Source organism: Collinsella aerofaciens ATCC 25986, assembly GCF_964237925.1.
In the GTDB taxonomy this organism is placed as follows: Bacteria; Actinomycetota; Coriobacteriia; order Coriobacteriales; family Coriobacteriaceae; genus Collinsella; species Collinsella aerofaciens_BJ.
In genome coordinates, this window is record NZ_CAXSKI010000010.1 from 1 (window position 1) to 85977 (window position 85977).

Annotated in this window: 64 protein-coding genes and 4 tRNA genes; 45 read left to right on the forward strand and 23 right to left on the reverse strand. The window is 56.3% G+C overall.

Going from position 1 to position 85977, the window contains the following annotated elements; translation table 11 throughout:
* Positions 1 to 213 precede the first annotated feature (213 nt).
* Entirely contained in the window at positions 214 to 1794 is a 1581-nt protein-coding gene (locus ACESWY_RS06040; protein WP_373093346.1) for a lipopolysaccharide biosynthesis protein, read from the reverse strand.
* Positions 1795 to 1974: 180 nt separating this feature from the next.
* Between ACESWY_RS06040 and ACESWY_RS06045 the strand changes: the two genes are divergently transcribed.
* The 6 genes from ACESWY_RS06045 (at position 1975) to ACESWY_RS06070 (ending at position 8437) form a co-directional block, all read left to right on the forward strand.
* Positions 1975 to 3546, forward strand: a complete 1572-nt coding sequence (locus tag ACESWY_RS06045; RefSeq protein WP_238023058.1) for an L-lactate permease — start codon at positions 1975 to 1977, stop codon at positions 3544 to 3546.
* Positions 3547 to 3824: 278 nt separating this feature from the next.
* Positions 3825 to 5495, forward strand: coding sequence for a phosphoenolpyruvate carboxykinase (ATP) (pckA, locus tag ACESWY_RS06050; RefSeq protein ID WP_260699425.1), 1671 nt, complete (start codon positions 3825 to 3827; stop codon positions 5493 to 5495).
* Positions 5496 to 5722: 227 nt separating this feature from the next.
* Entirely contained in the window at positions 5723 to 6442 is a 720-nt protein-coding gene (locus tag ACESWY_RS06055) for a B3/B4 domain-containing protein (RefSeq protein ID WP_373093348.1), read from the forward strand.
* A gap of 170 nt (positions 6443 to 6612) precedes the next feature.
* Positions 6613 to 7062, forward strand: coding sequence for a MarR family winged helix-turn-helix transcriptional regulator (locus ACESWY_RS06060; protein WP_035137250.1), 450 nt, complete (start codon positions 6613 to 6615; stop codon positions 7060 to 7062).
* A gap of 119 nt (positions 7063 to 7181) precedes the next feature.
* A complete protein-coding gene (locus tag ACESWY_RS06065; protein WP_346982364.1) occupies positions 7182 to 8036 on the forward strand; it encodes a DegV family protein in 855 nt (284 codons plus the stop codon).
* Positions 8037 to 8116: 80 nt separating this feature from the next.
* Positions 8117 to 8437 (forward strand): MGMT family protein, encoded by a 321-nt coding sequence (locus ACESWY_RS06070; protein ID WP_373093351.1) that lies wholly within the window; start codon positions 8117 to 8119, stop codon positions 8435 to 8437.
* Positions 8438 to 8819: 382 nt separating this feature from the next.
* Here the strand turns inward: ACESWY_RS06070 and trpS are convergent, their stop codons facing one another.
* Positions 8820 to 9869 (reverse strand): tryptophan--tRNA ligase, encoded by a 1050-nt coding sequence (gene trpS, locus ACESWY_RS06075; protein WP_138112823.1) that lies wholly within the window; start codon positions 9867 to 9869, stop codon positions 8820 to 8822.
* 159 nt (positions 9870 to 10028) lie between these two features.
* Positions 10029 to 11228, reverse strand: a complete 1200-nt coding sequence (locus ACESWY_RS06080) for an MraY family glycosyltransferase (RefSeq protein WP_138112821.1) — start codon at positions 11226 to 11228, stop codon at positions 10029 to 10031.
* 526 nt (positions 11229 to 11754) lie between these two features.
* Between ACESWY_RS06080 and ACESWY_RS06085 the strand changes: the two genes are divergently transcribed.
* The 5 genes from ACESWY_RS06085 to proB all read left to right on the forward strand — a co-directional run bounded on the left by ACESWY_RS06085 (position 11755) and on the right by proB (position 16238).
* Positions 11755 to 12693: a radical SAM protein gene (locus ACESWY_RS06085; protein WP_138112819.1), complete on the forward strand. Its 939-nt coding sequence runs from the start codon at positions 11755 to 11757 to the stop codon at positions 12691 to 12693.
* Positions 12694 to 12844: 151 nt separating this feature from the next.
* Positions 12845 to 12917: transfer RNA gene (locus ACESWY_RS06090), tRNA-Ala, on the forward strand.
* Positions 12918 to 12981: 64 nt separating this feature from the next.
* Complete coding sequence (locus ACESWY_RS06095; RefSeq protein ID WP_138112817.1) at positions 12982 to 13440, forward strand: hypothetical protein; 459 nt, start codon at positions 12982 to 12984, stop codon at positions 13438 to 13440.
* 84 nt (positions 13441 to 13524) lie between these two features.
* A complete protein-coding gene (locus ACESWY_RS06100; RefSeq protein ID WP_138112815.1) occupies positions 13525 to 15030 on the forward strand; it encodes a nicotinate phosphoribosyltransferase in 1506 nt (501 codons plus the stop codon).
* An 80-nt stretch (positions 15031 to 15110) separates the two neighbouring features.
* Positions 15111 to 16238 (forward strand): glutamate 5-kinase, encoded by a 1128-nt coding sequence (gene proB, locus ACESWY_RS06105; protein ID WP_138112813.1) that lies wholly within the window; start codon positions 15111 to 15113, stop codon positions 16236 to 16238.
* Between the two features lie 99 nt (positions 16239 to 16337).
* On the opposite strand, the gene ACESWY_RS06110 is transcribed toward proB, so the two are convergent.
* Entirely contained in the window at positions 16338 to 17756 is a 1419-nt protein-coding gene (locus tag ACESWY_RS06110) for an alpha/beta fold hydrolase (RefSeq protein ID WP_138112811.1), read from the reverse strand.
* Positions 17757 to 17868: 112 nt separating this feature from the next.
* Between ACESWY_RS06110 and ACESWY_RS06115 the strand changes: the two genes are divergently transcribed.
* Positions 17869 to 19155, forward strand: coding sequence for a glutamate-5-semialdehyde dehydrogenase (locus ACESWY_RS06115; protein ID WP_138112809.1), 1287 nt, complete (start codon positions 17869 to 17871; stop codon positions 19153 to 19155).
* 70 nt (positions 19156 to 19225) lie between these two features.
* On the opposite strand, the gene ACESWY_RS06120 is transcribed toward ACESWY_RS06115, so the two are convergent.
* Both ACESWY_RS06120 and ACESWY_RS06125 read right to left on the reverse strand, forming a co-directional pair.
* Positions 19226 to 19825 (reverse strand): HD domain-containing protein, encoded by a 600-nt coding sequence (locus tag ACESWY_RS06120; RefSeq protein WP_138112807.1) that lies wholly within the window; start codon positions 19823 to 19825, stop codon positions 19226 to 19228.
* 107 nt (positions 19826 to 19932) lie between these two features.
* A complete protein-coding gene (locus ACESWY_RS06125; protein ID WP_138112805.1) occupies positions 19933 to 20418 on the reverse strand; it encodes a CarD family transcriptional regulator in 486 nt (161 codons plus the stop codon).
* A gap of 342 nt (positions 20419 to 20760) precedes the next feature.
* Here ACESWY_RS06125 and argS point away from each other — a divergent pair, with 342 nt between their 5' ends.
* The 4 genes from argS (at position 20761) to ACESWY_RS06145 (ending at position 27873) form a co-directional block, all read left to right on the forward strand.
* On the forward strand, positions 20761 to 22614 hold the full coding sequence (gene argS / locus ACESWY_RS06130; protein ID WP_138112803.1) for an arginine--tRNA ligase: 1854 nt from the start codon (positions 20761 to 20763) through the stop codon (positions 22612 to 22614).
* Positions 22615 to 23278: 664 nt separating this feature from the next.
* A complete protein-coding gene (rho, locus tag ACESWY_RS06135; RefSeq protein ID WP_271760696.1) occupies positions 23279 to 25705 on the forward strand; it encodes a transcription termination factor Rho in 2427 nt (808 codons plus the stop codon).
* Between the two features lie 310 nt (positions 25706 to 26015).
* Positions 26016 to 27416 carry a hypothetical protein gene (locus tag ACESWY_RS06140; protein ID WP_373093358.1) on the forward strand — a complete coding sequence of 467 codons (1401 nt, stop codon included), beginning with the start codon at positions 26016 to 26018 and terminating at the stop codon, positions 27414 to 27416.
* Positions 27417 to 27423: 7 nt separating this feature from the next.
* Positions 27424 to 27873: a VanZ family protein gene (locus tag ACESWY_RS06145; protein ID WP_373093360.1), complete on the forward strand. Its 450-nt coding sequence runs from the start codon at positions 27424 to 27426 to the stop codon at positions 27871 to 27873.
* Between the two features lie 113 nt (positions 27874 to 27986).
* Here the strand turns inward: ACESWY_RS06145 and ACESWY_RS06150 are convergent, their stop codons facing one another.
* On the reverse strand, positions 27987 to 28877 hold the full coding sequence (locus ACESWY_RS06150; RefSeq protein WP_117746673.1) for an ROK family protein: 891 nt from the start codon (positions 28875 to 28877) through the stop codon (positions 27987 to 27989).
* Between the two features lie 141 nt (positions 28878 to 29018).
* Positions 29019 to 30200 carry a pyridoxal phosphate-dependent aminotransferase gene (locus ACESWY_RS06155; protein ID WP_373093362.1) on the reverse strand — a complete coding sequence of 394 codons (1182 nt, stop codon included), beginning with the start codon at positions 30198 to 30200 and terminating at the stop codon, positions 29019 to 29021.
* Positions 30201 to 30366: 166 nt separating this feature from the next.
* On the opposite strand from ACESWY_RS06155, the gene ACESWY_RS06160 reads away from it, so the two are divergent.
* From ACESWY_RS06160 to ACESWY_RS06170, 3 genes are all read left to right on the forward strand, one after another.
* Positions 30367 to 30443: transfer RNA gene (locus ACESWY_RS06160), tRNA-His, on the forward strand.
* A gap of 22 nt (positions 30444 to 30465) precedes the next feature.
* Positions 30466 to 30541 (forward strand) — tRNA-Lys (locus ACESWY_RS06165).
* 43 nt (positions 30542 to 30584) lie between these two features.
* Positions 30585 to 30660 (forward strand) — tRNA-Lys (locus tag ACESWY_RS06170).
* Between the two features lie 264 nt (positions 30661 to 30924).
* Here the strand turns inward: ACESWY_RS06170 and dinD are convergent.
* The 4 genes from dinD to ACESWY_RS06190 form a co-directional block, all read right to left on the reverse strand.
* Positions 30925 to 31785, reverse strand: coding sequence for a DNA damage-inducible protein D (dinD, locus tag ACESWY_RS06175; protein WP_138112793.1), 861 nt, complete (start codon positions 31783 to 31785; stop codon positions 30925 to 30927).
* A gap of 161 nt (positions 31786 to 31946) precedes the next feature.
* Positions 31947 to 33473, reverse strand: coding sequence for an FAD-dependent oxidoreductase (locus tag ACESWY_RS06180; RefSeq protein ID WP_138112791.1), 1527 nt, complete (start codon positions 33471 to 33473; stop codon positions 31947 to 31949).
* A gap of 256 nt (positions 33474 to 33729) precedes the next feature.
* Positions 33730 to 34734, reverse strand: a complete 1005-nt coding sequence (locus ACESWY_RS06185; protein ID WP_006235553.1) for a GGGtGRT protein — start codon at positions 34732 to 34734, stop codon at positions 33730 to 33732.
* An 18-nt stretch (positions 34735 to 34752) separates the two neighbouring features.
* Positions 34753 to 35487 (reverse strand): iron-sulfur cluster assembly scaffold protein, encoded by a 735-nt coding sequence (locus ACESWY_RS06190; RefSeq protein ID WP_006235554.1) that lies wholly within the window; start codon positions 35485 to 35487, stop codon positions 34753 to 34755.
* A gap of 403 nt (positions 35488 to 35890) precedes the next feature.
* On the opposite strand from ACESWY_RS06190, the gene ACESWY_RS06195 reads away from it, so the two are divergent.
* Positions 35891 to 36703 (forward strand): transposase, encoded by an 813-nt coding sequence (locus ACESWY_RS06195; RefSeq protein WP_035138656.1) that lies wholly within the window; start codon positions 35891 to 35893, stop codon positions 36701 to 36703.
* A 671-nt stretch (positions 36704 to 37374) separates the two neighbouring features.
* Here ACESWY_RS06195 and sufU read toward each other — a convergent pair.
* From sufU to sufC, 5 genes are read right to left on the reverse strand one after another with little or no spacing between them, the layout of a single operon-like run.
* Complete coding sequence (gene sufU, locus ACESWY_RS06200; protein WP_035138654.1) at positions 37375 to 37797, reverse strand: Fe-S cluster assembly sulfur transfer protein SufU; 423 nt, start codon at positions 37795 to 37797, stop codon at positions 37375 to 37377.
* Positions 37790 to 39115 (reverse strand): aminotransferase class V-fold PLP-dependent enzyme, encoded by a 1326-nt coding sequence (locus tag ACESWY_RS06205; RefSeq protein ID WP_204986374.1) that lies wholly within the window; start codon positions 39113 to 39115, stop codon positions 37790 to 37792. Before ACESWY_RS06205 ends, sufU begins: the two co-directional genes overlap by 8 nt.
* Positions 39112 to 40383: a SufB/SufD family protein gene (locus ACESWY_RS06210; RefSeq protein ID WP_161115981.1), complete on the reverse strand. Its 1272-nt coding sequence runs from the start codon at positions 40381 to 40383 to the stop codon at positions 39112 to 39114. Before ACESWY_RS06210 ends, ACESWY_RS06205 begins: the two co-directional genes overlap by 4 nt.
* A complete protein-coding gene (gene sufB, locus ACESWY_RS06215; RefSeq protein ID WP_161115980.1) occupies positions 40383 to 41795 on the reverse strand; it encodes a Fe-S cluster assembly protein SufB in 1413 nt (470 codons plus the stop codon). The genes ACESWY_RS06210 and sufB overlap by 1 nt, the downstream gene beginning before the upstream one ends.
* Positions 41796 to 41807: 12 nt before the next feature.
* Complete coding sequence (sufC, locus tag ACESWY_RS06220) at positions 41808 to 42608, reverse strand: Fe-S cluster assembly ATPase SufC (RefSeq protein WP_161115979.1); 801 nt, start codon at positions 42606 to 42608, stop codon at positions 41808 to 41810.
* A gap of 224 nt (positions 42609 to 42832) precedes the next feature.
* Between sufC and ACESWY_RS06225 the strand changes: the two genes are divergently transcribed.
* From ACESWY_RS06225 to ACESWY_RS06245, 5 genes are all read left to right on the forward strand, one after another.
* Positions 42833 to 43264, forward strand: coding sequence for an RrF2 family transcriptional regulator (locus tag ACESWY_RS06225; RefSeq protein ID WP_055310594.1), 432 nt, complete (start codon positions 42833 to 42835; stop codon positions 43262 to 43264).
* Positions 43265 to 43272: 8 nt separating this feature from the next.
* Positions 43273 to 43560: a nucleotidyltransferase family protein gene (locus tag ACESWY_RS06230; RefSeq protein WP_055286556.1), complete on the forward strand. Its 288-nt coding sequence runs from the start codon at positions 43273 to 43275 to the stop codon at positions 43558 to 43560.
* Positions 43547 to 43966: an HI0074 family nucleotidyltransferase substrate-binding subunit gene (locus ACESWY_RS06235; protein WP_117746665.1), complete on the forward strand. Its 420-nt coding sequence runs from the start codon at positions 43547 to 43549 to the stop codon at positions 43964 to 43966. Before ACESWY_RS06230 ends, ACESWY_RS06235 begins: the two co-directional genes overlap by 14 nt.
* 128 nt (positions 43967 to 44094) lie before the next feature.
* The gene (locus ACESWY_RS06240; RefSeq protein WP_373093369.1) at positions 44095 to 45909 is read left to right on the forward strand and encodes a VgrG-related protein; all 1815 of its coding nucleotides are present in this window, start codon (positions 44095 to 44097) and stop codon (positions 45907 to 45909) included.
* Between the two features lie 202 nt (positions 45910 to 46111).
* Positions 46112 to 47908, forward strand: a complete 1797-nt coding sequence (locus tag ACESWY_RS06245) for an AAA family ATPase (protein WP_373093371.1) — start codon at positions 46112 to 46114, stop codon at positions 47906 to 47908.
* Positions 47909 to 47935: 27 nt separating this feature from the next.
* On the opposite strand, the gene ACESWY_RS06250 is transcribed toward ACESWY_RS06245, so the two are convergent.
* A complete protein-coding gene (locus ACESWY_RS06250) occupies positions 47936 to 48955 on the reverse strand; it encodes a glycosyltransferase (RefSeq protein ID WP_329738938.1) in 1020 nt (339 codons plus the stop codon).
* Between the two features lie 256 nt (positions 48956 to 49211).
* Between ACESWY_RS06250 and ACESWY_RS06255 the strand changes: the two genes are divergently transcribed.
* From ACESWY_RS06255 to ACESWY_RS06275, 5 genes are all read left to right on the forward strand, one after another.
* Positions 49212 to 50315, forward strand: a complete 1104-nt coding sequence (locus ACESWY_RS06255; protein WP_373093374.1) for a glycosyltransferase family 2 protein — start codon at positions 49212 to 49214, stop codon at positions 50313 to 50315.
* A 6-nt stretch (positions 50316 to 50321) separates the two neighbouring features.
* Positions 50322 to 51362, forward strand: a complete 1041-nt coding sequence (locus ACESWY_RS06260; RefSeq protein WP_373093376.1) for a glycosyltransferase family 2 protein — start codon at positions 50322 to 50324, stop codon at positions 51360 to 51362.
* 74 nt (positions 51363 to 51436) lie between these two features.
* On the forward strand, positions 51437 to 52555 hold the full coding sequence (locus ACESWY_RS06265; RefSeq protein WP_158554610.1) for a glycosyltransferase family 2 protein: 1119 nt from the start codon (positions 51437 to 51439) through the stop codon (positions 52553 to 52555).
* Between the two features lie 12 nt (positions 52556 to 52567).
* A complete protein-coding gene (locus ACESWY_RS06270; RefSeq protein WP_117746658.1) occupies positions 52568 to 53635 on the forward strand; it encodes a glycosyltransferase family 2 protein in 1068 nt (355 codons plus the stop codon).
* Positions 53636 to 56122 (forward strand): glycosyltransferase family 2 protein, encoded by a 2487-nt coding sequence (locus tag ACESWY_RS06275; protein ID WP_373093378.1) that lies wholly within the window; start codon positions 53636 to 53638, stop codon positions 56120 to 56122.
* On the opposite strand, the gene ACESWY_RS06280 is transcribed toward ACESWY_RS06275, so the two are convergent.
* Together ACESWY_RS06280 and ACESWY_RS06285 are read right to left on the reverse strand one after the other, a co-directional pair.
* Positions 56119 to 57096: a translation initiation factor 2 gene (locus tag ACESWY_RS06280; RefSeq protein WP_117746656.1), complete on the reverse strand. Its 978-nt coding sequence runs from the start codon at positions 57094 to 57096 to the stop codon at positions 56119 to 56121. The genes ACESWY_RS06275 and ACESWY_RS06280 overlap by 4 nt on opposite strands.
* Entirely contained in the window at positions 57096 to 57545 is a 450-nt protein-coding gene (locus ACESWY_RS06285) for a DUF4869 domain-containing protein (protein WP_138112761.1), read from the reverse strand. Before ACESWY_RS06285 ends, ACESWY_RS06280 begins: the two co-directional genes overlap by 1 nt.
* A 360-nt stretch (positions 57546 to 57905) precedes the next feature.
* On the opposite strand from ACESWY_RS06285, the gene ACESWY_RS06290 reads away from it, so the two are divergent.
* The 4 genes from ACESWY_RS06290 to ACESWY_RS06310 all read left to right on the forward strand — a co-directional run bounded on the left by ACESWY_RS06290 (position 57906) and on the right by ACESWY_RS06310 (position 65658).
* Entirely contained in the window at positions 57906 to 59126 is a 1221-nt protein-coding gene (locus tag ACESWY_RS06290) for a PspC-like choline-binding domain-containing protein (protein WP_158554609.1), read from the forward strand.
* A 59-nt stretch (positions 59127 to 59185) separates the two neighbouring features.
* A complete protein-coding gene (locus ACESWY_RS06295) occupies positions 59186 to 61417 on the forward strand; it encodes an N-acetylmuramoyl-L-alanine amidase family protein (RefSeq protein ID WP_138112759.1) in 2232 nt (743 codons plus the stop codon).
* Between the two features lie 454 nt (positions 61418 to 61871).
* Entirely contained in the window at positions 61872 to 63416 is a 1545-nt protein-coding gene (locus ACESWY_RS10295) for a GH25 family lysozyme (RefSeq protein WP_505538454.1), read from the forward strand.
* Between the two features lie 100 nt (positions 63417 to 63516).
* Entirely contained in the window at positions 63517 to 65658 is a 2142-nt protein-coding gene (locus tag ACESWY_RS06310) for a C39 family peptidase (RefSeq protein ID WP_271760714.1), read from the forward strand.
* Between the two features lie 61 nt (positions 65659 to 65719).
* Here ACESWY_RS06310 and ACESWY_RS06315 read toward each other — a convergent pair whose 3' ends face one another.
* Together ACESWY_RS06315 and ACESWY_RS06320 are read right to left on the reverse strand one after the other, a co-directional pair.
* On the reverse strand, positions 65720 to 66661 hold the full coding sequence (locus tag ACESWY_RS06315; RefSeq protein WP_138112751.1) for a DMT family transporter: 942 nt from the start codon (positions 66659 to 66661) through the stop codon (positions 65720 to 65722).
* 2 nt (positions 66662 to 66663) lie between these two features.
* Positions 66664 to 68436, reverse strand: coding sequence for a phosphotransferase (locus ACESWY_RS06320; RefSeq protein ID WP_373093382.1), 1773 nt, complete (start codon positions 68434 to 68436; stop codon positions 66664 to 66666).
* Between the two features lie 165 nt (positions 68437 to 68601).
* Here ACESWY_RS06320 and ACESWY_RS06325 point away from each other — a divergent pair, with 165 nt between their 5' ends.
* From ACESWY_RS06325 to ACESWY_RS06370, 10 genes are all read left to right on the forward strand, one after another.
* Positions 68602 to 70773, forward strand: a complete 2172-nt coding sequence (locus tag ACESWY_RS06325) for an NlpC/P60 family protein (RefSeq protein ID WP_373093384.1) — start codon at positions 68602 to 68604, stop codon at positions 70771 to 70773.
* A 42-nt stretch (positions 70774 to 70815) separates the two neighbouring features.
* Positions 70816 to 72885, forward strand: a complete 2070-nt coding sequence (locus tag ACESWY_RS06330) for a L,D-transpeptidase family protein (RefSeq protein WP_373093386.1) — start codon at positions 70816 to 70818, stop codon at positions 72883 to 72885.
* A 119-nt stretch (positions 72886 to 73004) separates the two neighbouring features.
* Positions 73005 to 73940: a glycosyltransferase gene (locus tag ACESWY_RS06335; protein WP_373093388.1), complete on the forward strand. Its 936-nt coding sequence runs from the start codon at positions 73005 to 73007 to the stop codon at positions 73938 to 73940.
* A 44-nt stretch (positions 73941 to 73984) separates the two neighbouring features.
* Entirely contained in the window at positions 73985 to 75229 is a 1245-nt protein-coding gene (locus ACESWY_RS06340; RefSeq protein ID WP_373093390.1) for a lipopolysaccharide biosynthesis protein, read from the forward strand.
* 4 nt (positions 75230 to 75233) lie between these two features.
* A complete protein-coding gene (locus tag ACESWY_RS06345) occupies positions 75234 to 76094 on the forward strand; it encodes a LicD family protein (protein WP_373093392.1) in 861 nt (286 codons plus the stop codon).
* A gap of 33 nt (positions 76095 to 76127) precedes the next feature.
* Positions 76128 to 77273 carry a glycosyltransferase family 4 protein gene (locus tag ACESWY_RS06350; protein ID WP_195192263.1) on the forward strand — a complete coding sequence of 382 codons (1146 nt, stop codon included), beginning with the start codon at positions 76128 to 76130 and terminating at the stop codon, positions 77271 to 77273.
* A 112-nt stretch (positions 77274 to 77385) separates the two neighbouring features.
* A complete protein-coding gene (locus ACESWY_RS06355; protein ID WP_373093395.1) occupies positions 77386 to 79362 on the forward strand; it encodes a DUF2142 domain-containing protein in 1977 nt (658 codons plus the stop codon).
* A gap of 315 nt (positions 79363 to 79677) precedes the next feature.
* Positions 79678 to 80424, forward strand: a complete 747-nt coding sequence (locus tag ACESWY_RS06360; RefSeq protein ID WP_117786522.1) for a glycosyltransferase family 2 protein — start codon at positions 79678 to 79680, stop codon at positions 80422 to 80424.
* The gene (locus ACESWY_RS06365) at positions 80424 to 80777 is read left to right on the forward strand and encodes a DUF2304 domain-containing protein (RefSeq protein ID WP_117786521.1); all 354 of its coding nucleotides are present in this window, start codon (positions 80424 to 80426) and stop codon (positions 80775 to 80777) included. The genes ACESWY_RS06360 and ACESWY_RS06365 overlap by 1 nt, the downstream gene beginning before the upstream one ends.
* A gap of 366 nt (positions 80778 to 81143) precedes the next feature.
* A complete protein-coding gene (locus ACESWY_RS06370) occupies positions 81144 to 82883 on the forward strand; it encodes a hypothetical protein (protein WP_373093398.1) in 1740 nt (579 codons plus the stop codon).
* Positions 82884 to 83074: 191 nt separating this feature from the next.
* Here the strand turns inward: ACESWY_RS06370 and ACESWY_RS06375 are convergent, their stop codons facing one another.
* On the reverse strand, positions 83075 to 85546 hold the full coding sequence (locus ACESWY_RS06375; RefSeq protein WP_373093400.1) for a glycosyltransferase family 2 protein: 2472 nt from the start codon (positions 85544 to 85546) through the stop codon (positions 83075 to 83077).
* A gap of 156 nt (positions 85547 to 85702) precedes the next feature.
* Here ACESWY_RS06375 and ACESWY_RS06380 point away from each other — a divergent pair.
* Positions 85703 to 85977, forward strand: a 275-nt coding sequence (locus ACESWY_RS06380) for a sugar phosphate nucleotidyltransferase (protein WP_373093402.1), incomplete at its 3' end; no start/stop codon positions are given.

Genomic DNA, 85977 nt, shown 5'->3' on the forward strand with positions numbered 1-85977 from the left:
GCTGCGACGCGGAAATCGCGCGCCGTTGCCGCGCCCCGCAGTGCCCGCTTCCCCCGAGAACAATTATCAGTGCAGGTCACAGACTTGTGCTCTGTTGGTGTGGTCGGAGATTCGGTAAAAGTCTACTCACTTAGTTTTGCGTGATGAATATTGTCCGCAACGAGACCCCAGACGGGGTGATTCCATCGCAAATTCCGGTGACCGGGCAGCTAATTAGGCGCCGTATGGGTTGCGGTCGCGTTCTATGCGCTGGCGGATGTGGGCGTACTCGATTATCAGCAGCACCAGGAGTAGGGCCATGATGGCTAGGTAGCTCACTACAGCGCCCATCAGACCCAGCAGCTTAATCAGGATCACCGGCAGCACCACGCTTACGGCGAAGCAGATCAGGTAGATCTTGGTGACGTCTCCAGCGTGGCGTAGCACCGTGATGATGGCGTAGATAAAGTCGATGGCCGCGGTGACGCCGCCGGCGACGACCATCAGCAACGCCAGCGTACGGTAGCGCTCAAAGCTGAGGCCGTACATCAAGCTCATGAGGGGAATACCGGGACCTGCCATAAATGCGGCGCACACGCCGGTGATGACCACGATCAGCGCCATAACGGCAACAATAATCAGGTCAAAGCGATGACGCTTGCGAGGATTAGCCCAAATGCTCGACAAGCGCAGAAGCTGCGGTTTATAGATAAATCCAATGCTCAGCAAAATAGCCTGCGCCGGAAAGAACAGGGCATTAAAGTACAGCTGATATTTGTATGCCAGCGTGCCTTCCATCACAAACTTGGGCATGCTCTCAATTAGGTTGAACAGGAACAGTGCACCAAAGAGCGGGGCGCACTGGACAAACAGGTGGCCGACCTCGCGCAGGCTCACGCGGCGCGATTTTTCGGTCTCGAGCAGGGCGAGCGGCGCGGTGACCAGCACGAGCGAGGCGATCGCGGTGACACCCATGGCCATGGCCGCGATGGGCATGCTGCGCGTGAGGAACAGCGCCACGCTGAAGACCGCGATGACGCCGACGGAGCGTAGCGTTTGGCTCATTCCAGCCAAGTAGAGTTTGTCGGCCTGCTGCAGGCGGCCTTCGTACACGTCGGCGACGCCATCGATGACCTTATACAGGTAGACGCCCAGGCCGATCGTCGCCATCTGCGCATCATAGCCGCGGGCGCTGCTGTACATGAGGCCGCAGCCTAGGGCGAGCGCTCCACAAAGCCAGCGGTTGAGCTGGTAGGAGGCAAAGGACGTCTTTTCGTCGATGTCTGAGACCTGGAAATTGCGCACGCCGTAGTTGCACGCGATCATGATGAGCGTGCCGGTAACAAAGGCGATGGAGAACTTGCCGGCCTCCTCGGCGCCCACGAGCTGCGTCGACACAATGGTGAGCAGCGGAAACGCCATGCCCCATACGGCGGTGCCCAGGGTGTTCCAAAGATAGTCGCGACTGGTGGCGTGCTCCTCGTATTCCGCTTCCTGCATGGAGAAGCCGCCGCCGTAGACGGCGCCGAGCAGACGGTTCCACCAAGCGTTGACCATGCGGCGGACGGGGCCGGGCTTGCGATCGCGTTCGCGCCGGCGACGTGTGGCTTGGCTGCTATCGGGCCCGCCGGCGTTGCGCTGACTCAGCTCTTGGATGCGTGCGAGTTCCTCGGCAGTGTGCGAGGCAGGGAAGAGGCCGTTCTCGATGCGGCCGCCCTGGGCCTTCGCGGCGCCGTCTCTCGATGCAGCGGGGTTGGAGACGCCGTTGCGGCGGGCGATGGCGCGGCGAATGCTATCGAGGGGCGTGATGCTCAAAGCGGAGTCCTTTCTATTGCTGCGCTTTAGTATAGACGCGACGGTGTTCGTTCGTGTTTTTGAACGGATTGTTCAATAATTTCGGCGGGCGGCTGTAATTTGTCGGTAAACGTGCGGTATCCTGTTGAAGTTTTGTGACACCCCCGATGCCGCCCACGCGGTACCAAGGAGCTTCTACCTATGGACGTCGCCGCATTCTTACTGGCTCTTGTGCCGATTATTTGGCTGGTCGTGATGCTGCTGTGCTTTAAATGGCCAGCTTGGAAGGCCGCTATCGGATCGTTTGTCCTTTCGTGCTTGCTTGCCTTCGCATGGTGGCACCTGCCGGCAGCGCAGATCGCGACCGCCTCGCTCGAAGGTTTTTTGATGGCTCTGTGGCCCATCGTCCTAGTGATCATCGCCGCGGTGTTCACGTATAACCTGTGCGTTCGTACGGGCGCCATGGACGTGATCGGCAGCATGATCACCTCCATCAGCAGCGACCGCCGTCTGCTGGCGCTGCTCGTGGCTTGGTGCTTCGGTGGCTTTATGGAGGGCATGGCCGGCTTCGGTACCGCTGTCGCCATTCCCGCCGGCATGCTCGCGGGCCTGGGCTTTGAGGCCGTGCCTGCCGTGCTCATCTGCCTGCTGGCCAACGGCGTGCCCACGCCCTACGGCTCCATCGGCATCCCCACGGTGTCCGTTGCCGACCTGGTGGGTTTGGATTCCCTTCACCTAGCGACCGTTCAGCTGGTGCAGCTCGCACCGTTCTTTGTGGTGATGCCGCTATTTATTGTGCTGGTTGCGGGCCGTGTTGCCGATGACCAGGGCAATGCCGCGAGTGTGGGCGAGCGTCTGCACGGTGTTGCCGGCGTGGCGTTGCTCTCCGGCGTGTCGTTTGTCGGCGCGGCTCTGGTCGTTGCCATGTTTGTGGGCCCCGAGCTGGCCGTGGTCGTAGGATCCATCGTTTCGCTCGCGCTGACAGCTGCGCTTGCCATGCGTGCCGAGAAGTCGGGGCATCTGGACGCACGCTTCCATATGAATATCGAGGCCGGCGAACAGCTCACCGTTAAGTCGGCGCTTTCGGCCTGGTCGTGCTTCATCCTGATCTTTGTGTTGCTGCTGGGCACGTCTAATCTGGTGCCCGCTGTACATGCTGCGCTCGCGCCGTTTGCGAGCCATGTGCAGGTGTATTGCGGTGAGAATCCCGGTATGCTTACGTTTTCGTGGATCAACACGCCAGGCGTCTGGATTTTCCTGGCGGCGTTTGTCGGCGGTGCCATTCAGGGCGCTTCGCCGCGCATGATGGGCGAGGTGCTGGCCGCGACTGTGAAGCAGATGACGCCGACGGTGATCACGATGCTTTCGGTACTGGGCTGCGCCAAGGTGATGGGCTATGCCGGCATGATTTCGTCGATCAGTGCGTTTTGCATTGCGGTCGCCGGCGGTCTCTACCCGATTCTGGCTCCGTGGATCGGCGCAGTCGGTGCGTTCGTGACCGGCTCGGGCACGTCCTCGGGCATGCTGTTTGGTCCCATTCAGAGCCAGGCCGCCACTGCGCTGGGTGTGAGCGACTACTGGATGGTCGCATTGAACGCCCTGGGCGTCGCCGCTGGTAAGATGATCTCGCCGCAGACCCTCGCCATTGGTCTTGCCGCCGTGCACGTGCGCGGTAAGGATGCCGAACTCCTGGGCGCGGTGCTGCCCTACGCTGCCGGCATGCTGGTCCTGATGAGCGCCATAGCCATGCTCGGCCAAGGCCTGCCGCTGTAGTCGGCACTTAGGGACGTTCCTTATGTGCCGGCACTTTGGGAACGTCCCTAAGTGCCGGCATCCGGGGGCGCTCCTTGAATGTTGCCTGTTCAAGAGTGTTCCCAATGACTAGGCGTTTAAAAACGTCCCCAATGACTAGGCCGCTTGCCTGCGATTTTTGACCGTTGGGCGGGCTTGCCGCCCTTGCCGCAAAAACGTTTTTGCATATCGGGTACAACGGGCTTTACGTGAGTAAAGTGCGCGTCGCGTCCACGTGTCGCGTTTTTAAAGGAGGCCCCATGCCTGGTGTTACCCCTGCAGAAGTTCTGTCCAACTTTGGTATTACGCTCGTTGAAGATCCCGCCGAGAATCAACCCCGTCTGCTGGTGGACCTGCCGGCGGCAGAGCTTGTCGAGCACGCTATTCGTCGCAAAGAGGGCCGTATGGCTTCTAATGGCGCGCTCGTGATCGAGACGGGGGAGCGCACTGGTCGTTCGCCCAACGATCGTTTTATCGTTGACACCCCCGATGTTCACGACAAGATCGCCTGGGGTGCGGTCAACCGCCCACTGTCCGTCGAGAGCTATGAGGCCATCAAGGCCGGCATCGTCGACTATCTCAACGAGCGCGACGTGTTCGTCACGCGCGGCATGGCGGGCGCTGACCGCAACCACACGCGTCGCCTGCTTGTTGCCTGCGAGCGTGCCAGCCAGGCACTCTTCATTAAGCAAATGCTCGCCCGTCCGCTCGCCCGCGAAATCGCGCGCACCGGCGAGCCCGACTTCTGCGTGCTCGCAGCGCCCGGTTACCAGTGCGATCCTGCCATCAAGGGCCTCAACTCCAGCGCCGCCGTGGTCATCAACTTCCAGGAACGCGTGATTCTGGTCGCCGGCACCGGCTACTCCGGCGAGATTAAAAAGTCGATCTTTAGCGTCATGAACTATCTGCTGCCCGTCGAGGATGACGTGCTGCCCATGCACTGCTCGGCCAGCATGGATCCCGTCACGCACGAGACTGCCGTGTTCTTTGGCCTGTCCGGCACGGGCAAGACCACGCTTTCTGCCAACCCCACGCGCCTGCTGATCGGCGACGACGAGCACGGCTGGTCCGACATGGGTATCTTCAACATCGAGGGTGGCTGCTACGCAAAATGCGAGGGCCTGGACGCCTTCCACGAGCCCGAGATCTTCAACGCCGTCCGTTTTGGCGCCATTTGCGAAAACGTGGTGCTCGACGAGAACCGCAAGCCCAACTACGACGACATCTCGATCACGCACAACACGCGCGTGGCCTATCCCGTGGAGCACATTCCTAACGCGTGGACTAAGGGCATGGGCACCACTCCGAGTGTCGTGCTGTTCCTGACTTGCGACGCTTTTGGCGTGCTGCCGCCCATCTCGCGCCTGACGGCCGACGCCGCCATGTACCACTTTGTGACGGGCTTTACGGCTAAGATTCCCGGCACCGAGGTCGGCGTCACCGAGCCCACGCCCACGTTCTCTTCGCTGTTCGGCGAGCCGTTTATGCCGCTCGACCCCATGGTTTACGCCAAGATGCTTGGCGAGCGCATTGCCGACGGCCGCACACGCGTGTACCTGGTCAACACCGGCTGGATTGGCGGTGGCTACGGCGTGGGCCATCGCATCGAGCTTGCCTACACGCGCTCGCTGGTCGCACGCGCCCTCGACGGCACCATCGAGGATAGCGAGTTCGTGCACGACGACATCTTTAACGTCGACATTCCCACGACGTGCCACGGCGTGCCCGATGGCATCCTGGTGCCGCGCCAATACTGGCAGAGCACCGCGCGCTACGACGAGGCCGCGCACAACCTGGCGGTGATGTTCGAGGAGAACTTCGAGAAGAAGTACTCGCACCTGCCCGAGTCCGTCAAAGCCGCCGGCCCGCACGCCCAGGTGTCCGCCGAGGCCCGTCATCGCGGCCGCGGCCTGCTGGGACTCCGCCACTAGCTTCGCCGTGAGTCCATATCCACCACAAAGGGGACAGGCACCTTTGTGGTGGTTTTGCTCGTGTGGATGACTCGGGTTACAATACGCCTGACATATCGTCCCCTTCTCCGGATGGGGACAGCGCAAGCGTTCTTGTGACGGCACCGTAGGACTTTGAAGGTGGCCGTTGTAAGGGCGCTTTTTGTTTAGGCGCCCTCACTCGGGCGCGCACAATGAAGGGAGAGCGTATGAAGAGCTTTATTGCCGAGGATTCATTCTGGGAGCTGTTTCCGCAGGCAGCGGTCGGTGTTGTGGTCGTGGAGGGCATGAAGCCCACGGCTCAGATTCCTCAAGAGGACGTGGATGCGATTGCGGCGTTGCTCGACCGCGCCAATATCGATGCGGAGCGTCATCTGACCAGCGACACTATCAGCGAGAACGCACCGGTCAAGGCATGGCGCGAGGCCTATCGTCTGTTCAAGACCAAGAAAGGCGCGCGCTGCTCGATCGAGAACTTGCTCAAACGCGTGCTCAAAGGCAAGCCGGTGGGCCACATTACGCCCGCGGTGGATATTTACAACACGGTGTCGCTGACCTACGCGCTGCCCGTGGGAGGCGAGGATCTGCATGCGATCGAGGGAGACCTTCGCTTGAAGGTGACCGACGGTGGCGATGCGTTCTTGCCGCTTGGCGAGGAGGCGGACGATCCGACGTTGCCCGGCGAGCTCGCCTACATCGACGATGCGGGCGCTGTGTGCCGCTGCTGGAACTGGCGCGACGGCGTTCGCACGGCGCTGTCCGATGATTCGGCCGATGCGTTCCTGGTGATTGAGTGCGTGGAGCCCGAGCGGATGGGGGAATGCCAGGCCGCGATCGATCGCCTCGCTGAGTTGCTCGAGCGTTATCTGGGAGCGACGGTTGTCGTTAAGACGCTTGTGACTCGCGACAATCCCTGCGTGGAGCTGTAGCGGCGCCTAGAACCTATTGATGCCCCAAACCACCACAAAGGTGCCTGTCCCCTTTGTGGTGGTTTTTATGTTGATGGGTTAACAAATGGGGTATTTGGGTACGGGTGTCGCCTTATGCGACTAAGATGTTTACCCGTAAGCATTATGCAAGCGAAAGGCGGTCGTCTCCCATGCAGCAGAACGACGAGACACGTTTCGAGGACTTTGTCGGACTGATCAGTGGGCTCTACAAGGAGATCCAGCGCATTAAGACATCCGAGGGCGCAAGGCTGGGCCTCAAGGGCTCCGACGTGATGTGCCTGTACTATCTTGAGCGCAGCAAGGACGGCCTGACTGGCGCTGACCTGGCTCGCATGGCAGGCGTGACCCGCGCCGCCGTCTCGCGTACGCTCGCGCATCTGGAGGAGGGCGGCTACGTCGAGGTCGATGATTCGGGCGATGCCGCCGTTAAGTATCGTGCTCCGGTGCGCCTGACCGCTCTGGGCGGCGAGAGCATGAGCGAGGCGGACCGCATCATTCGCGAGGTGCTCGATACCACCGGTAAGGCTATGGGTGTGGAGCAGCGCGAGCAGATGTATGCGTCGCTGCGTACGATTCTCAACACCCTGCGCGAGCTGTAGGGCCGCCAAGGCTTTTGCTTCCAATTAACAACTGCATAGTCCTGTTTGAGCGCGTATACCGTGCCGGGGCCTTGCTGTCAAAATTCCCTGCGCGGGACCTGCGCAAGAAAGGATTCGCTATGTCCGTCCGCATTATTACCGATTCCGCAAGCGATATGTCGCCGGCCGAGCACCCGGCACTGGCCGTTTTGCCGCTGTCCGTCACCTTTGGCACCGATGTGTACATGGATGGCATCGACATCGATCACCAGCGCTTTTACGAGATGCTCGTGGAGCGCGATGAGCTGCCCAAGACCGGCCAGGTCAACCCGTACGCGTTTTCGCAGGCCATCTCCGAGGTTCGTGAAGCCGGCGATGAGGCTGTGATTATTACCGTGGGCGCTAAGCTATCAGGCACCAATCAGAGTGCCCGTACCGCACTTGCCGAGGCGCCAGGTGGCGACGTGTTCGTGGTAGACAGCAACAACGTCACCCTGGGCGAGCGCGTCCTGGTCGAATATGCGCTGCGCTTGGTGGACGAGGGCCGCAGTGCATCTCAGATCGCGGCGGCTGTCGAGGCCGTGCGCGACCGTGTGGTGGTTATCGGCCTGCTCGAGACGCTGGAGTATCTGGTGCGCGGCGGTCGTCTGTCTGCTGCGGCCGGCGCCGTGGGCACGCTGCTCAACGTAAAGCCCGTGGTGGCTGTCGAGGACGGTCTGATCGTGCAGCTGGGCAAGGCGCGCGGTTCCAAGAACGGCCGCAACCTGCTGAACCAAAAGGTCGAAAAGGCGGGCGGCATCGACTTTTCCATGCCGCTGGCGCTCGGCTATACGGGTCTTTCGGATGCGGTGCTCAAGAAGTATATCGAGGACAGCGCTGCGCTGTGGGCTGGTCACACCGAGGGCGAACTGCCCGTTCACACCATTGGCGCCACCATCGGTACCCACGTAGGCCCCGGCGCCGTAGCCGTAGCCTTCTTCCATCCCGCCAACTAACCGATCTGCCATAAACCACCACAAAGGGGACAGGCACCTTTGTGGTGGTTTATGCTTTTCCGGGTGGAAGGGAGCGAGCAATGGCGTCTGAGGGCTTTTTTGAACGGGTGTACGAGGTGGTCGAGCAGATTCCCGAGGGGATGGTCGCCACCTACGGTCAGGTGGCGCTGCTCGCCGGTCGTCCGCGGAGTGCGCGGTACGTGGGCTACGCGCTGCACAGCAATCCGCGCCCCGGCGAGATTCCCTGTCACCGCGTGGTGTTTGCCGACGGCCGTATCTGTGAGGGCTTTGCCTTTGGCGGGCCCGATGCTCAACGTGAGCTTCTGCTGGGGGAGGGTGTGGCGTTTAAGGACGACATGCACGTCGACTTGCCCGCCTGTCGCTGGCCAGCAGGGCTCTAGCGCTCTGCCGTGGCCAAAACCACCACAAAGGTGCCTGCCCCCTTTGTGGTGGTTTAGTTTACTTGGGCTAACTTATGGAGAAGCTATGGCGGCGGATATTGATGCTGCAAAGTAAACCACGGTGAACTATATTGGTTTCAGCAACGGAGCAGGCAATAGGCGATGAAAAAGCCTGCCCTGTTGAGTTTGATTCGCATTCCTCCCCTCTGTGCGATTCAACGGTGTACTTCGGGAACAGGCCCGCTGGCAACTAACTGCCAGCGGGCCTGTTCCTGTTTGTCGGGGGAGTGCGATGGACGGAGCCGAAGCGGTCCGCTCCAAAAAAGGCGGACGCCGTAGCGCCCGCCCTATAGCAATCGAAAGCTCAAGTCAGCAGATCGGCCTAGTACACCATACCCATGGCGTCCTGAACCTCGGCCAGGGTCTGCTCGGCGATCTCGTTGGCGCGACGGTTGCCCTCATGCAGGACGTCCTTCACATAGTCCAGATCGTTCTCGTAGCGCTGGCGACGCTCGCGGATAGGTGCGAAGTACTCGTTGACGGCCTCGGTCACGTACTTCTTGAGCTGGCCGGAGCCGCCCATGCCAATCTCCTCGGCAATCTCGACCTCGGAGCGACCGGTGCAGATTGCAGCCGTCGAAAGCAGGCCGGACACACCGGGGCGGTTCTCGGGGTCGAACGTGATCATGCGCTCGGAGTCGGTCTGGCTCTTCTTGATGCGCTTGGCCGTTTCCTCGGCGGTCATCGAAATATTGATGGCGTTGCCGTAGCTCTTGCTCATCTTGCGACCGTCAAGGCCGGGCAGCAGCGGGGTCTCGGACAGCAGCGCCTCGACCTCGGGAAATACCTTGCCGTAGCGGTTGTTAAAGCGGCGGGCGATGGTACGGGTGAGCTCGATGTGCGGCAGCTGGTCGCGGCCGACGGGCACCACATTGCCCTTGCAGAACAGGATGTCGCAGGCCTGGTGCACCGGGTAGGTGAGCAGAAGGCCGGTGAGCTCGTGGCCCGAGGCCTCCATCTCGGCCTTGACCGTGGGGTTGCGCGCCAGCTCGGCCTCGGACACCAGCGACAGGAACGGCAGCATGAGCTGGTTGGCGGCGGGCACGGCGGAGTGCGCGTAGATCATGGTCTTGTCGGGGTCGATACCGCAGGCAAGGTAGTCCATGACCATGTTGTACACGTTGTCCTGGATGTGCTCGGTGGTGTCGCGGTCGGTGATGACCTGGTAGTCGGCGATGAGTACGTTGGTCCTGGCGCCCATGTTCTGCAGCTCCACGCGGCCCTTGAGGGTGCCAAAGTAGTGACCCAGGTGCAGACGGCCGGTGGGGCGGTCGCCGGTAAGCATGGTGAACTTCTCGGGCGTCTTGGCCAGGCCCTCGCGAATGGCGTTGCTCTTTTGCAGCGCGACTTCGTAGCTGTTCTCGTTTGGCATGATTGCTCCTAACGTATGTTCATGGGTCAAGATGATAACGCGTTTATTGGAGGGGCGGGGCGTAAGTAGGCGAGGGGCGGGAGAGGGGTGGCTTGTGCGATGGGCGCGGCGCGGCCGCGCTTGGCCAACGGTGCCTTGGCACATCCTCGGCAGCTTGCCCTAGAGCTTGTGGTGGCGCTCTTCCTTACGTTCCTCAGCTGCCTGCTCCTCCTGCTTAAAGGCGGGGTCGTCGGGGGTGACCAGTTCGTCCTCGTGCGTGCGCTTGTTGTAATGGTGGCGCAGCACGGGTTCAAACAGGTGCAGGTGCTTGGCAAAGGCCGCCGAGCCAATGGCAAGCACGGTAAAGATGAGCACGCGCATGGGCACCTCGACCTGATTGATGGCGGCGGCGCCGGCCGAAAGCATAATGCACCAGGCATAGATGAGCAGCACAGCCTGTTTTTGGTTGTAGCCTTCTTGGATCAGGCGGTGGTGGATGTGGCCCTTGTCGGCCTGCCCGATGCTAATGTGGGCGCGCTTGCGGCGCACGATGGCGCTAAACGTGTCGATGATAGGCACGCCGGCAACGATGAGCGGGATGATAAGCGAGGTGAGTGCGGCGGTGCGGCTCACGTTGAGCAGCGAGATGGAGCCCAGCGCAAAGCCCAGCAGCAGCGACCCCGAGTCGCCCAAGAAGATGCTTGCGGGGTTGAAGTTGTAGTGCAAAAAGGCTAGACAGGCGCCAAAGAGCGCAATAGAGAGCGCGGCGGCGTCGATGCGGCCCGAGAGCACGGCCATTGAGAACATGGTGAATGACGCGATGCCGCAGATGCCCGTGGCCAAGCCGTCGAGGCCGTCGATGAGGTTAATGATGTTGGTGAATGCCACCAGATAGATCACGGTGATGGGGTAGGCGAGCCATCCGAGCATGATCTCGCCGGGGGCAAACGGGTTGACGATGACGCCGATTTTTAGGCCGCCGATACAGGCGATAAGCGCGGCGAGGACTTGTCCGGCCAGCTTTTGCTTGGGCGTGAGCTGGAAGACGTCGTCGATAGCGCCGGTCGCAAAGATGACGGTAAAGGAGAGCGCCAGCATGGGATAGCTAATGTGAAGGCGCGGGTGCGGCACCAGGACGGGTGGCCAGCCTAGGTACCAGGTGCCTAGGATTTGCACAATGCAGGCAACGACCAGGCCCAAAAACACCGCCGCTCCGCCCAAACGTGGGATGGGCTTGGTGTTGATGCGGCGCTTAGAAGGATAGTCGACGGCATCGAGCTTAATTGCCAAGCGCTTGACCAGGGGCACCGCGAGGAAGGTCGTGATAAAGGCCGCCGCTGCCACGCATAGGTACGGTATGTAGCTCGGGGATGAAGCCATGAATCTAAAAACCGCCAAGCGTCGAAGGAAAAGGTCAGAAGAACGCCATGCGCAAAGGGCATAGCCGAACCATAATACTCGACCAAGGGGGGTGCATGGAATTGCACGCAGCGATAATCACGCGCTTACCAGATATTGGGATGTTGTCGATAGCTTGTCGGGATGCCGGCGGGGATTCATATGGACTGTAATGGTGATTTTCGGCAAAAGAAAACCACCCCCCACGTTACGAAAATGAACCCACCTAAAACAGGTGGGTGCCCTCATCGACTGTTCCAGCGTCCTTAACAACGAAGGATACCTGTACTAGGTACGACTGTGTGGGCTCCCTAAATAAACGCGACGGTTCACCCAGTTGCTCCGCGGGGGGCGGAATACCTACATCATAAAGCGGCACTTTATCGATTCCAGTCTTGACATTACAAAAATCGTGTCGGACGATTACGGCGCCTTAGGCTTGGAGCCGTCTGCGCGGTCCGGGCCTTAATGTTTGAGCTGCTGAATCGTTGTTTTGGAGCATGTTTTTATGCCGACGTCGTTGACCGAACTTTTTTCGCCCGCCTGCCATTTGTGTCCGCGCCGTTGCGGTGCGGCGCGTGATGAGGGTGCGCGTGGCGTATGCGGTGCCGACGACACGCTTAAGGTCGCTCGCGCGGCGCTTCATATGTGGGAGGAGCCGCCTATCTCGGGCGAAGCCGGTTCGGGCACGATCTTCTTTAGCGGCTGCTCGCTTAAATGTATCTACTGCCAGAATCACGAGATCTCGACCGGCAATTTTGGGCTTGAGATTTCGCCTGAGCGCCTGGTCGAGATTATGCTGGAACTGCAGGACCAGGGTGCCAACAACATCAATTTGGTGACGGCGACGCACTATGCGCACCTATTGCCTGCCGCGATTGTCGCAGCGCGGGAGCGCGGGCTGGACATCCCGATTGTCTACAACACGAGTGGTTACGAGCGCGCGAGTGCCGTGGCGGCGCTGGGCGACCTGGTCGATGTGTGGCTCACCGACTTTAAATATGCCGATGCTGGGCTTGCGCAGTCGCTTTCTCATATTAAGGATTACCCGCGCGTGGCCGTGTCGGGCCTGGCACAGATGGCGTGCGAGATCGAGCGCCGCGGGGGAGAGCTGGTGGACGAGGACGGGCTCATGAAGCGCGGCATCATCGTGCGCCACCTGGTGCTGCCGGGGCATGCGGACGATTCGTGCCGCGTTCTGGACCTGGTGTGGCAGACGGTGGGCGACGTGCCGATCTCGGTCATGAACCAGTACACGCCCAATGCCCTCATGCGCGAGCAGGGCGGCGATCTGGCGCGTGCCGTGACGCGCGAGGAGTACGAGCAGGTGCTCGACCATGCCGATGACTTGGGCTTTACGACGATGTTCTGGCAAGAGGGCGGCGCTGTAGATGAGAGCTTCACCCCGGCCTTCGACACCACCGGCGTCCTTACCAGCGCAAAGTAGCACGTTCGCCGATGATTTTTCTGGGACGGGGATTAAAAAATCATCGAGAGGATCGCCTGTTCGAAAAGTTGTCAAAATAGCCGCGCCCCAAAAAGACTGGTTATTGGGCGTTGACAGTTGGCGAGCCGTAGGTAAAATATCGACTTGTCCTGGGGACGTAGCTCAGTTGGGAGAGCGCTGCCGTCGCATGGCAGAGGCCGAGGGTTCGACTCCCTTCGTCTCCACCCTTGGATTTGATAAGCCGCTGACATTGTGTCGGCGGCTTTTTTTAAAAGAAAGGGCTATACCATGGCCGAGCTTGAGTCCCAACCATTGTCCGACGAGGAGCGCGCCGAGTTGGAAGAGCTCCGCGCTGAGAAGGCCCGCCGCGAGGCTCGGGAAGAGGCCCGTCGCGAGCGTGAGGAGCTGACTGCCCTGCGTGCCGAGCGTGCGAAGGCCGAGGAGGCCGCCTCGAACGCCGCATCCGAGCGCAAGCCCGCGCCCGCACCCAAGCCCGCTGCTGCGAAGCCTGCACCTGCCGCGCCCAAACCTCAGCCTAAAAAGGCCGCTCGTCTTAAGTCCGTCGAGCCCAAGCCGAGCCGTGACGAGATGACCTTTGCCCAGCGCATGGTTACCTCCAAGGAACCTACGGGCGAGAACGAGATCCCTGGCATGGCGCCGGCTCAAAAAATCATCATTGTCCTTGCCCTCATCGCGTTTGTCATCTTTATGGGCTACACGATCCTGACCAGCATGGGCCTGCTCTAACCGATTTGCATCGGGCGTCATGTCCGCATGCTCTGCTCTCGTCCAGCCCTCAAATTCTGCACCACACATCCGAAAGGTCGCCCCATGGCTTTGACCGACATCTCGCATCCCACCGACATTGCAATGCTCACCGATCTGTACGAGCTCACTATGGCCCAGGGCCTGTGGGAGAGCGGCAAGGCCAATGAGCAGGGTTGTTTTACCGCGTTTTACCGCGACCATCCCTTTGGCAGCGCTTATGCCGTCATGTGCGGCACCGCCGAGTTGCCCGAGCTGGTCGAGAACCTGCGCTTTACGCCCGAGGATATCGACTACCTCGCATCGCTTGAGGCCCCGGCCGGCGGCGCGATGTTCAAGTCCGCATTCCTCGACTACCTGCGCGATTTTCGTGCGCATGTAAATATCGACGCCGTGCCCGAGGGCGAGCTCGTCTTTCCGCGCGAGCCCATGGTGCGCGTCACCGGTCCTGCGCTCGAGTGCCAGCTGCTCGAGACGGCGCTGCTCAACATCGTCGGGTTCCAAACGCTTGTCGCCACCAAGACGGCGCGCGTGGTGCTCGCCGCCGACGGTCGCCCTGTGGCGGAGTTTGGCCTGCGCCGAGCCCAGGGTCCCGATGGCGGCCTGGCCGTTGCGCGCGCGAGCTACGTTGCCGGCTGCTCCTCTACGTCCAATGTGCTCGCCGGCCGCCGCTACGGTATTCCCGTCTTTGGCACGCATGCGCACAGCTGGGTGATGAGCTTCGATTCCGAGCTCGAGGCCTTCCGTGCCTTTGCCAAATCGAGCCCCAAGAACTGCACGCTGCTCATCGACACCTATGACGTGCGCGAGGGCTGCGAACATGCCATTACGGTTGCCAAGGAGATGGAAGCGGTGGGCGAGCGCCTGTCGGCCATTCGCATCGACTCCGGCGACCTCGCCAAGCTCTCCAAGTATGTTCGCGGCCGTTTTGATGCCGAGGGCCTGCCCTATGTGGGGATCTCGGTTTCCAACGATCTGGACGAGTACACGATTCAGTCGCTGCTCGACCAGGGCGCGCCCATCGACAGCTTTGGCGTGGGTACCAAGCTTGCGACCTGCTATGACCAGCCGGCGCTGGGCGGCGTGTACAAGCTTTCCGCCCGCCGTGCGAGCGAGGCAGATCCATGGACGCCGGTGGTCAAGCTCTCCGAGCAGCCCTACAAGCGCACGATCCCGGGCGTGCAACGCGTGCGTCGTTATTACGACGGTTTTGGCGGCCCGGTTTGCGACATGATTTACGACGAGGGCCATCTGGCGGGGGAGGGCGCCGCGCGCGGCAATACCCTCGTGGCCGTGAATGATGCCGCCCTGGTGACCGACGTGTCCGAACTTGAGTATCGCGAGCTGCTGGTGCCGATCGTGCGCGATGGCAGTGCGGTGGCTCCGCGTGAGAGCATCCAGGACGCGCGCGAGCGCTGTGCTTGGGCGCTCGATCATCTGGACGCAGCTTTCAAGCGCTTTCTGTACCCGCAGACCTATGTGGTGGGCATGGAGCAGGGCCTGGCTCAGGTGCGCGACGAGCTCGTGCGCAAGAACATGGCCGCGGCCTCGGCTTTCCCCTGGGCAAAATGATCCGCATGCGACGGAGGAAAACGTATCATTTTCTCGCTCGCCCGTTCGCCCGTTCGCTGAACAGTCGATTGGTTTGACGTATGACGACTTCTTATAAAACGATGGTGGTAAAGATCGGTTCGTCCACGGTGGTGGGCGCCGACGGCAAGGTCAACCGCGCCTTTATCGGCGGGCTTGCCGATCAGGCCGCAGCGCTGCGCAAGCTCGGCTGGCGTCTGGTCGTGGTGAGCTCGGGCGCTATCGCCTGTGGCTATCCCGTGCTGGGCTTCGACCGTAAGCCGGTCGGCGACCTGCCGAGCCTGCAGGCCTGCGCTTCGGCCGGCCAGTGCATTATCTCGTCGGCCTACGACGAGGAGTTTCATGCGCGCGACCTGCTCACCTCGCTCGTGCTGCTCACGCGTCACGACACGGCGCGCCGTACGTCCTACCTGCACGCGCGCGACGCCCTGCTGCGCCTGGTGAAGCTTGGCGTGGTGCCGGTCGTCAACGAGAACGATACCGTTACCGTCGATGAGATCAAGTTCGGCGACAACGACACACTGGCGGCGCTTGTGAGCTGCCTGGTTTCTGCCGATCTGTGCGTGACGCTCTCGGACATCGATGGCCTCTATACTGCCAATCCGCATGAGGACCCCACGGCCGAGTTTGTTCCTGTCGTGCATAAGATCGATGCCAAGATTATTGCCTCGGCGGGCGATTCTTCCACATCGGTGGGCACGGGCGGCATGATTACCAAGATTCGCGCGAGCCGCATCCTGATGACGGCGGGCATTCAGAGCGTGATTTGCTCGGGCGAGGAGCCCGATGCGCTCGTGCGCCTCGCCCGCGGCGAGAGCGTGGGCACGCTGTTCGATCCGCCGGCGGAGCGTCTGGACATCGCACCCCGCAAGCTGTGGATCGCACTGGGCGACAAGGCGCATGGCTCGGTGACGGTCGATGATGGTGCTGCGAAGGCGCTGGTCAGCCGTGGCTCTTCCCTGCTTGCGGTGGGTATTCGCGAGGTCGATGGCCAGTTTGCCGAGGGCGATGTGCTCGACGTGTGCGACCCGAGCGGTATGGTTGTCGCCCGCGGTATCGCCGAGGCCGATTCGGACGTGCTGGAACTTGCTGCCGGTCGCCGCCAGGACCAGATCGCCAGCAACCGCCTGCTCGCTAACCTGGCCGAGAAGCCGGCGATACACAGGGATAACTTGATCGTATTTGCATAAAGAAAGACAGCGCTGCGGATCGTTTCCCGCAGCGCTGTCTTTCTCGTGCCGGCACCTGGGGACGTTTCTTTTGTGCCGGCAGGTGGGGACACTCCTTTGCTAGAAGATTCGGCGCAGGTCTCCGCGGTTGAGGGCCTCGTCGAAGAGGTGCTTGAATACCACGCTGCCGTGCAGGCCGTCGTGCTCGAACTCGTTGGTCACCCAGGCATGCGAGTTGCCCACGCGGCTGAGCGTATCAAGCTGCAGGCCCGAATCCACGTACATGTCGTCGAAATACACCGCGGCCTGCAGGGGCACCTCGTTGCACGCCAGTCGCTGCGGGTCGTAGATCTTGTCCCAGCTGGTGTCTTCCATCAGCAGGTCCATGGCGGGCTTGAAGGGCTTGAGCTCGGGCATCTGCTCGAACATCCACGGGAACATGGCCTCGCCGGTAAACATGAGCGGGCGCGCGAGTGTGTCGAACTCGGCACGATGGGCCTTCTCCTCTGCTGCGGCCCAGCGAATGGGCATGGTGTCGCCGTCGGCGTAGATAAACTCCTGCAGTGTCCAGTACAGCGGGTTCGTGCGTGTGTTGGTGCGCTCGAAGGCGCGCATCAAAAAGCTGTCGGATACCGAGGAGCCGCAGCTCAGCGTACCGTCGTCAGTAACAAAAGCGTGATCGATAGTCCAATGCATGCGCTCAAAGCTCGGCTTCATGCCAAAGTCGCTGCCCATGAGCTGTAGGCGCTCGACCGTCATCGGCGAGCCGTCGGGCAGCACGGGCTTCTGTGCCTCGAGCGCATCGGCCAGGGCTGCCACGCGCTCGACGTCGGCGGGGTAGCGGTCGTAATACTGCTGCGTCTTGGCGGCCATGCGCGGGAAGGTGTGCGCGTAGACCTCGCTGGCGCTCGCCGGCACGTGGGGGATGCCGCCGCAGGTAAAGCTCGCCGCCACGCCCTCGGGGAAGAGCGACAGATAACTCAACGTCAAAAAGCCGCCGTAGCTCTGGCCGAGCGTGACCCAGGGCTTGCCGCCAAAGCCCACCAGACGCAGGTACTCAAAATCGCGCACGATGGAGCTGGCGAGGTGGCGCTTGAGGAAGTCGGCCTGCGAGCGTGCTGTATCGGCGCCGGCGGCCGTTGCGCGATCGCCCAGTGCCTTGATCGTGCGTCCGTCCACGCAGCTACTGCGTCCGGTGCCGCGCTGGTCGGGAAGGACCACGCGGAAGTGCTTGACGGCCTCCTCGATCCAGCCGTCGCTTGTAGGCGACAGCGGACGCGGGCTCTCGCCGCCGGGGCCGCCCTGCAAAAACAGGAGCAGCGGCAGATCGTCGTTGATGCGGTCAGGCGCGCAAACCACGCGGTAGAAGAGCTTGATGCTCTCGGGCGCGCCGGCGATTGGTGCCGGCATAGCGCCGCGGCGCATGGTGCTGCCGACGGCCAGGAGCATCGGCTCCAGGCCGCGCCAGTCAAGGGGGACGTCGATGCTGTGGTCCTCGACATAAAGGCCGGGGACGTGGTACGAAGTGATGAGGGCCATGTGAGTCTTCCGTTCGTTGCGGTGTTTCGGGTTGACCAATTCTACCGCCGCGGGCGAGGCCATGCGCAAATCGGCTACCATGGTTGCAAACTTCTAGGAGAAAGGGCCGCCCATGTCGGTCGATATAGCCACGTATGTCCACGATCTTGCCGTTGCCGCCAAGGCAGCGTCGGCCTCGCTTGCCACGGCGAGCGATGAGCAGCGTCAGGAGGCCGTGCGCGCCATGGCCGCAGCACTGCGCAACGGTGTTGACTCCATCGTCGCCGCTAACGAGCTCGATATGTCCGCCGCACGCGATGCGGGCACTTCGGCCGGTCTGCTCGACCGTCTGCTGCTGACGCCTGAGCGCGTCGAGGGCATGGCCGCCGGCCTGGAAAAGCTCGCCGAGCTGCCCGATCCCGTCGGCCGCGTGCTCGACCACCGCGTGCTTGCGAGCGGTGTGGACCTGACCCGCGTGAGCGTGCCGTTGGGCCTGGTCGCCATGGTCTACGAGGCGCGCCCCAACGTGACGGCCGACGCCGCAGGCATCTGCATCCGTACCGGCAACGCCTGCATTCTACGCGGCGGCTCGCTGGCCTATCACTCGTGTGCCATGATCGCCGAGCTGCTGGCCGATGCGCTCGAGGCCAAGGGCTTCCCGCGCGAGGCCGTGTCGATGATCGAGTCCACCGACCGCGAGGCCACCGGCGAGCTCATGAAGCTCCGCGGTATTGTCGACGTACTCATTCCGCGCGGAGGTGCAGGCCTGATCCAGCGCTGCGTGCGCGAGTCGCTTGTGCCGGTGATCGAGACGGGCACGGGCAACTGCCACATCTACGTGCATGAATCCGCCGACTTTGATAAGGCGCTCAACATTATCGTTAATGCCAAGACCCAGCGCGTAGGCGTGTGCAATGCCGCCGAGTCGCTGCTGGTCGACCGTGCTGTGGCCGATGCGTTTTTGCCCGCGGTCGTGACCGTGCTGCATGACCACAGCGTGCTCATTCACGGCGACGAGGCAACCTGCGCCGCATGCGCCGATGCCGGGCTTGCCGAGGGTGATGACTACGTTGCCGCGACTGAGGAGGACTGGGGTCGCGAGTATCTGGCGCTCGAGATGAGCGTGAAGGTCGTGGCGAGCGAGGACGAGGCCATCGCACACATCAACCGCTACGGCACGATGCACTCCGAGGCCATCGTTGCCGAGGACACGGATGCTTGCGAGCGCTTCCTGGATGCGGTCGATGCCTCGGCCGTGTACGCCAACGCCAGCACGCGCTTCACCGACGGCGGCGAGTTTGGCCTGGGCGCCGAGATCGGCATCTCGACCCAAAAACTCCACGCCCGTGGCCCCTTTGCCGCCGAGGCCCTCACCACCTACAAATACAAGCTCCGCGGCACCGGCCAGGTCCGCCCCTAAACCCCTCGTAAACGAAAACCACCACAAAGGTGCCTGTCCCCTTCGTGGTGGTTTTAGGTGGCGTGGGCGGTTAGGCCTGGAAGGTATCGCGGTCGGGGGCGAAGGACTGCATGGCCGCGATGGTGCGGTCAAAGAGCTCGGGGAGCTCCCAGCCCAACATCTCGGCGCCCTGCGAAATCACGTCGCGCGAGCAGCCGGCGGCAAAGCACTTGTCCTTGAACTTCTTCTTGAGCGACTTGGTCGTAAAGTCCATAACGCTCTTGCTCGGGCGCATGATGACTGCAGCGCCGATCAGGCCGGTGAGCTCATCGCAGGCAAACAGGATCTTTTCCATCTGCAGCTCGGGCTTGGGCAGCGAGGTGTTGAAGTCGGACGTGTGCGTCTGGATGGCGCGAATGAGCTCTGGAGACGCACCTTCGCCCTTAAGAATCTCGGCAGCATAGATGGTGTGGTTCATGGGGTCGTCCTCATGCTCCTCCCAATCCAGGTCGTGCAGCAGACCGACGATGCCCCAAAACTCCTCGTTCTCGGGGTCGAACTCGCGCGCAAAGTAGCGCATAGTGCCCTCGACCGTCTCGCCATGGGTGATATGGAACGGGTCCTTGTTGTGCTCGTTGAGCAGTTCGAACGCGCGGTCGCGGGTGATTCCGGCGGTAAGCGGCTCTGCCATAGGAGACTCCTTGTGCTCGTGGGTATCGATAAGAATGAATACTACTAGAACAAGAAAACCACCACAAAGGTGTCTGTCCCCTTTGTGGTGGTTTTGGCGCGGTTGGGTTAGTTGAGGGCGGCTTGGGCTAGGCGGGCTTCGGCGGCCTCCTCGGTGACGCCCAAGGCCACGGCGAACTCCTCGATGGAGCGGCGCTTGGCTTCCTTGAGTACGCGCATGTAGTAGGAGCTGGGCTTTTTATCAGCTTCCTCGGCCTGGCGAATGCGGTACATCATGGTCTTTGCCACGCGGACCGTCTCGGGCGCGCCCAGCTTGAGCTGCTGCTTAAAGTGCGTCTCCTCAAGCGAGCTGTTGCGCTCGGTAAAGGTGTCGCACTCCAGCTCGTCATAGTGGCTCAGCAGGTGCTCGGCATCTTGCTGCGAGATGGCGGCGTGCAAACGGTCGGCCTGCGCCACGGGGTACATGAGGATCGTCTGCGCATGTCCCTGCTTGGTCTCGAGCAGCAGCATGGGCTGCGGTGTGTCGTCCCTAAAACCGACGACGGTGCAGACTCCCTGGCCCGGATGAATGACGTGTTGACCGATTGAGAACATGCTACCTCCAACTTATACGAATTTACGTATGTCTAGAATAACACGCTGACGTGCGCAAACCCTTACTTTATGCAGGAAAAGCACACAACTCTGATAGGTAAGAGTATTCGATAACAGACGCAGCTCATTCACACCTTTATGCATTTTCAACGCCTGCATAATCTGCAGGCAGACCGGCATCTTTGAGTGACTCCATACAAGCTGTAGTCAATTTTGTGCATATGCAATATCGATTGGCTTTACCCTGCGACAGTGCCCGTCGCTTGTGATAGAGTGCTACAAACTCTGGCTTTTGCCCTACGAGTGACCAAGAGCTCGGGGGCTTTAACACAAGGAGGATCTATGCCCGAGAAGATTGAAGAGCTGGTACGCGCTGCGCTTGCTGCGGCCCAGGAGGCCGGCGACCTTTCCGCATTTGAACTTGACGATTGCGCTATCGAGCGACCGGCTGACACTTCTCATGGCGAGTGGACCTCTACCATGGCCCTGAAGTCCGCCAAGCTGGCCCACTGCGCCCCGCGCAAGATCGCCGAGGCCATCGTTGCCCATATGCCCGAGGACCCCGCGATCGAGAAGGTCGAGATCGCAGGCCCCGGCTTCATCAACTTCTACCTCTCCGTTGCCGTCAAGAATGCCATCTTTGGCGAGGCTCGCGAGAAGGGTATGGACTTCGCTAAGTCCAACGTCGGTGGTGGCCTGAAGACCCAGGTCGAGTTCGTTTCCGCCAACCCCGTCGGCCCCATGCACATCGGCCACGGCCGCTGGGCCGCGCTGGGCGACTCGCTCTGCCGTGTTATGGACCACGCCGGTTACGACATCCAGCGTGAGTTCTACATCAACGACCACGGCTCTCAGATGAACACCTTCGGCAACTCCATCAGCACGCGCTATATGCAGCTTGCCGACATCATCGCCAAGCAGGGCGTGGATATCGACGAGGCTCACAAGCTGCTGATCGCCGACCGCGACGCTTTCGTTGCCGACGAGAACGACGAGCATCCCGAGACCCATCCGTACCAGGATAACTTTGCCGAGACCCTGGGCAAGGACTCCTACGGCGGCGACTACATCATCGACGAGGCCGCCGAGTTCTGGCGCACCGACGGCGATAAGTGGGTCAACGCCGATCCGCAGGAGCGCATGGAGGGCTTCCGCGAGCGCGGCTATGTAAAGATGGTCGACAACATGCGCGACCTTTGCCATGCCGTTAACTGCGACTTCGATCGTTGGTTCTCCGAGCGCTCGCTGTATGTGAAGGACACCGAGGGCGAGACCGCCGGCACCTCCGCCGTCGACCGCGCTTTTGAGAAGCTCGACAAGATGGGCTACCTCTACACCAAGGACGGCGCCCTGTGGTTCCGCTCCACCGACCTGGGCGATGACAAGGACCGCGTCCTGATCAAGTCCGACGGCGAGTACACCTACTTCGCCTCCGACGTTGCCTATCACTGGGATAAGTTCCAGCGCGTCGACCACGTCATCGACATCTGGGGCGCCGACCATCACGGCTACATCGAGCGCGTCCGCTGCGTCTGCGACGCTCTCGGTTACCCCGGCAAGTTTGAGGTTCTGCTGGGCCAGCTCGTCAACCTGCTGCGTAACGGCAAGCCCGTCCGTATGTCCAAGCGCAAGGGCACCATGGTGACCCTGCAGGAGCTCGTCGACGAGGTCGGCTCCGATGCCGCTCGCTACACGCTCATCTCCAAGAGCTCCAACCAGATGGTCGACTTCGATATTGAGGCCGTTAAGAAACGCGACAACTCCAACCCGGTGTACTACGTGCAGTACGCTCACGCCCGTGTGTGCTCCATCCTGCGCCGTGCCGCTGACGTTACGCCCGAGCAGGCTGACGAGATGGGCATGAAGGCCGTCGCCGCCAAGGCCATCGGTGAGAACGTCGATTACTCGCTGCTGACCGACCCGACCGAGCTCGCCCTTTCGCGTAAGCTCAACGAGCTCACCGACCTCATCGCCAGCTGCGCTCGCGACCGCGCCCCGTTCCGTCTGACGCACTTTGCTGAGGAACTCGCCGGCGACTTCCACAGCTTCTACGCTGCCTGCCAGGTTCTGCCGAGCGAGGGCCGTCCCGTCGACCCCGAGCTTTCGCGTGCCCGTCTGGCCGCTTGCGACGCCGTCCGCGTGACGCTCGCCCTGGTGCTCACCCTTGTTGGCGTTTCCGCGCCCGAGCAGATGTAATCTGCGAGTCATTTGACCGTACAGACTTGGTTTAACTAAGCCTTGAAAGCCCGATCTCCCACGGAGGTCGGGCTTTTTGCAAACGCCGACGTATTGACGAATTTGGAACTGCTGGAAATACGAAACTATGCCGGTTTACTACGATGAAATGAGAAATTCCAACCACGCCGGCTTTTCGCAAAAAGTGCAAGGCATCTACCTGCGGTTTTAGTTCAACAAGTTTCGGAGTGGTCGCGGTTGAGCGATTCATCGTAGTAAACCGCCATAGTTTTGGCGGAGGCAGTCAGATTTGTGGGTGTTAAACCAAAGAGTGTCCCTTTTGACTAGTCGTTTAAGAGCGTTCCCAATGACTAAGTTGCAGGTGGCGGCGGTTGTGTTACACTAACGCTGCGTATATGGCGCAATCATCTCGATACAGATCAATGATGTCCGTCGTTTTGAACGGAACTAGACTGTTTAGCCGCCCTGAAGGTTTATGCAGGGAGCATGTGATCACAGGGCTTGAAAAGAAAGTTGAGCAAACACTGTGTCTGATCAACAGCAAGAAAACGAAATAACGACGACGCAAGCCGCTCCCGCTGCACCGGTTGCGTCGGACCAAGTCGCGGCGCCCGCGCAAACGTCGGCTCCTGAGACGCCTAAGGCTGCAACGGCTGAGAAGGCCGTGCCTGCAACTGGTGAGGAGGCTGCTCCGGCAAAGCCCAAGCGTACGCGCCGCACGGCCAAGCCTGCTGCTGACGGCGAGGAGGTCACCAAGCCCAAGCGCCGTACCACGCGCACGACGCGCGTCAAGCGCACCGTTGCAGCTGACTCCTCGGCGCCGATTTCCGATGAGGTCGCGCAGGCACGTGCGTTGGCGCAGATTAGCGAGGCTCAGGTGGTGCGCGCCCGCCGTCGTGCTGCCGAGCGCGAGGCCGCGGCTCTGACCGAGCTTGCAGCTCCGTCTGTGCCCGAGACGCCTGCCGCCACCGAGACCCCTGTCGCCGACCAGCCGACCGAGAAGCCGGTACCGCGCACACGCCGTCGCACGGCTGCTAAGGCCGAGCAGGTTGCCGATCAGGTAACCCCCGAGCTCACTGAGGCTTCGGTCCGTTCTGCGGCAGGGGAGGGCACATCGCCTGTTGAGCCCGCTGCGCCTGTCGAGGCCAGCGAAGTTCCCGTTGTCGATCCGGCTTTGCGCCCGCACCGTCGCGGTCGCAAGCCCAAGGCTTTCGTCGAGGCCGAGAAGGCCGCAGCCGCAGCCGCCGCCGCTCGGGATGCTGCGGCGACCGCCGAGCCTGCAACCGCTGCCGACGCGCCCGTCCAGGATGCTACGACTTCCGAGGCCGTTTCTGCCGATGTCGAGCCCGCCGACGTCCGTCCTGGTCGCAGCCATCGTACTGCTGCTAAGCGCACGTCCAAGGCCAAGGCTGCCAAGAAGGGTGCGTCCGAGGTTTCCGCCGAGACGACCGCCGATGCATCGACTGATGCCGCCGAGCCCCAAGACGTCGAACAGTCTGCGTCCGAGAAGCCCAAGCGCGGTCGCAAGAAGTCCGCTAAGGCCAAGGCCGTCGAGCAGCATGCCGAGGCCGAGCCGCAGGGCGATTCCAATGCCGAGGCCAGCGATGATGCTTCGGCTAACGAAGACGCCTCCGCAACCGATGGCACCGCCCCCGTCGAGACCGAAGAGAGCGCTCGCCCCAACCGCCGTCAGCACAAGCGCAACGACGAGCGTAATGACCGCAACGAGCGCAAGGACGAGCGTAACAACGATCGCCGCAACCGTCAGCGCGACCGCAAGCAGCGCAATAAGGAGCGCAATGCCGCTCCGACTGAGCCCACGCTTTCGCGCGAGGAGCTCGCGGCCATGAAGGTCGCCGAGCTGCGCGAGAAGGCCAAGGAGTTCGAGATCGAGACGACCGGCAAGAAGAAGGCCGAGCTCGTCGAGGAGATCTACACTACCGCCGCAAAGGCCGAGGGTTTCCGCGATATCAAGGGCATTCTGCAGATTCGCCCAGACAGCTCCGGCATCATCCACGCCCATGGCTACATGAAGTCCAACGACGACGCCTTCGTGCCCGCATACCTCATCCGTTCCGCGCGTCTGCGCACGGGCGATGTCATCGAGGGCTCGCTGCGTCCTTCGCGCGGCGGCGACAAGCGCGCCGGCCTCGCCAAGATCACGACCGTCAACGGCATGGATCCTGAGCAGATTCGCAATCGCCCCAAGTTCGGCGACCTCACCCCGGTCTATCCCAACGAGCCGCTGCGCATGGAGCATGGCAAGGATTCCATTACCGGTCGTGCCATCGACATCGTGTCGCCGATCGGCAAGGGTCAGCGTGGCCTGATTGTGTCCCCGCCTAAGGCCGGCAAGACGACGATCCTCAAGAAAATCTGCCAGTCTATCTCGATTAACAACCCCGAGGTGCACCTCATCTGCCTGCTCGTCGACGAGCGCCCCGAAGAGGTCACCGATATGCAGCGTTCCATCAAGGGCGAGGTTGTGGCGTCGACCTTCGATATGCCCGCCGACAACCACACTCGCGTGGCAGAGCTCGTCATCGAGCGCGCCAAGCGCATCGTGGAACTGGGCGGCGATGTTGTAGTTGTGCTCGACTCCATCACGCGTCTTGCCCGCGCCTACAACTTGGCGGCGCCCGCCTCAGGCCGCATCCTTTCGGGCGGCGTTGATTCGGCGGCACTGTATCCGCCCAAGCGTTTTCTGGGTGCAGCCCGCAATATCGAGAACGGTGGCTCGCTCACCATCCTGGCCTCCGCACTCATCGATACCGGTTCCAAGATGGACGAGGTCATCTTTGAGGAGTTCAAGGGTACCGGCAACATGGAGCTCAAGCTCGACCGCGACCTGGCCGATCGCCGCATTTTCCCGGCCATCGACCCTGTTGCCTCGGGTACGCGCAACGAGGACCTGCTGGTCGACGAGCAGATGCGCCCGTTTGTCTTTGGTCTGCGTCGCATCCTCGCCGGCATGAACAATACCGAGCGCGCGGCCGCATCGTTTATCAAGGGCCTCAAGGGCACCAACACCAACCAGGAGTTCCTGGTGCGTTCGGCCAAAAAGCATAGCGACTACGAGCAGACGTTCTAAGTCGTCAACCGCACGCGGCGTTATTGCCGGCGCGATGAAGGGTCGGGGCTTGCGCCTCGGCCCTTTTTATATCGCCACTCGGCGCCAGTTATCGACCATAAGACTGGCAAGCAGCAGGTTTCCCGTTTCAATCCGACATCGTCGCTTGCAATCGACAGGGCGGTTTCGCATAATAGCTTTTAAGCTTCGCGACGGAAAACGCAGATGAAACGAACCATATACCGTTGCTTTGGGGCATAGCCCCGCTTCATCTTCTCTCGCGCAGCCAACTGAATGATGCGATTTGGGTGCTGGAAGATGGGGAGAGCTCATGGCTTCTTCTGATGCAACACAACGAGCAGTCCTTGCAGGACTTTCGTGCGGGATCGGCCTTGCCGCTCCCGTGGTTATGTATGCCGCGACGCTGCCGTTTTCGTCTGTGAACGAGACGGTCGTGGCGGGTGCGGTTCCCTTCGCCGTGGGCGCGGTGGCGGGCGTGGGTATCTATGCCGCCTCGCTGGGTATCTCCGAGTATCGTGCGCAGCGTGAAGAGCGTCTGTTCCAACCCGATGCCATGGGCGGTGCCGCCAATCTCAATCAGCATCAAAGCGAGTTCAAGACCGCCTCGATTCCAGCTCAGCAGCAGGATTCGACTCCTTACGCTGCGGCTTCTGCTTCTCAGGCTCAGGCGGAGCAGCCTACCTCGGCATTCCTTTCCGGCCTGACTGGTGCGTTCCAGCGCCGTCATGCCGATGATGGTGTTCCTACCATCGCTCGAGCCGCAGATGCTATGGACGAGGACGAGGCTTGGTCCATGATCGACAGTATGCTCGACGACGATTCGCCGGTGAGCTGCGACCCTGCACACTCGCGCGACGTCTATCAAGTCGCCATCGACGAGCTCACCAACGGCGGGCAGACCGGCTCCTTCAATCGCGACGACATCGCCGCCGCGGCACGCGCTGTGTCTGGTTCCCAGGCCGCTCCTGCGGGCAGCACGGCGGCTTTCGTGGCACTCGTTGCCAACGCGGCAGCCAATAACGCCTACAACGCTACCTCGGCGGACGCGAACGCTTCTGCCGACAATTCGTACGTTGATGAAGCCATGACTGCGGACGAGGAGGCCGTTGCCGCCCGCCGTGCCGCCGAAAGCTCGCTGTGGGGCGCTCCTGCCCAGCAGCAGGCGGCTGAGGCTGCGCCGTACAATGCAAACCTCGCCAGCATGCCTATCATCTCCGGTGCCGCGGACATCGATCTTGATGACCTCGATGAGCCTGCAGCCATCACCGCATCGATTGATGTCCAAGATCGCATCGACACCGGCGACCTTCCGGACGCCTCGCTCGAGGTTGATGTCCCCATGGCTGATTACTCGGGCCACGAGGACATGTGGGCCGCCGCCACCGCGATTCTGGATGAGATTGACGAGCCTGCTCCTGTTGCAGCCCCCGCTCCCGTCGCTGCCCCTCAGCCTGCTGCCCCCGCCTATGTCGGCCGTCACAGTGCTGTGTTCCCCGAGGATACTGCCCGTATCTCGCGCGAGAGCATCGAGCGGGCCGAGGCTATTGCCGCCGGCATTATGGAAAACCGTCGTCACGAGCGCGTCAATCAGATCCTCGAGGAAGAGATCGAGCGCCTGCAGTCCTCAACCGCCAAGCGTACGGGCCGTGCCTATCTGAGCGTTATCGAGGGCGGTACCGCCAGCTTCGCGCCGCTCCGTGCGGAGGCATAACTTCTGCATGGTTAAGATCAATCGAAAATGGGCGGTTGTAACCTGCCTGATGGCGCTCTTGATCTGGGGCAATTCGCTGGTTCCCGGCTCGGGGTCGGGCTCGCTGAGCCTAACGGTCATGGAAGCTATCCGCGGTTTCCTGCACAGCGTGGGACTTCCATATGAATGGGTGACCAACTTTGTTGTTCGCAAGTGCGCGCATTTTACCGAGTATATGGTGCTCGGCATCTTGGCAACGCACGCCTTTGATTTTGAGGGCCGGCGCACCTTTGACGTGCTGCTGCCCACGGCGGTGTTCCTGCTGCTGATTCCCTCGATCGACGAGACGATTCAGCTCTTTGTGCCGGGACGCGCCGGCATGATCACCGATGTGATGATCGACTGCTGTGGAGCGGCAACGGGCGTTGTGCTCCGATATCTACTACGATCGCTCATATGTGCCAAAAAGGCCGCCTAGGACGTATGTTTGGTCCTAGGCGGCCTTTTTTATTTGAGGGCTTATATGGGGCGTGGTGGCGTCGTTCCGTAGGTTGGATTTGCCGAGCGCGCCACGCCCTGTGGGTGCGTCTGCTACTGAAGCGCCTGTGCGCCCAGGGCCAGGCAGCCCATAATGCCCTGCTTGCCCTCGAGGCTGTTGTTGACGATGTAGTTATCGATGTCGTTGACCTCGGGCGTGACGATATAGCCGTTGAGCATCTCGGCGCACTTCTTGCGTGCGAGCGGCACGATGGGGGTGTGGTCGGCCACGCCGCCGCCGATGATGATCTTTTGCGGCGCGTAGCACAGCGTGTAGGTCATGAGTGCTTGTGCCAGATAGCCGGCGAGCAGGTCCATGGCCTCCGGGTCATCGGCCATGTCTCCGGCGCTCTTGCCATCCCAGCGCTTTTTAACGCCGGGGCCGGCGATGAGGCCCTCGAGGCAGTTGTCGTGGAAGGGGCAGGCGCTATGCTCGCCGATGGTGTCGCGCGGGTCGCGCGTGACCAGGATGTGGCCGGCCTCGGGATGCATCATGCCGTGCACGAGCTTACCGCCCGAGAGCACGCCGGCGCCCACGCCGGTGCCGATGGTCAGGTAGACCACATCGGTAAGGCCCTTGGCGCAACCAAACGTGACCTCGCCTAGGCAGGCGACGTTGACGTCGGTATCGTAGCCGCAGGGGATATTGAGCTCGTTTTGGATAGTGCCCAGCAGGTCAAAGTAGCGCCATGCCGTTTTGGGCGTCTCCAGGATCTTGCCGTATTGGGGCGAGGCAGGGTTGACTGCGGTGGGGCCAAAGGCGCCGATGCCCAGCGCGGCGATGCCCTTGTCGGCAAACCACGCGTTGACGGCCTCGACGGTCTCCTGCGGGGTCGTGGTCGCGATCTGCTCACGCTCCAGGACCGTACCGTCCGCATAGCCCGTGGCGCAGACCATCTTGGTGCCGCCGGCCTCGAGCGCTCCGATAAGCTGCTGCTCTGCCATAGTATTCCTTTCTCTGGGACGAGTTGCTCCGTGACTAAAGTATAGAGCTCTAAACCATTTAAGAAAGCGCTATAGAAAGAAGCCTCGCAACGCGGCGGGCGGTGCGGGGCTTCTTTGGTTACTTTAGTTGCCGGGCCGTCCTTACCCGCGCGGCTTGATTTTATCACGTAGCGACTTGAGGTTCTCCAGCGCCGCGTTAAGCGTCTCGTCTCGCTTGGCAAAGTGGAAACGAATCAGGTGGTTGACGGGCTCGCGGAAGAAGCTCGAGCCGGGCACGGCGCCCACACCCACCTTAGACGCGAGGTCCTCGCAGAATTCGAGGTCGCTGTCATAGCCAAACTCAGAGATGTCCATCATGACGTAGTAGGCGCCCTGCGGCACGCTATGCTCAAGACCGATGCTGTCGAGTCCCTGGCAGAACAGGTCGCGCTTGGCGGTGTAGAGGTCGAGGACCTCATCGTAATAGCTGTCGTCGAATTTGAGGGCGGTGACGACGGCTTCCTGCAGGGGAGCGGCGGCGCCCACGGTGAGGAAGTCGTGGACCTTTTTGATGCGCTCGGTGATTTCGGCAGGGGCGATAGTGTAGCCCAGACGCCAGCCGGTGATGGAGTAGGTCTTGGACAGCGAGCTGCAGCTGATGGTGCGCTCAAACATGCCGGGCAGCGTGGCCATATAGACGTGCTCGTGGGGCGCGTAGACGATGTGCTCGTAGACCTCGTCGGTGATGCAGTAGGTGTCGTACTTTTTGCAGAGGTCGGCGATAAAGGTGAGCTCATCGCGTGTAAAGACCTTGCCGCAGGGGTTGGAAGGGTTGCACAGGACGATGGCCTTGGGGTCGTTGTCGCGGAAGGCCGCCTCGAGTGTCTCGCGGTCAAAGTCGAATGTGGGCGGGTTGAGCGGCACGTAGATGGGCTCGGCACCCGAAAGGATCGTGTCGGCGCCGTAGTTCTCGTAGAACGGCGAGAAGATGACGACCTTGTCGCCGGGGTTGGTGACCGTCATCATGGCGGCCATCATGGCCTCGGTAGAGCCGCAGGTGACTACGATATTCTCGTTGGGGTTCACCGGCATGCCCATAAAGTGCTCCTGTTTGGCGGCGAGCGCCTCGCGCATGGCCTGGGAGCCCCAGGTGATGGAGTACTGGTGATAGAGCGGCTTGGGATCGGCGGCGATGGTGCTCAGGCTGTTGAGCAGCTGCGCCGGGGGATCGAAGTCAGGGAAGCCCTGCGAGAGATTGACAGCGCCGTACTTATTGGAGATGCGTGTCATGCGGCGGATGACCGAATCGGTAAATCTTGCCGTGCGGTTGGAGAGTTCTTTCATGACGGTCCTTTCGAGGATTTGCAGTGGGGCAAGTTTACTCCTATGAAACCGGTGGGATTTGCTCGAAATGGTCTCGAAAAACTCTTTTCAAAATTCTTGAAAATTGGGGCTTGCATCGCGTGGCGTTCCTTGCAATAATAGTCGAGCGCGAAGCGCACAGGACACGGTGGGTGTAGCTCAGTTGGCTAGAGCGACGGGTTGTGGTCCCGTAGGTCGAGGGTTCGAGTCCCTTTACCCACCCCAGTTCTTGCTTCGTGTTGATATCGGGTCGTTAGCTCAGTTGGTAGAGCAGGGGACTCTTAATCCCAAGGTCCAGGGTTCGACCCCCTGACGGCCCACCACACGATATTTCCTCTAAAGTCCGCCACAACGGACTTTAGCTTTGGGTCGTTAGCTCAGTTGGTAGAGCAGGGGACTCTTAATCCCAAGGTCCAGGGTTCGACCCCCTGACGGCCCACCAAAGCAAGTTAAGACGGTCAACTTCGGTTGGCCGTCTTTTTTTTGTTGACCTTTCATGGGGTCGAACCCGAAAGGGCGCGGAGCTGAGGAAATGCGTAAGCATTTACCAGCGCAGCGCGCAAGGCGCCTTGGCGCCGCAGCGGCCGCCTGCGCAGCAGGCTGACCCCCTGACGGCCCACCCAAAGATCGTTAAAGCGACTGGCTTAGGCTGGTCGTTTTTTTGTTAACCTCGCATGGGGTCGAACCCGAAAGGGCGCGGCCGCTTTCACAGATTGAGTCTACCCTGGGGATCGGTGAAACCGTCAGTACCCTCCTTGAGTTTCTTCTCGTCTGCCTTCACGCGACGCTCGAGCTTTTTTGTATCCTCGGCAGGCGGTAGGTTCTCGGGAACAATTCCGCGGTCGATGAGGCTGCCACGCACGCTCGTGTTGTTCTCGACGTGTTCTTGTTTGATCTGGTCCAGACCGTACAAGTCGTGTTCCTCGGCGTTGAAGGCCGTCATCGAGTTCGTGAGGTCCTTTGCTTTGATGAGAACATCGGCTAGCTTGTCCGCCAATGCAGCACTCTTGGACACACCAAGCTGCCGCTTCATGTCCGCCGTGCTTCTGCCGCCGAATAACGCCTCATCGCCCTTCGACTTGATGATCGCGAATCCTTTGGAGTCCACGCCTCGTTTGAACGCAATGCCCGAGAGCTGTTTCTCTGAATCGGATAGCGAGTGGCACGCCTGCAAGCGCTGAATCTCTGCGAAGCGCTGCTCTATGAGCTCCTGACGGCGTGTCTGCACGGCGAAGTACGCCTGTGCGAGTGCGATTTCGGGCTTGTTTGGGTCTCCGTTTTGGGCGATTAAATAGCATGCGTAGCGCGTCAGCTTGTAGTCTTTTACGGCTCGTTTGGCGATGCCGGCATCTACCATTTTGCTGGCCTCAGCAAAATGGGCGGCAACAGGCATTTTATTGGTGTCACACGATGCCATGGATCTCTTAACTGCAGTCTCAAAATTACGCCATTGGGTGTATCCGAGGGGTTCCATTAAATCGCGTGCGAGCCAATACTCAACGCCGTCTTCTACATGGGCGTAGCTGTCAAGTTCGACACGCCATTTCTCGATATCCCTGCTGTCCATATCTCTTCCTTTCTGTTCGTTTGTCTACGTGGACTATGTCGACTCCGTATTCAGAATGAGTATATTTGCCCGCGCGGACACGAATGGGCCCTGTGTCGCTTTGAGTTCACGGGACCCATTAATATCGAGAAGTTGTGTTCTGCTCTGGAGGGGTGCTCGGCTTAGTCCGCTCGATAGTGCGAACCCAGGCTTTCGGTCCGCTTGCGCATGGCTTTGACCATTTCCTGTGCTAGTTGAATCTGCGATTGCAGGCGGGCGAGGGCAGCGATTTCGCTGTCGTTGGCATGTGGCTTATTTAGAGCCGTGGCTTCGTCTTGCAGGCTTTCAAGCTGTTGCAGGGCCTCGGATAGGCCTGTTTCGGTCCTGTTGATCATGCAAAAGGTGCTCATCGTGTGCCTAAGGCTGTGTGTCAGGCGTTCGGCATCTGTTGCGGCAATGCCGTACTGGGGGAGGGTGATATCCGCCTTCAGGGCCGCCTCAGGCTCTTTCTGCGCTGCAAGGGCTGCCGATGCGCCCGCGATACGTCCGAATACGATGCCGTTGGCGCTTGACAAGCCACCAATGCGGTCGGCGCCGTGCATGCCGCCTGTCGCCTCGCCGCAAGCGTAGAGGCCCTCAACGCCCGTGTGCGCGGTCTTATCGATCTTGATGCCGCCGTTAGCGGCGTGGGCATACATCGCAACGCGCATCTCGTCGGTCGGCGCGATGCCGTGCTCGTCTTGCAGCCAGGTGGCAAAGGTCTGCACAAACTCTGGGACATCCTCGCGGGGGAAGTCGTAGTGGAGTGCCAGGCCTTCGACACCTGCCTGATCGATGACGAGATCGATAGCGCGGGAGGCCAAGCGTGACGTGAAGGGACCATATCCAGAGCGCTGCTCGAGCAGGTCGTCCAGCTTGTCGTCGGCAATATCTACCGGCTGGTCTACGTGCACGTAGCGCCAGGTTTTCTCATTGAAGACCAAGTTACGCCTGGGCTCGATGAAGCCGGGCATCATCTGCATGAACTCTATATTAGTAAGTGTTGCGCCGTGCGCCAGCGCGATGGCCTGCGAGGAACTGAGCACATCAGCCGACGTAAGGCTGCGCTCGAACAGGCCGCCTGTGCCACCGGCTGCGATGACCGTGGCCTCGGCAGCAAAGGGCACGATTCGATTTTCGGTAAGGTCGTAGAGTACGGTTCCGGTTATTCTGCCGTTCGTGTCCTCAACAAGGTCGATAAGCTCATGGCGGGGGAGCAGGCGAATGCCGAGCGACTCGATCCAGGTCGTCAGAGCGTCCTCAAGGGGCTTGCGGGTGAGGCCGCGCCACATGCGCGTCTTGTGGTCAAAGCAGGGGATAAATTGCTTTTGTTGAGCACTCTTGGCGCTTTGCGGACGCTGGAGCTCAACGCCCAGGTCTTGCTCGAGCCAGTCAATCGCTTGGGGAATGCCGTGGACGAACGCTTGGACGAGTTCGGGGTCGGCAACGCCGCCGCCGACGGCCAGGATGGTGTCGATGAGGTCCTGCTCGTCGTCTTCGTTAACGGGTCCGATAAGCCCTAGGCCCCAGGTTCCGGGGAAGAAGCTCGATCCACTCATAGTCTTGCCGGCGCTTGCCACAGTGACGGTTGCACCCGTGCGTGCCGCTTCGATGGCGGCGCAAAGGCCCGCAATGCCAGATCCAATTACCAGTACATCAGTCGATTCCATCGGATTCCTTTCTCGTCCGGCGCATTGTCGCACGGGTGATCGGCAATGGGGCCGCAAAGACTCGGCAAATCGGTAAAGGGCAAATATGGCAGGTGGGCGTCATGGACGCTCTGACGCTCCATCTCATCACATCTTGTATTTCGCCCCAACTGATATATCGGCATTAGCTACCCTGCGACAGCGCAAACAAAAAGAGCCGCTACCTGGGTGGGTAGCGGCTCCAAAGCTCAACTATATGAGCATCGCGCGGGCGCGATTAGGCCTTGAGGGCCTCCTCGACGGCGACAGCGCAGGCGACGGTGGCACCGACCATGGGGTTGTTGCCCATGCCGATGAGACCCATCATGTCAACGTGCGCAGGCACGGAGGAAGAACCGGCGAACTGGGCGTCGGAGTGCATACGGCCCATGGTGTCGGTCATGCCGTAAGAGGCAGGGCCGGCGCCCATGTTGTCCGGGTGCAGGGTACGACCAGTGCCGCCACCAGAAGCGACGGAGAAGTACTTCTTGCCAGCCTCGAGGCGCTCCTTCTTGTAGGTGCCAGCGACGGGGTGCTGGAAGCGCGTGGGGTTGGTGGAGTTACCGGTGATCGAGATGTCGACGTTCTCGTGCCACATGATGGCAACGCCCTCGCGGACGTCGTCGGCGCCGTAGCAGTTGACGGCGGCGCGGGGACCATCGGAGTAGGGGATGGTCTCGACGACCTTGAGCTCGCCCGTGAAGTAGTCGAACTGGGTCTTCACGTAGGTGAAGCCGTTGATGCGGGCGATGATCTGAGCAGCGTCCTTGCCCAGACCGTTGAGGATGACGCGCAGCGGCTTCTTGCGAGCCTTGTTGGCGTTTAGAGCCAGGCCGATAGCACCCTCAGCGGCAGCGAAGGACTCGTGACCGGCCAGGAAGGCGAAGCACTCGGTGTCGTCGGAGAGCAGCATAGCGCCCAGGTTGCCGTGGCCCAGACCGACCTTGCGGTCCTCGGCGACGGAGCCGGGAACGGTGAAGGCCTGGATGCCCTCGCCGATGATGGCGGCAGCCTCAGAAGCGGACTTGGCGCCACGCTTGACAGCGAGAGCGCAACCGAGGGTGTAGGCCCACTCGGCGTTCTGGAAGGCGATGGACTGGGTGTTGTTGACGATCTCACGCGGGTTGAAGCCCTTGTCGGTGCAGATCTGCAGAGCTTCCTCGAGGGAGGCGATGCCGTTGTCGGCGAGGCACTTGTTGATCTTGTCAGCGCGGCGCTCGTAACCTTCGAACGTAACAGTCATAGTTATTTCCCTCCCTTTCTACTCGTGAACCGGGAACACGCTGGCGACGGAGTGAGTCTCCTCGTCGGTGCGCGGGTCGATGTACTTGGCAGCGTTCTCCCACTGACCATAGTGGCCCATAGCGCCAGCGATGGCCTCCTCGGGGGTCTTGCCGGCCTTGACGGCGTCGGTGAACTTGCCGAGGTTCAGGAACTCGAATGCGATGATCTCGTTCTTGTCGTTGAGAGCCATGCGGGTGACGTAGCCCTGAGCGAGCTCGAGGTAACGAGCGCCCTTGGCCTTGGTGCCGAACATGGTGCCGACCTGAGAGCGAAGGCCCTTGCCGAGGTCGTCGAGGGAGGCGCCCACGGGCAGGCCGCCCTCGGAGAACGCGGTCTGGCTGCGGCCGTAAACGATCTGCAGGAAGATCTCGCGCATAGCAACGTTGATGGCGTCGCAGACGAGGTCGGTGTTGAGGGCCTCGAGGATGGTCTTACCGGGAAGGATCTCGGAAGCCATGGCGGCAGAGTGGGTCATGCCCGAGCAGCCGATGGTCTCAACGAGGGCCTCCTCGATGATGCCGTCCTTGACGTTCAGCGTGAGCTTGCAGGCGCCCTGCTGAGGTGCGCACCAACCCACACCGTGCGTAAGACCGGAGATGTCGGAAATCTCCTTAGCCTGGACCCACTTGCCCTCCTCGGGGATGGGTGCGGGGCCGTGGTATGCACCCTTGGCAACGGGGCACATGTTCTCCACTTCCTGTGAGTACTGCATGCCTCTCCTCTCTATCGTGTTGGCGTCCCGTCTGGGGGCCGTGGCTGGCGATTGCCGGGCGACCCTTCGAAAGGGACATGACATGCAGCCCCTATAATACCGCGAAATGCACGGAATATTCGGCGAACGGCTCAGTTTTCGTAGCGAGAAGTCCGGAAGTTTTAATTGAAACGGTTTAACTCTATGTTCTGTGGTCGCGAACTTCCGTAGAGGGGGTCCGTCTTTGGCAAGCTTTTGGGCAGCTCTTGTAAGCGTTGCGGGGGTTGACCTGTTGCAACGGTGCCGTTCGCCGCCTGTTTACTGCCTTTGGCCGCGCGAGCGAATTGTTTTGCGTGAATGTTTTGATGGCACGCTTCAATCGTGCTGTATTGGATGGCAAGCAGATCCCGGCGAAGGGAGCGCCATGCAGCGCGTTTGGAGAACGGTTACCGGCTTTTACCATGTCTGTGCCCGCGGTACGGGCAAGCAGCTCATCTTTGAGGGCGATGAAGACCGGTGGGAGTTCTTGGAGCTGATGCGTGAGTGCTGCCGCAAGGCGGGCGTGACGGTTATCGCCTGGTGCCTTATGGGCAATCACGTGCGTCTGGTGCTTGCAGATTACGAGGACGCGATGAGCGCGGCGATGCACCGGCTGCTTTTGACGTACGCGCGGCGGTTCAATAAACGCACGGGGCGCACAGGGCATCTGTTCCAGAACCGTTTTGACCGGCGCTCGCTCGATACCGACTGGCAGGTGATGGAGGCTATTCGCTCCGTTCACGCCGATCCGCAGGAGGCGGGCATGAGCCTAATCGAGCGTTACCCCTGGAGCAGCTTTGCGGAGCATCTGCGCGCTTACGACAGTGATGCGGCAGATGCCACGAGGGGATTTTCCGATCCTTCTTGCGTGCTTGAGCTTTTTGGTTCTGCCGAGGCCTTTGCTGCCTATTCGCTTTCGACGCCCGACAGCGGCGAACCGGCGCTGCGCGATATGAAAGAGACGGAGTGGGAACGCCACGCCTTTGCCAACAAGTTGGCGAAGGAGCTAGGGGTTCCGCTCAACGGGGTTAAAACTGTACCGCCGGCGCAGCGCGATACCGTTATTGTTGGATTGAACAATGCCGGCTTTACAGTGCGTCAGATTGAGCGGTATACCGGGATTGGCAAAAGTACCGTCTCTCGTATCGTGCGCGCCCGCGCGCGAACGGCGATGCGGGCTGGCGGAAACGTGATGTAGGGTCGCCTGTTCACCGCAGCTGGGGTCGTCCATACGCCGCAACCAGCGTTCAAAAGCTTGGTACGGTAACTGCACTTCTTAATATGCATAGAACAATCGTCATCTTGCATAAAATAACAGCTCAGTCCGGGTTTGCCCGTGCCTACCCCCGTCTGCGCCGTGCAAAAAACGGAGTTTTCAGCATCGTGGTGCTGTCGGCACTGCCACAATCTTGCAACACACGGGCCCCTAAGCTATTGATCCCTGCCGTTGCACCCCCGGAGTATGTGCCTGCGTCCCGTCAGACCGCGATGTCTGGTCTAAAACACAATATTTATGCGCCTGGAGACGTTGATTAACGCTTCCGATGCGTATGCACACAGCTTGGCGTGCTGAATACTCGCAAAAATGCACGCAGCATCCTATGGGACCCTTCTGCGGCAGGCGCGAAGCGAGTCGGAGCTCAGCAGAACGGGGCTTGGCGCATTGCTTGGCGGGTCCGGGGCCCTGCCGCAGGCCTTTGGTGCTGTGGAAAACGCCCGTGTTCGCGTCTGCTGTGTGGTAAATGACAGACGGAGCGCCGGACGCGCGGACTTCGTGCGTCCGGCGCTCATTAGGAAAAACAGAGCCGCCCGTATCGGGCGGCTCGGCAATCAAAAACCTTGGATTCGGGGCATACGCTACTGGTTAGTTTACCCCTCGAGCATGCCGTCGAGGGTGCGCCAGGCGAGCTCGGCGCATTTGACGCGGGCGGGCATGTGCGAGATGTCCTGGAGCTGGGCAGCCTCGTCCAGGTCTTCCAGGTCTTCCTCGGAGAGCTGTTCGCCGCGGATCATGGCGAGGAAGAGCCCCGCCAGGCGGCGCGCCTCCTCGACCGTCTCGCCGGTGATGAGGTCGGCCATGATGTCGGCGCTGGCCTGGCTGATGGCGCAGCCATGACCGGTAAAGGAGGCCTCCTCGATCACGCCGTTCTCGACGCGCAGCTGCAAGGTGAGTTCGTCACCGCAGCTGGGGTTGATGCCGTCGTGCTCGTGCGTGGGAGCGTCCATCTCGTACTTATAGTCGGGGTGCGAGTTGTGCTCCATAAATGTGGTGGAGGTGTACAGATTACCCATTGAACGTGCTCCAAACGTGATGCAGACCGGCGATGAACTTGTCAATGTCGGCCTTGTCGTTGTAGAAGGCCACGCTGGCGCGGCAGCAGGCAAGGTTCTCGACGCCCAGCCAGGTGAGCAGCGGCTGTGCGCAGTGGTGACCGGCGCGGATGCAGACGCCGTCCATGTCCATGATGCTCGCGACATCGTGCGGGTGGATACCCTTGACGTTAAAGCTCACGACGCCATGGTGATTGTCCCAATAGATGGAGCCGATAATCTGGACAAAGTCGAGCTGCATGAGTTCGCCCATCAGGTAGTGGACGAGTGCCTGCTCGCGTGCCTGGATGTTTTCGTAGCCCACGGTGTTAACCAGGTAGTCAAGCGCCGCGCCCGTGGCGAAGATGCCGGCGGCGTCCTGCGTGCCGGCCTCGAACTTCTCGGGGACGGGCGCCCAGACGGCGTCCTGCTCGGTGACCGAGTCGATCATCTCGCCGCCGGTAAGCATGGGCGGCATGGCGTTGAGCAGGTCCATCTTGCCCCACAGCACGCCGATGCCCATGGGGCCCATGGCCTTGTGCGCGCTAAAGGCAAAGAAATCGGCTCCAAGGTCGGCCACATCGACCGGCATGTGCGGCAGCGACTGCGCGCCGTCGACGACCAGATAGCCGCCGTACTTGTGCACGAGCTTGCCGAGGTTCTTGACCGGGTTCTCAACGCCCAGGACGTTAGAGACCTGACCCACGGCCAAGATCTTGGTCTTGGGGCCCACCTTGGCAAGAACTTCCTCGGTGGTGAGCTGGCCGGTCTTGGTGGGGTAGAGGTAGACGAGCTTGGCGCCGGTCTCACGGCAGACCTGCTGCCACGGAATCAGGTTGGAGTGGTGCTCCATGATGGTGATGACGACCTCGTCGCCCGGTTCGAGGACCGTGGGCGCAAAGCTCTTGGCGACCAGGTTGAGCGACTCGCTCGTGTTGCGGGTGAAGACGACCTCGTTGGCCTGGGGGGCGCCGATGACGTCGGCGATCTGCTGACGCACCTTTGCGATGGCCTCGGTGGCCTCGACGGACAGCGAGTACAGGCCGCGCAGGGGGTTGGCGTTCATGCGCTGGTAGAAGTCACGCTCGGCGTCGAGCACGCAGGCGGGGCGCTGCGCGGTGGCCGCGCTATCGAGGAAGGCGATCTCGGGGTGCTGCTGGAACAGCGGGAACTGCGCCTTGTAGGGATTGGTCTCGATGTCGACGGTAGGCCAGCCGCGCGAGGCCTCGTCGCTGGCGTCGAGTTCCATGGGCTCGGGGGCAGTACAGGTATCGCATTTAACGTGCTCGGTGTCGATCATGCGAGCTCCTCCTCAAAGTTATCGATCAAGTTGTTGCCCAGGCGGACGACGGCGGCGCGGGTGCGCTCATCGGTGGCGGAAAGCGCAGCGTCCTCCAGCTTGGCGCGGATGAACAGGTCCTCGGCGGCGTTTTGGTCAAGGCCGCGGCAGGCGAGGTAGAACAGCTGCTCGTCGCGGACGTGGCCGATGGTGGCGCCGTGGTTGCCAGCGACGTCGTCCTCGTCGCAGAGGATGACGGAGACGGTTTTGTTGTCGACGCCCTTGTTGGCGAGCAGCACGGTCTCGCGCTCGGTGCCGGTTGCGCCCTTGCAGCCGTGCACGAGGTCGATGGTGCCGCGGTAGACCTTCTTGGACGTGCCAGTCAGCACGCCGTTGGCGTCGATCTCGCACTCGGTCTTACGACCGCGGTGGCGCAGCTCGTAGTTAAAGTCGCGCACCTGTTCGCGGGCACCTAGGTAATCGGTATCGATGGTCACCTTGGCGGTGTCGCCCAGCAGATCGCCGGCGAGGCCGGTGGCGCTGGCACCGGCACCCAGGACGGTGTGCTGCACGTTGACGCGCGCGCCCTCGTCTAGGAATAGACCGGTGTCATCGAGTGCGATCCAGCTGTCATCGAGCGTCTGTGTGCAGGTCACGTTGACGGTGGCGTACTCGTGAGCGCACACGCGCAGCACGGAGCCCACGACGCCTTGGCCGCTGACGGGGGAGTCCAGGGCTAGAGCGAGGTCGAGCGTTGCCTGCGGACGGGCGACGACATCGATAGCGGCGATGGCCGCCGCCGCGTCGGCGCCACTCACGCGCACGGTAACCGTGGCGTGCTGGTATGCGGGCACATCGATGACGATGCACTTGGTGGCGTGGTCGATCAGATAGGTGCAGGCAGCCTCGCCCATGCCGGTCTCGAAGGCTTCGGCAGGGGAGAGCTCCTCCTCGAGCTTGATAGCGCCGGCCTGGTAGACGGAGGTGGCGGGCACGTCGAGCTCGGTCTCGGGCGTGATGCGGGCGCGGTCGGCGGCGTCGCCGGGGGCGGAGGCACGGCGCTCGGGGAAGCGCTCGGCCATGGCGTCCATGGCGGTATCGAAGGCGTCGGCCGTGCCAGCAAACTGCTCTTCCAAGCCCTCAACCTCAACGGCCTCGGCGGGAGCGGCGGAAAGCTCGTCCGAAAGCTCGAGCTTGGTCTGGTTCATCTTGAGCCAACCCCAAGTGGCTGCCGGCATCGCGTTGACATGCTCAAGGGTGGTAGCAGCGGTGTTGGTTTCCTGTTTCATTATCCGATCGCTCCTTCCATCTCCAGCTTGATCAGGTTGTTCATCTCGACGGCGTACTCAAGCGGCAGCTCCTTGGAGACCGGGTTGGCAAAGCCGTTGACGATCATGGTGCGGGCCTCTTCCTCCGAGATGCCGCGGCTCATCAGGTAGAACACCTTGTCGTCGCCGATGCGGCCGATGGTGGCCTCGTGGCCGATGTCGACGTTCTTGGCGCGGATGTCCATGGCCGGAATAGTGTCGGAGCGGCTCTGGTCGTCGAGCATGAGCGACTGGCAGCTCACGGTTGCCTTGGAGCCCTCGGCCTTGGGCGTGGCCACGATAGAGCTACGGAAGGTCTGGATGCCGCCGCTCTTGGAGATGCCCTTGGTCTCGACGGTTGCCGAGGTCTCGGGCGCGTTGAGTACGACCTTACAGCCGGTATCGAGGTTCTGGCCGGCGCCGGCAAAGGTGATGCCGGTAAAGCTCGAGCGGGCGCCGCGGCCGTTGAGCACGCTCATGGGGTAGAGATAACCCACATGGCTGCCGAAGGAGCCACTGATCCACTCGATGTCGCCGTCCTCGTCCACGCGCGCACGCTTGGTGTTGAGGTTGTACATGTTCTTGGACCAGTTCTCGATGGTCGAGTAGCGCAGGTGTGCACGCTTGCCCACAAAGAGCTCGACAGCACCGGCGTGGAGGTTGGCCACGTTGTACTTGGGTGCGGAGCAGCCCTCGATAAAGTGCAGGTCGGCATCGTCCTCGACAATGATGAGCGTGTGCTCAAACTGGCCGGCGCCCTTGGCGTTGAGGCGGAAGTAGCTCTGCAGCGGGAAATCGAGCTTGGTGCCCTTGGGCACGTAGACAAACGAGCCGCCCGACCACACGGCGCCGTGCAGGGCCGCAAACTTGTGGTCGGTGGGCGGGATGAGCGTCATAAACTTCTCGTGAATGAGCGGCTCCCACTGCGGGTCGTGCAGGGCCTCCTCGATGCCGGAGTAGACGATGCCCATCTTGGACGCGGTGTCCTGCATGTTGTGGTAGACGAGCTCGGAGTCGTACTGCGCGCCGACGCCCGCCAAGTAGCTGCGCTCGGCCTCGGGGATGCCCAAGCGCTCAAAGGTGCTCTTGATGTCGTCGGGCACCGACTCCCAGTCGTGCTTTTGGTCGGTGTTGGGCTTGACGTAGGTGACGATGTTGTCCATGTCCAGGCCCTCGATGGAGGGGCCCCACGTCGGGTCGGGAAAACGATTGAAGATCTCGAGGGACTTTAAGCGCAGGTCGAGCATCCACTGCGGCTCGTCCTTCTTGGCGCTGATCTCGCGCACGATGTCGGGCGTGATGCCGGCGTCGAGGCGCTCGAATCCCTCCTCGCCATAGGTGAAGTCGTAGAGGCTGCGGTCGATGTCCGCGACCTCGGTGCGGTTCTTGGTCATTGCGTCGCCCCTTTACGCCTGCTGCTCGGCAACGGCGGACTCGGCCTGGGCGCGCTGCTCGGCGGCCTCGCGCTCGAAGGTCTCAAAGCCGTTCTTGTCGATCCAGGGGATCAGCGAGGCGTCGTCCTCGCGTACGATGTGGCCCTTGACCATAACGTGGACGCGGTCGACATCCAGGTGCTCCAGGATACGCGTGTTGTGCGTGATGATGAGCATGGAGCCGTCGCAGCTCTTGCGGTAGGCGTCCATGCCGTGGCTGACGGTGGAAAGGGCGTCGACGTCCAGGCCGGAGTCGGTTTCGTCCAGGATGGCGAGCTTGGGCTGCAGCAGCAGAAGCTGGAGCATCTCGACCTTCTTTTTCTCGCCGCCCGAGAAGCCCACGCCCAGCTCACGGTTGAGGTAGGCGGTGTCCATGTTGAGCTCGGCCGCGAGCTCCTTGACGCGACGGCGGAACTCCTTGCCCTTCATCTCCAGGCCGGGGCGGCCAGCGATGCTGGCACGCAAAAAGCTCGACAGCGGCACGCCCGGGATCTCGACCGGGGCCTGGAAGCTCAGAAACAGGCCGGCGCGCGAACGCTTGTCGGTGGTGAGCTCGGTGATGTCCTGGCCGTCAAAGACGATGCGGCCGTCGTTGACGGTATAGACGGAGTCGCCCATGACCAGGTGGCCGAGGGTGGACTTGCCGGCGCCGTTGGGGCCCATCAGCACGTGGGTCTCACCGGTGGCGACGTTGAGGTTGACATTGTGGAGGATGGTCTTCTCGTCCACGGAGGCGGTGAGACCATCGATGGAAAGCAGCGGATTTGCGCTCATGCTGTCCCTCTCTGTATATGGTGTACTCATAGGTGTACTAAACCCTAGGAATCTTCTCGGAATAAAGTTACTATGGGTTCGGCGTTAGTCAAGGGAAAACCCGACTAATCCACTCGACTTTTCTAGATGTGGGACAAAATAACAAGGTTTGTTTGTCCCACTTACTTAAGATTTGGGACAAACAGACCTGGTTATGTTGTCCCAGATGCGATGGGAGGGTAGGTATGCTCATTTCTTCCAAGGGCCGCTATGCCCTCCGGCTGATGATCTATATCGCGGCGCTGGGCGACGCCGAGGGCAAGATTGCCTTGCGCGAGGTTGCCGACCGTGAGCATATCTCACAAAAGTATTTGGAGCAGCTGGTTCGTCCGCTTATGAAGGCGGGCCTGCTTAAGAGCGTGCGCGGCAAGGGCGGCGGCTACATGATGGCCAAGGATCCAGCCGAGGTGCGTGCCGGCGACATCCTGCGCGCCGTCGAGGGCAGCACGGCGCCCGTGGCGTGCGACGGCATCGACAACAGCTGCACCCGCAGCGATTTGTGCTCGACCGTCAAGTTCTGGCGCGGCCTGGACGACGTGATCGAAAAGTACGTCGACGGCGTGACGTTGGCCGACCTGGCCGCCGTCCCCGAAATCAACTTTGACATTAAGCTGTAGGGGTGCAAATGGCATCTCTCGACAAGGTGTACAAGCAAATCGAAGTTTTTGCTCGGGAATGTGACGCCGAGAAGGTCGTGTTGTTTGGTTCTCGTGCTCGAGGCGACAACTTGCCCAAGAGCGATATTGACATCGCCGTAGCAGGTTGCCGGGATTTCGGCCGTTTCTCATATTTGATCGAGGAACATCTTGATACTCTTTTAGATGTAGATGTCGTCAATCTCGACGAGTCCCTATCGCAGCAATTGCTCGATGAGATTGCCAAGGATGGTGTGATTCTGTATGAAAAAATATGAGAACTTTGTTAGCGCCTTGGCGAATCTTGAGGATGCGCCCAATCAGGATCTCAACAATGATTTTGTTCAGAGTGGATTGATTAATAAGTTCAATCTTCAATTTGAACTGAGCTGGAAGCTCCTTAAGCGTCTGCTCGAGTATGAGGGCGCCACGCTTGCCGCGTCGGGGTCTCCTCGTGCCATCTTGAAGGAGTCCTACCGATTCTACGACTTTATTGATGAGGCAGCCTGGCTGGATATGCTCAGAGACCGCAATACGAACGTCCATATCTACGACAACAAGCTCGCTCAAGATTTGATTCAGCGCATCTTGAACGTCTATATTCCCGCTTTCTGTCAGTTGAGAGACGGGCTGACGAAACGTTACGGCGAGCTTCTGTTGGCGCCCGACGACCAGTTTGTCTAATTCCTTAAGATTTCGCGGAGGGTTGTTGCCGTTTACCGAGGGGTTGTTGTGTAACAACGGGCGAGCTGCAATACTTATTTTTATCTTTGCAAACTGAACTTTAACTACACCAATGCAGGGAGGATTTTATGCAGCCCAAGCATTCCGCGATTGTCGCGGGCCTGACGCTGGCGCTTTCGTTTGGCGCCGTTTCCGCGCCGGCACCCGCCGCCGCCGAGGAGCCCACGCCGGGCGTTGCCTCGGATGCCACCGATATCGACAAAGGTCTCTACACCCAGCAGTCCTTCTCGGGCGTGCTGAGGTCGGTCCAGGGCGTTTCGTTTGTCAACGTGACTCCCGAGATGAAGTACTTTACCAAGTACGAGAGCCATGGCAACTATAACCAGGGCTTTTCGTATGGTGACGGCTACAACGCGCTGGGCTATTACCAGTTCGACCGTCGTTGGTCGCTCATTCCGTTTATGAAGCAGGTCTACAACTACGATTCTGCCAAGTACGGCATGCTCAAGGATGCGATTGATCGCGGCAGCGAGATTTCCAACGCGAGCAATGCCATGTACGAGAACGGCCAGCTTACCGAGCTGGGCCGTATTGCACAGGAGGCCTTCCAGGGTGCTTATAACACCGATCCTGCTGAGTTTTCGGCTCTGCAGGATGCGTATGCGTACAACTCGTACTATGCGGTGACCGAGGCGTGGCTCAAGAGCGGCCTGGGTATTGATATTTCGGGCCGCGCCGATTGCGTCAAGGGCATGGTGTGGAGCATTACCAACATGTGCGGCACTGGTGGCTGCAGGGACTTTTTCCGCTGGGCGAATCTTTCCAACGATATGTCCGACCGCGAGTTTGTGACGGCGCTCTCCAATAGTGTGGTCAACAATGTCGCCACTAAGTTTTCGAGTCAGCCCCAGTATCATGAGGGCTGGAAGAATCGTTATAAGAATGAGCTGAAGGACTGCTTGGTTTTTATCGCCGAGGATGAGGCTGCCGCTGCGACGCCCGTGCAGCCCGAGCCTACGCCGGCGCCCTCGCCGACACCTGATTCGAATGACGACTCGAGTGACGATGCCAACGATGATAGGATGGATGCGCCCTCGACCGATGCTGACGGTAATGGCTCTGCTGGTGGCACTACCAACGACGGCTCTACCTCGAACGGCTCCGATTCGAACGGCTCTGCTGCGGGCGATTCGTCTTCAAGCTCTGCCGGCAATACGGGCAGCGACGCTTCTGGTTCGACCGACGCTGACACCTCTAACTCATCTACCGGCTCGAGTGATTCGTCCATTGACACTGGCTCTAACAACGGCTCTGGCTCTGACGCAACCCCTGATTCCGATGCTTCCAAGGACGACTCGAATAAGGCGCCGGACGCTCCCGTTGCTTCGCCGGATAAGAAGCCCTCTTTCTCCGTGCAGCTTGGTTCTACGCTGGGCTCTTCGCTGATGGCTGGCGTCAATAATGGCTCGACTCAGAACAAGGACAACTCTGATCAGGTTTCCACGGAAAAGACCGAGGCCGCAAAGGGCGACTTCAAGGATGAGGCTTCCGAGAAGACCGAATCTGATAAGGGTTCTAGCTCTGAGGAGAAGGACGACAAGTCCACTCAGAAGAAGGACGAGGGTAAGAAGTCTGAATCTGAGGGGAAGGACAAAAACAAGGACAAGACCGAGGACGGAAAGCAGCAGGGCGAGGACAGCAGTAAGGGCAACACCGACAAACAGAACCAGGAGCAAAATGACTCCAAGACGGTGACCACTACAACCACCACTACAACGACTAAGACTTCGGGCGGTAATATGCCCAAGACGGGCGACCTTATCGTTATGGCGAGCCTTGCCAGCGCGAGCTTGGCCACACTGGGCGCTACGTCTATCGTAAGTGGTAAGCATAAGCTCGATCAGCAGAAGAAGGCTTCTGGGGAGGACGGCTCGGAGGAGTAGCCTCTCGGTTGCCAGATAACTAAAGAGTCGGGACGGGGTCCGGTGCGAATGCGTCGGGCCCCGTTTTGTTGTGCAACGATTAGTTGTGCCCCCTCATACCTCTTGTTGCTACCGTTGCCCGATATGTTTGCGCGGCGACATCGGTACGCGCGAGGCGGTCATTACAATTGGCATCGTGTTGCGATTTAGGGGGAACGTTTTGGTGTCTGAACAGGCAAATAATGGTTGTGCTGACGGCTTTGGCGTGCGTTTGATCGGCTGTGCCGACGATGCGGCTTTGCCCATTGGCGTGCACGACTATGCGGAGGTTCTTGGTTGCTGCATGCTGGTTGACAAGACCATGTTTATTGCCGATGTGTTGGACTGCGACGCGTCCGTTGTGGTGTGCTGTCGACCCGAGGGTTTTGGCAAGAGCATGAACTTGTCGATGCTCAGGGCTTTTCTGGAGCGTCCAGCGGTCGGTCGCTCTGGTCAGCGTTTGTTTGCCGATGCTCAGATTTGGGATGCGGACGGCGGGCGCTATCGGGATGAGCATGCTTGCTATCCGGTGATATCGCTGGACTTTTCTGGCGCTGCGAGGCGTGGCCCCGCTGTTGCCAGCGTCGTGCGCGATGCCCTTTCGGGCGAGTGCGCTCGCTGGCTGGCGCTCTTGGAGGCTCCGGATTTAGCTCGAGATAAGGTGCGTCACATCGAACGCGTCGCGCGTGGCGTGGCGAGCGCGGACGAGGTTGACTCGGTGCTCGGTGTGCTCATTGAGCTGCTGGAGATGGCCTGCGATGAGCAGGTTGTATTGCTCGTTGATGGGTACGATGCGGCGTGGTCTCGCCGTGCGAGCGCGAGGGACGCTTCCGACGCCGATCCGGCAGGGCTATTCGATCGCGTGCTGTTCGATGCCATTGCCACTGCGCGCGATTCGTTGCGGCTGACGTGTTTGATGGGGGAGCGTCCCGGCCCTGCCGAAGCGGCGCTTTCTTTGCATGGCTGCTCGTATTGTCTGACGACGCCGCTTTCGACCTGGTGTGACCGTTGGTTCGGCTTTTCGGATGCCGAGGTCCAGGCTCTTTTGAATCATGCTGGGCGCGAGGAATATCTTGATGATGCGCGTGAATGGCTCGAGGGGTATCGGTTTGGCAGGGCCTATTGCTCGAGTCCGGCACGCGTGATCGGTTTTCTGGACCGAGGCTGCACGGCGCCCGTGCATGCCGATCTGTATGGATATGCCGATTGCCTGAGTAGGGTAGTTGCCGGGTGGAATCTCGAGCGTCTTTCGGTCTTGTTCGATTTGCTCGAGCCCCATGGATGTGTTGAGGCCCCGCTTTGTTTGGGCACTGCGGGGCCGGAGGCCTCGTCTGATGATGACCTGTGGACGGCGCTGTATCTGTCCGGTTTCCTCACGACAGATATGACTGAGGAGCCGGAACATGGCAGTCGCCTCCGTGCTCTGCGGTTGCCCAATAATGAGCTTCGCCAAGCCTTGCGTCTGGTGATTATTGAGTGGTTTGAGTGTGCTGCCGAAGACATTCGGGATGTCGATGCGTTTCGCGACGGGTTGTGTCGTGGGAACGAGGATGCGGTGAGGCGGGCGCTAGACCGCATCCTGGGAGATGCGGGAATCGGTTCGACCGACCCAGATGCGCCGCTGCCATATCACCTGCTCTTGCAGGGACTCTGCTTTGGATTGCCGGGCTATGCCAATCCTGCCTCGAGGCGAAAGCGTGGCGCGAATCGCTGGGACATTCAGGTTTTTCCTACGGGCTCTGTGTTTGACGTGGCAGACACGATCGGCATGCTCGAAGAGCGTCCGCTGATAACAATCAACTTGATGTGTGACCCCGGTGTGGATGCGCTGGGCCTGGAGCTGCTGGCCGTTCAGGCGCTGCTCGACATAGAGCGCGACGGCATCGACAAGATTCGCGTGCCGCGACCCGGTGTGGGCCGTATGCGCTGGGGATTCGGTTTTGACGGGCAGCATGTGGCAGCGGTGTGCCAGCGGCTGTAGGGGCAGGCGATGCTGCGGGGGTGCCCGCTAATCCGTGTCCTTCATGGGCGGCATGGGCTTCCAGTCGGGATCCTTGATGATCTTGCGGGCGTCTTTCATGCCGCGGCGCAGCGCCGGAATGCCGGTCTTAAAGCACTTGTCGACGGCTGCCAGACGAATGAACTCCTTGCAGAAGGTCGCGGCGTTGCCCAAGCGGAACAAGATGGGGTGGTAGTCGCCGTAAATCTGCATGTAGCGAGCGAGGAAGCCTCGGTTGCGCATGATGTAGTAGCGGTTGGTGTCGCTCGTGGAGTTGAGCTGGCGTTTGCCCGCGATATCCCAGTTAGAGACGGCACGGGCTCGCTTGAGAACCACGTCGGCGACCACGGCGGCGGGGAAGTGCTGGCTGGCCACGTAGCCGTAGCAGGCATCGTCGCCGTAGATAAAGAAACGCGCGTCGGGCAGGCCGATCTTGTCGACCACGCGACGCGAGAACAGGCCGCCTTCAAAGCACAGCTGGTTCATGGCGCGGTAGCCCTCGGGGCCCAGGTCCCACTTAGCGATGGGGTTGGGGATACCAAGCGAAAGGATAAGCTGGTACTGCCAAAAGAAGGCGCCACCGTCGAAGTCCAGGCGCGAACCCTGGATGACATCGTAGCGGTCGGTCCACTTGGCAAGGCGCTCGATGCCTTCGGGGATGACGAGCACGTCGTCGTCCATGACCCAAAACCACTGGGCGCCCAGGTCGTAGGCACATTTGGTGCCGGCGGAAAAGCCGCCCGCCCCGCCGCCGTTTTCGAGCTGCGGGGCGTAGATGACGCGGTCGGTGCCGCCCTTCGCGTCGGGCTGCTCGGTGTCGATGCCCCACAGGTTGGCCAGGCGTTCGTTGAATGCGGTGCACATGGCCTCGGTCTCGCGCGAATTCTCGTTATCGACGATCACGATGCGCCAGGGCGTTGCCGTGAGCTCGGTCATGGAGTCGAACAGGTTGGCCAGGAGTTCCTGGCGCTTGTACGTAACGACGACGATGGCGAGCTTATCGATGGGAGCGGGAAGGGTTGAAGACATGGGGCAATATATCCTTTCACGCGCGGCGCGCATGCGCTGCACGGAAGCTATCGAATACGTCCTTGGGACTGTCCTATTGTAAAGGGTCGGCGCACCTTGACGGCAAGCTTTTAATAAAACGCAGGAACCTGCCATGGGCCCGCCGCATGACGTGGGGCTGCTTTGCCCGCAAGAGGCTCCATAGATTATATAAACGCCCGCTGGCGCGCTGACCCTTTGATACCATGAAACGACAGGTATTTCCTAAGGAGCACATTTGTCTACTAACGCCTCTGGCAGCCCTGTTCTGTCGCTGCTTATTCCCATTTACAATGTTCAGCGCTACCTGCGCGAGTGCCTCGATTCCGCCCTGGCGCAGACGCTCAAGGATATTGAGATCATCTGCATTAACGACGGGTCGACCGACAACTCGCCGGCGATTATCCGCGAGTATATGGAGCGCGATAGGCGCGTCAAGATGATCGACAAGGCCAACAGCGGCTACGGCGACTCGATGAACCACGGCCTGGAGATGGCGCGTGGCAAGTACGTTGGCATCTTGGAGTCCGATGACTTTATGGCGTCCGACGCACTCGAAAAACTTGTCTCGGCCGCCGATAGCAATAATGCCGACTTTGCGAAGGCGAACTTTGATTTCTACTGGTCTAAGCCCGAGGAGCGCCGTTCGCTGCACGAGATGTTTAAAGCCAAGGACTGTGGCAAGCCAGTGCACCCGAGCGATACGACGCAGTTCTTTAAGCAAAAGCCGTCGATTTGGTCGGCCGTGTACCGTCGCGATTTTCTTGAGCGCAACGGCATCAAGTTCTTGCCGACTCCGGGGGCATCCTTTCAGGACACGTCATTCGCCTTTAAGGTGATCGCGTGCGCCGATAAGGCTGTTTACCTGCATGATGCCGTGTTGTCGTATCGCCAGGACAACGAGAATTCCTCGGTCAATTCTTCGGCTAAGGTCTTTTGCGTCAATACCGAGTATGCCGAGATTGAGCGTTGGATTCGAGAGGATTATGCCCGCGACCACGCAAGCGGCGATGTCGCGCGCATGCTCAAGTTTAATCAGCTCATTAAGTACGATTCGTACATGTGGAACTACGTGCGCCTGGCGCCCAAGTTCTATAAGGAGTTCCTGGTTCAGATGGCCAAGGAGTTCCAAGCGGCCTTGGACGCCGGGGACTTTTCGCTTGATGACCTCAAGCCGTGGAAGCGCGCAAATCTCGCTGCCATCCTCAAAGATCCTGAGGGCTGGGTTGACGAGCACTCGAGTTTTGCGACGGATGGTGCCTTGGGGCGTGCTAAGTATTACGCCTCGGTTGGAGGCCCAGGCGTGGTTGCTGCCTTCCTCATCGAATCGCTGAGGGGGTAGGTCGGCATGGGAGAGGCCTCGTGTCCTAAAGCTACCATTGTCGTCCCCGTTTACAACTCTGCGCGCTCCATTCAGCGATGTGTCGATTCGCTGTTGGCTCAGTCCGAGCGCTCGATTCAGGTTGTCTGCGTTAACGACGGTTCGACCGATGATTCGTTGAACGTGTTGCGCCGGATCGCGCAGGCCGACGATCGTGTACTGGTGATTGACCAGGAAAACGCGGGCGTCTCGTGTGCTCGAAATGCCGGAATCGATGCCGCCGAGGGCGAGACCGTCTTTTTTGTGGACGCCGACGATTACATCGATGCCCAGACGATCGAGCGCGTGCTGCATGCCATGGAATCTGCAGATGCCGAGGCCGCCGTTTTTGGCGGCGTCTGTGAACCTGCCGATGCTGCCCCCAAACGTGTCCAGCAACTCATGAGCCCCAAAGCTGGCACCTTCGGCGCCCGTGATCCCCAACTGCTGTTCCATTCGAATGCGCAGCCCTATGCCTGCCGTGCGGCTTTTTCGCGCGAGCTGCTCAATCGCGAAGGCATTCGCTTCGCCCCCGGTCTGGCTTTGGGCGAGGACGTCGTCTTCCAATTTGCGGCTTATGCGCTTGCCCACAAGACCGTCGTCATGCCGGACAAGTTCTACCACTACGTGATGGAGAGTGAATCGGCGACGCACGAGTTCAACAGTGCCGAGGCTCGCGCCAAAAAGCTTGACGCCCACATGAGGATGCTCGAGGAGGTCTTGGAGGACTGGGCGGCCTACGATTTTTTGGACCTGTGTCCCGGCGAGCTGATAACTTGGTTTTTGGACCTTATCGTGTTTGATTTGGCGCGCTTGGATTCCGATGACTTCCATCGCGTGGCGGCTCGCGTCAACATGGACCTCACGACGTTTTTGGGAACGGAGTGGGCGGATATGCCTGCTAAGGGTGCCGTTCGCCGTGTTGCCCACAAGCTCGTTGCGGCGACCTCGGGCGTTTCGATGGCAGACGCCACGCTGTTCTATCTTTCGACTCGCGGTCTCAAAGCCTGCCTGGAGCGCTTTCTATAATTCCAAGCGCTGCCGCCCGCCGCAACTCGGCTGCTAAAATAACCCTGTTACACGCTATTCAACGGGAGGTTCTCTTGCAGAACTCTGATACCCCTAAAGTTTCGCTGCTTGTCCCCATTTGCAATGTCGAGCGCTATCTGCGCGTGTGCCTCGATTCCGCCGTGGCGCAGACGCTCAATGACATCGAGATCATCTGCATCAACGACGGCTCCACCGATAGCTCGCCGGATATCATCCGCGAGTACATGGAGCACGACCCCCGTGTAAAGATGATCGACAAGGCCAACAGCGGCTACGGCGATTCGATGAACCGTGGCCTGGAGATGGCGCGCGGTGAGTACGTGGGCATCCTTGAGTCCGACGACTTTATGTTTGAGGATTCGCTTCAAAAGCTGGTCGCCAAGGCCGATGCTGAGCATGCCGATGCGGTAAAGGGCGACTTTTATCTGTATTGGTCCACGCCCAGCGAGCGACGTGAGCTGTTTGGGATTATCGACGAGCATATGACGGGCGCCGCGTATCGCCCCGTCGATCGCCCGGGCATCTTCTACCGCAAACCTTCCATTTGGTCGGCTATCTATCGGCGCGCGTTCCTCAACGACAATCAGATTCGCTTCCTTCCCACGCCGGGTGCCTCGTATCAGGATGCGGGTTTTAACTTTAAGGTCTGGGCATGCGCCGAGCGTGCTGCGTTTATCGCGGACCCCATTTTGTGCTATCGCCAAGACAACGAGAAGAGCTCCGTTAATTCGCCCAACAAGGTATTTTGCGTGTGCGACGAATACGCCGAGATGCAGCGCTTTTTGGATGAACGCCCCGAGCTTAAGGCTCAGCTTCAGGGTATTTTAATGCGCATGAAAGTCGATACGTACCGTTGGAACGATGAGCGCCTGGTCGATGAACTGCGCGAGCAGTTTTGGAAGAAAGCCTCGTCCGAGCTCAAGGCCGACTGGGATGCCGGTCGCTTTGATCTGTCGCTGTTTGATCCGCGTGGCGAGACCGACTTGCGCCTGATGGTCAAGTCGCCCCGCGCCTATATCGATTCGCGCTTTGACTTTAAGAAGCCGGGCAAGCTCAATACGTTTAAGCATTACTTTAAGATTGGCGGCCTGCCGCTGGTCTGGCGTGTGCTGACGTATCAGTGCACCTACGGCGACAACCCGCACCCCGATGACGTTCCGGCCGCACAGTAGGAGCGAGTGACTATGGCTACCCCCAAGATTTCCGTTGTCGTTCCCATCTATAAAGTGGAGGAGTGCCTGGCCTGGTGCCTGGACTCCCTGCTTGCGCAGGACATGCCCGATTGGGAAGGCGTGCTGGTCAACGATGGCTCGCCGGACGGCTCGCGCGATATTGCGGCTGCCTATTGCGAAAAGGACGCGCGCTTTACGCTGGTCGATAAGGAGAACGGCGGCCTGTCGAGTGCGCGTAATGCAGGCATCGCCGCGTCCACGGCGCCTATCGTTGCGTTTTTGGATTCCGACGACCGATTTACGCCCGATGCATGCCGCGTGATCGTCGATGCCTTTGAGCGCGAGGACTGCGACGTTTTGACCTTTGGCGCGAATCCGTATCCGCTTGAGGCGGGGTATCCGTGGCTTAACTATGTGCTGAGCCCGCGCGATGTGTCGTTTGAAGGCTATAGCTCCGACCTACTGTTTAAGGAAGCATCTCGCCCGTTTGCATGGCGCACCGCCTGCAAGCGTGAGTTTTTGCTGGGCAACGGGATCGTATTCGACGAAACCGTTAAGTATGGCGAGGACCAGGTCTTCGATTTTGCCGTGTACGGTCGTTCGCACAAGACCGCGCTTATCTCGAACAAGCTGTATGATTACCGCGTGGCGCGCAAGGGTTCGCTCATGGACACCATGCGCTACGACGACGAGACGCGTCTGCTGGAGCACGTGAAGATTTACTCTGCGGTGCTGGCTGACTGGCAGCGCGACGGTCTCGATGCTCAGCATGCCGATGACCTGGCGTACTTCCTCTGCGATCTGGTGCTGTACGATGCGCTCAGGCTGTTGAGTACGGATTGCGGCAAGGTGTTTGCTGCCGTTGCCACGGCGCTTGCCGGTTCTGCCGTGGGCAGCGATGCTGCGCTCGCACAATGCGCTCCTTCTGTTGCTGCTATGGTGCGTGCGGCGCTTACCAGCAAGGCCCCCAATGTCCGTGCGTGCAAAAAGCTCATGTTCGATTACGATGTCTTGAGGTTTGGGCGCCTGGGTGCCTGCAAGCGCGTGGCAGCGAACGCCCTGGGAAAGCGAGAAGTGTAGATGAGTATCAAGCGTTTGGCACTTTGCCGCAGCCAGGGCCGTCTTTTTGTGCTGCTTCGTTTTGCCGGTCAGGATGTCGCCGCGCTTATTGAGCGGGAGGCCTCTCAGGCGTTTGCCCATGCGACTACGAGCGGTTCTTGTTTGCCGTCACTGGTGCTCCCGGTCGATCATGGCCGTGTGCTGGCGCTATGCCCTTCTGTTTCCGATTACGAGCGCGAGCTCGCCGTTTTGGTGCTTCCGTTTTTGGATGGCTCGTCGATGGATGCCGTTTTTGCATCCGGTGGCCAAAGGTTGGGCTCTATTCATCTCGATAGCCGCGTGGCCAAATTGGAATCCAAGATTAACTACAAAGCAAAGCCTGCGCTGTGCGCGCTTATCCGCGATGCGCAGCGTGGCGAACACTGCGGCCGCTACGAGATCGATGCCATTCGCTATTTGCCGGCAGACGTCGGCGCGGTGTGGCGCTATGAGGTTACCTGGGCGGGAGACCCCCAGTGCGCGCCTGAGCTCCAGATCTTCGATACGCATATGAATGCCATCGATGTTACCGTGCATGTGTTTGAATCGCAGGTCGATGTTCCGCAGCAGAACGGATGCCGCATCAATAAATCGTATCTGAGCGTTGAGATGCCTCAGGATATACGAGATTTTGTCGCGATCGTGAGCGATCCCACAGAGCGGATCCAAAGCGGGTTTTGCGCCATGGATGGTCGCCTGTACAACGGCATGGTCGACGACAGCTGGAACCGTATGAAGGACGCGCGTGCAGACGACGCAGCTTATCGACGTTGGTTTGAGCAGCATCGCGCAAAGCCGGGCGATTTGGCGTGCCAGCGTGTCGCTTCGGCGGCCTTTGCCTATAGACCGCTCGTGAGCATTGTGGTGCCGTGCTACAAGACTGATCGGGTCTACCTGCGCGAGCTGCTGGAATCGGTGCAAGCCCAGAGCTATGACAACTGGGAATTGCTGCTTATGGACGCCTCGCCCGAATGGGACGCGGTGGCCACCCTTGCGGCAGGTGCCAACGACGAGCGCATCCGTCGCATCGAGCTTCCCGGCAACGGCGGCATTGTGGTCAACACCAACGCAGGTATCGAGCAAGCGACAGGCGACTACATCGCTTTCTTGGACCACGATGACATTCTGGAACCGGACGCGTTATTCCAGTATGTTTCCGCGCTGAACAAGGCGGCCGAGGGCGAGCGTCCCCAGGTCCTGTTCTGTGATGAGGACATGTTCCAGAAAACGGGGGAGTGGGGCCAGCCGGTCTTTAAGACCGTACTCAACGTCGACCTGCTCTATAGCCATAACTGCGTGACGCATTTCCTGATGGTGGAGAAGGCGCTCATCGATCACATTGGTATGTCCCCAGAAGACGTTGCGGGCGCCCAGGACTACGACTTGACGCTTCGCTGCCTTGCAGCCGGCGCGCGCTTTGAGCACGTTGCGCATGTGCTGTATCACTGGCGCGTGCATCCGGGATCGACCGCCGATGGCTCTGCCGATAGCAAGCCGTATGCCATTGAAGCGGGTCGTCTTGCGCTGCAGCGCCACTTTAACGCGCTGGGCGTTCACGGAACGGTCGAGGAGACCGAGACGCCGTTTGTCTACCGCATGCGCCATGCGCTGCCGGAGCCTGCGCCGCTGGTGAGCATTGTGATCCCCACCAAGGATCACATTGAGACGCTCGATGCCTGTGTGATGTCGATCGCCCAGAAGGCCACGTATACCAATTACGAGATCGTCTTGGTGGAGAACAACAGTGAAGCCCCGGAGACGTTTGCGTATTACGAAACCCTGCCAGAGCGCGTGGCTGCAGCATCCGAAGGCAAGGGCATCGCGCGCGTTGTGTACTGGCCGGGCGAGTTCAATTACTCTCAGATCATCAATTTTGGTGTGAAGCACGCCAAGGGTGACTACCTGCTGCTGCTGAACAACGATACCGAGGTCATAAGCCCGGACTTTATCGAAGAGATGATGGGCTATCTGCAGCGTCCCGATGCGGGCGTGGTGGGCGCCAAACTCTACTTTGCCGATCATCTGGTGCAGCATGCCGGCATTTTGATTGGCGTGCGTGGCGCACTTGCCCATGCCAACCAGGACTTCTCGGCAAAGCGCGAGGGCTATCTTGCCCGTGCCGTGCGCCCGGGCAACTTTAGCGCCGTGACGGGTGCCTGCCAGATGGTGCGACGCGACGTATTTGAGCGCGTCGGCGGCTACAACGAGGAATTCGCCGTCGGTTTTAACGACGCAGACTTTTGCCTGCGCGTGTGGGAGGCGGGTTACCGCACCATCTTTACGCCCTATGCCGAGCTGTACCACTACGAGTTCACCTCGCGCGGCAGGGAAGAGGCCAACGAGGAAAAGCTGCGCCGCTGGAAGCGTGAGCAGGCGCTGTTCATGCAGCACTGGCCTGAGTTCTTCCTCGATGGCGACCCGTGGCTCGGACCAAACCTATCCTCCGACAGTGAGTACTTCTCGTTTTAGTGCGAAGTAATGCCAAGGTCCGGCAAAGTATCCTCCAGAGCTGCAAGAGCGGTGGGGTTCAGGTACTCCTCGTTCAAGCAGCTCTTGTCATATCGAAAACGTGTGTCTCGTGAGCATTCGATGAGTTCTGCAGTAAAGAACTTCTCCCAGCTAAAGAACTTTGAGCTTTCGATATGTTCAGCGGGGTTAAGCAGCATGTCCTTAATGTGTTTGCTGTTGAATAATCCCGACTTCAACACGAGCCATTCAAACGATTCCGGTAGGAATAGCTTGATGTTCTTTCGGCGCAATAGAGCAGCTGCTTCCGCAATTTCTGGTCCAAAGGCGGCACCGTCGGCAATCACGAGGATGTCGTTTTCCGGTGCGTCCATAATGCAGTTGCAAATATTTGATTTGCCTCCCGCGCTGATGCATTTAATGCTGCTCTTTTTGCATAGCAAACTGAAGAATTCGTAGCCCGAATTTGTGTCCTCGACAATGACAAGCTCGGGCCTCTCGCCTCTAAAATCAGTATCACCGTAAATACGATATGTAGAGGTGTAGACACGAGAGTAAACGGGATACTTCGTTGTGGTTCGGTTGGTGTTCTTAAGACCGTAGATTTCATCAACGCTATAGGGCAGTTGGCGCAGTGACTCTCTGGCGACAATTACGTAGTAGTTTGAGCTACGCTTTGCTTCATGGGCAAATTCTCTTGATCGAACAAAAGTATTGCCCTCATCAATAAAAACAATACTGCTGGAAATCTCTTGGAGATCTCTACGCCAATATTTTCCAGATATTGTTTTACAGGGCACTTTGCAACTTACTGTTACGCCGCTTTGTGCCCCAAGCTCTTCGTGAGCTGCCACCATATCAAGCAGAGTTGTCTTGCCTGTAGCACTGTTACCTTGGATGATGGTCAGATTTCTATTGATGGTCAGTTTAAACTGAACCCGGTTATTTTGAATAATTACCTTGTATGATCCGCGCATCAGGAGTTCTCCCTTAGGCATTTTCCAGCTATGGGGACAAGGTCAAACATTGTGTGGACTATATCGCCCGTATTTGCAATGGTTACCGTGAATTTGCCGTTTCCAAAATCCATTATGTGGTAGAGATTGATTGTTAGATCCTTTTGCGCGGCGATCCTCAGAATCCAGTAGGCGCAATTATCACCGCAATTTGAGGCGTTATATATATTCTGCGGCATAAAGTACATAAGCAGTAGCGTTTTGGTGCCGCTGGATAGTTTCTCGGGAGGAATGATGCCTAGAATCTTGGTATCGATTGCATTGGGGCCTACCACGGTGCCTTTGTCGATGGATTTTATGACCCTTTGGGCAAAGGAGTCTTGAAACCACTGGGGCGAATATACGTTATCGAAGTAAACGGACGTGTTGTAGATAACGTTTTCCATATCACCATAGTGAATTGTTAGCACGTCAGCTCCTTCGGCTTGCTGATTTGGCATCTAGTGAGATTGATTATATCGCAGCACATGAGGCGGGCGTTATCGGCCCGCGGTAGATGTGATTGATGACCAAGGTTTGTATTTTGTTGCTTTATTATTCAGTTCACTCGTTTAATCAGTTCGCTCATGCGCTAAGTTTGCCTTAGAAGCTATTTAGCGTAACGGTTGAGGTGTGGCGACTCATATTTAAATTGCAGTCACAAAGACACCTTTTATCGATTTCCCGTTGAAATACTGAATTGATAGTTTAAAAATAACTTAAGAGAGCCTTAAATCTCGGAAAAAGGATGTCGTATGAAAAACCTTCGAGAAAGATGGCACGGACTAACAGTGCTGGGAGTTGTTGCATTTGCTGCTGCCTGCATGACGGTTGCCCCGGCGCCCTCATTTGCTGATATTGCTGGCGGTGGCGGAGGCGGTGGACCGATTACGGAATGGTGTTCCGACGGTCGTCCGAAGACTGGACTCGTTCGGTGCGAGGACGGCAACCTTCGCTATTTCGATCCCGAAACTGGCGCCATGGTCACGAACCAGTGGCATAACGAATACGAAGCTGTCTGGTACTATTTTGGCGCTGACGGGACCGCGGTGTCGGGCTGGCAGTCTATCGGTGGGGACAAGTATTACTTCTATCCCGAAAACCATGATATGGCATACGGCCGAGTTCAGATTGACGGCAAGAACTACTTCCTGAACACCCCTGGTGCCAACGCCGATGGCCGCATGCAGCATAGTGGCTGGTTCTACGACTCCATCTACGGAAAGTGGTCCTATGCGACCTCCGACGGTGAGCTATTGACCGGTTGGCATAATCTCGGCGGGGCTTGGTACTATTTCAACGAATCTGGGGTCATGCTGACTGGCTGGATCAACGATTCGGGTACCTGGTACTACACTAATGCCTCCGGTGCGATGGTCACTGGCTGGCTCAACATCGGCGGTACGTGGTTCTACCTCGACGGCTCGGGCGCCATGGTCGCTAACAGCTGGCGCAGCCTCGGCGGCTCCTGGTACTGGTTCGGCGACTCCGGTGCAATGGCCACTGGCTGGTTCTTGGCAGGCGGCTCTTGGTACTATGCGAGCGGTTCGGGCGCCATGGCAACCGGCTGGCTCAGCAATGGCGGCACGTGGTATTGGCTCGGAGGTTCGGGCGCTATGGCCTCTAACTCTTGGGCTAACGTTGGTGGAGTTTGGTACTGGTTCGACGATTCCGGCGCGATGGCCACCGGCTGGCGTCAGGTCGGCGGCGCCTGGTACTACTTTAGCGGTTCCGGCGCTATGGCTCACGACGCCTGGGTCGGCGACTACTACCTCCAGTCTTCCGGTGCCATGGCTACGAATGCCTGGGTTGGCTCCTACTATGTCGGCGAGGACGGCAAGTGGATTCCGGGCTACGGTTTAGTTTGGTATAAGAACGGTAGCGATGTTTACCATACGCATAAGTGCCGTACCGTTGGTAAGGACGCAAAGGGCTATTCGCAGATCTCTATTCAGGAGGCCCAGAGGCGTGGCGCTTCACGAGAGTGCAAAAACTGCCAGCAAATTGGCTAGCACATTACTGAGCTAGTTTTGATTGAGGCCCCGTTGCCCTGAAGCGACGGGGCCGCTGCGTGATTGGATACCGTGCTGTTATGAAGAAATGGTCATTCGGAGTGCTGGCTTTTTCGGGCCTCATTTCTTTTGGGCTCCTTTTGGGTTCGCCCTCGATGTTATACGCCCTTGATTCGAATAACACTGACGAAGGTCCCGCATCTAACGTTGCTATTGCTTCTGTCGAGTCAGGCGTTGATGCTCAGCGCGAATCGACCTTCGCTGTCGAGCAGAACTCTCAGGTGGATAATGAGACCCCTTCCGAGGTTTCGAATCAAATTATTTGGCATCAGGGGTGGATATCACCCGAAGAAGGGGCTGGTTTTTGGCGTTGGGGCTTGTCCGACGGAACAATCGCTGTTTCTTCTTGGAGACATATAGACGGTAGCTGGTACTGGTTCGACGACGAAGGTCGAATGGCTCAGGATGGGTTGGTTCAAGTCGGGGGTGCGACGTATGCCTTCTCCTCTTCGGGCGCAATGCGTGTCGGCTGGTACCTAGATTCTACGGGCTCCACTTCTGCTTGGCGTTATTTCTCCGGTTCTGGCGCCATGGTAAAAGGCTGGCTTTCAGACGGCAGCAACTGGTATTGGCTGGATGATGAGGGCAAGATGGTCCACGATGCGATGCTGCAGATTGGGGGAGCCACGTATGGATTCTCTTCTTCTGGTGCAATGCTTATCGGATGGCATCTTGATGCTTCTGTCTGGCATTATTTTTCCGGCTCTGGCGCTCTGGTAAAGGGCTGGCTCTCGGATGGGGGTCGTTGGTACTGGCTTGATCCTGCAGACGGTTCTATGGCCACCGGGCTGAATGAATGCAATGGCACCTCTTATATCTTTAACAGTTCAGGGGCCATGCTATCCTCCCAGTGGGCACTTATTGACAACAACTGGTATTACGCTGACTCCAACGGCTTACTGCATGGAGGTTGGTTACTTCTAGGGAATTCTTGGTATTACCTGGATCCAGGAAGCCATATTATGCTCACGGGCTTTGTGCAAGTGGGCTCGTCCACCTATTTCCTTACGAGCTCAGGTGCCATGGCAACAGGCTGGGCACTTGCTGATGGTACTTGGTATTACGCCGCATCAAACGGAGCTATTCAACGAGGGCGATGGATAAAGTCCGGAAGCGCCTGGTATTACCTTGATGATGTATCCGGCGCAATGCGTACTGGTGAATTTGCGGTAGGAAGCAAGCGCTATTTTTCTTATGATTCCGGTGCAATGGCATCTTCGTGCTGGATCAACTTGAACGATGGTATGGTATGGGCGAATTCGTCTGGAGCACTGAGCGAGCCGTTGCCTACTTCATCTGATGGATCTCCTGTAGTCGCTGATCGTACTGACTCGTCTTCATTGCCAGGTGTGATTCATATTGGAGATGCGGTTTTCTATGCGGATGCGAATGGTGTCGTTAACGTGGCGTCTGGTTGGATTATGTCGAAAGACGCTTCTGACGAAAGTGGCAATACTTGGTACTACGCATCTTCCAATGGTGTCCTTAAGTCTGGTTGGCAATATGTCAACGGTGCGTGGTATTGGATGGACCCCTCCACATTCAAGATGAAAACTGGATGGCTTAATGACGGCGGTACGTGGTACTGGCTCCAGCCTTCGGGTGCCATGTTTGCTAACGGGTGGCTGAAAATCGATGGCGTTGACTATTACTTCAATGCAAGTGGTGCATGGTTGAATACGTCTGGTTCTGTTTTGGGGGTCAATAGGTCCAGCTTGGTCAATTGGCTTATGAGCCACGAAAACGACGGCTATTACCGTGGAACACGCTACGACACGCATCTCAGCCAGGAAACGTGCATGTACCCAAAGGGTGATCCGCGTTGGGACGGTTATACGGGCATGAATTGTGGTGGATTTGTATCGCATGCATATATGAAGGCGGGCGGGAATTTAGCTCCCATTGCCGCCGAGCAGAGCCATTCCCCTTGGAGTGGAGGTCCCGGAAGGGGCGGCTGCGTAAACGCTTATCGTTGGTACGGCTACGCTATCGATACGTGTGCGAACGTGACTTATTTCAACTCTATTGATGAGTTGTTACGTAGTGGTTTGGCTCGTAAGGGGGACATTGTGTTCTTCAATCCTTACAACCCATATGCGGACGATAGCCACATTGGCTTTTTCTGGGGCAATTCGCCGAGCGAAAATTTGTTCTGGCATAGTGATGGTTATGGAAATCGCATCTCCGGTTTGACCGCTTTGGGCCCATCGAAAGTAATACTGATTCGTTAGAATTCCGAGTTGTAGGGGACTCTCTGGGCCCCCTACCTTTTTGACATCTGGTTTGAAAGTTTATTTGAAGTCGGTATTCTTGGGGGCAAGAGGAGGGGGCAATGAGCCTGCGGGTTCAACCCTGCCGGTAAGTTCTTCTTTTCTTTGCAGCATTGCGCCCAACTATTTATTGTCCTAGATGGCATCTTGTCCTGTTAGATGTTCGGGAATCTTTCATAGCTATGCTGTAAGCTAGACGCAATCAAGAGCGAATGACGAGGTTTACATGAACAAACATCTTAAGTTGTTTTCGGCATTGTTGGTGCTGATGCTCTTTGCGCCCGTTTCTATGTTTGTATGCCCTGCGGATGCAGAGGCTGCTCAGACTCTGGTTGAGAATTCTTGGCGTTATGAGGGTGGACAATTAGTTTCAGATGATGCTTCTTCCGAAGAAGACGGAATAGCTTTATTGTCTATGGACGCTCTTCCCGATGGGGTTACAGCTCAGGGCATTGACGTCAGCGAGCACCAAGGGCGTATTGATTGGGACGCAGTTAAAGCTTCTGGCATCGATTTCGCTATTCTGCGCGTTGGGTTTGGCGCTCCGTCTTTCGGCGGTCGAGTTGACTATCAATTTAATCGAAATATTTCTGAGTGCGAGCGACTCGGAATTCCCTACGGCGTCTATGTCTATTCATATGCTTTTGATAATCAACAGGCAGCCGATGAGGCGTCCATGGTGATTGACTGCCTATCGGGGCACAATCCTAGGCTACCGGTGTATTACGATCTTGAGGACAAGACAATTATTGCAGATGGTCGTCAATCCGGAATTGCATCTAGAGCTCAGACATTCTGTAATAAGATTTCTAGTGCTGGATATAAGCCAGGCATTTATGCAAACCTAAATTGGTTTAACAATATATTGACCGACCCTGTATTTAAAAGCGGTTCTTGGGATCATTGGATTGCTCAATACAACTCCCAATGTCACTATACCGCCAGTTACAGCTTTTGGCAGTATACAAGCCGCGGAAAAGTTTCTGGTATTAGCGGAAATGTTGATATGAATTACGCGTATGTTGATGTCTCTCTTTATTACTGGCAGTTAAAAGAGGGCACTTGGTATTACGCAACCTCTGACGGCAAAGCGTATACCGGATGGTTGCGCCAGGGCGGAGCCTGGTATTGGCTCGACCCCGACGCGGGCGGTGTAATGGCCACCGGGCTCTACGAGTGCAACGGCTCCATGTACTGGTTCAACGCCTCCGGCGCGATGGCGACCGGATGGGTCCTCGACGGCGGCACCTGGTACTACGCGACTGGCTCCGGCGCGCTGGCGCGCGGCCCCGTTTCCGTCGGCGGCGTGCCCTACTGCTTCGACGCCCGGACGGGGGCCATGCTGACGGGTTACCAGACTGATGCGCAGGGCGTCCGCCGCTACTTCGGCAGCTGCGGTCCCCTTAACGGCTGGGGCCTCGTCGACGGCTCCTGGTATTGGTTCGCTGACGGTATCGCCTCGACCGGCTGGCTTTACACCGGGGGCTCCTGGTACTGGCTCGACCCCGACGCGGGCGGCGCCATGGCGACGGGCCTCCATTCGTGCAACGGTTCCGCATACTGGTTCAACAGCTCCGGCGCAATGGCGACCGGATGGGTCCTCGACGGCGGGACCTGGTACTACGCGACTGGCTCCGGCGCCCTCGCCTCCGGCTGGCTCAACCTAAACGGTGCGTGGTACTGGCTCGATCCCTCGACGCACGCCATGGCCACTGGGCTCCACGAGTGCAACGGCTCCGCGTACTGGTTCAACGCCTCCGGCGCGATGGCGACCGGTTGGGTCCTCGACGGCGGCACCTGGTACTACGCGACGGGATCAGGCGTGCTGGCCTCCGGCTGGGCATACGTCGGCGGCGCCTGGTACTGGCTTGACCCCACGACGCACGCAATGACTACGGGTGTTCAAGAAATCGATGGGGTGCAATACTCTTTTGCTAGCAATGGTGTATGGCTTGGCTAGCAGCTCTTCTTTAATTGCTTTTTTCTAATTACATATTGCTCTTAGCCATCCATTTGTAGACTATGTTTATGTAAAAATTGGTTACTACTGGGGGCTGCACATGGCAAGGAAAAAGCGAATAATATTAATCCTAATCATTCTTTCAACCCTACTGCTCGCTGGGCCCGGTGTGGTTGATATCGCGAACGCAGAACCCATAAGCTCCTCTATCCCTACTGATATTGAGAGGCAATCCGTCCCCTCGACTCTTTCTCCTTCCGATTCAATCGATGATGGTCCTGCTCAAGAATCCGTTAAATGGAATCTGGGTTGGAATTCGTTTGACGGCAACTGGTTCTATGTGGATTCAGTCAATCCGGTCTCGTTGCATTCTGGCTGGCTCTATACCAATGGGGCCTGGTACTGGCTCGATCCCTCGACGCACGCCATGGCCATCGGGCTCCATGAGTGCAATGGCTCCGCATACTGGTTCAATGGCTCCGGCGCGATGGCGACCGGATGGGTGCTCGACGGCGGGACCTGGTACTACGCGACGGGCTCAGGCGCGCTGGCCTCCGGCTGGCTCAACCTAAACGGTGCGTGGTGCTGGCTCGATCCCTCGACGCACGCCATGGCGACGGGCTTTCACGAGTGCAACGGCTCCCTGTACTGGTTTAATTCGTCCGGCGCGATGGCGACCGGTTGGGTGCTCGACGGCGGGACCTGGTACTACGCGACGGGCTCCGGCGCGCTGGCGCGCGGCCCCGTATCCGTCGGCGGCGTGCCCTACTGCTTCGACGCCCGGACGGGGGCCATGCTGACGGGTTACCAGACTGATGCGCAGGGCGTCCGCCGCTACTTCGGCAGCTGCGGCCCTCTTAACGGCTGGGGCTTCGTCGACGGCTCCTGGTACTGGTTCGCTGACGGTATCGCCTCGACCGGCTGGCTTTACACCGGCGGTTCCTGGTACTGGCTCGACCCCGACGCGGGCGGCGCCATGGTGACGGGCCTCCACGCGTGCAACGGCTCAGCGTACTGCTTCAGCGCCTCCGGCGCGATGGCGACCGGATGGGTCCTCGACGGCGGGACCTGGTACTACGCGACTGGCTCCGGCGCCCTCGCCTCCGGCTGGCTCAACCTAAACGGTGCGTGGTACTGGCTCGATCCCTCGACGCACGCCATGGCCACGGGCGTTCAAACTATCGGATCATGTGAATACATATTTAATAGTACCGGCAAGATGATGGCTAATTGCTGGTCAAACGGTGATGGGTCTTGGATGTATCATTCGTCATCCAGCGGCGCAATTGACCTTAAAGGCATCATGACCGATTCGGGAATCCAGCTGATTGACGACGACGGTAATGCCAGAACTGGTTGGATTGAGAGTCAGGGTGCTCGATATTATTGTTCTGCTAGTGGAGTAATTCTGACTGGGTGGCAGCAAATTGCTGGGTCTTGGTATTACTTTAACCCGGATGGTCGAATGGCGACCGGCTGGCTTAACGATGGCAGCAACTGGTACTGGCTGGATTCCGCTTCTGGCGCGATGAAAACGGGATGGCTTTCCCTTGGGGGCACATGGTATTACCTTGATGCCGCACGTGGGGGAGTAATGTTGAGCAACGGTTGGTATTGGATCGGCTCTACTGACTACAAGTTCAGTTCATCCGGCGCAATGGTTGGCGCTTGGGTCGATGTCCCGTGCTATTCGCAGTACCCGGAACTTCCTACTGGCTGTGAGTCGGTTGCCCTTACAAACTTGCTTAACTACTATGGTTTCGGTTTAGGTAAGACGATTATTGCGGATTATTACTTGCCCAAGGGAAGCAACGGCAACTTTGTTACCGCCTTTGATGGCAACCCAAGGCGTAGCAGCGGGGGTCTCATGGGATGCGTCGCCCCTGCGATTACTATTGCTGGTAATAACTTTCTGCGCGCTGCGGGAAGTATCATGCAGGCAAAAGACGTTTCTTTCTCGTCAATTTCTTCCATTAAGAACAGACTGACCTGTGGACAACCTGTTGAGATGTGGAATACCGAATGGGGAAGTTGGCCAGGAGGCCGTTATGCTGCTCGTTGGTATAACGGGCATTCCTATGGTCTGTGGGGCGGTAATCATGCCGTAGTCCTTAAAGGCTATGATGACGAGCAGGGAATTGTCTATCTTTCGGATTCGATTAACGGCAATGTTACGCGAAATGCCCAGGTGTTCTTCGGCACGTGGCAACAGATGGATAGCCAGGCTGTGGTAATTGAATAGCCATGATGCTAAAAGGGGAGAGCTCGTCGAGCTCTCCCCTTTTACTATATTGTTAATCAAGCTACGCCGTCTTATTACGTCCAAATAGTTCGTCCCAGTTACTAGCTGCCAAAACTGTTCCGCATACAATTACAACGCAGCAGATTACGGATGCCATATCGGGAATTGTTCCAAGCAAGATCAGGCCAAAGACCACCGACCATGCCGAATAGGAGATATTCAGAGCCATCGCACGCGCTGCTCCGATTGCCGCAATCCCCTTGTAATAGAACAGATAGGATGCAGTTCCTGCGAGTCCGGCGAGTGCAATAATCAATGTAGGCATGCTCGGGATGGCACCCAGCGTGAAATGCCATGCTCCGAAGAGGGGGAGTACAAGCACTCCATAAACAAGCGCACTTGTAGTTTCGCGGATTTGCAAAGCCGTTTCGTCATCAACGGCATCATCTTTCATTCCCCATGCGCACAGCACCGCTTCGGATCCCCATCCGATAACAGTAAGCACCGCGCCGAGTAAGCCGAGGGGGGCATTTGCAATCTCGCTCGATCCGGCCGATAGATAGCCCATCGTCATTACGCCGCAAAGAGCAACGAGAAGGGAAAGAATCTGTCCTTTGCCCATTTTCTCCTTCAGCAGCACGAAAGAAAGGAATGCTCCGACAGCGGGATAGAAGGCGGATATAATTGCCGTGTAGGCTGCTCCGATATTATTAATCGCCAATACGTATCCGGTCATTCCGATAGGTCCACCGAGCAGTGCGCCGGCGATGACGACCTTGCCCGAACGAGTTTTAAGTGCAGCGAGCGTGTCTTTTAATCTGCCTCGAACTCCCATGTACCCAAAGAGCCAGATCGCACAGAAGGCATCATGGAGAAAAGATCCCGCAATGGAGGCACATGCAAGCGCTTCCGCCGATCCAATATAGGGCGCGAGCGCCAAACCGATTCCAAGTATTACTGTATCAAGGCCCCAAAGAAGACCGCTAAAAAAGCCGAATTGCATCGTTACTCACCTTTTCGATAGATCTCCAGTGCCTTTTTAAGGTATTTGGCACTGTAATTGAAGTAGATATAGAGCCATTCGCCTACGAAGTCGCCTTCGGCTTCTTTCAGAAGAGACCAGAGGTACCAGCACCATCCTGCAAGGGCAATGTGCGCATAGTTATGTGCAACTTCGTTGTTTGTTGCCTTGCGCCCAAAATATGCATCAAGCGCGCGGTCGACTTCATCTTCGGAAAGCTCGCAGCAGACACTGCACGTTCCAAAATCGTTTGCATAATCGCTCATGCCAGCATATTCCCAGTCAATGAGATAGTACTTGTCGTTTTCATCGATAAGGAAATTGAGGTAAAAGAAGTCATTGTGACAAAGGCATTTTGGCGCATTGTCGGCCTGGACAAAGTGCTCCAATTCATCGATTTCGGCGGCCATTTCCCTGTAGCCTGGAATGTCGATAGGGCCTTTTTCCAGAAGAAGTGATTCGTAGCGCTTCGCTTCGAGGTAGAAGTCAAATTCGGTTTCGACATTTGCACCGCTCTCGTGAAGCGAACGACACATCTGCATCATTCGATTCATTTGGGCATCATCATGCGGATCAGGCTGCTTTGCGTTGGGTACAAACTTCGAAATTTTCCAACCGCGCTTTGGGTCCTCATGAATGAACGTGTCGTCAAGGCCGAGTTCCTTGGCCTTTTTAAGTGCGGCTACTTCTCCATTTCTGTTAATAAGCAGTTCGGTCCCGACTCCCGGATGGCGGTAAACGTACTCTCCGTCATTGGTTCTAAAGTGGCACGATAGATTCGTAAGACCTTGTTTAAGGGGATAAACGTCGTGAATCTCTGATTTGGAGCAGCCGAGCACTTGCTCGATGTTATCGAAAATATCGGAGTCAACGTTTTCGATAAAATGCGGATCAAAGACACGCAGCTCATCAAGAGAATCGAATTCGTTAATCTCGCCCTCAGGATACTTTTTGATCACCATATCGAGCTCCTTGATGTGCTCGATATATAGATCTTCCCAAAGCTTGTCCGTTGTTTCGGGCTTGTTATATTCCGTTTCAAGAATCTGCTTAAATGCAAGTGAGAAGGCTTTATCAAAGTAGACATGTCCGAGCATATACCAAGCATCGGAACCGCCAATCGTAACATTGGTGATTCTATCCATTGCTCCCGTTTGAATGCACCATTCTTTGGTGGCGCCTTCAGCATATTGAGCAGAATAAAATGCTTTCCAAACATATGCTTCAAACGGATTGTTTAGAAGGTAATCATCGCTTGAGCAAATGTAGGTGTTGCCAAGCCGCTCTTTTACGCACATAAGCGATGCGTGGTTATTTTTGGATGCGTATTCGTTGTTGACGACAATCGAAACGCCGAACTTGCTTTCAAGATAGAAGAAATACTCTTTTTTATAGCCGACAACGACGGTGATATTGCTGATACCCGCGTCTTGCAGCTGCCTAATCTGACGCTCAATGAGAATCTCACCACGTACTTTTAAAAGGCCTTTGGGCTTTTCATACGAAATAGGAGCAAAGCGGCTCGAAAGCCCCGCAGCTAATATCACTGCGTTTTCAACCTTATAGGGGTGAAGTGCTTCGTAACCATTGTCGGTTAGGCTGTCCGATTCGAGAAGGCCCTCATTCGTAAGCTCTTTATTTGCTGCGTTTACTGATCCAAGTGAAAGGCCGGTGCGCTCGGCGACTTCTCGCTGGCTGGCATATGGGTTCTTTAAGTATTCGTATAGAACTGTAAAGTTACGCTTGGTCAGTTCCACTGCAGGCCTCCAATTAAGATGTTCATTGCTTAGGGAAAGAATAGAATGATTGAACGTTATGTTCAATTTAATATATTAATCTACATAGACTGAACAGACAGTAACGAAAATCAATCTTGGAATGTGGATTAAAATAAATAAATGAGATATCTGGGAGGGTCGCTTATGTATCGATTCGAAAAGAAGGCCACGCTTGTTTGTGCTGCTGCGTCATTAATCACTGCTTGCTGCTTGCCCCTGAGTGCGAATGTCGCGTTTGCACAGGATTCCGTTGAGGCTCAGAGTATTGAGTCAAAAGCGGTTTTTTCTTCTGTGGTTTCCGATGATTTGCAACCTGATAATTCTTCCGTCATAAAAGATGGCTGGCAACGAGACGAGTCGTCTGGAGTTTGGTATTACGGAAAAAACGGTAAACACCAAACTGGCTGGCTGCAAAGCGGGGGCTATTGGTATTGGCTTGATCCAGCCAATGATGGTGCAATGCAGACAGGTTATTTCAATGTGACCGATGCTGGCGGATCGACTGCTTCGTTTTATGCGAATGACGGCAATGCCGCAACGCCTTTTGGCGCGCTATATCAGAACTGCTGGCTACGTAACTCAGATGGAAATTGGTTTTATGCCAATGCTGGAGGCGATTTAGCTGCTGGTTGGTTTTATCAAGACGGCACATGGTATTACCTGGATCCTGCCACCCATATAATGCAGGTTGGTTTTGTCGACCTCGGGAGCGGGAAATACTATTTAGATGCCACTGGTGCTATGAAAACCGGCTGGATTCTCGTTGACGGGAATTGGTACTGGGCTTATTCATCGGGTGCCCTTGCTTCGTCATGGCAAACGATAGGTGGGGCTCGCTATTATTTTGACCCACAGACGTTCATCATGTTTAAGGGTCGTCAAAAGATTGATGGAAGAACCTACATTTTTGGTGACTATGGCCTCGCAAATGGATGGTACAAAGACGGAGCAGATTGGTATTACTGCTCTAACGGTATTGCGGCCACTGGCTGGAAACTCGTTAACGGCGCTTGGTATTATCTCGACCCAGCCTCCGATGGTAAGATGTCCGTTGGGTATTTAGACCTTGGCAATGCAGCTTATTATTTAAAGCCTAACGGGGCTATGGCTGTTGGTTGGGCTCAGGTTGAGGACGGCTGGTATTTCGCCTCCCAATCTGGTGCACTTATTTCTGGCTGGTATAAAGAGGGCACGAGCTGGTATTACCTGGACCCTGTTAGCCATCTCATGAAAACGGGCTTATTTGAGGTGGGCGGCAACGATTGTTTTGCAAACCAGAGCGGTAGGCTTATGGTTTCCAGCTGGGTTACCGTTAATGACGGCGTTCAAAGATACGCTAATGATAATGGATATCTTTGCAAGGATGTGATTCGCGAAAACGGCACTATCCTAAAAACCGCTGGAGCTGATGGTTGGCAGATTGCGTCCGGCTGGGTTAATGTCGCAAATCTTAGGTTTTACGCTGAGCCCGGAACGGGTGCCATTCATCTTGGATGGCTGCAGATTGACGGCGATTGGTATTGGCTTGATGCCGATTCTGGCGTGATGAGGACCGGATGGGTTTTTACTGGCGGTGCATGGTATTACCTAAACGCTGACGGAAAAATGGCAACTGGTTGGAAATGCTTGAATGGAACATGGTATTACCTTGAGTCCAATGGCAGCATGCATGTTGGCTGGCTTAAAGATTCGGGTAAGTGGTATTGGTTAGACGGCAGCGGCGCTATGGCAACGGGCGCAAGGACCATCGATGGCGTTCGTCGAGTTTTCTGGAGTGATGGCCAGTGCGACAAAGTTGGCTGGCAAAATCCATCCCAGTATCCTCAGGTCAGTTCTTGGACTGTTCAGCTGCCTAGCTATTGCACCGGATACTTTACCTATGTGACCCCTTCTCGCATCTCTGTCGAGGCAACGCGGGAAGATTGCGTGAACGCCTTTATCCAGCGCGCCTATGAGTATATTGGTACGCAATATATTGAGCCTTGGTCTACCGCTCCCGGTGGAGCTGTTGATTGCTCTGGTTTTGTCTTGCAGTGCCTTTATGCTACTGGCATGGATATGGGTGTTTACAACCCTTATAACCATCGCTGGGATCCAAGCCAAACCTACAATTCCATGAATTGGTATCGAAGTAATATCTTTATGCCCGTGAGTGCGAACTCAATTCAGCGTGGCGATGTGATTTATTATCGCGGGCATATCGCAATTGCACTTGGCGGCGGTATGATGATTGACTCCTGGCCTCATCAGGGCGTCGGAATTCATTCCATTAGCGCAAGGGGAAATGTGATCGGCGCAGCCCGTCCGTTTATTTAATTGATTTGCTGCAAGCCGGTCGATATCGGTTGGGGGCCTGGAATGAATGTCTGGATTGAACATCGAATTTGTTGGCGAGTAATTGGCTTGATGCTATTTTCCGCCTTGCTCTCAGTTTCCGTCCCCGCATTTTCTTGCACTGCCTATGCCGTGGAAGAGGGGGCGGATAACGGTGTCGTAGAGCGCGACTCGACAGGAGGGTCGGGAGCATTTGTCGGTGGCGGTTGCTCTCAAGACTCCAGTGATTGTGCCGGCAAAACAACGGAAGATTCGAGCCTACAGGTTGTCGAAAGTCAAGACCTGTCGACGACAGAACAACTATCTGGATGGCAATGGAACGGTTTGTCCTGGTACTACTATCTAGACGGCTGTCGTTTGACCGGAATGCAGAATATTGACGACTCGTTGTACTACTTGGACCCCGCTCGTGACGGCGCAATGAGCTGCGGCTGGATTTTTACTGAAAATAAGTGGTATTACGCGGGTCCATCAGGCGCTTTGGCAAGTGGTTGGCAGTTTATCGGAGGCCAATGGTACTGGTTTGACTCCCTTGACAGCTGTTCTATGGCTACTGGTCGACGTGTTATTGATGGGCACCCTTATCTTCTTGGAACCTATGGACTGATTAATGGTTGGTGCCTTGATAACGGTTTATGGTATTGGGGTAACAATGGCGAAGTCTTAACCGGCTGGTTTCAAACTAGCAATAATTGGTATTGGCTTGATCCCGCCAATGATGGTGTTATGTCTAGAGGAATCGTTTCTGTCGGTTCGTCTCTTTACTATTTATCGGATTCCGGCGCAATGGCTGTTGGTTGGGCGTTTGATGGGACGAACTGGTATTACGCTGACGGTTCCGGCGCACTTGCATCGGGCTGGCGTTTGGTGAACGGCGTTTGGTATTGGCTCGATGTCGCAAATGACAATAGAATGGCTACCGGCTTTTATGTCATCAGATCCAACCGGTATCATTTTTCTTCAACGGGAGCGTTGTCACTTGGCTGGTTTATGAGCAATGGAGACTGGTATTACGCTGAGCCTTCTCAAGCGTCGGGCATTATAAAGACTGAATGGCTGAAGGACGGTGGTCAATACTATTATCTCGATCCTGCCGCCGACGGTAAAATGCTTCTTGATCATTTTTCTGTAAATGGGAAAAGCTATTATGCAAAAGCTTCAGGCGCTGTTGCTTGTCGTGAATGGGTAGATGTCCAGGACTCGGTTCAGGATGAGCCATCTAAGGCTTTTGCTGGTTCTGATTGCTCATTGTGTGGAGCATTGCGTAATGGAAAACTGTTTACATCAAACGGCGATGGCGAATTGGTCGAAGCTCACGGGTTTGTGATGCTTGGAGGCTGTAAGTTCTATGCTGATCCAACCGATGGCTCCCCCTGCGCTGGATGGAAGAACGTTAACGGAAAATGGTACTTTTTTGATGAGACCGCTGGCTATGCACGATCTGGCTGGCTGTACAAGGATGGCTCCTGGTTCTATTTAGATCCGTCCACTTATGCTATGAAAACCGTTTGGGTTGCCGTTAACGGATCTTGGTATTACTTGAATTCGTCTGGTTATATGCAGACAGGATGGCTCAATCTGGGCGGCACCTGGTATTGGCTTGATGCTAGTGGAGCTATGGCTACTGGCTGGCGCGTTGTGGACGGATCCTGGAATTTCTTTATGGCTAACGGCGCGTGGGTGTCAGACTATATGGATGCTAAGGCTCAAAGTTATTCAAGCAATACAAATTGGCTGATACTTGTCGATACGTCACGTTGCGTTACGAGTATTTACACTGGATCCTGGAATAACTGGTCCTTAAACCGTCGATATGTATGTTCGACGGGAAAAGCTAGCACGCCTACGGTGATAGGGGAGTATCAAGTCTACGGTAAGGGATACTCCTTTGGGCATGGATATACTTGCTATTACTACACGCAGTTCTATGGTGATTACTTATTCCATTCCTCACCCTACTACGTCAACAGCAACCGCGTGATGGATCCCACGATGGGCGTTCCATCCTCTGCTGGATGCGTACGCCTTGAGATTCAGAATGCAAAATGGATTTACGATAACATTCCTTATGGAACAAAGGTTGTTACTTATTGATATTAGGCACTCGTTTTAAGAGACAGGGATAAATACTCTATTTTCAAAAGAGTTTCTTTTAACTGAGGGTGCTTTGATAATCTTTAGCAATGAATTTGGGAGGATTTTTGGAAATACAAATGGGAAATGATATTGGCGTATGCGTACTTCTCTCAGCTTATAAACCCGATCTTAAGTTTTTCGCCGCTCAACTTGATTCGATTGATGAACAAACGTTTCCGGTTACGCTTTTGGTCAGAAATGACTGCCCCGAATCGGCCTCTTTAGAGGGGTTTATCCAAGAGCATATAAAGAAAAACGCCTATCGTTATTATCATGGCGATAAAAATCTCGGTTATGTCAAATCGTTCGAGGCACTACTCTCTTTGGCAGAAGGGGATTACGTAGTATTTTGCGATCAAGATGATATTTGGGAGCCTAACAGAGTTCAAGTTTCGCTCAACCATATGCTAGAAGAAGGCTCAATTCTTGATGTTTGCGATAGATCGGTAATCGACGAAAACGGAAACATGCTGGTAGAGAGCTACAGAAAAGCTCATCCAAATTCGCCTGAAGTAAATTGGTGCTCCGGAGAGGATATTACTATTCAGGCTGCAAGTGTATGCTACGGCATTGGTATGGCTCTCATGCTAGATGCGAGTGCTGCTAAGTCGATGATTCCCTTTCCGGAATCCACTGCACATGATTTGTGGTTGACATTGGGCTGCAGCGAACTGGGGAAGTGCAGTTTTACAACGACTCCCTTGGTTAAGTATCGTCGACATGGCGGGAATGAAACTGGATTCCTTGCGGGTGTTGCTTCAAAAGATGATTGGTATTCAACAAGAGTTAAAAACAGGGTTGATACAGCTAAGCAATTTGCCGAAAGATTTCCTGATTCACCGCACCTAAAGGAAATATTGGGGTTCGCCGATGCAAGAGAGCGACGCTCCATAATTGGCTTGCTTAAATATCGACGAGCTTGCCCGTCCATTGCTAAAGCTGAAATCATTATGCGACTTGTACCGAATTGGCTGTTTCTTTTGATTTTAAACATGATTAAAGAAGCAAAATAGCTTCGTATCCGAATCGCGACTTGTTCAGAAGGGCGCTAATATTTGTGGAAGCCACAGAGAAGACTCTTTCGATTAAACACAATATGTTCTGGAATACCGTTGGCTCGTTGACGAATTTAGGCTGTCAATGGCTAATCACTATATTGGTCGTTCGACTGTCTGATGGATATAGTGCTGCTGGAATTTATTCCCTTGCTATGTCTATTTTCAACATGTTTTCTCAATTGGCCCAATACAGGATGTACACGGTACAAATTGCAGATGTTGAAAGGAAAAACTTTGCTGGTGAATACCTGACTTTTCGTTTCTTTACTACGTTTATGGCGTTTGCAATGTTGGCCGTCTATTCCATTGCGACGTGTCGTATTGATACGGTGCCTGCTGTTCTTTTGTATGCTCTCTATAAAACCGCCGGCTTAGTTATTGATGTCATGCATGCCAATGATCAGGTTGGCCATAGGATGGACTATATTGGGAAATCCCTCATAATGCAGGGCATTGGTTCTCTCCTTTCGTTCATTGTTGTCTTTGGGCTGTTAAATAGCCTCGAAGGCGCATTGTTGCTAATGACGGTAGTGACTGTAGGTATCGGTGTTATTTACGATTATCCGAGATCAAATCGAATCTCTGCAATCAAGCTTGGAATTACCCAAGCGAAGGTCAGAGCTTTCCTATGTGGCTGTTTGCCCATCGTTCTGGGCGGCATTGCTGCTTCTGCGGCGCCGAATATTCCAAGGCAGTATTTATCTTATACATTCGGAGATTCTGCTCTAGGCATTTATGCATCAGTTGCTGCTCCCGTGGCAATTATCCAAATGGGTGCGACGTATATCTATAATCCTTTATTAGGTTATTTAGTAGAGCGTTACTATTCTAGGGAAAAGTCCTTTTTTACGCTTATAGGTAAAATACTTGCCGGTATTTTATTTGTCGGCGTCATATCAGCAGTTGCCCTTTTCTTTTTCGGCAAATTATTGCTGTCTTTGTTTTATGGCGTTGGAATAGCCAAACATTCTGATCTCCTTCAGCCTATGTTGGCTTGTGCCTTTTTGACTGGCATTGCTTGGTTTGTCAACGATTTGCTGGTTTCTCTTGATAATTACCGAGGGGTATTTGTTGGCAGCATATTGTCCTTAATCAGTGCTGTCGCTGTTATGGCTCCCGCGCAAGTGTTGTTTGGCTTAAATGGCCCTACTGTAACGGCGCTTATATCCAATGCTATTTGCCTTATTTATCAGTCTTTTGTTTTGGGGAAACAGACGCAAGAATGGTTTGGGGAAAAGAGATAGGCCGATGATGTCTAAAGCTCACGCGCTATTAAAGCTTCAAAACACTGAATTGGATATCCTTCAGGTTGTCGCTGCATTCTGCTCTAAGCACGGCATCAGGTGGTGGCTTGATGGCGGAACATGTTTAGGAGCAATGCGTCATAGGGGGTTTATCCCTTGGGATGATGATATAGATATCGGAATGATGCGTTCAGACTATGACCGCTTTTGCTCTTTAGCCGAGGATGGTTTACCGGAAGGATATTCGCTCCATACATCGCGGAATACTATTGGCTATGCTGCGATGTTTGCTAAGGTGTATCGCGATGAAACTCGCTTCGAGAATCAGGAGGCTCGAGAGGCTTCCAGTTCGATGGGTATTTTTGTCGACATCTTTCCATATGACCAGCTCTATACAGATAAACGCCTTCGTGCAAAACAAGTCCGAACTGCATCAATTGCACAGAAAAGAGCTTATTTATATCACTCTTCTTCCATTGTTGTCCCTCATAAAGGGTTCCTTGGACAACTCGAGCTAATTGGTTGTTCTGCTATACACGTAGTGGAACGACTGGTTTCTCGAGGCGCATGCTCTTACCAGGATTTGTTCGACTCCTGTATTGCCGATTCAAATACGGGTGAGGTCTCTGATTATTGTCTGACGTTAAGCTGGCCGAATATGGCGCCAGTGCCTATTTCAGAGATTTTCCCTCTGAGCAGTGCGGTTTTCGAAGGCAGTGAATTCCCCGTTCCTCGTATGACGGATAAATATCTTACAACGATGTATGGCGAATGGAAGAAAATTCCGGAGCCGGAAAATCGACATACCCATCTTCCTCTTCTGCTTGACTTTGGGGATGGTGAAGTCTGGACTGCGCAGAATTAAGGATATGAAATCTTTACCAGATGAGGTTATGTAATGAGTTCTTCTATTTGTATTTTCACCCATCATTATCACCCGCAACTTAGTGGAATTGGTAATTTTGTCGATGGTCTCGCTCATGCCCTAGCTGCCCGCGGCGACAGGGTGGTTATCGTTACTAATGATTCAATGCGCGTAGGAGTCGGTCATTCAGTCGAAAACGGTCTCGAGATAATTCGGCTTCCATGTATTTCATTGCTTGATGGAAGGCTTCCTCTTCCCAAAAAAACCGGCGATTATTACCGGCTCCTGCAAAGCCTTGATGATTATGAGTGGGACGGCGTACTTATCAACACGAGGCTTTTCCCCCTCTCACTCGAAGGGCTGAAGTTTGCTGCGGATCATAACACTAGGGCCGTCGTTCTCGACCATGGTTCAGCGTATCTTTCTTTCAATCAGCCATTCCTTGATTATTTTGTGCGCCGATATGAGGATTGGATTACTGATCGCGTAAAGACGTTTGAACCTGATTTCTATGGGATTTCTTCTAAAAGCGTTGAATGGCTTCAGCATTTTAATATCGGTGCAAAGGGCGTAATATCGAACTCAATCAATGCTTCAATTTATAGGAGCATCTCTTCGGGTAGAGATTTCCGATCAGAATTAGGTGTCCCTCAGTCATCTTTAGTTGTGGCTTTTGTTGGGCGGTTTATTCCTGAAAAGGGAATTTATTCAATTATTGAGGCAGCTCGCGCAAAGGATATTACCAAGCGTGATATTTGTTTTGTTCTTGCAGGGGATGGTCCGCTGGCCAATGAAGTCAAGGAAGCCTGTTCGTCGAACTTGTTTTGGCTTGGGAGATGTAGCGCAGAGGACATTTCCTCCTTACTTCAGCAAGCAGATGTGCTTTGTCTTCCAACTCGGTCCGAAGGCTTTTCGACGGTACTTCTTGAGGCTTCAGCTTGCGGAACGCCTGCTGTGGTAACAGATGTGGGAGGCGCGCACGAGCTTATTCCAGATGATAGCTACGGCACGATAATTCAGTCCATGTCATCTGATGAGGTGGTTTCGGCATTATGCAGGCTTTTTGATGATCGAAAGCTGCTTTCTCTACAGTCTCGAAACTCTAGGGCCCTTGTTGAAAATCGATATAGCTGGGACGCCACTGCTATAGATGTCGAGAAGGCGTTTTGTATTTGCTAAGTGATACTTGGCTGGCTTTTACTTAGCTTTTGAGTGAAGTTGGATCTAAGACCCGAATTTGTTATTGTCGACTTATCCTATTCGATTTTGTCTTTAGTTGGAGATGCACGTTTTGAATAATCCTGCAATTAAGAAAAGCGAGTACGCGCTTGCCATCTTTGGGCTGGGACTTCTTTTGTTAGCTGTCGCGACATCATTGCACTATAAGAATTTAAATCTATTCATTCTTGAACTCTTTTGCGATGTCGTTGCTGTTGCGTGCTTATATTTGCAACCGAAATCACAGTCGAGCGGTGATGCTATTCGTCAGATAACCGTTCTCGTCGCGTCCAGTATCCTCAGCAGCTTTCTGCTAGTTTTCATCATATTGGCTGGCGCGAAGACGTTTGGCCCCTTCGGTCTTGGTGCATGGAATATCTCAGGTCTGGTTATATGCTTTCATTTAGTTTTAGCGTTCCAGGGAATTGAGCTTTGCTATGGCCCGATGAAGAGCTTCGTAACCTCGGTTAAGAAAACTGATGCTAAGAAGTGTTTCTTTTATTTGGCGGTTTTTGTTGGCTTTGCTGTTTTAATCGCTTTTATTGGCATTCCGCTCGATAAGTCAAAGACGGTGTTGTTCGCGTCTGCTTTGCCCATTACGGTTTTGATCGGATTGATTGCTATTAATGGGGGTATTTCTTATCTGAAGCCCGAACTGTTCGCTTTCGCATGCATTGTCTCAATTGGTCTATCCGTAATTATTTGCTTTCCCGTTACAAATTTTTTGACATGGGATGATGAGGTCCACTATGGAAATGCAAACAGTTTTTCCTACCTCACAAATGCTGAAATAACAAATTCTGACCGAATGATAGTCGAGCAGTTTTATATGGGGGACGGCTTTAGTTTGGATGCAGCTTTGGGTAAGTACCCAATAGATGAAACAAGAGAGTTTAACCGTGGCTCTGTTGAGCAATTGGTCAGAGAGGCTGATAAAAATGATTTAGCTGAAGGTATCGAACGTTTTAATTGTTTTGATAGTGTGGCTCTTTCTAAAATTGCCTATATTCCTTCATCTATCGGCCTTTGTTTGGGTCGCTTGCTTCATCTCCCATTCTCTATCAAATTTGCATTGGGTAAAATTTTTAATTTGTTTGCGTATGCAGTTATCTGCGGAATCGCAATTCGTATAGCCCCTTGCAGAAAATGTCTTTTCACTTGTATTGCGTTGTTCCCGTCTGCTGTGTTAATGGCAGCCAGTTACTCGTATGATCCCTGTGTGATATCGTTCAGTTTGCTAGGAACAGCTCTTTTGTTGAAGATGCTTATTTCTGAAGAGGATATTTCTGCTAAAACGTTCTTCGCATTTCTACTATCTTTTGCAATCGGGTTTGCAGCTAAAGCGATTTATTTTCCCTTATTTGGACTTGCGCTTTTAATTCCTGCAAATAAATATGTTTCAAGCAAGCAAAGACGTATCTTGATTGGTACTGCTCTATTCGTTTGTGCCATTATGATCCTATCTTTCTTGACGCCATATTTCTCATCTGTCGTAAATAATATTTCTGATGCACGTGGTGGCTCCGAAGTCTCTACGGCTGGTCAAACGACGGGAGTGCTTGCAAATCCAGTTGGAACTATAGCTGTAATCTCGAATTTCGTTTTTGGATCGATGCTGACCCCGGCGTTTCTCAATTCAATATCAACGAATATGGCTTATCTTGGGGACGTGTCTAATCTGTTCCCATGGCTTTCGTATCTCCCCATCATGCTGTTTGAAGCTATTTGCATTATTGATAATGAAAAAGATACTAAAATAAAGCTTAGCCGTTGCGGAATTGTTTGGACTCTATTCCTGGTTCTTGCTACTTGCCACCTAGTTGCTTTGGCTCTATACATCGCTTTTACAGGAGTTGGAAGCCAGACAGTTGCGGGTGTCCAAGCGCGATATCTCATACCTTTGATAATACCTTTTGCCTGTCTATTGCTCAGGTTCCCTATTTACTGCGATGAGGAGGTGAAGGCTAAATTTACAGCCTTTATGCTCGGGGCTCCATTTGCGCTGCTGTATTTTGTGATGTTCGAGCTTCTGTATATCCGTTTTTTCTAAATTAGCGATATAGGTCATGGTTATAGTAGGAGTGGGCAATTAGTTGGATTCGATTGGATCGAATGGGACGGCGTTGAAGGTTCGCTCAGGACATGCGCCCCGTATTTGAGGCAGAACTGCAAGGGGTCCTTTTCCTGCGGTGATGGATGGGGACTCCATGTGTGCCCTAGTTGAGCAAGCTAAATATCTAAGCTTGAGATGTAACTTCCTAATGGTTAGACAGGATACAGTAAACTTAAGTCTGAGTTAAGCTATGCGTTGGACTGTAAGAGTCGCAAATTCTTTGGGCGTCGCTAAGAGCCAACTGTTTTTGGAATGGATGAATCTCGATTGTCTTTTACTTCAACGACATGTTCAAAAGGACATCTGCGTGTTCTCGTAATAATTCCTGCCTATAACGAACAGGAGTGCATTCTCAATACCGTTGCAGCTATAAAAGCTGCGGGTTATGACTATGTCGTAATCAACGACGGCTCACAAGATACAACGCTTGAGCTTTGTCGAGAGCATGGTATCAACATATTGGATCTGCCGCAGAACCTTGGTATCGGTGGAGCGGTCCAAGCGGGCCATAAATATGCCCAGAGATTTGGCTATGATATCGACATTCAGGTTGACGGCGATGGCCAACATGATCCTTCTTATATTCCTGAGCTTGTAAAGCTGATTGAGAGCGGTGCGAGTTTGGCGATAGGCTCTCGATTTCTGGTTGAGACTGATGGTTTTCAATCAACTTTTATGCGTCGTGTTGGAATCAGGTGGCTTTCATTTTTGCTCGAGTTGCTTACGGGTAAGGTGGTCACCGATCCCACTTCTGGCTTTAGGGCCTGCAATAAAGATGCTATCGACCTGTTCTGCAAGAGTTATCCTGATGACTACCCGGAGCCAGAGTCGATTGCTTTGGCTATGAAGCTTGGTCTTCCCGTTATGGAAGCGCCTGTAAAGATGAATGAGCGCCAAGGTGGACGTTCATCTATCGGGGGCTTCTCTTCCGTCTACTATATGGTCAAGGTTACGTTAGCCATTGTCCTTGTGTGCTGGGTTCATAGGGGAGACAAATAATGAATCTTATTTTGAGGATTGGTGCGGCCCTCTTTTTCGGCGGATTCCTCGTCTATGTTTTACGTCTCGTGTCCAACGGAAAGATGCTTCTTAAGTACTCTTTGCTGTGGATTTTGATGTGTATGGCGGCCTTGATCTGTGATTTATGTCCTCAGATTATTTATAGTTGCTCAACAGCTATTGGGTTTGTCAACCCGGCCAATTTCCTTTTTTTGGGTGCAATCGTGCTGTTGCTTGCAATCTCTCTGTCTCTTAGCGTTGCCGCGAGTCGTCATGTTTTGGCGATCAAAAACCTTACTCATAGGATTGCCCTGCTCGAAAAAGAGCTTGAGAAAAGGTCTGATCATGAATGAGCTCAATACATGGTTTGATTCAGTTCCTTCGGCTATCCCTCATTAGGGCTCCTAAGTTTGTGCACCATTGATCGCGCTCGACTGCTGGTTGTGGATTGTCTAACAAATAGACAATCCCTATGTTGAGTGTCTTATCGTTTTATCTGGTGCAACGTATCAAGCGAGTTGTCTTGCATATTAATTAATTTGGGAACTGCATCTCTGGGTCGACTGCATCTGGATATTCAAAAGTTAATTTGATTTGGCGAGAAGAGAAAAATGATGAAAAATCGACATCTGAGTTTAATCAGCGTGGTTTGTCTAACATCTATTTGTTTCATCTCTCTTTTATGGCCCGCAATCGCATTTTCATTAACTGAAGATTGCGTGGCTGAAGGCACTGATGGCTCTTTGGTTCAATCGGGTCAGGAAGCATTTGGGACATCAGGTAGCGATCGTTTGACTTTGGATTCCGATAATTTCAAAGCATCTATCGATTCGTCGATATATGAATATACTGGCGATGTGATTACTCCTGATGTCTCTGTTTTGACTGCCAGCGGTTCTGTGCTAGCAAGCGGAATCGATTATGAAGTCACGTATTCAGATAATGTTGCCCCTGGCTGCGCCACTATAAGAGTGAATGGGCTAGGGAATTACGCCGGCGTTACCTCTCAACTGTCGTTCCAGATCGTTCGTTCCTCTGATAATAACATCGCTCTTCCTGGTTCTTGGGCCTACCAAAACGGTAAATGGTGGTGGAGATATGAGGCTGGTGGTTGGCCGTCAAACTGTTTTCTGTCCATTAGAGGGGCGGAGTATTATTTTGATTCCGAAGGTTATGCAGCTACTGGCTGGAAATACTTGAACGATGGCTGGCATTTATTTTCTAACTCCTGTGCACATTTGAAGGGATGGGCTGCCACCGGTGGGCGCTGGTTCTACCTTGACGAGACATCGGGTTCAATGAAGACCGGCTGGGTTTTAATTGATGATAGCTGGTACTATTTGGACAGTTCGGGCGCTATGCAGACCGGGTGGTTACTCCTTGGCAATACTTGGTACTGGCTTGAGCCTTCTGGATTAATGGCTACGGGCTTTAGGCTTGTTAACGGCTCTTTGTTTCATTTTTCCGAATCCGGTTCTATGAGCTCCGGTTGGTTTATTAACGATGGGGCATGGTATTGCTCCAACGCATCGGGAGAGATTCGTACCGGGTGGTTTTACAATGGTTCTAGCTGGTATTTGCTAGACCCCAATAATAATGGCGCCATGCTGGAAGGATTTCAAACTGTAAATGGCTCCATTTATTATTTGGATCCGGATAGCGGCGGTGCATTAAAGTGCAACACTTGGGTCTTCTCACAAGATGAAAACGTATATTATGCGTGCAGCAGTGGTGCGATTGTGCTTTCGGGCGTCAAGGACGGCGCGGGCGGAATTAAGCTCAGGGATCCCGAGGGAAAGCCTGTCGCTGGCTGGTATTGGTCCTCAGCTGCACAGGTGTGGTTTTACACAGACTCAGATGGGGTTCTGCAGCGCGGTTGGCGATTCATTGACGGTAGGTGGTATCACCTCGACAACGAATCCGGAGCCATGAATACTGGCTGGTTCCTCGATGATGATGGAACGTGGTACTACCTTATGTCTTCTGGACAAATGGTAAATGGCTGGAACAGAATTGGAGACTCCGAGTATTTCTTTAATGCCTCAGGTGCTTGGGTGGAGCCTGAGCACTCCGCGCGCGCCTCCTTGCAGTCCCAGATCGTTAATCGTTGCCATAGCGTTCCTTCTCCTGGGGCGGGACTGTGCTCGGAGTGGGTTAGCCATGTGTTTTACCCCGTGCTGGGGTCATATCCCAACGGCGACGCATGCGACATGTTCTGGAATTGGTGTTACAGCCGAGATATATCTCAGCTTAAAGTTGGAATGATCGTTGCGGTCCCTACGCATACTCATACAAGTGCTGGTGCCCGCTGGGGCCATATTGCTATTTATATCGGAAACGGTATGGTTATGGATAACATCGGTTACATCAGGACAACATCACTTGCTTGGTGGCTGAACTACTACCACACTACCGCTATACCACAGTGGGGCTGGGTTTTAAATACGCCTTTGGAATGATGCGGATTCTGGCCAGCATGCGGAATCAACGCCTGCTTGTGTATCGAATCACAAACGCTTCTTAACTGTATATCATGTATGGAATGCAATTATTCATAGTAAGGGAATCGAGGGTTGACCCTCGATTCCCTTATCTATTAGTCGCATTTTAATAAGGCTAAAATTAGAAAGCGCAGAATTAAGCTAACACTTTATAAATGATAGTAGCGATTTCCGGGTTCTCCCACGCTGAAATTTGGGTTAATGTACGGATCGCCTTCGACATAGTATTTTGCCCAGCGATAATTCATGTATGCGACCTCTTTGTGGAAGCGAATCTGCTTATCCGTATTGTTTTCAACGCCTCTAGAAATCGACTCGTAGTGATAGAGCTCAACTTCGGGCGTGTATACGATCAGGTCGTTGATCTCGCGTAACTTTAAGCAAAAGTCAACATCATTAAATGCAACTTGAAGCTCTTCGGTGAAACCTCCGACTTTCTCATATTCGCTACGCTTGGTCATTATGCAAGCTGCAGTGACGGCACTGAAGTCTTGTTGCGCATCGTTGAGTGCAAAGTAACCCCAGTTATTCTTTGGCATACTTTGGCAAAGATGTCCCGCCACGCCGCCAGTGACGCATAAGCCCGCGTGCTGAATGGTGTTGTCGGGATAGTAGAGTTTTGCACCGACTGCGCCAACATCCTCACGTGTGCAGATGCCAAGCATGGTCTCAATCCAATTGGGCGTAATTACCTCAGTATCGTTATTCAATAGCAAGAGATAGTCGCCCTTGGCGTGAGCAACGCCAAAGTTCATGAGCTTGGAGAAATTGAATTCGTGTTCCCAAGTTACAAGACGAACGATGTCAGGATATTTTGCTTGCAACTTATCGTAATAATCGAACGTCGCCTTTTCTGTGCTGTTGTTTTCGATTATGACGAGCTCGTAATTGTCGTACGTTGATTTCTCAACAATTGATGTAATGCAGTTGTTCAGAATGTCGGCGTGGTCTTTAGTCGGGATGATAATTGACACGAGTGGATGGGAATCTGGCACAGCGTAGGTTACTTTATATGTAAAGGGACGACGCGCTTGTTCGACCTTCGCATTGAGCCCAAGCCTGTCCAAATGACTCTGGACCGCTTTGATACCTGCGATAGTGGCATACGGCTTGCTATCGGCATTTGCTGCGGTGGAGGTCTCGCTTAGGCGCCAGTGGTATAGAACCTTCGCTACATGATGAACTTTCCTTGCCTTTTCCACGGCGCGGAGAGTCAGATTATGATCCTGTGCTCCATCGAACTCTTTTGTGTTCGGCTCTAGAGTGTCTAGCAGGGACTTACGGATGGTAAGCATGTGGCAGATATAGTTATTGTTTCTGAGCAGGTCGATATTGAAATCCGGCTTAAAGAACGGCTGCGCTAGCTTTCCATCGGGCATGAGTTTATCTTCATCACAATATAGAAGATCGACGTCATTGTTGTTTTCAATTGCCTCGGCATATGAGAACAACAAGTCCGGTTCAAGAATGTCGTCATGGTCAAAGAAGCTAACGAAATCGCCCGAAGCTACGGCAACGCCTGCGTTTGTATTTTCGGAAATACCCTTATTTTCGGTAAGGTTAATTGATTTAATTCTGTTGTCGTGGGCCGTCTCCTGCTCAACGCGAGCCTTTAGTTCCTGATTGTCAGGACTTGCATTAACTAGGATGAGCTCCCAGTTTGCATAAGACTGGTTTTTTACGGATTCGGCCATATCGTTAAAGAACGAAATGGGTGTGTTGTATATAGGGACAATAATGCTGAACTTCGGAGCGCTGTTGAAGACGATTTTTCTCTGCTTCTCCAGAGCGCCGATAGTTGCCTTATGATCCGTGAACCATTCGGGGTATTCAGGGTCAAACTGCGCATGGGTAAAGAGAAAGTTGGTCTCCTCAAGAAGCAAGCCTAGCTTATCGGGTGTTAAGCAGTCGAATGCACTGAATGATGGGTGATTTTGATCGTCAATAATAAAGTAGTAACGATCGAACGCCTTTGGCATTCGAATTGAGAGCTGCGTTTCAAGCTGCTTTTTCTCAGACGTAAATCCAACGCTTGTTACATTCGAGCCGAAATTGACGATGCTCAAATTAACTTCATTAAGGGTTCGATCGAAACAACGAAGTTTGATTTGCGAGTCGCTACGATAAGGAGTTCTCACCGTGCACCTAAGGATATAGTCGCTTGAATCTTCGATGCACTGCCAGAAATCAATCGTTGCCATGTCAAACTCTGAAACGTCATCGTAGTTTCGGAGTTTGCTGCACATGTCAGGTTTAATTTTGTAGTTAAGGCGCGACTCCCATTTGATGTTCTTGCAATTGAGCGAAAGGGAGTCGCTGCTCAGGGTGCGACCGTCTTGGCCGATTTCGCTAAACTCAATTTTGATGGTGCGAGCATCGGGATCGGGGACTACAAGGACGTATGAGTTCGAGTCACAACTATTGTCCCGGAATTTTAGGAGGGATAAAGGTGAGCGGCGGTTATCGTCTGTAGCCGCCTGGGCTGTTACGCTGGAGCCTTTATGGATGCCTTCAATCTTAAGCTGCTGGTAGATTTTCCAGTTTCCTCTGCATACTCCGGTTGTTTCGACTCGCATTGTTTGCCTTTCGTTTGTTGGACACTGCTCATTGTACTTTTTCATTTGTTGCCTCGCTAGAAATGCAGAAAGAGTTGCGTGTTTCTGCTGTCCGATTTAAATAAGAAGACGGGGAGGTTGCTGCCGGTGCGTATAATTTAATTAACTATGCATCTGTAATCAGCGGCTTTTGCTCAACGATTGTCAATCGAGAGGATTTTTATGAAAGGCATCATCCTCGCCGGCGGGTCCGGCACCCGCCTATACCCGCTCACGCTCGTGACCTCCAAGCAGCTGCTGCCGGTCTACGACAAGCCCATGATCTATTACCCGCTGTCCACCCTCATGCTGGCGGGCATCCGGGACATCCTGGTCATCTCCACGCCGACCGACCTGCCCAACTTCGAGCGCCTGCTCGGTGACGGCTCGCGCTACGGCGTGAACCTCTCCTACGCCGAGCAGCCCAGCCCCGACGGCCTGGCGCAGGCCTTCACCAT

Coding starts and splice junctions, on each gene's coding strand:
- ACESWY_RS06070 (WP_373093351.1), top strand. CDS start 8,117: ATGGCGTCTGAGGGCTTTTTTGAACGGGTGTACGAGGTGGTCGAGCAG.
- proB (WP_138112813.1), top strand. CDS start 15,111: ATGACGACTTCTTATAAAACGATGGTGGTAAAGATCGGTTCGTCCACG.
- ACESWY_RS06140 (WP_373093358.1), top strand. CDS start 26,016: ATGGCTTCTTCTGATGCAACACAACGAGCAGTCCTTGCAGGACTTTCG.
- ACESWY_RS06250 (WP_329738938.1), bottom strand. CDS start 48,955: ATGTCTTCAACCCTTCCCGCTCCCATCGATAAGCTCGCCATCGTCGTC.
- ACESWY_RS06330 (WP_373093386.1), top strand. CDS start 70,816: ATGAATGTCTGGATTGAACATCGAATTTGTTGGCGAGTAATTGGCTTG.
- ACESWY_RS06205 (WP_204986374.1), bottom strand. CDS start 39,115: ATGATCGACACCGAGCACGTTAAATGCGATACCTGTACTGCCCCCGAG.
- ACESWY_RS06335 (WP_373093388.1), top strand. CDS start 73,005: ATGGGAAATGATATTGGCGTATGCGTACTTCTCTCAGCTTATAAACCC.
- ACESWY_RS06225 (WP_055310594.1), top strand. CDS start 42,833: ATGCTCATTTCTTCCAAGGGCCGCTATGCCCTCCGGCTGATGATCTAT.
- ACESWY_RS06185 (WP_006235553.1), bottom strand. CDS start 34,734: ATGACTGTTACGTTCGAAGGTTACGAGCGCCGCGCTGACAAGATCAAC.
- ACESWY_RS06055 (WP_373093348.1), top strand. CDS start 5,723: ATGAAGAGCTTTATTGCCGAGGATTCATTCTGGGAGCTGTTTCCGCAG.
- ACESWY_RS06115 (WP_138112809.1), top strand. CDS start 17,869: ATGTCGGTCGATATAGCCACGTATGTCCACGATCTTGCCGTTGCCGCC.
- ACESWY_RS06315 (WP_138112751.1), bottom strand. CDS start 66,661: ATGCAATTCGGCTTTTTTAGCGGTCTTCTTTGGGGCCTTGATACAGTA.
- ACESWY_RS06240 (WP_373093369.1), top strand. CDS start 44,095: ATGCAGCCCAAGCATTCCGCGATTGTCGCGGGCCTGACGCTGGCGCTT.
- ACESWY_RS06195 (WP_035138656.1), top strand. CDS start 35,891: ATGCAGCGCGTTTGGAGAACGGTTACCGGCTTTTACCATGTCTGTGCC.
- ACESWY_RS06375 (WP_373093400.1), bottom strand. CDS start 85,546: ATGAAAAAGTACAATGAGCAGTGTCCAACAAACGAAAGGCAAACAATG.
- ACESWY_RS06210 (WP_161115981.1), bottom strand. CDS start 40,383: ATGAAACAGGAAACCAACACCGCTGCTACCACCCTTGAGCATGTCAAC.
- ACESWY_RS06190 (WP_006235554.1), bottom strand. CDS start 35,487: ATGCAGTACTCACAGGAAGTGGAGAACATGTGCCCCGTTGCCAAGGGT.
- ACESWY_RS06275 (WP_373093378.1), top strand. CDS start 53,636: ATGAGTATCAAGCGTTTGGCACTTTGCCGCAGCCAGGGCCGTCTTTTT.
- ACESWY_RS06270 (WP_117746658.1), top strand. CDS start 52,568: ATGGCTACCCCCAAGATTTCCGTTGTCGTTCCCATCTATAAAGTGGAG.
- ACESWY_RS06100 (WP_138112815.1), top strand. CDS start 13,525: ATGGCTTTGACCGACATCTCGCATCCCACCGACATTGCAATGCTCACC.
- ACESWY_RS06085 (WP_138112819.1), top strand. CDS start 11,755: ATGCCGACGTCGTTGACCGAACTTTTTTCGCCCGCCTGCCATTTGTGT.
- ACESWY_RS06325 (WP_373093384.1), top strand. CDS start 68,602: ATGTATCGATTCGAAAAGAAGGCCACGCTTGTTTGTGCTGCTGCGTCA.
- pckA (WP_260699425.1), top strand. CDS start 3,825: ATGCCTGGTGTTACCCCTGCAGAAGTTCTGTCCAACTTTGGTATTACG.
- ACESWY_RS06230 (WP_055286556.1), top strand. CDS start 43,273: ATGGCATCTCTCGACAAGGTGTACAAGCAAATCGAAGTTTTTGCTCGG.
- ACESWY_RS06360 (WP_117786522.1), top strand. CDS start 79,678: ATGGATGAATCTCGATTGTCTTTTACTTCAACGACATGTTCAAAAGGA.
- trpS (WP_138112823.1), bottom strand. CDS start 9,869: ATGCCAAACGAGAACAGCTACGAAGTCGCGCTGCAAAAGAGCAACGCC.
- ACESWY_RS06095 (WP_138112817.1), top strand. CDS start 12,982: ATGGCCGAGCTTGAGTCCCAACCATTGTCCGACGAGGAGCGCGCCGAG.
- ACESWY_RS06345 (WP_373093392.1), top strand. CDS start 75,234: ATGATGTCTAAAGCTCACGCGCTATTAAAGCTTCAAAACACTGAATTG.
- argS (WP_138112803.1), top strand. CDS start 20,761: ATGCCCGAGAAGATTGAAGAGCTGGTACGCGCTGCGCTTGCTGCGGCC.
- ACESWY_RS10295 (WP_505538454.1), top strand. CDS start 61,872: ATGGACGCTCTTCCCGATGGGGTTACAGCTCAGGGCATTGACGTCAGC.
- sufB (WP_161115980.1), bottom strand. CDS start 41,795: ATGACCAAGAACCGCACCGAGGTCGCGGACATCGACCGCAGCCTCTAC.
- ACESWY_RS06150 (WP_117746673.1), bottom strand. CDS start 28,877: ATGGCAGAGCAGCAGCTTATCGGAGCGCTCGAGGCCGGCGGCACCAAG.
- ACESWY_RS06125 (WP_138112805.1), bottom strand. CDS start 20,418: ATGTTCTCAATCGGTCAACACGTCATTCATCCGGGCCAGGGAGTCTGC.
- ACESWY_RS06045 (WP_238023058.1), top strand. CDS start 1,975: ATGGACGTCGCCGCATTCTTACTGGCTCTTGTGCCGATTATTTGGCTG.
- ACESWY_RS06280 (WP_117746656.1), bottom strand. CDS start 57,096: ATGCGCGGATCATACAAGGTAATTATTCAAAATAACCGGGTTCAGTTT.
- sufC (WP_161115979.1), bottom strand. CDS start 42,608: ATGAGCGCAAATCCGCTGCTTTCCATCGATGGTCTCACCGCCTCCGTG.
- ACESWY_RS06310 (WP_271760714.1), top strand. CDS start 63,517: ATGGCAAGGAAAAAGCGAATAATATTAATCCTAATCATTCTTTCAACC.
- ACESWY_RS06235 (WP_117746665.1), top strand. CDS start 43,547: ATGAAAAAATATGAGAACTTTGTTAGCGCCTTGGCGAATCTTGAGGAT.
- ACESWY_RS06110 (WP_138112811.1), bottom strand. CDS start 17,756: ATGGCCCTCATCACTTCGTACCACGTCCCCGGCCTTTATGTCGAGGAC.
- ACESWY_RS06350 (WP_195192263.1), top strand. CDS start 76,128: ATGAGTTCTTCTATTTGTATTTTCACCCATCATTATCACCCGCAACTT.
- dinD (WP_138112793.1), bottom strand. CDS start 31,785: ATGGACAGCAGGGATATCGAGAAATGGCGTGTCGAACTTGACAGCTAC.
- ACESWY_RS06060 (WP_035137250.1), top strand. CDS start 6,613: ATGCAGCAGAACGACGAGACACGTTTCGAGGACTTTGTCGGACTGATC.
- ACESWY_RS06180 (WP_138112791.1), bottom strand. CDS start 33,473: ATGGAATCGACTGATGTACTGGTAATTGGATCTGGCATTGCGGGCCTT.
- ACESWY_RS06120 (WP_138112807.1), bottom strand. CDS start 19,825: ATGGCAGAGCCGCTTACCGCCGGAATCACCCGCGACCGCGCGTTCGAA.
- ACESWY_RS06260 (WP_373093376.1), top strand. CDS start 50,322: ATGGGAGAGGCCTCGTGTCCTAAAGCTACCATTGTCGTCCCCGTTTAC.
- ACESWY_RS06065 (WP_346982364.1), top strand. CDS start 7,182: ATGTCCGTCCGCATTATTACCGATTCCGCAAGCGATATGTCGCCGGCC.
- ACESWY_RS06365 (WP_117786521.1), top strand. CDS start 80,424: ATGAATCTTATTTTGAGGATTGGTGCGGCCCTCTTTTTCGGCGGATTC.
- ACESWY_RS06145 (WP_373093360.1), top strand. CDS start 27,424: ATGGTTAAGATCAATCGAAAATGGGCGGTTGTAACCTGCCTGATGGCG.
- sufU (WP_035138654.1), bottom strand. CDS start 37,797: ATGGGTAATCTGTACACCTCCACCACATTTATGGAGCACAACTCGCAC.
- ACESWY_RS06080 (WP_138112821.1), bottom strand. CDS start 11,228: ATGGCTTCATCCCCGAGCTACATACCGTACCTATGCGTGGCAGCGGCG.
- ACESWY_RS06155 (WP_373093362.1), bottom strand. CDS start 30,200: ATGAAAGAACTCTCCAACCGCACGGCAAGATTTACCGATTCGGTCATC.